The 115,343-nt window shown below is 63.2% G+C and carries 97 protein-coding genes and 1 riboswitch (1 of these 98 only partly in view); of the genes, 39 read left to right on the top strand and 58 right to left on the bottom strand.

Translation table 11 applies throughout. From position 1 onward, the window contains the following. Positions 1-534 carry the 3' portion of a DUF2585 domain-containing protein gene (locus tag IB279_RS25160; protein ID WP_060611309.1) on the top strand. It extends 51 nt beyond the left edge of the window, so the window shows 534 of its 585 coding nt (coding positions 52-585); its start codon lies off the left edge, out of view; it ends in the stop codon at positions 532-534. 261 nt (positions 535-795) lie between these two features. On the opposite strand, the gene IB279_RS25155 is transcribed toward IB279_RS25160, so the two are convergent. From IB279_RS25155 to ccmA, 5 genes are all read right to left on the bottom strand, one after another. Beyond that, positions 796-1,404, bottom strand: coding sequence for a DsbE family thiol:disulfide interchange protein (locus tag IB279_RS25155; RefSeq protein ID WP_060611225.1), 609 nt, complete (start codon positions 1,402-1,404; stop codon positions 796-798). Further along, a complete protein-coding gene (gene ccmD, locus IB279_RS25150; RefSeq protein WP_082566526.1) occupies positions 1,401-1,577 on the bottom strand; it encodes a heme exporter protein CcmD in 177 nt (58 codons plus the stop codon). Before ccmD ends, IB279_RS25155 begins: the two co-directional genes overlap by 4 nt. Beyond that, positions 1,574-2,344, bottom strand: coding sequence for a heme ABC transporter permease (locus IB279_RS25145; protein ID WP_112771719.1), 771 nt, complete (start codon positions 2,342-2,344; stop codon positions 1,574-1,576). The genes ccmD and IB279_RS25145 overlap by 4 nt, the downstream gene beginning before the upstream one ends. A gap of 164 nt (positions 2,345-2,508) precedes the next feature. Then, positions 2,509-3,168 (bottom strand): heme exporter protein CcmB, encoded by a 660-nt coding sequence (ccmB, locus tag IB279_RS25140; protein WP_034802831.1) that lies wholly within the window; start codon positions 3,166-3,168, stop codon positions 2,509-2,511. A gap of 63 nt (positions 3,169-3,231) precedes the next feature. Then, complete coding sequence (gene ccmA, locus IB279_RS25135; RefSeq protein WP_090295254.1) at positions 3,232-3,882, bottom strand: heme ABC exporter ATP-binding protein CcmA; 651 nt, start codon at positions 3,880-3,882, stop codon at positions 3,232-3,234. A gap of 270 nt (positions 3,883-4,152) precedes the next feature. On the opposite strand from ccmA, the gene acnA reads away from it, so the two are divergent. From acnA to IB279_RS25120, 3 genes are all read left to right on the top strand, one after another. Further along, positions 4,153-6,843, top strand: coding sequence for an aconitate hydratase AcnA (gene acnA, locus IB279_RS25130; RefSeq protein WP_034802837.1), 2,691 nt, complete (start codon positions 4,153-4,155; stop codon positions 6,841-6,843). A 205-nt stretch (positions 6,844-7,048) separates the two neighbouring features. Beyond that, positions 7,049-7,822 carry a thioredoxin family protein gene (locus IB279_RS25125; RefSeq protein ID WP_060521460.1) on the top strand — a complete coding sequence of 258 codons (774 nt, stop codon included), beginning with the start codon at positions 7,049-7,051 and terminating at the stop codon, positions 7,820-7,822. 314 nt (positions 7,823-8,136) lie between these two features. Next, positions 8,137-8,541: a DUF2794 domain-containing protein gene (locus IB279_RS25120; RefSeq protein WP_034802844.1), complete on the top strand. Its 405-nt coding sequence runs from the start codon at positions 8,137-8,139 to the stop codon at positions 8,539-8,541. A gap of 119 nt (positions 8,542-8,660) precedes the next feature. On the opposite strand, the gene IB279_RS25115 is transcribed toward IB279_RS25120, so the two are convergent. The 4 genes from IB279_RS25115 to IB279_RS25100 form a co-directional block, all read right to left on the bottom strand. Continuing rightward, positions 8,661-9,215: a GNAT family N-acetyltransferase gene (locus IB279_RS25115; protein WP_034802847.1), complete on the bottom strand. Its 555-nt coding sequence runs from the start codon at positions 9,213-9,215 to the stop codon at positions 8,661-8,663. A 123-nt stretch (positions 9,216-9,338) separates the two neighbouring features. Then, a complete protein-coding gene (locus IB279_RS25110; RefSeq protein ID WP_034802850.1) occupies positions 9,339-10,085 on the bottom strand; it encodes a Bax inhibitor-1/YccA family protein in 747 nt (248 codons plus the stop codon). Positions 10,086-10,306: 221 nt separating this feature from the next. Continuing rightward, on the bottom strand, positions 10,307-12,859 hold the full coding sequence (locus IB279_RS25105) for an ABC transporter permease (protein WP_112771718.1): 2,553 nt from the start codon (positions 12,857-12,859) through the stop codon (positions 10,307-10,309). Next, a complete protein-coding gene (locus IB279_RS25100) occupies positions 12,856-13,581 on the bottom strand; it encodes an ABC transporter ATP-binding protein (RefSeq protein ID WP_090295445.1) in 726 nt (241 codons plus the stop codon). Before IB279_RS25100 ends, IB279_RS25105 begins: the two co-directional genes overlap by 4 nt. Before the next feature lie 66 nt (positions 13,582-13,647). On the opposite strand from IB279_RS25100, the gene IB279_RS25095 reads away from it, so the two are divergent. After that, entirely contained in the window at positions 13,648-14,289 is a 642-nt protein-coding gene (locus IB279_RS25095) for an arylesterase (protein ID WP_112771717.1), read from the top strand. A 114-nt stretch (positions 14,290-14,403) separates the two neighbouring features. Next, positions 14,404-14,994, top strand: coding sequence for an RNA 2',3'-cyclic phosphodiesterase (thpR, locus tag IB279_RS25090; protein ID WP_060521463.1), 591 nt, complete (start codon positions 14,404-14,406; stop codon positions 14,992-14,994). Here thpR and IB279_RS25085 read toward each other — a convergent pair. Further along, entirely contained in the window at positions 14,931-15,407 is a 477-nt protein-coding gene (locus IB279_RS25085) for a low molecular weight protein-tyrosine-phosphatase (RefSeq protein WP_090295240.1), read from the bottom strand. The two genes, thpR and IB279_RS25085, sit on opposite strands and share 64 nt — an antisense overlap. Positions 15,408-15,492: 85 nt before the next feature. Here IB279_RS25085 and IB279_RS25080 point away from each other — a divergent pair, with 85 nt between their 5' ends. The 7 genes from IB279_RS25080 (at position 15,493) to IB279_RS25050 (ending at position 21,615) form a co-directional block, all read left to right on the top strand. Beyond that, positions 15,493-15,810 carry a 4a-hydroxytetrahydrobiopterin dehydratase gene (locus IB279_RS25080; protein ID WP_060611238.1) on the top strand — a complete coding sequence of 106 codons (318 nt, stop codon included), beginning with the start codon at positions 15,493-15,495 and terminating at the stop codon, positions 15,808-15,810. An 86-nt stretch (positions 15,811-15,896) separates the two neighbouring features. Next, positions 15,897-16,274 (top strand): YkvA family protein, encoded by a 378-nt coding sequence (locus IB279_RS25075; RefSeq protein WP_034802857.1) that lies wholly within the window; start codon positions 15,897-15,899, stop codon positions 16,272-16,274. Positions 16,275-16,671: 397 nt separating this feature from the next. Beyond that, positions 16,672-17,175 carry an invasion associated locus B family protein gene (locus tag IB279_RS25070; protein WP_034803141.1) on the top strand — a complete coding sequence of 168 codons (504 nt, stop codon included), beginning with the start codon at positions 16,672-16,674 and terminating at the stop codon, positions 17,173-17,175. Between the two features lie 232 nt (positions 17,176-17,407). After that, positions 17,408-18,643: a 23S rRNA (adenine(2503)-C(2))-methyltransferase RlmN gene (gene rlmN, locus IB279_RS25065; RefSeq protein ID WP_034803143.1), complete on the top strand. Its 1,236-nt coding sequence runs from the start codon at positions 17,408-17,410 to the stop codon at positions 18,641-18,643. 139 nt (positions 18,644-18,782) lie between these two features. After that, a complete protein-coding gene (locus IB279_RS25060) occupies positions 18,783-19,736 on the top strand; it encodes an ABC transporter substrate-binding protein (protein WP_192339913.1) in 954 nt (317 codons plus the stop codon). Between the two features lie 209 nt (positions 19,737-19,945). Next, positions 19,946-20,824 carry an ABC transporter permease gene (locus tag IB279_RS25055; RefSeq protein ID WP_043622284.1) on the top strand — a complete coding sequence of 293 codons (879 nt, stop codon included), beginning with the start codon at positions 19,946-19,948 and terminating at the stop codon, positions 20,822-20,824. Further along, a complete protein-coding gene (locus IB279_RS25050; RefSeq protein ID WP_034802864.1) occupies positions 20,821-21,615 on the top strand; it encodes an ABC transporter ATP-binding protein in 795 nt (264 codons plus the stop codon). The genes IB279_RS25055 and IB279_RS25050 overlap by 4 nt, the downstream gene beginning before the upstream one ends. A 63-nt stretch (positions 21,616-21,678) precedes the next feature. Here the strand turns inward: IB279_RS25050 and IB279_RS25045 are convergent, their stop codons facing one another. Next, the gene (locus tag IB279_RS25045; protein ID WP_034802866.1) at positions 21,679-22,320 is read right to left on the bottom strand and encodes a LysE family translocator; all 642 of its coding nucleotides are present in this window, start codon (positions 22,318-22,320) and stop codon (positions 21,679-21,681) included. Between the two features lie 171 nt (positions 22,321-22,491). Between IB279_RS25045 and IB279_RS25040 the strand changes: the two genes are divergently transcribed. Further along, positions 22,492-23,709, top strand: a complete 1,218-nt coding sequence (locus IB279_RS25040) for an argininosuccinate synthase (RefSeq protein WP_034802869.1) — start codon at positions 22,492-22,494, stop codon at positions 23,707-23,709. Positions 23,710-23,808: 99 nt separating this feature from the next. Here IB279_RS25040 and IB279_RS25035 read toward each other — a convergent pair whose 3' ends face one another. From IB279_RS25035 to IB279_RS25015, 5 genes are all read right to left on the bottom strand, one after another. Then, the gene (locus IB279_RS25035; RefSeq protein ID WP_112771714.1) at positions 23,809-25,041 is read right to left on the bottom strand and encodes a multidrug effflux MFS transporter; all 1,233 of its coding nucleotides are present in this window, start codon (positions 25,039-25,041) and stop codon (positions 23,809-23,811) included. Continuing rightward, positions 25,038-25,541 carry a MarR family winged helix-turn-helix transcriptional regulator gene (locus IB279_RS25030; RefSeq protein ID WP_034803154.1) on the bottom strand — a complete coding sequence of 168 codons (504 nt, stop codon included), beginning with the start codon at positions 25,539-25,541 and terminating at the stop codon, positions 25,038-25,040. The genes IB279_RS25035 and IB279_RS25030 overlap by 4 nt, the downstream gene beginning before the upstream one ends. 159 nt (positions 25,542-25,700) lie before the next feature. Continuing rightward, on the bottom strand, positions 25,701-27,527 hold the full coding sequence (locus IB279_RS25025; RefSeq protein ID WP_090295234.1) for an ABC-F family ATP-binding cassette domain-containing protein: 1,827 nt from the start codon (positions 27,525-27,527) through the stop codon (positions 25,701-25,703). Between the two features lie 3 nt (positions 27,528-27,530). After that, entirely contained in the window at positions 27,531-28,181 is a 651-nt protein-coding gene (locus tag IB279_RS25020; RefSeq protein ID WP_034803166.1) for a thiamine diphosphokinase, read from the bottom strand. Between the two features lie 84 nt (positions 28,182-28,265). Continuing rightward, complete coding sequence (locus tag IB279_RS25015) at positions 28,266-28,751, bottom strand: GNAT family N-acetyltransferase (RefSeq protein ID WP_060521470.1); 486 nt, start codon at positions 28,749-28,751, stop codon at positions 28,266-28,268. A 135-nt stretch (positions 28,752-28,886) separates the two neighbouring features. Further along, a riboswitch (TPP riboswitch) is annotated at positions 28,887-29,005 on the top strand. Between the two features lie 51 nt (positions 29,006-29,056). On the opposite strand from IB279_RS25015, the gene thiB reads away from it, so the two are divergent. From thiB to IB279_RS24995, 4 genes are all read left to right on the top strand, one after another. Continuing rightward, positions 29,057-30,085: a thiamine ABC transporter substrate binding subunit gene (gene thiB / locus IB279_RS25010; RefSeq protein WP_112771713.1), complete on the top strand. Its 1,029-nt coding sequence runs from the start codon at positions 29,057-29,059 to the stop codon at positions 30,083-30,085. Between the two features lie 7 nt (positions 30,086-30,092). Further along, complete coding sequence (thiP, locus tag IB279_RS25005) at positions 30,093-31,718, top strand: thiamine/thiamine pyrophosphate ABC transporter permease ThiP (RefSeq protein ID WP_256439289.1); 1,626 nt, start codon at positions 30,093-30,095, stop codon at positions 31,716-31,718. Beyond that, complete coding sequence (gene thiQ / locus IB279_RS25000; protein WP_112771712.1) at positions 31,715-32,434, top strand: thiamine ABC transporter ATP-binding protein; 720 nt, start codon at positions 31,715-31,717, stop codon at positions 32,432-32,434. Before thiP ends, thiQ begins: the two co-directional genes overlap by 4 nt. Before the next feature lie 301 nt (positions 32,435-32,735). Beyond that, entirely contained in the window at positions 32,736-34,247 is a 1,512-nt protein-coding gene (locus tag IB279_RS24995; protein ID WP_192339909.1) for a M48 family metalloprotease, read from the top strand. A 217-nt stretch (positions 34,248-34,464) separates the two neighbouring features. Here IB279_RS24995 and IB279_RS24990 read toward each other — a convergent pair whose 3' ends face one another. From IB279_RS24990 to IB279_RS24955, 8 genes are all read right to left on the bottom strand, one after another. After that, positions 34,465-35,331: an RNA polymerase factor sigma-32 gene (locus IB279_RS24990; RefSeq protein WP_034802890.1), complete on the bottom strand. Its 867-nt coding sequence runs from the start codon at positions 35,329-35,331 to the stop codon at positions 34,465-34,467. 310 nt (positions 35,332-35,641) lie between these two features. Further along, positions 35,642-36,211 (bottom strand): CarD family transcriptional regulator, encoded by a 570-nt coding sequence (locus IB279_RS24985; protein WP_034802893.1) that lies wholly within the window; start codon positions 36,209-36,211, stop codon positions 35,642-35,644. Between the two features lie 411 nt (positions 36,212-36,622). Further along, positions 36,623-36,961 (bottom strand): ferredoxin FdxA, encoded by a 339-nt coding sequence (gene fdxA, locus IB279_RS24980; protein ID WP_060521473.1) that lies wholly within the window; start codon positions 36,959-36,961, stop codon positions 36,623-36,625. Between the two features lie 270 nt (positions 36,962-37,231). Continuing rightward, positions 37,232-37,645: an RNA-binding S4 domain-containing protein gene (locus IB279_RS24975; RefSeq protein WP_034802899.1), complete on the bottom strand. Its 414-nt coding sequence runs from the start codon at positions 37,643-37,645 to the stop codon at positions 37,232-37,234. Positions 37,646-37,653: 8 nt separating this feature from the next. Beyond that, positions 37,654-40,713: a helicase-related protein gene (locus IB279_RS24970; protein WP_192339908.1), complete on the bottom strand. Its 3,060-nt coding sequence runs from the start codon at positions 40,711-40,713 to the stop codon at positions 37,654-37,656. Between the two features lie 653 nt (positions 40,714-41,366). Beyond that, a complete protein-coding gene (locus IB279_RS24965) occupies positions 41,367-42,092 on the bottom strand; it encodes a beta-ketoacyl-ACP reductase (RefSeq protein ID WP_034802902.1) in 726 nt (241 codons plus the stop codon). A gap of 17 nt (positions 42,093-42,109) precedes the next feature. Beyond that, positions 42,110-42,469, bottom strand: a complete 360-nt coding sequence (locus IB279_RS24960; RefSeq protein ID WP_112771710.1) for a hypothetical protein — start codon at positions 42,467-42,469, stop codon at positions 42,110-42,112. A 13-nt stretch (positions 42,470-42,482) separates the two neighbouring features. Further along, positions 42,483-43,664 carry an acetyl-CoA C-acetyltransferase gene (locus IB279_RS24955; RefSeq protein ID WP_060521477.1) on the bottom strand — a complete coding sequence of 394 codons (1,182 nt, stop codon included), beginning with the start codon at positions 43,662-43,664 and terminating at the stop codon, positions 42,483-42,485. Between the two features lie 223 nt (positions 43,665-43,887). Between IB279_RS24955 and phaR the strand changes: the two genes are divergently transcribed. Further along, entirely contained in the window at positions 43,888-44,466 is a 579-nt protein-coding gene (gene phaR, locus IB279_RS24950) for a polyhydroxyalkanoate synthesis repressor PhaR (protein ID WP_034802922.1), read from the top strand. Between the two features lie 94 nt (positions 44,467-44,560). Here phaR and IB279_RS24945 read toward each other — a convergent pair whose 3' ends face one another. The 5 genes from IB279_RS24945 to mtgA all read right to left on the bottom strand — a co-directional run bounded on the left by IB279_RS24945 (position 44,561) and on the right by mtgA (position 47,705). Then, entirely contained in the window at positions 44,561-44,962 is a 402-nt protein-coding gene (locus IB279_RS24945; RefSeq protein WP_034802925.1) for a membrane protein, read from the bottom strand. 157 nt (positions 44,963-45,119) lie between these two features. Further along, complete coding sequence (gene rpmF / locus IB279_RS24940; protein WP_034802928.1) at positions 45,120-45,305, bottom strand: 50S ribosomal protein L32; 186 nt, start codon at positions 45,303-45,305, stop codon at positions 45,120-45,122. Between the two features lie 145 nt (positions 45,306-45,450). Further along, the gene (locus IB279_RS24935; RefSeq protein ID WP_034802931.1) at positions 45,451-46,098 is read right to left on the bottom strand and encodes a glutathione S-transferase family protein; all 648 of its coding nucleotides are present in this window, start codon (positions 46,096-46,098) and stop codon (positions 45,451-45,453) included. Beyond that, a complete protein-coding gene (locus tag IB279_RS24930) occupies positions 46,095-46,829 on the bottom strand; it encodes a DUF1868 domain-containing protein (protein WP_060521479.1) in 735 nt (244 codons plus the stop codon). Before IB279_RS24930 ends, IB279_RS24935 begins: the two co-directional genes overlap by 4 nt. A gap of 102 nt (positions 46,830-46,931) precedes the next feature. Then, positions 46,932-47,705 (bottom strand): monofunctional biosynthetic peptidoglycan transglycosylase, encoded by a 774-nt coding sequence (mtgA, locus tag IB279_RS24925; protein WP_060529995.1) that lies wholly within the window; start codon positions 47,703-47,705, stop codon positions 46,932-46,934. Between the two features lie 145 nt (positions 47,706-47,850). Between mtgA and IB279_RS24920 the strand changes: the two genes are divergently transcribed. The 3 genes from IB279_RS24920 (at position 47,851) to IB279_RS24910 (ending at position 50,549) form a co-directional block, all read left to right on the top strand. Further along, positions 47,851-48,765, top strand: a complete 915-nt coding sequence (locus tag IB279_RS24920) for a polyprenyl synthetase family protein (protein WP_060521481.1) — start codon at positions 47,851-47,853, stop codon at positions 48,763-48,765. Between the two features lie 4 nt (positions 48,766-48,769). Continuing rightward, positions 48,770-49,825: a histidinol-phosphate transaminase gene (hisC, locus tag IB279_RS24915; protein ID WP_034802942.1), complete on the top strand. Its 1,056-nt coding sequence runs from the start codon at positions 48,770-48,772 to the stop codon at positions 49,823-49,825. An 82-nt stretch (positions 49,826-49,907) separates the two neighbouring features. Next, the gene (locus tag IB279_RS24910) at positions 49,908-50,549 is read left to right on the top strand and encodes a LysE family translocator (RefSeq protein WP_034802945.1); all 642 of its coding nucleotides are present in this window, start codon (positions 49,908-49,910) and stop codon (positions 50,547-50,549) included. Between the two features lie 28 nt (positions 50,550-50,577). Here the strand turns inward: IB279_RS24910 and ispG are convergent, their stop codons facing one another. The 4 genes from ispG to IB279_RS24890 form a co-directional block, all read right to left on the bottom strand. Further along, entirely contained in the window at positions 50,578-51,831 is a 1,254-nt protein-coding gene (gene ispG / locus IB279_RS24905) for a flavodoxin-dependent (E)-4-hydroxy-3-methylbut-2-enyl-diphosphate synthase (protein WP_112771775.1), read from the bottom strand. Positions 51,832-51,994: 163 nt separating this feature from the next. Next, the gene (locus tag IB279_RS24900; protein ID WP_162728796.1) at positions 51,995-53,179 is read right to left on the bottom strand and encodes an MFS transporter; all 1,185 of its coding nucleotides are present in this window, start codon (positions 53,177-53,179) and stop codon (positions 51,995-51,997) included. A gap of 29 nt (positions 53,180-53,208) precedes the next feature. Then, the gene (locus IB279_RS24895; RefSeq protein WP_112771708.1) at positions 53,209-53,595 is read right to left on the bottom strand and encodes a VOC family protein; all 387 of its coding nucleotides are present in this window, start codon (positions 53,593-53,595) and stop codon (positions 53,209-53,211) included. After that, entirely contained in the window at positions 53,592-54,374 is a 783-nt protein-coding gene (locus IB279_RS24890) for a DeoR/GlpR family DNA-binding transcription regulator (protein ID WP_112771707.1), read from the bottom strand. The genes IB279_RS24895 and IB279_RS24890 overlap by 4 nt, the downstream gene beginning before the upstream one ends. Before the next feature lie 55 nt (positions 54,375-54,429). Between IB279_RS24890 and IB279_RS24885 the strand changes: the two genes are divergently transcribed. The 4 genes from IB279_RS24885 (at position 54,430) to IB279_RS24870 (ending at position 56,966) form a co-directional block, all read left to right on the top strand. Beyond that, the gene (locus IB279_RS24885) at positions 54,430-54,651 is read left to right on the top strand and encodes a hypothetical protein (RefSeq protein WP_146749546.1); all 222 of its coding nucleotides are present in this window, start codon (positions 54,430-54,432) and stop codon (positions 54,649-54,651) included. Further along, on the top strand, positions 54,648-55,421 hold the full coding sequence (locus IB279_RS24880; RefSeq protein WP_112771706.1) for an amino acid ABC transporter substrate-binding protein: 774 nt from the start codon (positions 54,648-54,650) through the stop codon (positions 55,419-55,421). The genes IB279_RS24885 and IB279_RS24880 overlap by 4 nt, the downstream gene beginning before the upstream one ends. Before the next feature lie 106 nt (positions 55,422-55,527). Beyond that, positions 55,528-56,208: an amino acid ABC transporter permease gene (locus IB279_RS24875; protein ID WP_089044284.1), complete on the top strand. Its 681-nt coding sequence runs from the start codon at positions 55,528-55,530 to the stop codon at positions 56,206-56,208. After that, positions 56,205-56,966 carry an amino acid ABC transporter ATP-binding protein gene (locus tag IB279_RS24870; RefSeq protein ID WP_112771705.1) on the top strand — a complete coding sequence of 254 codons (762 nt, stop codon included), beginning with the start codon at positions 56,205-56,207 and terminating at the stop codon, positions 56,964-56,966. The genes IB279_RS24875 and IB279_RS24870 overlap by 4 nt, the downstream gene beginning before the upstream one ends. A gap of 121 nt (positions 56,967-57,087) precedes the next feature. Here the strand turns inward: IB279_RS24870 and pyc are convergent, their stop codons facing one another. Next, on the bottom strand, positions 57,088-60,546 hold the full coding sequence (gene pyc / locus IB279_RS24865; protein WP_192339906.1) for a pyruvate carboxylase: 3,459 nt from the start codon (positions 60,544-60,546) through the stop codon (positions 57,088-57,090). A gap of 119 nt (positions 60,547-60,665) precedes the next feature. After that, the gene (locus IB279_RS24860) at positions 60,666-61,406 is read right to left on the bottom strand and encodes an autoinducer binding domain-containing protein (RefSeq protein ID WP_034802969.1); all 741 of its coding nucleotides are present in this window, start codon (positions 61,404-61,406) and stop codon (positions 60,666-60,668) included. Between the two features lie 388 nt (positions 61,407-61,794). On the opposite strand from IB279_RS24860, the gene IB279_RS24855 reads away from it, so the two are divergent. Beyond that, positions 61,795-63,552, top strand: coding sequence for a glucan ABC transporter ATP-binding protein/ permease (locus IB279_RS24855; protein ID WP_034802972.1), 1,758 nt, complete (start codon positions 61,795-61,797; stop codon positions 63,550-63,552). Between the two features lie 154 nt (positions 63,553-63,706). Then, positions 63,707-64,339: a LysE family translocator gene (locus IB279_RS24850; RefSeq protein ID WP_060611276.1), complete on the top strand. Its 633-nt coding sequence runs from the start codon at positions 63,707-63,709 to the stop codon at positions 64,337-64,339. A 29-nt stretch (positions 64,340-64,368) separates the two neighbouring features. Here IB279_RS24850 and IB279_RS24845 read toward each other — a convergent pair whose 3' ends face one another. The 3 genes from IB279_RS24845 to IB279_RS24835 form a co-directional block, all read right to left on the bottom strand. Next, positions 64,369-65,523 (bottom strand): OpgC family protein, encoded by a 1,155-nt coding sequence (locus IB279_RS24845; RefSeq protein WP_112771702.1) that lies wholly within the window; start codon positions 65,521-65,523, stop codon positions 64,369-64,371. 315 nt (positions 65,524-65,838) lie between these two features. Continuing rightward, on the bottom strand, positions 65,839-74,466 hold the full coding sequence (ndvB, locus tag IB279_RS24840; RefSeq protein ID WP_112771701.1) for a cyclic beta-(1,2)-glucan synthase: 8,628 nt from the start codon (positions 74,464-74,466) through the stop codon (positions 65,839-65,841). Between the two features lie 361 nt (positions 74,467-74,827). After that, a complete protein-coding gene (locus tag IB279_RS24835; protein ID WP_034802979.1) occupies positions 74,828-75,721 on the bottom strand; it encodes a LysR family transcriptional regulator in 894 nt (297 codons plus the stop codon). 113 nt (positions 75,722-75,834) lie between these two features. On the opposite strand from IB279_RS24835, the gene IB279_RS24830 reads away from it, so the two are divergent. The 4 genes from IB279_RS24830 to IB279_RS24815 all read left to right on the top strand — a co-directional run bounded on the left by IB279_RS24830 (position 75,835) and on the right by IB279_RS24815 (position 81,548). Then, positions 75,835-77,235 carry a VOC family protein gene (locus IB279_RS24830; protein WP_060586583.1) on the top strand — a complete coding sequence of 467 codons (1,401 nt, stop codon included), beginning with the start codon at positions 75,835-75,837 and terminating at the stop codon, positions 77,233-77,235. Between the two features lie 10 nt (positions 77,236-77,245). Next, complete coding sequence (locus tag IB279_RS24825) at positions 77,246-78,667, top strand: FAD-binding oxidoreductase (protein WP_192339904.1); 1,422 nt, start codon at positions 77,246-77,248, stop codon at positions 78,665-78,667. 89 nt (positions 78,668-78,756) lie between these two features. Then, on the top strand, positions 78,757-80,289 hold the full coding sequence (locus IB279_RS24820; protein WP_034802987.1) for an aldehyde dehydrogenase family protein: 1,533 nt from the start codon (positions 78,757-78,759) through the stop codon (positions 80,287-80,289). Between the two features lie 26 nt (positions 80,290-80,315). Further along, complete coding sequence (locus tag IB279_RS24815) at positions 80,316-81,548, top strand: pyridoxal phosphate-dependent aminotransferase (RefSeq protein ID WP_192339902.1); 1,233 nt, start codon at positions 80,316-80,318, stop codon at positions 81,546-81,548. A 34-nt stretch (positions 81,549-81,582) separates the two neighbouring features. Here IB279_RS24815 and IB279_RS24810 read toward each other — a convergent pair whose 3' ends face one another. After that, positions 81,583-82,131: a cupin domain-containing protein gene (locus IB279_RS24810; RefSeq protein ID WP_034802993.1), complete on the bottom strand. Its 549-nt coding sequence runs from the start codon at positions 82,129-82,131 to the stop codon at positions 81,583-81,585. Between the two features lie 149 nt (positions 82,132-82,280). On the opposite strand from IB279_RS24810, the gene IB279_RS24805 reads away from it, so the two are divergent. Next, on the top strand, positions 82,281-83,618 hold the full coding sequence (locus IB279_RS24805) for an aspartate aminotransferase family protein (protein WP_034802996.1): 1,338 nt from the start codon (positions 82,281-82,283) through the stop codon (positions 83,616-83,618). A gap of 111 nt (positions 83,619-83,729) precedes the next feature. Here IB279_RS24805 and IB279_RS24800 read toward each other — a convergent pair whose 3' ends face one another. From IB279_RS24800 to IB279_RS24760, 9 genes are all read right to left on the bottom strand, one after another. Then, a complete protein-coding gene (locus tag IB279_RS24800) occupies positions 83,730-84,995 on the bottom strand; it encodes a glycerate kinase (RefSeq protein WP_112771773.1) in 1,266 nt (421 codons plus the stop codon). 9 nt (positions 84,996-85,004) lie between these two features. After that, positions 85,005-85,322: a Dabb family protein gene (locus IB279_RS24795; RefSeq protein WP_112771699.1), complete on the bottom strand. Its 318-nt coding sequence runs from the start codon at positions 85,320-85,322 to the stop codon at positions 85,005-85,007. A gap of 7 nt (positions 85,323-85,329) precedes the next feature. After that, positions 85,330-86,985, bottom strand: coding sequence for a GMC family oxidoreductase (locus tag IB279_RS24790; protein WP_112771698.1), 1,656 nt, complete (start codon positions 86,983-86,985; stop codon positions 85,330-85,332). Between the two features lie 104 nt (positions 86,986-87,089). Further along, positions 87,090-87,869: a 3-ketoacyl-ACP reductase gene (locus IB279_RS24785; protein ID WP_112771697.1), complete on the bottom strand. Its 780-nt coding sequence runs from the start codon at positions 87,867-87,869 to the stop codon at positions 87,090-87,092. Further along, positions 87,866-89,365 carry an FAD-dependent oxidoreductase gene (locus IB279_RS24780; RefSeq protein WP_112771696.1) on the bottom strand — a complete coding sequence of 500 codons (1,500 nt, stop codon included), beginning with the start codon at positions 89,363-89,365 and terminating at the stop codon, positions 87,866-87,868. Before IB279_RS24780 ends, IB279_RS24785 begins: the two co-directional genes overlap by 4 nt. A 6-nt stretch (positions 89,366-89,371) precedes the next feature. Then, positions 89,372-90,487 carry an ABC transporter ATP-binding protein gene (locus IB279_RS24775; protein ID WP_034803014.1) on the bottom strand — a complete coding sequence of 372 codons (1,116 nt, stop codon included), beginning with the start codon at positions 90,485-90,487 and terminating at the stop codon, positions 89,372-89,374. A 4-nt stretch (positions 90,488-90,491) separates the two neighbouring features. Then, positions 90,492-91,373: a carbohydrate ABC transporter permease gene (locus IB279_RS24770; protein ID WP_034803016.1), complete on the bottom strand. Its 882-nt coding sequence runs from the start codon at positions 91,371-91,373 to the stop codon at positions 90,492-90,494. After that, positions 91,373-92,251 carry a carbohydrate ABC transporter permease gene (locus IB279_RS24765; protein WP_060521497.1) on the bottom strand — a complete coding sequence of 293 codons (879 nt, stop codon included), beginning with the start codon at positions 92,249-92,251 and terminating at the stop codon, positions 91,373-91,375. Before IB279_RS24765 ends, IB279_RS24770 begins: the two co-directional genes overlap by 1 nt. A gap of 175 nt (positions 92,252-92,426) precedes the next feature. Next, on the bottom strand, positions 92,427-93,659 hold the full coding sequence (locus tag IB279_RS24760) for an ABC transporter substrate-binding protein (protein ID WP_370689582.1): 1,233 nt from the start codon (positions 93,657-93,659) through the stop codon (positions 92,427-92,429). A gap of 314 nt (positions 93,660-93,973) precedes the next feature. On the opposite strand from IB279_RS24760, the gene IB279_RS24755 reads away from it, so the two are divergent. Next, positions 93,974-95,038, top strand: coding sequence for a LacI family transcriptional regulator (locus tag IB279_RS24755; RefSeq protein ID WP_034803036.1), 1,065 nt, complete (start codon positions 93,974-93,976; stop codon positions 95,036-95,038). Positions 95,039-95,137: 99 nt separating this feature from the next. Here IB279_RS24755 and IB279_RS24750 read toward each other — a convergent pair whose 3' ends face one another. From IB279_RS24750 to IB279_RS24730, 5 genes are read right to left on the bottom strand one after another with little or no spacing between them, the layout of a single operon-like run. Continuing rightward, complete coding sequence (locus IB279_RS24750) at positions 95,138-96,646, bottom strand: aldehyde dehydrogenase family protein (protein ID WP_060521498.1); 1,509 nt, start codon at positions 96,644-96,646, stop codon at positions 95,138-95,140. After that, the gene (locus IB279_RS24745) at positions 96,646-97,425 is read right to left on the bottom strand and encodes an enoyl-CoA hydratase/isomerase family protein (RefSeq protein WP_090295199.1); all 780 of its coding nucleotides are present in this window, start codon (positions 97,423-97,425) and stop codon (positions 96,646-96,648) included. The genes IB279_RS24750 and IB279_RS24745 overlap by 1 nt, the downstream gene beginning before the upstream one ends. Further along, positions 97,418-99,037: an acyl CoA:acetate/3-ketoacid CoA transferase gene (locus IB279_RS24740; RefSeq protein ID WP_112771694.1), complete on the bottom strand. Its 1,620-nt coding sequence runs from the start codon at positions 99,035-99,037 to the stop codon at positions 97,418-97,420. The genes IB279_RS24745 and IB279_RS24740 overlap by 8 nt, the downstream gene beginning before the upstream one ends. Before the next feature lie 4 nt (positions 99,038-99,041). Further along, on the bottom strand, positions 99,042-100,043 hold the full coding sequence (locus IB279_RS24735; protein WP_112771693.1) for a Gfo/Idh/MocA family protein: 1,002 nt from the start codon (positions 100,041-100,043) through the stop codon (positions 99,042-99,044). Continuing rightward, positions 100,040-101,080 carry a LacI family DNA-binding transcriptional regulator gene (locus tag IB279_RS24730; protein ID WP_034803047.1) on the bottom strand — a complete coding sequence of 347 codons (1,041 nt, stop codon included), beginning with the start codon at positions 101,078-101,080 and terminating at the stop codon, positions 100,040-100,042. Before IB279_RS24730 ends, IB279_RS24735 begins: the two co-directional genes overlap by 4 nt. 297 nt (positions 101,081-101,377) lie before the next feature. Here IB279_RS24730 and IB279_RS24725 point away from each other — a divergent pair, with 297 nt between their 5' ends. Beyond that, a complete protein-coding gene (locus tag IB279_RS24725; RefSeq protein ID WP_192339899.1) occupies positions 101,378-102,550 on the top strand; it encodes a dihydrodipicolinate synthase family protein in 1,173 nt (390 codons plus the stop codon). An 86-nt stretch (positions 102,551-102,636) separates the two neighbouring features. Here IB279_RS24725 and IB279_RS24720 read toward each other — a convergent pair whose 3' ends face one another. Further along, on the bottom strand, positions 102,637-104,802 hold the full coding sequence (locus tag IB279_RS24720) for a TonB-dependent receptor domain-containing protein (RefSeq protein ID WP_234824473.1): 2,166 nt from the start codon (positions 104,800-104,802) through the stop codon (positions 102,637-102,639). A 153-nt stretch (positions 104,803-104,955) separates the two neighbouring features. Between IB279_RS24720 and IB279_RS24715 the strand changes: the two genes are divergently transcribed. Next, entirely contained in the window at positions 104,956-106,431 is a 1,476-nt protein-coding gene (locus IB279_RS24715) for a glycosyl transferase family protein (RefSeq protein WP_112771691.1), read from the top strand. Positions 106,432-106,448: 17 nt separating this feature from the next. Here IB279_RS24715 and IB279_RS24710 read toward each other — a convergent pair whose 3' ends face one another. From IB279_RS24710 to IB279_RS37720, 3 genes are all read right to left on the bottom strand, one after another. Next, positions 106,449-108,512 (bottom strand): M3 family metallopeptidase, encoded by a 2,064-nt coding sequence (locus IB279_RS24710; protein WP_112771690.1) that lies wholly within the window; start codon positions 108,510-108,512, stop codon positions 106,449-106,451. A gap of 106 nt (positions 108,513-108,618) precedes the next feature. Beyond that, positions 108,619-109,260 (bottom strand): LysE family translocator, encoded by a 642-nt coding sequence (locus tag IB279_RS24705; RefSeq protein WP_060586602.1) that lies wholly within the window; start codon positions 109,258-109,260, stop codon positions 108,619-108,621. A gap of 47 nt (positions 109,261-109,307) precedes the next feature. Beyond that, the gene (locus IB279_RS37720) at positions 109,308-109,439 is read right to left on the bottom strand and encodes a hypothetical protein (RefSeq protein WP_256439288.1); all 132 of its coding nucleotides are present in this window, start codon (positions 109,437-109,439) and stop codon (positions 109,308-109,310) included. A 197-nt stretch (positions 109,440-109,636) separates the two neighbouring features. Here IB279_RS37720 and leuB point away from each other — a divergent pair, with 197 nt between their 5' ends. After that, entirely contained in the window at positions 109,637-110,749 is a 1,113-nt protein-coding gene (gene leuB / locus IB279_RS24700; protein WP_192339897.1) for a 3-isopropylmalate dehydrogenase, read from the top strand. A 230-nt stretch (positions 110,750-110,979) separates the two neighbouring features. Then, the gene (locus tag IB279_RS24695) at positions 110,980-111,669 is read left to right on the top strand and encodes a phosphatase PAP2 family protein (protein ID WP_034800174.1); all 690 of its coding nucleotides are present in this window, start codon (positions 110,980-110,982) and stop codon (positions 111,667-111,669) included. 101 nt (positions 111,670-111,770) lie between these two features. On the opposite strand, the gene IB279_RS24690 is transcribed toward IB279_RS24695, so the two are convergent. Next, complete coding sequence (locus tag IB279_RS24690) at positions 111,771-113,660, bottom strand: MFS transporter (protein ID WP_112773319.1); 1,890 nt, start codon at positions 113,658-113,660, stop codon at positions 111,771-111,773. Positions 113,661-114,145: 485 nt separating this feature from the next. On the opposite strand from IB279_RS24690, the gene IB279_RS24685 reads away from it, so the two are divergent. After that, positions 114,146-115,180, top strand: a complete 1,035-nt coding sequence (locus IB279_RS24685; protein ID WP_034800169.1) for an aspartate-semialdehyde dehydrogenase — start codon at positions 114,146-114,148, stop codon at positions 115,178-115,180. The last annotated feature ends 163 nt before the right edge of the window (positions 115,181-115,343 follow it).

Raw genomic sequence — 115,343 nt, 5'->3', positions numbered from 1 at the left:
GCCTGTTTTGCTGTTCTCATCATCCAGATCGTCACCCAGCATCTGATGGGTCGCCTCTGGATCTGCGAATGCGGCTACGTCAAACTGTTCGAGCCCGTGGTCAAATCCAGCGGCAACTCGCAGCATATCGCCGACTGGTACACACCGTCGCACATCATCCACGGCTTCCTGTTCTACGGCCTCGGCCATCTGCTCCTGCGCGGCAAGCCGCTGACGGCAAAGCTCTTCCTTGGGACCGTGATCGAATCCGCCTGGGAGATCGCCGAAAACACGCCGATGGTGATCAACCGCTACCGCTCGGCAACGATTTCGCTCGACTATTTCGGCGACAGCATCCTGAATTCGACGATGGATACACTGGCCATGGCCGCCGGCTTCCTGTTTGCCGCCCGCATGCCCGTCTGGCTGACCGTAACGGTCGCCATCGTCTTCGAGCTCTTCACCGGCTGGCTGATCCGCGACAATCTCACGCTCAACGTACTGATGCTCGTCTGGCCGCTGGATGCGGTCAGGGACTGGCAGGCGGGGATTTAAGCGGGCTTCGGTCGCCGTCGCAGCCCCTCATCCCGCATCCGCGACCTTCTCCCGCAGATGGGGCGAAGGGACTTGAGGCACTCACTTCATTCCACGACTGCCCGGCAGGGAAAGCACGGTTTTATGCCGTCGATGCGATGCGAGAGTTTAGGGCAACCGAGCGCTACGTGTCTTCTTCGCCCCGCTTGCGGGCAGAAGGAGCCGGCAGGCGGATGAGGAGCAAATCCCTCCCATCCGAATGAGAGCTAATGCCGGGAGCGGTTACGAACCCGCAGTCGCCTTTTCGATCGCCGGCAGCAGACCCGTCTTCACGCTGTTTTCGTCGAACGGGCCGACGCGCTTGTAGAGGATCGTGCCGTCAGCGCCGACGAGATAGGATTCCGGAATACCGTAGACGCCCCAATCGATCGCCGCCTTGCCGCGCGGGTCGACGCCGATGGCGGAGAAGGGATTGCCGAGTTCGCCGAGGAACCTGAGCGCGTTTTCGTTCTGGTCCTTGTAGTTGATACCGACGACGGTCAGCCGCGGATCCTTCGACAGTTCGAGGATGAAGGGATGCTCCTGCCGGCAAGGCACGCACCAGGAGGCCCAGATGTTGACGAGCGTCAGCTTGCCCTTGATCGCCGCATCGGTCAAAGCCGGCATCGGCTGGCCGTCGCGCGTCGCACCTTCGAGCGCCGGCATGTCGAGTTTCGGCGCCTTGGTGCCGATCAGCGCGGAGGGGATTTCGCTCACGTCCTTGCCGGAATTGAGCTGGCTCCAGAAGATCGCCGCAAGCCCGGCGAAGATGACGAGCGGCAGCGCCGCCAGCACGAAACGCATGGGGCCGGGTTTGCGCTCCTCGTTACCCGGAGCGGGTGCGTTGCTCATCGTGTTTCTCCGGAAGCCGGTTCGGCCGAGCGCCGGCGGATGCCTGCGGCTTCGAGTTCGGTGAGTTCACGCCGGCGGGCACGACCGTCGAGCACGACCCAGGCAATCAGACCGAGGACCGTCAGCGTGGCTATTCCATAGCTCGTGAAAACGTAGGCGGCGTGGCTCATCATTGTGCGCGGGCTCCCCGTCCGGCAGCACGGGCCGCAAGGCGCCTGAGCGCCGTGACGCGCCGGCGCAGGATTTCGTTGCGCATGGCGGCGATGTGCAGCGTGAAAAACAGCAGTGTAAACGCGACCGCCATCACGATCAGCGGCCACAGGAACTCCGGATCGATCGTCGGTCCGTCGAGCCGCATGACGCTCGCCGGCTGATGCAGCGTGTTCCACCACTCGACCGAGAACTTGATGATCGGGATGTTGACAAAGCCGACGAGAACCAGAATGGCCGAAACCTTGGAGGACCGCGCCGGATCGTCGATCGCGCGGTTGAGCGCCATCAGTCCGAGATACATCAGGAACAGCACGAAGACCGAGGTCAGCCGCGCGTCCCAGACCCACCAGGTGCCCCACATCGGCTTGCCCCAGAGCGAGCCGGTGACGAGCGCCAGGAAGGTGAAACAGGCGCCGATCGGAGCTGCCGCGCGCGAGGAGACGTCGGCAAGCGGATGGCGCCAGACGAGCGTACCGAGAGCTGCCAAGGCCATCACCGAATAGCACATCATCGACAGCCAGGCCGCGGGCACGTGCACATACATGATGCGCACCGTTTCGCCCTGCTGGTAATCACCTTCCGTCGTGAAGGAAAGCCAGACGCCGGCAACGAAGAACAGCGCCGTCAGCCCGGAAAGCCAGGGCAACAGACGGTCAGTCAACGCCAGGAACCGCGTCGGGTTGGCGAGATCGCTGAATTTGCGGATGGCCAGGCTGTTTTCGCTCATGTTGGCTCTTTAACGCTTAAGGCGCCCGCCTGCAATTGATCCGCGTCAATCGCCCGATCACGATCGAGTTGGAACGCGGATCATAAATGTTATCGATCTGAACGGCTTAGCGACAAATCCATGGGAATGCCGCAAACACTTTCGCCCGTTCTGGCCCGATTGCGTCAATCGGACGCGTGCCGAAGTGCTGCGGCGGCGGCAACCGGGCCGATGACGGCGAAGAACAGGGTGATTGCCGCAAGGATCATCAAAGGTGGCAGGAACGGCGCAGGATCCTCGATCGCCGCATAGACAGCGCTGACACCGAAGATCAGCACCGGGATCGCCAACGGCAGAACAAGGATCGAAACCAGCAGCCCGCCACGCGGCAGCGACACGGCAACGGCCGCCCCCACTGCACCGATGAAGGTGATCGCCGGCGTGCCGATCAGAAGCGTCAGCATGGTGGCGCCGATGGCGATCTCGCTCATGTTCATGAAGAGGCCGAGCAAGGGCGAGGCAATCACCAGCGGCAGGCCGGTCGCCGCCCAATGCGCCGCACATTTGACGAAGACGGTGAAAAGCAGCGGCGTTTCCTGCATCAGCATCAGGTCGAGCGAGCCGTCGTCGCGCTCCGCCTGGAACAGCCGGTCGAGGCCGAGCAGCGAGGCGAGCAGCGCGCCGATCCACAGGATCGCCGGACCGATGCGCGAAAGCAGGTTCAGGTCGGGACCGACACCGAAGGGAATGACTGCCACCACAGTCATGAAGAAGAGCACGCCGATCATCGCCCCGCCGCCGGCGCGGATCGACAGTTTGAGATCGCGGAAAAAGAGGGCGATCATAGCGGCAACCTCCGGATCGGCACGCGCGCGTTTTCCGGCAATGGGCTTCCAGGCATTGCGACCCTATGCATCATGCCAGCGATCTCCTGCCAGATGCTCGAACCCCGTCATGTGCAGCTCCTTCGTGCGGTCGAGCCCGAGTGGCTGGTGGGTCGCCGCAATGACGATGCCGCCTTTGCCAAGATGCGCCTTCACCAGATCGGCAAACAGCCGGTCGGCGCCGGCGTCAAGCGCTGCGGTCGGCTCGTCGAGGATCCAGATCGGGCGATAGGCAATGACCAGCTTGGCCATCGCCATGCGCCGCTGCTGGCCGGCCGAGAGATAACCGAAGGGCAGATGGGCGATATCCGGCAGGCCAACCGCTTCGACCGCCTCGGTGAGCGTGGCGCCGCGCGCCCCGGGCGAATCACCCATGAAGTCTCGCCAGAAGGAAAGATTTTCCGCGACGGTCAGTTCACGCTTCATCGCGTTGCGGTGTCCGAGATAGTGGCTGAGCTCGGATGGATGGGCGATTTCCGGGGGGCCATTCTCAAGTTTCAGGTGCCCGCTTTCGGGCCTCAACAACCCCGCAAGAACCCGCAGCAAAGTGGACTTGCCGGAGCCGTTCGGACCCGTCACGACAAGGGCTTCCGAGGCGTCGAGAATAAAGGAAATATCGTTAAAAATCAGGTCCTCACCGCGCTTCGCGCTCAACCCTTCAGCCATGAGGCGCATGAATTTTCAGCTTCCCTTCACTCTCTTTGTCGCAGGGCAAAAAAAAGTCCCGTTTCGACCTTCGTTGCTCTGGCACGTTTTGGAGAAATTATCTATAAGGCGGCCAACACGCCAGCGGTCGGCGTGAATTTCATCCTAGCGCCGAACATGGAATGAATTTCCACGTACGGACAGCGGAAATGGCCGCACCCGCATCCCAATTCGCGCTTCACAGGCGCTCGGGCGTTCGTACGTCAGTTTTGGCGATCAGACGGAACGGGGTATTATCCAGTGTCCAAATCCCTAGACAGCTTCAATTGTCGCTCCACGCTCACCGTCAACGGTGTCGACTACGTCTATTACAGCCTGCCCAAGGCTGAGGCGAACGGTCTCGCCGGCGTTTCCAAGCTGCCCTATTCGATGAAGGTTCTGCTCGAGAACCTGCTGCGCAACGAAGATGGCCGCTCCGTCACCAAGAAGGACATCGAGAACGTTGCCGCCTGGCTCAACGACAAGGGCACGGCTGAAAACGAAATCGCCTACCGCCCGGCCCGCGTTCTGATGCAGGACTTCACCGGCGTGCCTGCTGTCGTCGACCTCGCGGCGATGCGCGACGCCATGGTCTCGCTCGGTGGCGACCCGGAAAAGATCAACCCGCTCGTCCCCGTCGACCTCGTCATCGACCACTCCGTCATCGTCGACGAATTCGGCACCCCGAACGCCTTTGCCCGCAACGTCGAGCTCGAGTACGAGCGCAACGGCGAGCGCTACCGCTTCCTGAAGTGGGGCCAGCAGGCGTTCAAGAACTTCCGCGTCGTTCCGCCCGGCACCGGCATCTGTCACCAGGTCAATCTGGAGTATCTGGGCCAGACCGTCTGGACCCGTGAAGAAGATGGCGTCGTCACCGCCTACCCGGACACCTGCGTCGGCACCGACAGCCACACCACCATGATCAACGGTCTCGGCGTTCTCGGCTGGGGCGTGGGCGGCATCGAAGCGGAAGCTGCCATGCTCGGCCAGCCGGTCTCCATGCTCCTGCCTGAGGTCATCGGCTTCAAGCTCACCGGCAAGCTCAAGGAAGGCGTCACCGCGACCGACCTCGTGCTTATGGTCGTGCAGATGCTGCGCAAGAAGGGCGTTGTCTCGAAGTTCGTCGAATTCTTCGGCCCGGGCCTCGACAACATGACGCTCGCCGACCGCGCCACCATCGGCAACATGGGTCCGGAATACGGTGCCACCTGCGGCTTCTTCCCGGTCGACAGCGAAACCATCAACTACCTCACCATGTCCGGCCGTGAAGAGCAGCGCATCGCGCTGGTCGAAGCCTATTCCAAGGCTCAGGGCATGTGGCGTGACGGTGACGGTTCCGAGCTCGTCTTCACCGACACCCTCGAACTCGACCTCGGCGACGTCGTTCCGGCCATGGCTGGCCCGAAGCGTCCGGAAGGCCGCATCCCGCTCGAAAGCATCGCATCGGGCTTCGCAACCTCGCTTGAAGGCGACTACAAGAAGCCGGGCCAGCTTTCGAACCGCTATGCCGTCGAAGGTACCGATTTCGATCTCGGCCATGGCGACGTTGCCATCGCTGCGATCACGTCCTGCACCAACACCTCCAACCCGTCGGTCCTGATCGCTGCCGGCCTGCTCGCCCGCAACGCGGTCGCCAAGGGCCTGAAGTCCAAGCCGTGGGTCAAGACCTCGCTCGCACCGGGATCGCAGGTCGTCGGCGAATACCTCGCCAAGTCCGGCCTGCAGAAGGACCTCGACGCGCTCGGCTTCAACCTCGTCGGCTTCGGCTGCACGACCTGCATCGGCAACTCCGGCCCGCTGCCGGCGCCGATCTCGAAGACGATCAACGACAAGGGCCTGATCGCCGCCGGCGTTCTTTCGGGCAACCGTAACTTCGAAGGCCGCATCTCGCCGGACGTCCAGGCGAACTACCTCGCTTCGCCGCCGCTCGTCGTCGCCTACGCGCTTGCAGGTTCCGTCCAGAAGGACCTGACCAACGAGCCGCTCGGCGAAGACCAGGACGGCAAGCCGGTCTTCCTCAAGGACATCTGGCCGACCTCCAAGGAAATCCAGGAGTTCATCTTCAAGTACGTCACCCGCGAACTTTACGCGACCAAGTACGCCGACGTGTTCAAGGGCGACGAAAACTGGCAGGCCGTTCAGGTTCCTCCGGGCCAGACCTATGCCTGGGACGACGGTTCGACCTACGTGCAGAACCCGCCCTACTTCGTCGGCATGGGCAAGTCCGGTTCGGGCATCTCCGACATCAAGGGCGCCCGCGTGCTTGGTCTCTTCGGCGACAAGATCACCACCGACCACATCTCGCCGGCCGGTTCGATCAAGGCGGCCTCGCCGGCCGGTGCCTACCTCATCGGTCACGGCGTCGGCGTTGCCGACTTCAACCAGTACGGCACGCGTCGTGGCAACCATGAGGTGATGATGCGCGGCACGTTTGCCAACATCCGCATCCGCAACCACATGCTCGGCCCGAACGGCAAGGAAGGTGGCTACACCATCCACTATCCGTCCAAGGAAGAGATGTCGATTTACGACGCCGCCATGCAGTACAAGGAAGAGGGCGTTCCGCTCGTCATCTTCGCCGGCGTCGAATACGGCAACGGTTCGTCGCGCGACTGGGCTGCCAAGGGCACCAACCTGCTCGGCGTCAAGGCCGTCATCGCGCAGTCCTTCGAGCGTATCCACCGCTCGAACCTCGTCGGCATGGGTGTCATTCCCTTCGTCTTCGAGGAAGGCACGACCTGGGAATCGCTTGGCCTCAAGGGCGATGAGATCGTCACGATCGAAAACCTCGCCAATGTCCAGCCGCGCGAAAAGCGCGTTGCCAAGGTAACCTACGGCGACGGCAGCGTGAAAGATGTGCCGCTCGTCTGCCGTATCGATACGCTGGATGAAGTGACCTACGTCAACAACGGTGGCATCCTGCAGACGGTTCTGCGCGACCTCGCCGCTTAATCGCGCGAGCGCATACAAGGCTCTGGAGCCGGGACGCCGAAAGGCGCCCCGGCTCTTTCTTTGAGGTGCACCGGCCAACGATCGGGTGCTGGATCGCGCTCACTTGCCAGCTCACTCCAACGTGACTTCCCGTTGATGCAGGGGCGTCGTATGTAGTGAACTTCCCCACAAGGAGTAGGCCGCCGGCCGGTAACGAAGTGACGCCATGACATCCGCAGACCGTTCTTTCATTCGCCCTGTTGCACTGGCTTTCGGGCTGCTCGCAGCCGCCGGTGCCCCTGCCGGGGCGCAGGAGAAACAGGCGGTCAAGGGCGTTGTCGAACTGTTCACCAGCCAGGGCTGTTCGTCCTGTCCGCCGGCGGATGCGGCGCTGAAGTCGCTGGTCGACGAAGGCGATGTGGTGGCGCTCGCCTATCACGTCGACTACTGGAACTATCTCGGCTGGGCCGACACGCTGGCATCGAAGGAAAACACCGAGCGGCAATATGCCTATGCGCGCATGCTCGGGCGCAACGGCGTCTACACGCCCCAGGCAATCCTGAACGGCCGCGACCACTTGAACGGCGGCAACCTGCAGGCAATCAAGACGCGGCTGGAAACGATGAAGGCGGAAGGCAAAGGGCTTGCCGTTCCCGTCGACGCCAAGATCCTCGGCGAAGAAATCCAGATCACAATCGGTAGCGGCATCGGCAAGGCCAATGTCGTCGTCGTCTATTTCGACCGCGCCAAGATCGTGAAGATGGAGAAGGGGGAGAACAGCGGCAAGGAAGTCCCCTATTGGCATGCGGTGCGTGACATACAGACGATCGGCATGTGGGACGGCCAGCCCGCGTCCTTTACGCTGCCGGCGACGGTGCTGACCGAGCGCCCGGGAAACAGCGGCTGCGCGATCCTGCTGCAATCGATGAAGGACAAGGAAACGCCGGGTGCCATCATCGGCGCTGCGGCCGTGCTCGCCGGCCCTCAGGGCAAATTGTAGGGACGGCGAAGCGCAAGGGGTTGGTTCGGCCCGGCAGCATCGAGGGGCTGGGGCTGAGGGTTCGAAGTTACCGGACCGAACCGGCCATAACTGCGTTCGGTGAACTCCCGCAGCATGACGATCTGACCGGACATACGGTGGCAACGACTCTGTCCGTCAGCGCCCGCGAGTTTTGCGATGAATTGGGGCGCCGGTTTGACTGAAATGGGGCAGAGGCAAGAAATGACCTCATCGTCCCATGGCTTCCAGCTTGCTTTTCGGCTCGTGTCAGGCACACTGTAATCGTTCTGTCACAACAGAAGGCCGGATTGCCGATGACCGATGAGCCGGATTTGCCGCAAGGCGAGGCGCGCCATCAGCGCGAAACCACTTCCGAAGTGGTCGTCGATCTTCACGAATACAAGAACGCCAAGAACGCTCCCCCCATCACTTTCCATCGCCGCGAATTGGATCAGATCCTGTGGGTCTACGGCCGTATGGTCGGCGAAGGCGAGTGGCGGGACTACGCGATCGACCACCTGAGGGACCGCGCGGTCTTCTCAGTGTTCAAGCGTTCGGGCGAAATGCCGCTCTACCGGATCGAGAAGAACCCGAAACTGGCCGCGAAACAGGGCGCCTATAGCGTGCTGAACATTCACGGCACGATCCTGAAGCGCGGTCACGAGCTCGCCCAGGTGCTCAAGGTATTCGACAAGGTGCTGAGGCTGGTGGAAACCTGACCACCCGGGAAAGGGTGACATCAGGAGACGCCCGCCGACGTCACGGGCAGCAACGGCACGACCTGCCTACGGCGCGCTTCGAGGCGCTTCGCCGACTGACGTTCTTCAGCAAGCGATGGTCACTGGTAGAGGGTGTCCGGATAGACGTCTTCCGGCGGGTCGGTCGCCTGGCCCTCGCCGAGCGCGAGCTGCATGATCGTCGTGTCGAGCCAGCGGCCATGCTTGAAGCCGGTCGCTTTCATCGTGCCCTGGAGTTCGAAGCCGAGCGACCGGTGCACGGCGATCGAGGCCGGATGGGCACCGCCGATCACCGCGACCATCTGGCGGAAGCCGAGTTCAGTGCAACGCCGGACGAGTTCGACCAGCAGCGCCTTGCCGGCACCCTTGCCGCGCGCTTCCGGCGCCAGGTAGATGGAATCCTCGACCAGGAAGCGATAGGCCGTGCGCGTGCGGAAGCCGGATGCGTAGGCATAGCCGATGATCGTCCCGCCCGCGTCTACCGCAACCATGTACGGGTAGCCGCTGCCGATGATCGTTTCGAACCGCGCCCGCATCTCCTTTTCGGATGGCGGGTTGATCTCGTAGGTCGCAACCCCGTGCAACACGGATTCGCGATAGATCTCGGTGATGACGGGAAGATCGGCCAGGGTGGCGTCGCGCAGGGTCAGGGACATGGCTAAAGACTTTGATCCCAAGGTTTCGTCGTCCTTTCACTCCCACGGAGCCCGGACGCTTTCAAGCTGCTTCAGCAAACAAAAAAGGCGGCCGAAGCCGCCTTTTCCGTCTGCTGTTCAGACTTAGTTGTTCCGGTTGCCCATAAACTGGAGCAGGAACATGAACAGGTTGATGAAGTCGAGGTAGAGCGTCAGCGCGCCCATGATCGCCTTGCGGCCGGCAACGGTGCTGTCATCGGCTTCGTAGTACATTTCCTTGATCTTCTGCGTGTCGTAGGCGGTGAGGCCTGCGAAGATCAGCACGCCGATCACGCTAATCGCGAAGGCGAGCGCCGAAGAGGCGAGGAAGATGTTGACGATCGACGCGATGATGACGCCGAACAGACCCATGATCAGGAACGAGCCCATGCCGGACAGGTCCTTCTTCGTGGTGTAGCCGTAAAGCGACAGGGCGCCGAACGAGGCGGCCGTCACGAAGAACGTCTGAACGATGCTCTGGCCGGTGTAGATCAGGAAGATCGACGACAGCGACAGGCCCATCAGGGCCGCATAGATCCAGAACGTCGTCTGCGCGGCAGAAACGCTCATGCTATTGATGCGGAAGCTCATGAAGAACACGAGCGCCAGCGGCGCCAGCATCACCACCCACTTCAGCGGGCTCGTATAGATCGCAGCACCAAAGGCAGTCAGCTGGCCATCCGAAAACGCCATTTGGAAGGCCAGGTAGGCCGCGACGCCAGTGATCGCCAGACCAAGCGCCATCAGGTTGTAGACCTTCAGCATGTATGCGCGAAGGCCTTCGTCAATCACGGCACCCGCCTGAGCGCCGGCGGGCGACATTCGGGTTTGGTAATTTCTCAGATCAGCCATTGTTTCCTCATTCAAGCTCCGGTGGAAGTTACGGTGTCGGGCGGCGAATATCGCCCTGGAAGATGAGCTTCCACGCCCAGGCGCCGCTGCGGAGCTCCAGCATGCCTGTGGACAAATATGATGCCGAAACCCGCTGCACACAAGACCCGGCACTCCCGGATTCCGTTGCACCGGACCGATTCAGACCGGCGCAATAGGGATTTACGGTTAACTCGGCCCGGTCAAAGTTCGCGCAGGACCGGCGCCGCCTTCTGCCCGAGAATGCGCCATGTACCGGCAAGTCCGATGCCGACCGTCATCACCAGCGCTGCCACAACCGTCACGATCGCCACGTCGGGCAGGAAGCTCGACGGCAGCGTCATGATGCGGTTGACGACGAACCAGGCGGCGATACCGCCGGCAAACAGCGCAAAAACTGCGGTTGCAAGACCGAGGATCGCGTATTCGTAGCTGAACGCCTTGATCAGCGTCACCCGCGTTGCCCCCAGCGTCTTCAGGACCACCGCATCATGGACGCGCGCCCGGTTGCCGGCCGCAAGCGCGCCGGCCAGCACCAGCACGGAGGCGACGAGCGCCACGGCCGCGGCCGCCCGGATCGCCGTTGCCAGCTGACCGAGCAGCCCATTCACAATATCGAGAGCGTCCTTCACCCGTACGCTGGTGATCGTCGGATAGGCATTGGTGACGGCCTTCAGGACCGCCGCCTCCTCTTCCGGCGTCGCCGACGGATCGATCACAGTCGCCAGCCAGGCATGCGGCGCGCCGGCAAAGGTGTTCGGCGAGAACACCATGACGAAGTTGATCGACAGCGATTCCCACTCGACATTGCGGAAGTTGGCAATCTTGGCGGTGATGTTGCGACCGAGCACATTGACGGTGACCGTATCGCCGATCTTCAGGCCGAGTTCGCCGGCCTCCTCGGACGAGAAGGAAACCAGGGGTTCGCCGCTGTAGTCGGCCGGCCACCAGGCGCCTTCGGACAGCGTCGAATTCTCCGGCTTGTTCTTGGCGTAGGTGATGCCGCGGTCGCCGCGCAGCACCCATTGGCCTGCAGGCGGCACGTTGCGGCTGTTCACGTCCTCACCGTTGAAGGCGGTGATGCGGCCGCGCAGCATCGGCACCTCGATGACCTTGCCCTTCGGGATCGCCTGGTTCAGCACCGAGCGGAAACCTTCAATCTCACTGCCCTGGATATCGACGAAGAAGAAATTCGGCGCTCGCTCCGCCATGCTTCCGGTGAGTTCGCGGCGCAGATTGCCGTCGATCAGCGCCAGCGTCACCAGAAGCGCCAGACCGAGCCCAAGCGACAGCACCACCGAGGAGGTCAGCGCACCCGGACGGTGAATGTTGCCGATCGCCAGTCTGAGAGCCGGCGAATTGACCCGCGGGCTGCGGCGCGCGAGCCAGGCGATCGCGAGCGCAACGGCCCTGAGCACGATGAAGGCGAAGGCAATCGCGCCGAGGAAGACGAGCGAAATATAGCGGTCGTATGCCGTAAAGATCGCCAGGCCGGCGAGCGCGGCAAGACACGCGACGGCGCCGAGCAGATAGGGCCAGGCCGGAAAACCCGAGGGATCGAAACCCTGCTGGCGGAAGAGTGCGGTCGCAGGAATGGCGCGCGCCCGTCCGAGCGGCAGGATGGCGAAGGTCAGCGCCGTCAGCACGCCGAACAGGGCGGCAAGCCCGAGCGCGCCCGGATAGAGATGGAAGGCGGTCGAAATCGGCAACAGGTCGGCCAAAAACTGCGCCGCGACAAAGGGGATCAGAGCTCCGAGCGCGAGCCCGATGACGATGCCGATCAAGGCGATCATCAGGATCTGTGCGAGATAGATCATCGCCACCAACGCAGCGGGCGCGCCCAGGCATTTGAAGGTCGCGATCACGCTGCGCTTGGCATCGAGATAGGCGCGCACCGCATTGGCGACGCCAACACCGCCGACGATGAGCGCCGTCAGGCCGACAAGCGTCAGGAACTGCGAGAAACGCGTGATGTTGGCCGTCAGCGCCGGTGCTGCGTTGCCGCTGGTGCGGATCGACCAGCCGGCTGCCGGCTGGCTTTTCTCCGCCTCGGTGCGAACGGCCGCGACCCCTGCCGAATCGGCGAGCTTCACCTTGTATGTGTGCTCGACGAGGCTTCCGGTCTGCACCAGTCCCGTCGCCGCCAGGGCTTCGTCCGAGACCATCAGGCGGGGCGCGAAGCCGAAGCCGTCGGAAAGCGCATCCGGCTCGCGCGTGATCGTGCCAGCGATCCGGACACGGGCGTTGCCGAGAAGGATTTCGTCTCCGACCTTAACGTCCAGGCGGTCGAGCAGCAGAGGCGCCACGACCGCACCGAAGACGTCGCCATCGCGTGCGATGAGGTCGTGCAGCGGCCTGTCGGGTTCGCTTTCCAGCGTGCCATAGAGCGGATAGGCCGCATCGACGGCCTTCAGTTCCACCAGGGCTTGATTGGAACCGTCGGGCAGCCGCGCCATAGATCTCAGGCCAGCGGAAACCGCAACGGTTCCAAGACCATCGAGATAGGCGCGCTCTTCGGTCGTTGCGACACGATTGTTAAGCTCGAAGCGAATATCGCCGGCGAGCAGTTCCTGACCCTGCGATGCGATCGTCGCTGTGATCGATTGCGACAGCGAGTTGACGCCGGCAATCGCCGCCGTACCCAGCGCAATGCAGGCGAGGAAGATGTAGAAGCCCTTGAGCCCGCCGCGCATTTCACGCAGCGCCAGCCGCAGGGCAAGCAGCGGCCGCAGCCGTACCGAAGGCGCGCCGATCATGCCGAGGCCGCCTGCTGGACCGGCGCCACGGCCACGGGGTCCGCGGCGCCGCCGGCAACGATCTCGCCCGAGCGCACCCGCACCTGCCGCGCGCAGCGGTCGGCAAGGGCGGCGTCATGGGTCACGAGCACGAGTGTCATGCCGCGGTCACGCTGTTCGGCGAAAAGCAGATCGGCGATCTGCCGTCCGGTTTCGGCGTCGAGGTTGCCGGTTGGTTCGTCGGCGATCAGAAGCTTCGGCGAGGGCGCAAGCGCCCGGGCGATCGCAACGCGCTGCTGCTCGCCGCCCGAGAGTTGGCCGGGATAATGGCTGAGCCGCTCGCCGAGGCCGACGGCGACAAGCTCCTTGCGCGCGATCTCGAAGGCGCCCGACACATTGGCCAGTTCGAGCGGCACGGCGACGTTTTCGAGTGCCGTCATGTTGGGAATGAGGTGGAAGGACTGGAAGACGATGCCGATGTTGCGCCCGCGAAAGTCCGCCACCCGGTCCTCGTCGAGCCGGTGCAGCGGCGTGCCGTCGATGACGATCTCGCCGCGATCCAGCCGCTCGAGCCCGGCAAGCACCATCAGCAAAGTCGACTTGCCTGAACCGGACGGGCCGACGATGCCGACCGATTCTCCGGCATTGATCGTCAGGCTCATGCCTTTCAGCACATGCACCGAGGCGGCCGCCTCGCCCAGCGTCAGATCCGCGTTTTTAAGTTCGATGATGGTGCTGGCCAAGCGAAACAACCCTATATGAAACGAAGTGGGGAACAGAAACGGCATTCGGGATTTAGGAACAGGCCCATGGCATTAAAAGGATTTCAACGGGTTTTCTTGGCACTGATGATGACATTTGCGTTATCATGGACGGCACGCGCCGAGACGATCAGCCTCATCGGGTTCGGCGACAGCCTGATGGCGGGTTATCAGCTCCCGCCGGAGGACGCCTTCCCGGCCCGGCTCGAAAAGGCGCTGAAGGAAAAGGGCTTCGACGTGACGATCGCGAACGCCGGCGTTTCCGGCGACACGAGTTCCGGCGGTCTTGCCCGCATCGACTGGTCGGTGCCGGATGGTACCAATGGCGTGATCCTCGAGCTTGGCGCCAACGACGCGCTGCGCGGCATCGCGCCTGAAGAGACCCGCAAGAACATCGAGGCGATGATCACCCGGCTGAAGGACCGCGGCATCGCCGTGCTGCTCGCCGGCATGATGGCGCCGCCGAACATGGGCGGCGACTACGCCGCCCGCTTCAACCCGATCTATCCGGAACTCGCCAAAAAATATGGGCTGGAACTCTATCCGTTCTTTCTCGACGGCGTGGTGACGGAGGCCAAGCTCAAGCTCGAAGACGGCATGCATCCCAATGGCGACGGCGTCGGCGTCATGGTCGAGAAGGCCCTGCCCGTCGTCGAGCGGTTTCTGGCAACGCTGAACAAGACGGAGTGATGACATCGTCCACAGTTAAGGCAACGTTAATATTCTGAAGCGTCAAATACCAGTTGCGTGCAGATGCGATGCGTGATTCGCTAAGACATCTGCAAGAGATTCGGGGAGCTCGCCATGCCGAGACTATTCACCGCCCTCGAAATTCCGCGCAATGCTGCAATGAGTCTTTCATTGCTGCGCGGAGGTCTTCCCGGAGCTCGCTGGATCGATGTGGAGAACTACCACATCACCCTGCGCTTCATCGGTGACGTCGACTGGCGCACCGCCGACGAGATCATCGACAAACTCGATCGCATCGAACGTCCTGAATTCCAACTGCAACTGAACGGCACCGGCGCATTCGGCTCGAAGAAGCCGCACTCGGTCTGGGCCGGCGTTACCAACCATCCGGAAATGTATGCGCTGCAGGCCGAAATCGAGCGCATCTGCCAAAGGCTCGGACTGGGGCCGGACCCGCGCAAGTTCACCCCGCACGTGACGCTGGCGCGGCTGCGCTCCAGCCGTGTCGAAGACGTGGTCGAGTACCTCTCGGGGCGCGGCAACTTCATGACCTCGCTCTTCACGGTCTCCCGCTTCGTGCTGCTCTCGTCGCGCGATTCAGTCGGCGGCGGACCGTACCTGACGGAAGAGGTTTTCCCGCTTCACGAGGTGCGTTCGCCGAGCCTTTCGAGCAACGACGAACATCCGGCCTCCAGCATCTGGTAAAGCGCCTCGAAGGCTTCCCGCCCTTCGTAATAGGGATCCGGCACGTCCCGCAGGTCGCCTGACGCATAATCGAGAAAGAGATGCACCTTCTGCGCCGTGCCATCCGGCGCGAGCCTTTTCAGCGTGCGGACATTGTTCTCGTCCATGCCGAGGATGAGGTCGAAATCACTGAAATCTGCCGCCGCCACCTGGCGTCCGCGCAGTGTAGAAATATCGATGCCGTGCCGCCGCGCCGTCTCTATCGATCGCCGGTCCGGCGGATCGCCGATATGCCAGGCGCCGGTTCCGGCCGAATCGATCTCCAGCGCTACAGCCAATCCCTCTTGCTTCGCCAATGCGCGCAACACGCCCTCGGCAAGCGGCGACCGGCAGATGTTGCCGAGACAAACGAAAAGAACTCTGACCGGTTTCATGCTATTCAGATTCGAAGGCTGGAGACAGTTGACGCTTATACGCGACAGCTCGGGCTTCGAACAGGCGCATGGGAGGAGACAAGCGATGGCAGCGGAGAGACTGGACGAAGCGACGATTGCCGACAACCTTCACAAGATGGAAGGGTGGGTGCGGGCCGAAGACGGCAACTCGATCTGGAAGGCGTTCCGCTTCAAGAACTTCGTCGAGGCCTTCGGCTTCATGACCGAATGCGCGATCGTCGCCGAGAAGCTCAACCATCACCCGGAATGGTTCAACGTCTACAATCGCGTCGACGTGACGCTGACGACCCATGACGCCGGCGGATTGAGCGAACTCGACTTCAAGCTGGCGGCGCGCATGGACAAGGCAGCGTCAGGCCGCATGCCCGATCATTTGAAATAGGACGCGGAATTCCCATATTGAAAGCGCCGGAGCGCCTCGCGTTCACGAGAACGCCTGGCGGCCGAGAATATAGCGGAAGCGGGACGATGGACGACATCAAGATTGGTGAAATTCTCTTGCCTGGCGAAGAATCCGAGCAGGAGCGGCGGGAAAAGCGCGTGAAGCGCCGCTTCTGGCCGACCTTTCGCCGAGCTGCCCGCCAGATCCCATTCAGCCGCGACCTGGTTGCCGCCTATTACTGCGCCATCGATCCGAAGACCCCGACACGCACCCGCGGCATCCTGCTTGCAGCCCTCGCCTATTTCGTGCTGCCGATCGATATCATCCCCGACGTGCTGGCCGTCGTCGGCTTCTCCGATGACGTTGCCGTCTTGACCGCGGCCTTTGCTGCCATCAGCGGGCAGATCAAGGAAACGCACTATACCAAGGCCGATGAGACGCTGGCCGACACGCCGGAGAGCTGACGTCGGACGCCGCCTGTCCGGTTGTGGCGCCGCATTCCCGCCCGAAAGTCAAACTCTTGCCTAATTCTTTGTGGCATAGATCTGCAAGTGACGCTGGTCGCGCGCTTTGGTGCGGCTGACGCCATGCAATGGCTTGGGGCAGGAAACCTTCTGGAACGGGCATTCCGAGGTAACGCGCATCCTCGATCGAGCCCGGTTCGGCGAAGGCGCGAATCGGCGGTCGAAAGGCACTGTGCGATGGGGCAAACCGCTCCATTTCGGGGCTAAAGCCGCGGTTTTCGGCCACCGTTGACGGTTTGGTAACCTGAATTAAGTCAAAACAAATCAAATCATGACTACGCGTCGCCCGTCTGACCTGTTTCGGGTGATCGAAAAGCAAGAAAAGCGGCAGGACCTCATGTTTGTAAGAAAGATCGCAACCGCAATCGCACTCGTTCTGGCCACCGCCAGCATGGCTGCCGCCCAGTCTCCGACGCGCATCCAGCAGTTCAACGCCTGGGGCGCCTATTCCTACAATGCCGGCGGCGGCAAGGTCTGCTACGTCCTTTCGGTTCCGAAGGAAAAGAGCCCGGCCGGCGTCGACCATGGCGACATCTTCTTCCTCGTTTCCCAGCGCCCCGGCCAGAACATCAGCTACGAGCCTCAGGCAATGATGGGCTATGCTCTGCAGGAAAACTCCAAGGTCAACGTCGTCATCGACGGCCGCACCTTCGTGATGTTCACCAAGGGCAATTCGGCCTGGGTCGAAAATGCTGCCGAAGAGCCGGCACTGGTTGCCGCCATGAAGAACGGCAAGGCCATGTCGGTCAACGCCAAGTCGCGCAAGGGTACCGCGACCTCCTACTCCTACTCGCTCTCGGGCATCTCCGCTGCGCTGAAGCAGATCGAAGCCTGCAAGTAATCGCGAGACCGAAAGTCACGCGTAGGGGCCGGCTGCAAAGCCGGCCTTTTGCGTTCAAGGGGCCTGCCTCGTGACTCCCAGCCAAAACAATGCTAAAGGGCGGCCAACTTGAGAGCCTCCGCGCCCCGATAGGCCGCTTTCGATGGCTCGACCGATTTCAATTCGCGCATCAGGACGATTTCCGGACCCGCTCTCCGGACGGCCTCTCGCCGTATGACAGGACATCATGAGCATGGCAGCCACTGAAATTCTGAACCGGGTGGAAATCGCCAAGGCGCCGCAGGTGCGCGCAGCCGTAGAGGCGGAAAAGCCGTCGCTGATCGGACTTCTGCGCGAGGACATGGCCAAGGCACTGGTCGAAAAGGGCGTGCCAGAACGCCAGGTCAAGATGCGCGTCAGCCAGCTCTGGCACTGGCTCTACGTGCGTGGCGTCTCCGACTTCGATCACATGACGAACGTGTCCAAGGACATGCGCGAGATGCTGAAGCAGCATTTCACCATCGCGCGCCCGGAGATCGTCGAGGAACAGATTTCCGGCGACGGCACCCGCAAGTGGCTGTTGCGCTTCCCGGCGCGCGGCGCCGGACGACCGGTCGAGATCGAGACCGTCTACATTCCCGAGGAAGGCCGCGGCACGCTCTGCATTTCGAGCCAGGTCGGCTGCACGCTCACCTGCTCCTTCTGTCACACCGGCACCCAGAAGCTGGTGCGCAACCTGACGGCCGAGGAAATCCTCGCGCAGCTGCTGCTTGCCCGCGACCGGCTCGGCGACTTCCCGGAGCGCGACACCCCGCAGGGCGCGATCGTGCCGGCCGAAGGCCGCAAGATCACCAACATCGTGATGATGGGCATGGGCGAGCCGCTCTATAATTTCGAGCAGGTCAAGACCGCCCTTCTGATCGCCTCTGACGGCGAAGGCCTGTCGCTGTCCAAGCGCCGGATCACGCTGTCGACCTCAGGCATCGTGCCGGAAATCTATCGCACCGGCGAAGAGATCGGCGTCATGCTGGCGATCTCGCTGCATGCCGTGCGCGACGACCTGCGCGACATGCTGGTGCCGATCAACAAGAAGTACCCGCTGAAGGAACTGATGGACGCCTGCCGCGCCTATCCCGGCCTTTCCAACGCCCGCCGCATCACCTTCGAATACGTGATGCTGAAGGACGTCAACGACAGCCTCGAAGACGCCAAGCAGTTGGTGAAGCTCCTGAAGGGTGTGCCCGCGAAGATCAACCTCATCCCCTTCAACCCCTGGCCGGGCACCAACTACCAGTGTTCCGACTGGGAGCACATCGAGAAGTTTGCCGACTTCATCAACCAGGCCGGCTACGCCTCGCCGATCCGCACGCCACGCGGCCGCGACATCCTCGCCGCCTGCGGCCAGCTGAAGTCGGAATCCGAACGCATGCGCAAGGTCGACCGCCTCGCCTTCGAAGCGATGATGATCGCCAATCACGGCGAAGATTGAGACGAAGCGCCTCCTCGGGTCCTTCGTTCCTCGCCCCTCACCCATCGATGAAGAACTTTGATGGGTGATGCAGTTCCTATCGATTGATTTCATGTCATCGGTTTCCTAAGAAAGCGGGACATCAATTGGAGGACAACCCATGCGCTCACTTCTCATCGCCCTTGCCGCCACGGTGGCATTCACCCTGCCCGCCCGTGCCGATGAGGTGACCGTCGCCGTAACCGCGATCGTCGAGCATCCGGCACTCGACGCGGCACGCGACGGCGTGAAGGACGCGCTGGCCGCCGCCGGCTACAAGGAAGGCGACAACCTCAAATTCATCTACGAGTCGGCCCAGGGCAACCCGGCGACCGCCGCGCAGATCGCCCGCCAGTTCGCAGGCGAAGCGCCGAACGTGATCGTTCCGATCTCGACGCCGTCGGCCCAGGCGGTCGTCTCCTCGACCCGCGATACCCCGGTCGTCTTCACCGCCGTTTCCGACCCGGTCGGCGCCCAGCTGGTCAAGGACATGGACAAGCCCGGCGGTAACGTCACTGGCCTCTCCGACATGTCGCCGGTTGCCGAACACGTCGCCCTGATCAAGGAAATCCTGCCGAACGCCAAGTCGATCGGCTACCTCTACAATTCCGGCGAAGCCAACTCCGTTTCGCTGCTCGCGGTGCTGAAGACCGAGGCCGAAAAGGCCGGCCTGACCGTCGTCGAGTCCGCCGCGACCAAGTCGGCTGAAGTCCAGGGTGCTGCCCGTGCCCTCGTCGGCCGCGCCGATGCGATCTACGTACCCACCGACAACACGATCATCTCCGCACTTGAAGGTGCCGTCGCCGTCGCCGAAGAAGCCAAGCTGCCGCTCTTCACCGCCGACACGGACTCGGTTGCCCGCGGCTCGCTCGCAGCCCTCGGCTTCAACTACTACGACGTCGGCAAGCAGACTGGCGAAATCGTCGTTCGCATCCTCAAGGGCGAAAACCCGGGTGATATCGGCGTCAAGGTTGCCGCCGGTTCCGACCTGGTGATCAACAAGAAGGCCGCCGAGAAAATGGGCGTCACCCTTCCGGAAAGTGTCGTAAAGCGCGCAACCCGCGTCGTTGAATAAGGCTTTAGGCCTTTTCAGGTTCAAGTTTGTTGCGTTTTGCCCGCCTCCGTTCCATACGGGGGCGGTTCGCTATGAGGGGCCCGGAATACCGGAGGCCGCTCCAAGTTTCTAAGCCGCACATGCGCCCGGCCGTGCGCCCCATGTGCCAAGCGGGAGCGTCGCGCTCATAAGCACAATCAGGCGCGACAGGTAGAAAAGAGGGTCTGGGGTTGAGTCTAATTGCTTTCTGGGGAGCCGTGGAGCTGGGGCTGGTCTATGCCTTCGTTGCCCTCGGCGTCTTTCTCGCATTCCGGGTTCTCGATTTTCCCGACCTCACGGTCGACGGATCGTTTCCGCTGGGCGCCGCCGTCACCGCAGTGCTGATCATCGCCGGCGTCAATCCGTGGCTTGCCGCCTGCGTGGCGATGGTCGCGGGTGCCGCAGCCGGCATCGTCACGGCGATGCTCAACGTGCGCTTCAAGATCCTCAACCTGCTCGCCTCGATCCTGACGATGATCGCGCTGTTCTCGGTCAACCTGCGCGTCATGGGCAAGCCGAACGTCGCGCTGATCAACGCCGACACGATGCTGTCACCCTTCTACGGCCTCGGCTTGCGCGATTTCTACGTCCGGCCGCTGTTTATCGGCGTGCTCGTGGTCGTCGCCGTCATCATCGTCTGGCGCTTCCTTGAGAGCGATGCCGGCCTTGCGATGCGCGCCACTGGCGCCAATGCCCGCATGGCCCGCGCACAGGGCGTCGACACCAACCGCCAGATCTATCTCGGCATGGCGATCTCCAACGCGCTCGTCGCCTTCGGTGGCGCGCTGTTCGCCCAGACCAACGGCTTTGCTGACGTCACCTCGGGTGTCGGCACCATCGTCGTCGGGCTTGCGGCGGTCATCATCGGCGAGACGCTGCTCGGTGCCCGCGGCATCCTGATTGCGCTGATCGGCTGCGTGCTCGGCTCGATCCTCTACCGCATAGCGATCCAGCTGGCGCTGTCGACCGACATGCTCGGCCTGCAGGCCTCCGACCTCAACTTCGTGACCGCGGCACTCGTCACCTTCGCCCTCGTCCTTCCCCGTCTGCGTCGTGGAGGTGCGGCATGATCAGCGTCAACAACATCGAGGTCATCTTCGGCAAGGGCACGCCGCTGCAGAAGCAGGCGCTGAACGGCGTCAGCCTGACGATCGAGCAGGGCTCCTTTGTCACCGTCATCGGCTCCAACGGCGCCGGCAAGTCGACGTTGCTCGGCGTGCTCGCCGGCGACGTGCTGCCGAGTGCCGGCCAGGTGACGATCGGCAAGACAGACGTCAGCCGCAAGGGTACCGCTGCGCGCGCGGGCCTCGTCGCTCGCGTCTTCCAGGATCCGCTGACCGGCAGCTGCGGCGCACTCTCGATCGAGGAAAACCTGGCACTCGCCGCCAAGCGTGGCGAAGCCCGCGGCCTCACCGCAGCCCTCGGTCCGAAGCGCCGCGAACATTTCCGCGAACGCATCGCCGAGCTCAACCTCGGCCTTGAAAACCGCATGGGCGACCGCATGGACCTTCTGTCCGGTGGCCAGCGCCAGGCGGTCTCGCTGGTCATGGCGACGCTCGCAGGCTCCGAAGTGCTGCTGCTCGACGAGCATACGGCAGCCCTCGACCCTGGCATGGCCGAGTTCGTGATGAACCTGACGCAGAAGATCGTCTCGGAGCGAAAGCTGACGACGATGATGGTCACCCATTCGATGCGCCAGGCACTCGACTACGGCCACCGCACCATCATGCTCCACGGCGGCGAGATCGTGCTCGACGTCGCCGGCGACAGCCGCAAGGAACTGCAGGTCGAGGACCTGATCGCCATGTTCCGCCGCATCCGCGGCCAGACGCTCGACGACGATGCGCTGCTGATCGGCTGAGTACTGAAGACTAATTCACAACAAGGCCCGGGCATCCAAGATGTCCGGGCTTTTTGTTTTTGTTTACCGAGCCGTCGTCATGAAAATCTTCACCGCAAACACCGAGAAGACGCCGGCGAAGCTGAAATCAAGTGCCCGCATCACGCCCTTGTTGCGCTGCAGCCAGGAGGCAAGCCAGTCGGCGGTGAAGACGACCAGCATGTTCACCGGCATGCCGATGGTGATGAAGAACAGGCCGAGGAACAGAAGCTTGCCGGTGACCGAGGGATCATCGGCGCTGACGAACTGCGGCAGGAAGGTCATGAAGAAGATGATGACCTTGGGGTTCAACAGGTTCACCCAGAAGCCGGCCGAGATGTTGGCAAGCGCCTTGCCTTCCGTCGGCTCGACCTTCTGCACCGAAATGCTGGAGCCGAAGCGCATCGCCTGCACCGCAAGCCAGAGCAGGTAGGCGGCACCGCCGGTCTTGAGGATGGTGAATGCGGTTGGCGAGGCGGTGATCAGCGCCGAGATGCCGAACGCGACGAGCAGCGTATGCACAACGATGCCGAAGCTGGTGCCGAGCACGACGAAGAGCGCGGCCTTCTTGCCCTGGGCGAGCGCCCGGCTGATCGAAAGCGTCATGTCAGGGCCGGGTGTGGCCGCCAGAAGCAGCGTCGCAGCGGCAAAGGTCAGGAGGGTCGGCAGGCTGGGAATGAAGTCCATCGTCGTTTCCTCGGCACGGGGGTCGCCTCCAGTAATCCTGCGCCTGCGCTTTTGCCAGCGGATTCGCATCGTCAAGCGTTCTAGCGCTTGTATCGCCGCAGGTTCTGGCTAAAGTGCCGCAGATTTGCACGCGGCATCGCCGCCCTCCCCAAGACCAGACGGACGGAAACCATGGCATCGCATAAAGACGTGAAAAAGGTCGTTCTCGCCTATTCGGGCGGTCTCGACACCTCGATCATCCTGAAGTGGCTGCAGACCGAACTCGGCGCGGAAGTCGTCACCTTCACCGCCGACCTCGGCCAGGGCGAAGAGCTCGAGCCGGCCCGCAAGAAGGCCGAAATGCTCGGCATCAAGGAGATCTACATCGAGGACGTCCGCGAGGAATTCGTCAAGGATTTCGTCTTCCCGATGTTCCGCGCCAACGCCGTCTATGAAGGCGTTTACCTGCTCGGCACCTCGATCGCCCGCCCGCTGATCTCCAAGCACCTGATCGATATCGCCAAGAAGACCGGCGCCGACGCGATCGCCCATGGCGCGACCGGCAAGGGCAACGATCAGGTTCGCTTCGAGCTTTCGGCCTATGCGCTGAACCCGGACATCAAGATCATCGCGCCGTGGCGCGACTGGTCGTTCAAGAGCCGCACCGACCTGCTCGAATTCGCCGAGAAGCATCAGATCCCGGTTGCCAAGGACAAGAAGGGCGAAGCGCCGTTCTCCGTCGACGCCAATCTGCTGCACTCCTCCTCCGAGGGCAAGGTTCTCGAAGACCCGGCACTGGAAGCCCCTGAGTACGTGCACATGCGCACGATCTCGCCGGAAGCCGCTCCCGACCAGGCCACCGTCATCAAGATCGGCTTCGAGCGCGGTGACGCCGTCTCGATCAACGGCGTACGCCTGTCGCCGGCAACCCTGCTTGCCAAGCTCAACGAGTACGGCCGCGACAACGGCATCGGCCGTCTCGACCTCGTCGAGAACCGCTTCGTCGGCATGAAGTCGCGCGGCGTCTACGAGACCCCCGGCGGCACCATCCTGCTCTCCGCGCACCGCGCGATCGAGAGCATCACGCTCGACCGCGGCGCCGCCCACCTCAAGGACGAACTGATGCCGCGCTACGCCGAGCTGATCTATTACGGCTTCTGGTTCTCACCGGAGCGCGAGATGCTGCAGGCCGCGATCGACAAGAGCCAGGAGCATGTCGAAGGCGAAGTGACGTTGAAGCTCTACAAGGGCAACGTCATGGTCATCGGCCGCGAGAGCGACAAGTCGCTCTACTCCGACAAGCTCGTCACCTTCGAGGACGACCAGGGCGCCTACGACCAGAAGGATGCCGCCGGCTTCATCAAGCTCAACGCGCTGCGCCTGCGCACGCTGGCCGCGCGCAACCGCTAAGACGACGCGTTTTGAAAAAAGAAGCCTCCGCGACCCGTTCGCGGAGGCTTTTTCGTATGCAGGGCGAAGCGGTATCGATGCCGATGTCGCACCAGATTTCTACTCCGCCGCTTCCGAAAGCGGATCCTTGACCGGCACGGCGAGCGGCTGCGAGCGAACGTTGCGGCGATACCAGACATAGCTCAGGATGCAGACGAGGCCGAAGCATGGAATGATCGTGCCGAGCGCCAGCACCGGAGCGCCGACCGCAGCGGCGATCGCGCCACCAAGCAGCCCCGAGCCCATCTGTACGAAACCCATCACTGCCGACGCCGTGCCAGCGATGTCCGGAAACGGCGCCATCGCCGCCGTCATCATATAGGGCATGACGAAGGCGATGCCGAAGGCATAAATCCCGATCGGCAGCATGACCGAGAGGAAGCTCGGCGGCAGCACGTGCATGGTGTAGGCAAGCGCGAGGCTGGCCGCACCGATGAAGACGAGGCCGGCCGGCACCAGCGCCTGCGGCGTGAAACGCCGCATCAGCAGCCGCACCACCACGGTTCCCGAAAAGAAAAGGCCCGACTGCATCAGCATGCCGACGCCGAACTCGGTCGGTGTCAGCCCCACCGCATTGATCAGCACGAAGGGCAGCATGGTCGCCCAGGCATAAAGTGCGCCGACCGCTCCGCCGATCACAAGTGTCGAGGAAACGAAGCGGCTGTCGCTCACCAACCGCCGATAGGCCGCAAGGATGGGCTTCAGGTGGCCCTTGGCCGGATCCGGGGTCGCGGTCTCGGCCATGAAGAACTGCACGGTGAGACAGGCCATGGCGGCAAAGCCGACCATCAGGAAGAAGATCGACTGCCAGCCGAAAAGTCCGAGCGCCAGGCCACCAAGCGTCGGTGACACGGCGGGTCCGAGGGCCAGCATCATGCCGATCATGTTCATGATGCGTGCGGCTTCAGTCCCGGTGAACTGGTCGCGCACGATCGCACGCGCCACGGTCATCCCGACGGAGGCGCCGATGCCCTGCACCAGGCGGCCGGCCAAAAGCACCGCGACGGAAGGCGCAAAGGCCGCCATCAGGCTGCCGACGAGGTAGATCGCCATGAAGATCAGCGTCGCGCGGCGGCGACCGATGACATCGGAGAGCGTGCCAGACACCAACTGGGCAAAGGCGAAGCCGGCGAAATAGAGCGACAGCGTCATCTTGATCGCCGCTTCGCTGGAGGAGAAGGCGCGCACCAGTTCAGGCATCGCCGGCGTATACAGCGCCATGGAAACGGGGCCGAGCGCCACTAGGAAGGCACCGATGATGCTTGTGCGCCGCTCGCTCATGCGACGCGTCATTGCGCGGCTCCGACCCGGACTTCGGCCTTCTCCGCTGTCTCCTTACCGGCAAGGCACGGATCGAGCTGACGCAAATTGTCACGCAGGATGCGCAGGTTGGAACAGAGAAGCGCGCGCGCTTCCGAGTCCAGCCCTTCCGTATAGGCATCCATCATTTCGCGAAGACCGGTCATCAGCTCGTTGAACAACGGACCGGCCTTTTCGGTGATGACGACATTCTTGGCGCGGCGATCCGCCGGATCGGGAACGCGGGCGACGAGCCCGTTCGCCTCCAGCCTGTCGAGATAGGCCGACAGCGTCATAGGCTCAATGCCCATGCGTGTGGCGATTTCGGCCTGTTTGATGCCCTCGGTGAGCGCCACCTGGATCAGCGTGCGCGCCTCGCCAGGCGTGATGCCCAGATCCATGGCATTGACCTTGCGGTCGAAGGCCCCGCGCAAGAGGCGCGAGACATCGGTCAGAAGCATTCCAATGGTTTCGGATTCTAGCTTGAAGGGCATCATGATCGTTCACAGGTGATATAATAAGTTTTACTTATCATACCCTGTGAAAACGTTCAACGCGGAAGGCCATCTTTCCCTTGCCAGTTTAACGGTAAAACTCGCAAGGATTCAACGTATTACCTTCGCAATCCCGCGCGGGACCGTCTTTGTTGTGTCTCAGCCCTCAAGCTCCTCGCGCAGCATTTCGAGTTCCAGCCATTCCTCTTCCATGCGAGCGAGGTCGGCACGCAGCTTTTCCAGCTCCTGCGCCAGCTTCGCAAAAGCATTTGGATCTTTTGTGAAAAGATTGGGGTCCGCCATCTTTTCTTCGCGCTTGGCAGCCTCGGCTTCCGCCTTGGCAATCTCTTTCGGCAGGTTTTCGAGCGCGAATTTCTGCTTGTAGGAAAGCTTACCCTTGGCAGCCTTCGGCGCTTCGGCGGCCGGTGCGGCTGCATCGGCCTTGGCCTTTTCCGCCTTCTCGGCCTTGCGCTTCTCCTCGATCGCGCCCTTGCGCTGCGCCATCATGTCGGAATAGCCGCCGGCATACTCGATCCAGCGTCCATCCGGCGCCTCCGGATTGGCCGGCGCAATCGTCGAGGTGACGGTGCGGTCGAGGAAGTCGCGGTCGTGGCTGACGAGGATGACAGTTCCGGCAAAACCGGCGACGATCTCCTGCAAAAGGTCGAGCGTCTCGATGTCGAGATCGTTGGTCGGCTCGTCGAGGATCAGAAGGTTGGTTGCTCGCGCGAGGATGCGCGCCAGCATCAGCCTTGCGCGCTCGCCGCCCGAAAGCTCGCGGATCGGGGTGCGCGCCTGCTCCGGCTGGAACAGGAAGTCCTTCATGTAGCCGGTGACGTGGCGCTGCTCGCCATTGACCAGCAGGTTGTCGCCGCGCCCGTCCGTCAGGTAGTGCGCCAGCGTGTCGTCGAGATTGAGGTCTTCGCGCTTCTGGTCAAGCGTCGCGATTTCGAGATTGGTGCCGAGCTTGACCGTGCCCGTATCCGGCTCGATCTGTCCGGTCAGGATCTTCAGGAGCGTCGTCTTGCCGGCGCCGTTCGGGCCGACCAGACCGATGCGGTCGCCGCGGTGCACGCGGATCGAGAACGGCGCGACGATGGTGCGCTCGCCATAGGCCTTGGTGACCTTCTCCGCCTCGATCACCAGCTTGCCCGATTCCTTGGCGTCGGCGGCCGTCGCCTGTACCGTTCCCTGCGGCCCCTTGTGGCCGCGATAGGTCGCCCGCATGGTCTGCAGCTCACCGAGGCGGCGCATGTTGCGCTTGCGTCGAGCGGTCACGCCGTAGCGCAGCCAATGTTCCTCGCGCTCGATCGCCTTGCCGAGCTTGTGCTGTTCCAGCTCCTCGGCCTCCAGCACCTCGTCACGCCAAGCCTCGAAATGGGCAAAGCCGCGGTCGAGCCGCCGCGACTGGCCACGGTCGAGCCAGACGGTCGCGGTCGAGACCTTCTCCAGGAAGCGCCGGTCGTGCGAGATCAGAACGAGCGCCGAACGGCTGCGGATCAGTTCGTCTTCCAGCCATTCGATCGTCGGCAGATCGAGATGGTTGGTCGGCTCGTCGAGCAGCAGGATATCCGGCTCCGGCGCCATGACACGGGCAAGCGCCGCGCGACGCGCCTCACCGCCCGAAAGGCGCTTCGGGTCTTCCTCGCCGGTCAACCCCAGGTGCTGCAGCAGATAGGCGACGCGATAGGGATCGTCACTCGGGCCGAGTCCTGCCTCGGCATAGGTCTGCACCGTGTCGTAGCCGTCGAAATCCGGCGCCTGGTGCAGATAGCGGATGGTCGCGGAGGGATGGCGGAAGATTTCGCCCGACTGCGCCTCGGCCAGGCCCGCGGCAATCTTCATCAGCGTCGACTTGCCCGAGCCGTTGCGGCCGACCAGACAGATGCGGTCGCCCGGTTCGACTTGAAAATTGGCGCCGGCTAGCAGCGGCGCGCCGCCGAAAGTGAGGAAGATGTCGTCGAGTTTCAGAATGGGAGGCGCCAAGGCTCAGGCTCCGGAAAGATCATAGGGGCGGGCGAGCACAATGGCGCGACCGCTCTGGAGAGTGAAGCGAAGGGGACCCTCCGCAACGTTGGAAACGGTTCGGGACGAGCCGAACGGCAAGGTGAAATCGTCGAGCGGATAGCGCGCATTGACGATCGAAAGACCGGTAAGCTCGGTCAACCCGAGCACCGAGAAGAGGCAGCCCTTGGGTAGGTCGAGGTCGAGCGAGCCGGCCAGCAGCGGATAGGCCTCTTCCTCGCCCGAGGTCATCAACACGGAAAGGCCACGCTCGGCAAGGGCGACGGCATGCAGCAGGTGCATGAAGGCGTGATCGCTGCGGGTACCGCCGAGGGCGCCGGCGAAAATCAGGCGATCGGCTCCACGCGACAGCGCCGCCTCGACCGCGATCTCCCCGTCCGTCGCGGCCTTCGCCGCCGGATAGGGCTCGCGCGGGACGGAGGCGTAGTCCGCAAGAAGGGCTTCCTCGGTCGAGTCGAAATCACCGACCCAGACATCCGGCACGATGCCGAGCAATCGGGCATGGCGCATGCCGCCGTCAGCCGCAATGAAGCGACTTGCGGCCAGCTGGTGAGCCAGCCGGTCGGTCAGCGAAAGGGCGCCGCCAAGCAGAATGGTGAAGGTCGATCGAGACATGGCAAAGCCCATAGCGCAAAGGACCGCCGAAGGAAAACGAAGAAAACCGTCGAACGAGCGGTTCTCGATATTTTGGTCAGACCATCAATGCCCCTCGGGCACCGGATCGGGGAAAAGCATGCCGGCATAAATGCCGGGGGTCGAATCCGGAATTTCGACGGCGCCGGCCACCCGCTCGTAGAACTTCGCCGGCCCGACGCCGCCGATAATCGCGTAGCCATAGCCGGCCTCGCGCATCGCCGTGAGGCTTGCAAGCAACAGTGCCTCACCGATCCCCTGCCCGCGCATGCTTTCGTCGACGCCGGTCGGACCGAAGAAGCCGAGTGCCGTTACGTCGTGGCAGGAAAAGCCGACGATCTTTTCGTCATGGACAGCGACGTGCATGCGCGTCGGGGTGGAGGAAAAGGCGGCTTCCGCCTCGCCCGCCCATCCGGCACCGAAAGTCCTTTCGATCCAGGAAACAACCAGGCGGCGCTCCGGCGCCATGGCGCGGCGAATGCTGACGCCAAGGCCAAGCTTCGACTGAGGTTCAGCCGGCAGGGCATAAAGTCGAACAAGCATATCGGGCATGACATTTCCTCCTCGCTGCCGTTGTGTAGCGCAGTTGGCGGCATACGCAAACACGCGCCATTGTGCTGGCCAGGCGTCCCCTAGCTTCGCCGTAAACATCGCTTGCCATGGGACCGAGGCAGCGGTAAATCTCTTGCCGCTCTAACGGGGTGCCTCCCGACCGCATTGCGGCCGGAGGCTGAGAGGCGTCAAAACGCCAACCCGCGGAACCTGATCCGGCTCATACCGGCGGAGGGATTAGACGCGATCGGATCGATACGCCCTTTTCCCATGCAACAACGAACTTTGGGAGAGAGGTCCTCGCCATGTGCAATTCATCGCAACTTAAATTCTTTAGCCGGCTAGCCCTTGCGACGGCCGCGAGCCTTGTTTTCTCCGGCGCCGCGACCGCCGCCGACAAGACGCTGACGGTGTACACCTATGAGAGCTTCATCACCGAATGGGGCCCGGGCGCCAAGGTCGCAGAAGCCTTCGAGAAGACCTGCGAATGCAAGGTCAACTATGTCGGCGTGGCCGACGGCGTCGAGTTGCTCACCCGCCTGAAGCTCGAAGGCGAGGCTTCCAAGGCCGACATCGTGCTTGGCCTCGACACCAACCTCGTTGCGGAAGCCAAGGCAACGGGCTTCTTCGCGCCGCACGGCGTCGAGGCAACCGGCGTCACCGTTCCCGGCAACTTCTCCGACGACACGTTCCTGCCCTATGACTACGGCCACTTCGCCGTCGTCTACGACACCGAGACGCTGAAGACGCCGCCGAAGAGCCTGAAGGAGCTGGTAGAAGGCGACCCGTCGCAGAAGATCGTCATCGAGGATCCGCGTACGTCGACGCCGGGCCTCGGCCTCCTGCTCTGGGTCAAGGCCGTCTATGGCGATGAGGCGGGTGCCGCCTGGACGAAGCTGAAGGACCGCGTTCTGACCGTCACCCCCGGCTGGTCGGAAGCCTATGGCCTCTTCACCAAGGGCGAGGCGCCGATGGTGCTGTCCTACACCACGTCGCCGGCCTACCACATGGTCGCAGAAAACACCGAGCGCTACCAGGCCGCTGCCTTCTCCGAAGGGCACTACATCCAGATCGAAGTCGCCGGCATGACCAAGAACGCCAAGGAGCCGGAACTGGCAAAGCAGTTCCTCGCCTTCATGACCGGTCCGGACTTCCAGTCGATCATCCCGACGACGAACTGGATGATGCCGGTCGCAGCGACCAAGGAGCCGCTGCCGGACGCCTTCGACAAGCTGGTCAAGCCGGAAAACACCTTCCTCCTGCCCTCGGAGGACGTCGCCAAGAACCGCAAGGCCTGGATCGACGAATGGCTTGCCGCCATGAGCAAGAACTGAGGCCGGATTGTTCGCACTGCGCGAAAATCGCATGACAGTGGTCGCCGGGGCAGCCTGCCTCGGCGTCTTCGTACTTTTCGTCGGTCTTGCGATCGTCGCCTTGCTGAGCCAGACGGGCGGCGCGAGCGACGATGCGCTGTTCGACGCCTACATCTGGCGCGTCACCCGCTTCACGCTGCTGCAGGCGACCCTCTCGACGTTGCTGTCGGTGCTCTTTGCCATCCCCGTCGCGCGGGCGCTGGCGCGACGGCCGCAGTTCCCCGGCCGCATCTGGCTGCTGCGCTTGATGGCGCTGCCACTCGGACTGCCGGTTCTGGTTGGCGCACTCGGGTTGATCGAGATCTGGGGGCGGCAGGGTTTCCTCAATTCCGGCCTGCGCTGGCTCGGCCTCGCGCAGCCCGTCAGCATTTACGGCCTCTTCGGTATCCTGCTTGCCCACGTCTTCTTCAACATGCCGCTTGCAGCGCGCCTGTTCCTGGCCGGGCTCGAGCGCATCCCCGCCGAATACTGGCGCAGCGCCGCCAATCTCGGCATGCCGTCACGCGCACTCTTTCGCTTCATCGAATGGCCCGTCCTGCGCGGCCTCCTGCCGGGTGCCGCCGGCCTCGTCTTCATGCTCTGCGCCACCAGCTTCACCCTCGTGCTGACGCTCGGCGGCGGGCCTGCGGCCAGCACAATCGAAGTGGCGATCTACCAGGCGCTGCGTTTCGATTTCGATCCGCCGCGCGCGATCGCGCTGTCAGCCCTGCAGATCGCCATGACCGGCCTGCTGCTGCTCCTGCTTCGTCATCTGGCGACCGAGCCGGAAGAGGGCATGACCGGTGGCCGCACTGTGCGCCGTTTCGATGGCGCGTCAAGGATCGCGCGCCTGAGTGATGGCACCTGGATCACGCTTGCCTTTCTGTTTCTCGGCGCGCCGCTGGTCGCGGTTCTCATCTCCGGACTCGAAGCCGATGTGCTGAAGCTCGCCCGCGATCCGGCGGTGCACCGGGCGCTGCTGACGAGTGCGGCAATCGCGCTCGCCTCGGCACTCGCCTCCGTCACCATCGCAGCCGTGATGATCCGGGCGGCGGCAACCGCCACCGCGCCGCGTCACGCGACGTCGCTCTCCCACGGCTTTGCCGGTGCCATCGGTGCCAGCACCTCGCTGATCCTCTTGGTACCGCCGGTGGTGCTCGGCGCCGGATGGTTCCTGCTTTTGCGTCCCTTCGGTGACGTCGCGCGCTTTGCACCTGCCATCGTCGTTGCGATCAACGCGCTGATGGCGCTGCCCTTCGTCCACCGCATCCTCGCGCCGGCAATGGCGACCCATGCGGCACGGTCCGAACGGCTGACGGCAAGCCTTGGCATCCGTGGTTTTGATCGTCTGCGATGGATCGACTTTCCGGCGCTGCGCAAGCCGCTATCGATGGCCCTTTCCTTCGCCATGGCGCTGTCGCTCGGCGACCTCGGCGCCGTCGCCCTCTTCGGCAGCCAAGACATGGTGACGCTGCCGTGGCTGCTCTATAGCCGTATGGGCAGCTACCGCACCGCCGACGCCGCCGGTCTCGCCCTTTTCCTCGGGCTTCTCTGCCTGATCTTCACCATCCTCGGCACGGCCAATGACAGCCGACCGGAAGGACGCAAAGCATGATCGATCCCGTTCCCGCAATAGAGTTGCGCGATGTCGAGGTCCGTTTCGAAACGGCCAAGCTCACCTTCGATTGCACCATCGCCAACGGTGGCATCGTCGCCGTCGCCGGTGCCTCGGGTTCCGGCAAATCGACGCTGCTCCACCTCATTGCCGGGTTCGAGGATCCCGATCGCGGCGAGGTGCGCATTCTCGGCGAGAACGTTGCCAATCGGGCGCCGGCGGAACGACCGGTCTCGATGATCTTCCAGGACAACAACCTCTTCGCCCATCTCGACGTCGCGACCAACATCGGCCTCGGCATCGACCCGGCGCTTCGGCTGAGCGCAACCGACCGTGAGAAGATTGAAGACGCGCTCCGCCGCGTCGGGCTCGAAGGCTTCGGGAAAAGGCTGCCGCCGACGCTTTCAGGCGGCGAGCGCCAGCGCGTCGCCCTCGCCCGCGCGCTTGTGCGAAAGCGCCCCCTGCTGCTGCTCGACGAGCCCTTCGCAGCGCTTGATCCCGGCATGCGCGCCGGCATGCGCACGCTCCTGCGGGAACTGCACGCGGAGGAAGGCAACACGATCCTAGTGATCACACACCATCCCGAAGACGTGAAGGCCCTGGCCGACGGCGTGCTTTTTCTCGACCAGGGGCGTATCATCGCAAACGACACCCTCGACCGCTTCCTGGCGCGGCGGGACAATGCGGCGATCGACCGCTTTCTCGGCAATACTTGAAGGACGGATCGGATTCTCCACGCCCTTGGCCGATTGCCACAATTTGACCGCGGCGCCATGCGACGCGCGAAATATCCGGCAAGGGCGCGAATATTCCCGCATCCGTTGCCGTGATACCACGGGGCAACTATTTCTACCGAGACAAACTAGGCAGGTGGCGCTGAAATCAGATACAGCAAGACCAGGACTGAGAGGTCGCGGCAGAGCAACGCTGCCGGGCTGAAAAAGTAGGACTTTCAACGCTGTCGTACCACTTGCCCGCAGGATGCGGGCGGAGCGATGGATGGGAACGGGCTGAGGCATGGAGAGGCATACAGTCACACACGACCGGTTCCCGCCGAAGGGCGGACGGCTGCGTGGACGCGCCGTGGTTGCATTGCTTGCGACCACCCTCCTTTCCGCATGCCAATCCGTGATCGAGCAGACCTACCAGCCGACCGTTTCGCCCTCCTCCAATCCGCAGATCGTCGAGGAAGTCCAGAAGAACGATCCGCGGGCGCAGCTGGGCGCGCGCGAACATCCGCGCATCGTCGCAAGCTACGGCGGCGAGTACAAGGACGCCAAGACCGAGCGCCTGGTCGCGCGCATCACCGGCGCGCTGACGGCGGTCTCCGAGAATCCGCAGCAGTCCTATCGCATCACCATCCTGAACTCGCCGGCGATCAACGCCTTCGCGCTGCCCGGTGGTTATCTCTATGTCACCCGCGGCCTGCTGGCGCTTGCCAACGATGCCTCCGAGGTCGCAGCCGTGCTGTCGCACGAGATGGCGCACGTCACCGCCAACCACGGCATCGAGCGTCAGCAGCGCGAGGAAGCCGAAGTGATCGCCAGCCGCGTGGTCTCCGAGGTCCTCTCCTCCGACATCGCCGGCAAGCAGGCGCTCGCGCGCGGCAAGCTTAGGCTCGCGGCCTTCTCGCGCAACCAGGAACTTCAGGCCGACGTGATCGGCGTGCGCATGCTCGGCGAAGCCGGCTACGACCCCTATGCAGCGGCGCGCTTCCTCGATTCGATGGCCGCCTATAGCCGCTTCACGGCGGTCGATCCGGAATCCGACCAGAGCCTCGACTTCCTGTCGAGCCACCCGAACGCGCCGCAGCGTGTCGATCTCGCGCGTCGGCACGCCCGCGCCTTCGGTCCGGAAGGCACCAGCGGCGACCGCGGTCGCGACTATTATCTCGCCGGCATCGACGGCCTGCTCTATGGCGACAGCCCGCAGGAGGGCTACGTGCGCGGCCAGACCTTCCTGCACGGCCAGCTCGGCATCCGCTTCGACGTGCCCGCCGGGTTCCAGATCGACAACAAGGCCGAAGCGGTTCTGGCGACCGGCGCCGGCGACATCGCCGTGCGCTTCGATGGCGTCGCCGACACGGGCGGCCGAAGCCTGACGGACTATATCACCAGCGGCTGGGTCACCGGCCTGAAGCCCGACACGATCCGGCAGATCAGCGTCAACGGCCTGGAAGCCGCAACCGCGCGCGCCTCCGCCGACCGCTGGGATTTCGACGTGACGGTCATCCGCATCGACACGCGGATCTACCGCTTCCTGACCGCCGTGCCCAAGGGGTCGAGCGCACTCGAGCCGACCGCAAACCAGTTGCGCAGCACGTTCCGCCGCATGACGGCCGCTGAGACGCAGTCGCTGAAGCCGCTGCGGATCCGGGTGGTGACGGTCCGGCCCGGCGACACGATCACCACGTTGTCGGCCCGCATGATGGGAACCGATCGTAAGCTCGACCTCTTCCGGGTGATCAATGCGATGCAGGTCAGCTCGACGGTGAAGCCGGGCGACAGGGTGAAGATCGTTTCCGAATAGGATTGAGACAGGCGTAGCTGAAGCACGTTCGGTTGCGAGCGTGAATGCCTGCCATCTGCTAGGCAAGCACGTCGCGAGGCGCCTGAACGGTCACGAACGAAAGCACGCTGCGCCAATCGTCATCGCCAAATTGACAGCGGACAGTACCGCTTCCCGGCGCAATGCGGGGTTCCGGCGAATAGTACGGGCATGGCGGCAGACGGTCGACGTCAGGCGGTCAATGAATGCCTGCGGTCAGCGCCGGCGCTCGCGTCGCCAAGGCCGCCCGGAGCTTCTCCAGCGCCCGAGTTTCGATCTGCCGCACACGTTCCTTGGATATGCCGAGATCGATGCCGAGCTCTTCGAGCGTCGCTCCTTCTTCCGTCAGCCGCCGGGCGCGGATGATGCGCATTTCGCGCTCCGTCAGCGCGCACAGCGCGTCGCGCAGCCACACACGAGCCCGTTCGCCGTCGATCATCTCGCTCACCTGCTCGTCCGGCAGCGGCGCGTCGCTGGCGAGGAAATCCAGCCGTTCACCGCCATCGGAATCACTGCCGCCGACCGGCGCCTGCAGCGAGGTGTCGCTGCCGGAGAGACGTGCATCCATCGTCTGCACGTCGGCGATGCTGACGCCGAGGGCAGCCGCAATCTCCTCATGCATAGCCTGCGATGTAAGCTGCCTGTCGCCCTGGGCAAGCCGGGCGCGAAGACGCCGAAGGTTGAAGAACAGGGCCTTCTGCGCCGAACTGGTGCCACCGCGGACGATCGACCAGTTGCGCAGGACATAGTCCTGCATCGACGCCCGGATCCACCAGGTGGCATAGGTGGAGAAGCGGACCTCGCGGCTCGGCTCGAAACGGGCCGCCGCCTCCAGGAGACCGATATGGCCCTCCTGGACGAGATCGCCCATGGGCAGGCCGAAATTGCGAAACTTCGCGGCCATCGAGATCACCAGACGCATATGCGACATGGCGATCTTGTTGCGGGCTTCCTGATCGTTGTCGTTTCGCCAGGCTTGCGCCAGCTTGTGCTCCTCGTCGCGCTCGAGATAGGGCGCCTCCATTGCGATCTTGATCATCCGCCGGTCTGCAGTGAGAGTCTTCATCGATCACTCCGTGACTGGCGCCGGGCGCCATTGCGTGTGAAGTCCAAAAGGCCGGACGGATGCAGTGTCCGGCAGCAGGGGGCGTCTCGCGCCGCGATGTCGAAACTTGAAGAAACGACGCGGCGCCCTAACTTCGAAGTCACGAACCTGAACGGTGACGGGATCACAGAAGCAAGATCGCCCGGCGCGAAAGCGGCGCGCTTCTGCCGGCCTTTATAAATGCGCCCGGACGGCAAAAGTTCCATGCGATCAAAGAAAAAGCCCGGCGCGATGGCCGGGCTTTTTGGAAGTCTCAGTGCAGTCGGACAGCTTATGCAGCTTCGTCCTGAGCGTCGTCTTCGTCGATCGCCTTGCCGCGCTTCGGACCCTTGCTGAGGTTGGCCTCGACGAGGCGAACAGCTTCGGTTTCCGACATCTTGTTGACGGCAGCGATTTCGCGCGCCATGCGGTCGAGGGCAGCTTCGTAGAGCTGGCGTTCGGAATAGGACTGTTCCGGCTGGTTTTCGGCGCGGTAGAGATCGCGCACGACTTCCGCGATGGAAATCAGGTCGCCGGAATTGATCTTGGCATCGTATTCCTGGGCGCGGCGCGACCACATGGTGCGCTTCACGCGAGCCTTGCCCTGCACAACCTTCAACGCGCGATCGACGAAATCGGTTTCGGAGAGCTTGCGCATGCCGATGCTGACGGCCTTGGCCACTGGCACTTTCAGGCGCATCTTGTCCTTCTCGAAATCGATGACAAAAAGCTCAAGCTTCATGCCGGCGACTTCCTGCTCTTCGATCGCCACGATCTGGCCAACGCCGTGGGCCGGATAGACGATCGATTCACCGGTCTTGAAGCCCTGGCGTGTCGAAGATTTTTTCTGCTGGGTCGTCATTCGTTTCAAAAACTCCCTGTTTCGCGCCGGCCATTCTGGCCGGGGCCGGGTCAGTGAGGCCCGGGATAGACGGGGATACCGCCGGGTGGGTACATCCTGGTCCGTCCAAGGAATGCAAACAGCCTCATAAAATGCGGTCACAACAGAGCAACGCCATGTTGCGTACTAGGGAGAAACCGCGTTTTGGAGATCGTTTGCTTTCGTGATGGTTTTCGGGCGCGCAAAAACACCCTCTGTGGATCAGTAGAAGGAACCTATCACAAAAAAGTGCCGAAATCAATAATTTGCTGCATGGCAGCCATCAAGCCACCATTCTCGCAACTGCGAGCGCGGCTCGTGTTTTCCCCAGCTTTGCGCCCCGGGGGCAGCTTTGCTTCGTCAGCCTCGACGAACGGCGGCGACCGCTTCGTCTCAGTCGCCCTGGCCCGGCTCGGTCGAGAAGAACTTCTCGTACTTGGCTTCGACGCCGTCCATCTCCTTCGCTTCCGGCATCGGATCGCGCTTGACGGTGATGTTCGGCCACTTCGAAGCGAAATCCGCGTTCAGTTTCAGCCACATATCAAGACCCGGCTCGGTATCCGGCTTGATCGCCTCGGCAGGACATTCCGGCTCGCAAACGCCACAATCGATGCACTCGTCGGGATGAATGACGAGGAAATTCTCACCCTCGTAGAAGCAGTCCACGGGGCAGACTTCGACACAGTCCGTATACTTGCAGCGAATGCAATTGTCGGTCACGACATACGTCATGAGGTACTCCAGCCAATGCTCACGTTTGATGGCAGACGGCAATCAATGGTGATGCTCGTCGTCCGCGCATGCTAGGAATGTCCGGCGCGCATAGCTGCCGAAGCAAACCCGATGCACCCAACGTGGGTCTGTCAGGTAAAGGCTTTATGGACCCTTTGCAAGAATATTCAATGCGCGAAACGCCACGGCAAAGGCAGAGTTTTCTAAAGGCTGTCGCGCAAAAGCGCGTCGTGTTTTACAGCCAGCGGCGGGCAGGGTTGGCGGCGCCCATCAGTCCTCGCGCGGATCGAAATCGGGCTTTAGCCGATCGGTTTCCCGCCGCTCCTTCTTCGTCGGCCGGCCCGCTCCGCGCTCGCGCGTGGCAAGCTCGTAGGCCGACAACTTCTCCTTCGGCTGCTCTGGCGTCAGATCGTCGTAAAGCAGACGCGCTTCCTCATAGGGACCTCGCCGCTCACCCGGGCCCACGACCCGAACGATCAGACTGCGCCGGTCGAGCGCAAGTTCGAGCATATCGCCCGTCTTCAATTGAAACGACGACTGCGTCACGCGCTCGTCGTTGACGGCGACACGGCCACCCTCGATCGCCTTTTGCGCAAGCGATCGGGATTTGATCAGCCGCGTGAAAAACAGCCACTTGTCGAGACGCTGGCGCGATGCCGGGTTGGACGCAGGCTGTTTTTCCATGGTCTACCTTACTTCTTCATCTGCTCCTTGAGAGCAGCAAGCTTGGCGAAGGGCGAATCCGGATCCACCGGCTTTTCGCGACGCGGCGGACGCGCCTCGAATTTGCCCTGACCCGGCTTGCCGCCGCGGTCGTGACGATCATGACGCTCGCCGCGATCCTGACGCGGGCCGCCTTCCGGCTTGCCACCGTCATGGCGCTTGCCACGCGCCTGCTGACCACCCTTACGCCCGCCTTCACGTCCTTCGCCCTGGCCCTGGCCACGCCCGTGGCGCGGACCGCCGCGACGCTGGTCGCCCTCGTGGCGGCCACCGCCCTGGCGCTGGTTGTCCTGACGGGTGCCAGGACGCCAGAGCAGAACGGGCTTGGCTTCGACCGGCTCGCCGGTCTCCGTCACTTGGGTCTCGGTCACCTGAGCCTCAGCAGGCTGGGCCCCGTCGGCAGCGACGGCAACGTCAGCTTCGGCCTTTTCGGCCTCGGCAGCAGGTGCCTCGACGACTGCAGTCTCGGCTTCTGCCGCACTGTCGCCGGCATCGGCGTCATCAACGGCAGCGACCGGTTCCGAAGCGGCGGCAGCAGCCGCAGCACCACCATCCTGACCCATGAGGAAGGCTTGGGCCTCCTCGGCCTTGACGCTGTCTGCGCGGTAGCCGAGGCCCTTCAGGATCTCTTCCATGTCGTCGGGCGTTGCACCGAGGATCGAGAGCATGGAGGTGGTCGCTGTAAAGCGGCGGCCGTCATAGGCGCCTTCCGGACGCGGCTGCGTGCCCGGCTTCCACTGAAGGAGCGGTCGGATAAGGTCAGCGAGGCGCTCGAGGATATCGATGCGCACCGCACGCTTTCCGAGGAACCGGAAACCGGCGAGCTTGTAGAAGGTCCGCTCGAAAGACGGATCGGTAACGACAGACGTACGGCCGGCGGCGAGCATCGGGATGAGGTCGCCATAGCCGGGCTTGTCGAGGCCGTCGTTCTTCAACGCCCAGAGGAGCGTGATAAGTTCGGCCGGCGCCGGCTTCAGGAGCACCGGCAGGAAGATGTGGTAGGCGCCGAAGCGAACGCCGTACTTGCGGATCGAAGCGCGACCGTCCTGGTCGAGCGACTTGACGTCGTCTGCGACATCGCGGCGGAACAGTACGCCGAGGTTTTCGACGAGCTGGAAGGCGAGGCCCTTGGCGAGACCTTCGAGATCTTCAGCGCGCGAAATATCGTCGAGCGGCTTCAAGACCGTTCCGATGTGATGGTTCACGAAACGCTCGATGCGCGCCAGAACGTGCTCGCGGGCATTCGCCTGCAGCTGATCGTCAGCCAGCAGGATGACGCGCGGGCGCATGACGTGGTCGCTTGCCGTCAGACGGGCGACGGGATCGCCGAGCCAGCGCACAAGACCATCCGACGAAAGCGCCAGGTCGTTGTTGCCGGAAGCATGCAGCCGCGCGGCGCGTGCCTCAAACTCGAGCGCCAGCGCCTTCTGGGCAGCACCCTGCACAGCCTTGGCATCCGGGCCATCGCCGCCGGTCGCCAGCGTAAACCGGAAACCGGTTAGTTGTCCTACGTGATGACCTTCAACGAAGACATCACCATTCACACTGATTTCAGCTTCCAGCATAGCATTCTCTCTCAGGCGCTTCATGAGCACAGATGTCCTGCGATCAACAAAGCGTTTCGTCAACCGTTCATGTAGTGCGTCGGATAATCGATCTTCAATTTCCCGCGTCTTTTCTTGCCAGTGTGTCGGATCGGCCAGCCATCCCGGCCGGTTCGACACATAAGTCCATGTCCTGATCTGCGCGATTCGCGCCGAAAGTGTGTCGATCTCACCGTCCGTATGATCGGCCCGCCTGACCTGCTCGGCCATGAAATCTTCGTTTACGGTACCGCGGCGGACAAGATCCGCGTAGATCGTCGAGATCAAGTCGGCATGTTGAGCCGGTGTAATGCGCCGATAGTCCGGCAGCGCGCAGGCTTCCCACAGTTTTTCCACCCGCTCGGCATTGGTCGTGATGTCGACGACCTCAGGGTAGCGGGCCAAATGCTCGAACGCCTGCTGGTCTACTGCAGGTAGCGCCCGGGCAAGGCCGGGAACCGTCGGCGCGGCCTCAAGACTCTTCTTCAGAGCGGCAATCGAAGCGTAGTCGAACGCCTTCGAGCGCCACTGTAGCACCTTCACCGGATCGAACTCATGCGCCTCGATACGGTGGACCAGCTCGTTGTCGAAGGGATCGACGCGGCCGGTCACACCGAACGTACCGTCACGCAAGTGCCGGCCGGCGCGGCCGGCGATCTGCGCGAGTTCGGCCGGGTTGAGATTGCGGAACTGATAGCCGTCGAACTTGCGGTCCTGCGCGAAGGCGACATGGTCGACGTCGAGATTGAGGCCCATGCCGATCGCGTCGGTCGCGACCAGGTATTCGACGTCACCTTCCTGGTAGAGCGCCACCTGCGCATTGCGCGTGCGCGGCGACAGCGCGCCGAGCACGACGGCGGCACCGCCACGCTGGCGGCGGATCAGCTCGGCGATCGCATAGACCTCGTCGGCAGAGAAGGCGACGATCGCCGTGCGGTGCGGCAGACGGGTTATCTTCTTCGAACCGGCATAGAGCAGTTGCGACATGCGCGGTCGCTCGACGACGGTGATGCCGGGCAGCAACTGCTCGAGGATCGGCCGCATCGTTCCGGCACCAAGCAGCAGCGTCTCGCCGCGACCGCGCAGGTGCAGGATCCGGTCCGTGAAGATATGGCCGCGCTCGAGATCTCCGGCAAGCTGCACTTCATCGATCGCGACGAAGGACGCCGTCGTCTCGCGCGGCATGGCCTCGACGGTGCAGACCGAATAGCGCGCGCGATGCGGGGTGATCTTTTCCTCGCCGGTGATCAGCGCGACATTGTGGTGGCCGACCCTTTCGACCAGGCGCGTATAGACCTCGCGCGCGAGAAGCCGCAGCGGCAGGCCGATGACGCCGCTGTCGTGCGCAATCATGCGCTCGATCGCGTAGTGCGTCTTGCCGGTATTGGTAGGCCCGAGCACCGCGGTGACACCGCGGCCGCTCAGGATCATGGGGTGAACGGACACGTCATCGATCCCGGGCATTCAGAAATTACGGCAGCGTCTTTTCACGCTGGCGGCAAACACATGCCCACGCACCGAGCCAAACGCAAGGGGCGCCGACAACTAAAACCATCGCTTGGCATCTCTTAGCCCATTGCACCACCTGTTGTGGTCGGCGCAATCGACAATTGGAACAGCCGTGGAACGAATCGGCGACGAATCGACGACTCATTGTTATTCACTGTATGTTCACGACTACATATAGATTTCAACGCCGAACGTTGCACCACATGCTGAATCTGGAGCTGATTCCGCGCATCAGGCCCTTTGGCGCGCAACAATCCCGGCTCTGCCATTGCCTGACAGGTCCAAGGATTCCGAATCCAAGACTCTGGAAAGCCTGGAAAATTTTTCACGAAATTCGTCAGGGATTCACCCAAGGGAGAGAATGAGAATCGCAGTTTAGAGTCGCGACCAGTGCGGGAACATTCGGCAGCGACTCGCAGACCGCGCGTCATTCCACCTTTGTTCTCCACAAGATATAGTGTCTACGCCCCACTCCGGCAACGGAACTGCCAGCGCAACTTCAGGATTTCGAGCGGGATTCTCAGCGCTGCCGCCGCATGGAAACGGCGCCTCGAAAGGCGCCGTGCGGTAATGTTCGGCTTGTCTGATGCTCAGACGAAAAACTGTCCGCCGTTCGCCGAAATCGTCGAGCCGGTGATGAAGCCGGCATCGTCGGAGGCGAGGAACACCACGCAGCGGGCGATTTCTTCCGGTTCGCCGAGGCGGCCGACCGGGATCTGCGGGATGATGCGCTCGTTGAGCACCTTCTCCGGCACCGCCCGCACCATCTCCGTGCCGATATAGCCGGGGCAGATCGCGTTCACGGTAATGCCCTTGGCAGCCCCTTCCTGGGCGAGCGCCTTGGTGAAGCCGAGATCGCCGGCCTTGGCCGCCGAATAGTTGGCCTGCCCCATCTGGCCCTTCTGGCCGTTGATCGACGAGATGTTGATGACGCGACCGAAGCCACGGTCACGCATGGCCGACCAGAGCGGATGCGTCATGTTGAAGAGACCGGTGAGGTTGGTGCCGATCACCTCACCCCATTGCTCCGGCGTCATCTTGTGAAACATGGCATCGCGGGTGATGCCGGCATTGTTGACGAGCACATCGACCGGACCGAGATCGGCCTCGACCTTGGCGATGCCCTCGGCACAGGCCTGATAGTTGGAAACGTCCCATTTGTAGACCGGGATGCCGGTTTCCTGCTTGAAGGCCTGAGCCTTCTCGTCATTGCCGGCATAGTTGGCAGCCACCTTGTAGCCGGCATTCTTGAGTGCGATGGAAATTGCCGCACCAATGCCGCGCGACCCACCCGTGACCAATGCTACCCTGCTCATATGCGCCTCCCACTTGATCAGTTCAGTTTTTCGAATGCCTTCTGCATCAGCTTTTCGCCGACCTTTTGCCCGTAGAGCCCGGCGGCCGCTTGAAACTGCGGCGTAGCCAGCGCGGACAGAGCCACCTCGCACTTCTCCAGCGCGAGGCCCATCATCACCGCGGAGAGCTGCTCCAGCGACACCTTCAATGCGCCGCCGTCATCTCTCAAGGCCGCGACCATCACGTCCTTGAAAACGCTCTCCTCGTCGGAAGTCGTATGTTCCAGCATGCACTCTACCAGCCGCGCCTCGTTAAGAGGCGCGGGATTGGCATGTGCAGAAACGATCGGCGAACCGGCCAGAAGCAGGGAAAATGGAACCCACCTGGCGCTGTTCATGCCGCCAGACCGATCAGAGCCGCTCGACGCACATGGCGACGCCCATGCCGCCGCCGATGCAGAGGGTTGCAAGCCCCTTGGAAACGCCGCGGCGCTTCATTTCGAACAGCAGCGTGTTGAGCACGCGGGCGCCGGAAGCGCCGATCGGGTGACCGATGGCGATCGCGCCGCCATTGACGTTGACGATCGACGGATCCCAGCCGAGGTCTTTATTGACCGCGCAGGCCTGGGCAGCGAAGGCTTCGTTGGCTTCCACCAGTTCGACATCGCCGATCGCCCAGCCGGCCCTTGCCAACGCCTTGCGCGACGCCGGGATCGGGCCGGTGCCCATGACCTGCGGATCGACGCCGGCGGTTGCCCAGGAAACGATACGGGCGAGCGGCTGGATGCCGCGCTTGGAGGCCTGCGCCTCGGTCATCAGCAGGGTGGCTGCGGCGCCGTCATTGAGGCCGGAAGCGTTGCCGGCGGTGACCGTGCCTTCCTTGTCGAAGGCGGGGCGCAGCTTCGTCATCTGATCGAGCGTTGCGCCATGGCGGATATATTCGTCCTGGTCGACGGTGACGTCGCCCTTGCGACCCTTGACGATGAAGGGAATGATCTCGTCGGCAAAGCGCCCGGCCTTCTGGGCGGCTTCGGCCTTGTTCTGCGAGGCGAGCGCGAACGCATCCTGCTCCTCGCGGCTGAGCTGCCACTGGCGAGCGACGTTCTCGGCGGTGATGCCCATGTGATAACCGTAGAAGGCGTCGGTCAGGCCGTCCTTGATCATCGTGTCGATCATCTTGAAGTCGCCCATCTTCACGCCGCCGCGAAGATGCGAGCAATGCGGCGCCATCGACATGGACTCCATGCCGCCGGCGACGATGATCTCAGCATCACCGGTTGCAATCTGCTGCATGCCGAGCGCGACGGCGCGCAGGCCCGAGCCGCAGAGCTGGTTCATGCCCCAGGCGGTCTTTTCCTGAGGAACGCCCGCCTTCATCGCCGCCTGGCGCGCCGGGTTCTGGCCTTCGCCTGCCTGCAGCACCTGGCCGAGGATCACCTCGTCGACCTCGGCAGCCTCGACGCCTGCGCGCTCGAGCACGCCCTTGATGACGGCAGCGCCAAGTTCGTGCGCCGGCGTATTGCCAAAGGCACCGTTGAAGGAACCGACCGCGGTGCGGCCGGCGCTGGCGATCACGATGGAGGGATTGCTCATGGGACGTTTCCTCAGATCTTCTTGCCTAATGCAGGCAGACTGGCAAAGCGCGCGACGCAAGTCAAACGCCTTGATGCAGTGCCACAAAAGCGTCACCTAAAACGCAACCGCAAGATTTTGCACTTGCGTCGCCGCAACGCACAAAGACATTGTCAGCGGCGCGCTTTTGCGGATACTCTGAAAAACGCAATAAAGACGGGATGATGGGGGAGAGGAGACCCTGATGGCGAAGCACGAAGGCCAGATCGTTATCAAAAAATATGCGAACCGGCGGCTCTACAACACCGGGACCAGCACCTATGTCACGCTCGACGACCTGGCTGTGATGGTGAAGAAGGGTGAGGACTTCATCGTTCAGGATGCAAAATCCGGCGAGGACATCACCCATTCCGTGCTGACGCAGATCATCTTCGAGCAGGAGTCCAAGACCGGCAACACGCTGCTGCCGATCTCCTTCCTGCGCCAGCTGATCTCGTTCTACGGCGACCAGATGCAGATGGTGGTGCCGAGCTATCTCGAACACTCGATGCAGGCTTTCACCGAGCAGCAGTCGCAGATGCGCGAGCAGATCAACAAGGCCTTCGGCGACACGCCGCTCGGCAAAAACCTGCAGGTTCCGCTGCAACTTGTCGAAGAGCAGGTGCGTCGCAACACCGAGATGTTCCATCAGGCCATGCAGATGTTTTCGCCCTTCATCACCGCGCCGCCCGTGAAGGAAACAAAGAAGGCCGAAGCCAAGGATATCGACGAGCTGAAGGAGCAGCTTCGCGCGCTCCAGACCAAGCTCGACAATCTCGGCTAAGCAGGACCACCAGGCAGGAATACGGTTCCTGCCTTCACCTCACCTGAACAGAGATCGCGGAAATCGGGGCGGCGTCGCCCCGAACCGTCTGGACCTAGAGGCCGATCGACACGTCCCGGCCGGCCGACCGCATCGACACGGCAAAGCCGGCGATAACATCGATGAAGCTGATGGTCATCAGGATGAAGAAGAGCTGCGTTGCCGCCGGTGCGAGCAGCAGAAATTCGATCAAAAAGACGATGAACAGGATCATCGAGAGCAGATGATCCATCAGTGCGCGGCTGCTCGTGCGCGTCGCTTTCAGCAATTCGACGAAGAGCAGCAGCAGGGCGCCGACGATCAGAAGGTCGCCGAAGCGCATCGTCCAGGTCGCGCCTGATAGCATGGAGAGCGACACCATGTCGGCGTTCAGGCCGGCGAGGCCGCCGAACATTCCGATCATCGCGAGATTGTAGATTGCAAAAGGTAGGATCAGCAGCGGTATGGCAGCAAGCATCAGAACTCCTTGACCGCGTTTATGGTGGACCATGTATATGCGGCGTCGTCACGCAAGGCGCCAGCGATACCACGGCGTCCAAGCAAGATCATGTCAGATGCAAAACAAAAGGGCCGGCAGAGCCAGCCCTTTGAACCTAATCCGCGAACGGAAACGCTTATGCGCTTTCCTTCGGGGTCAGAACCTGACGGCCACGGTACATGCCGGTCTTCAGGTCGATGTGGTGCGGGCGACGCAGTTCGCCGGAGTTCTTGTCTTCGACGTAGGTCGGGGTCTTCAGAGCGTCAGCCGAACGGCGCATGCCACGCTTGGACGGGCTCGTTTTTCTTTTAGGTACAGCCATTTCATTCTCCACTTATCGGGCAAACACTGTTCAGCAGCCGAAATGGCCGTGTAAAACAGATGTTAATCACGGAAATTTGGCGCGCTTATACATGGACAACTGCCGTTTGACCAGTCCCCACGGGCAATTTTTCGACTCGACCTTTTCAGACCTCGTCTTCGGCGACGACCCACGGCTCTGCGCGGGCGGCCTCCTCCCATTTCAGGAACGCCGGATGTGCCTTCACGCGGTTCATGTAGCCGAGCGTTTCTCGATCCGCAACGAGATCGTAGACGTCGAAGCGGTTAACCACAGGCGCGTACATCGCATCGGCCGCGCTGAAGGACCCGAAGAGGAACGGGCCACCGGAACGCGCAAGCGCCTCCGTCCAGATCTGCTCGATACGTGCCACGTCCGCGCGGACGTCCGCGCCAACGTCCAGCGCCTGCTTTGGCCGACGGATGTTCATCGGGCAGGCACCACGCAGAGCGCGAAAACCGGACAGCATCTCCATCGAATAGCTGCGCGCCCGGGCGCGCGCCTGAGGGTCGGCCGGCCACAGCCCGGCGTCGGGAAAGAGTTCGGCGACATATTCGATGATCGCCAGCGATTCCCAGATAAGCAGGTCCCCGTGGCGCAGCAGCGGCACCTTTCCGGTCGGCGAGATCGCCCGGATCTCCGGATTGCCGGCGGCGAAATCGAACGGAATGACCACGTCCGAGAAATCGATGCCGACTGCCGTCATCGCGATCCATGGCCGCATCGACCAGGACGAATAGTTCTTGTTGCCGACATAGAGTGTAAGTCCGGTCATTTCTGTTCCTTGATTGCTGGTCTCTCCGAGAAAACGATCAGTTCCTCGAAATGGTTCATGTCCTCGAACGAGCAGAAGGCCGGCGGATCGAGCGCGATCACCGGCGCCTGCTCGCGCAGAAAAGCGAGCTGCTCGTCCAGCATCGCCTGCCAGCGCGGCAGCGCCGCATCGTCGAGCCAGTCGACGGGGTAAGCATAGGTGATGTGGAATTGGTAGTCGTCATGATCCGGATGGCGATAGCCGAAGGCTTCCGCGAAAGCGTCGCGCCAGGCCTTGAGACAGGCGCGGTCGGCGGCACCGTCGCCTTCGAGCGCAAGGCCCGTCGGCGTGATCTCGGTCACGCGGGCGCGGAACTGCTCCAGCGGCGCAAAATGCGCAAGCCGTTCGCAATAGTGCGCCGTCATCACCTCGATCGGCGTATCGAGCGGCATGTCGGCCGGCCAGTAAGGGAGCTTCCGGCGGTGTTCGATGATGCCCTGGAAGATCGTCATGTGCAGGCTGGACGGGTGGGTAAAGGCGAACTGCCCCGCCTCGGGCATCGCCATCACCCGGTCGCGCACCGCAAGCACGGCGGCCTCGGACGGCGATCCGGCGGCAACGTGAGACACAACCGTGTTGCCCGGTTCCGAAAGGAACTGGCCTTCGGTGTTGTAGCGCGTTCCGAGATGTCTCGGCGGGGCATCGTTGGCGCTGCGGCCAAGGGCGAGAAGCGAGGGGGAAATCAAGGTCATGGAGCAATCGGGCCTTTCGAAGGGAGAGAGGCCCAGATGGCAGAACTCTACAACGCGAGCATGACATCGCCCGACGAGCCCATCCAATGAAAAGGTCTGATCCTAATTATAAAGGCAGGTGATGTAACCGCCGGAGCGGCTGGCGCGGCGCTCGATCAGGTTCGCCAGACGCTTGAGACCGCGGCCTGGTTTTCCGGCGTTGCGCTCCTTCGGATTGGGCAGCGACACCGCAAGCAGCGCCGCCTGCCGGCGCGAGAGCTTCGACGCCGAAACCCCGAAATGATGGCGGGCGGCCGCCTCGATACCATAGATCCCGTCGCCCCATTCGGCGATGTTCAGATAGATCTCCATCATCCGCCGCTTGCTCCACACGAAGTCGGCGGCGACCGCCAGCGGCAGTTCCATGCCCTTGCGCAGGAAGGAGCGACCGTTCCAGAGATAGAGGTTCTTGACCGTCTGCATCGGAATGGTGCTCGCGCCGCGGGTCGATTCCCCTTCGAGCGCATCCTCGACCACGCCCCGCATCTGGCCCCAGTCGACGCCGTCATGCGCGCAAAACTGCCCGTCCTCCGACATCATCACCGACTGCACCAGAACCGGGGCGATATCATCGAACTCGACCCATTGCCGATCGTAGCCGCGCAGCAGCACGAGATCGCGCAGCATGAGCGTCGAGACGGGATGGATGAACTCCACCAGGTAGAGAACGATCAGCGCGTAAGGAAGGACGAGAAAGCCCAGAACAGCCAGGACGATCTGGCGGCGACGCGTGCGCAACGTCCGGCGAAGCGAAGACCAGCGACTGGAAGGCAATTCGCCCTCCTCGCGCGCTTCCGGAACGACGTTCGCGGCCTGACTGTTCACCTCGCTGTCCATCCGCTTCTCTTAGTGCATGCGCAGGCAGAGTTGAACGGGCTTTCTGGCAAAAGGCAAGGCGCGGAGAAGGCTGTCCCAGGGAAAGCGCGCGGCTGCGACACGAATCCCCGTTGAAAGCCCTCTTCGCCCATGTCAAAGAGCGCGCATGAGCCAGGACACATCGCCTTTTACCCGTCGCCTCGCCACCAATGCCCGCACCGTCGAGGGTCTGCTGGAACGTCTGCTCGGCCAGACGACGGAAGCCGACGAAATCGCCCGGCCGGCAAACCTGCTCGCGGCCATGCGCCACGGCGTGCTGAACGGCGGCAAGCGTCTGCGCCCCTTCCTGGTGATCGAATGCGCCGATCTGCTCGGCGGCAATCGCGATGCGGCCTTGCGCGTCGGCGCGGCACTCGAATGCGTGCATTGCTATTCGCTGGTCCATGACGACCTGCCGGCGATGGACGACGACGACATGCGCCGCGGCCAGCCGACCGTGCACAGGGCCTTCGACGAGGCGACGGCGATTCTTGCCGGCGACAGCCTGCTGACCTTTGCCTTCGACATCATCGCAGCACCCGAAACAGCGCTTTCGGATGCGCAGAAGGTGGAGCTGGTCCTGGCGCTCGGACGCGCCGCCGGCCACGGTGGCATGGCCGGCGGACAGGCGCTCGACCTGGCCGCGGAAAAGTCGCCACCGGACGAGGCCGGGATCGTCACGCTGCAGGCGATGAAGACAGGTGCCCTGATCCGATTTGCCTGCGAGGCTGGCGCCATCGTCGCCGGCGCCGCGAAGGAGGACCGCGCGCGGCTTCGCGCCTTCGGCGAAAAGATCGGCCTTGCCTTCCAGCTTGCCGACGACCTGCTCGACCTTACCGCGGATGCGGAGACCATGGGCAAGGCAACCGGCAAGGACGCCGCCCGTGGCAAGGGCACGCTGGTCGCGCTCAACGGCCAGACCTGGGCGGAAGACCGGCTGGAGCAACTGGTCGTCGAAGCCGAAGCGCTGCTTGCGCCCTATGGAGCGCGCTCGGCCATTCTCGTCGAAGCCGCCCGTTTCATCGCCAATCGCAGGAGCTAGATCCATGAGCAAATACTGGTCGCCGATCGTCTCCAAGCTGAAGCCCTACGTGCCTGGCGAACAGCCGCGCATCGCCAACCTGGTGAAGCTCAACACCAACGAATGCCCCTACGGTCCGTCTGAGAAGGTGCTCGACGCGATCGCCGCGGCAGCGAGCAGCGATCTTCGCCTTTATCCGGACCCGCTGGCGCTGAAGCTGCGCCAGGCCATCGCCGTACGCTATGGCGTGACCGCCGAAGAAGTCTTCGTCGGCAACGGCTCGGACGAGGTGCTGGCGCACATCTTCGCCGGCTTGCTGAAGCACGACGCGCCGCTGCTCTATCCGGATATCTCCTACAGCTTCTATTCGACCTATGCGCGGCTCTTCGAGATCGACACGGTCGAGATCCCGCTCAGCGATCGCTTCGAGATCGATCTCGCCGACTACGACCGGCCCTGCGGCGCGATCATCCTGCCGAACCCGAATGCCCCGACCGGCATCGCTTTGCCGCTCGCCGACATCGAGCGGCTGGTCGCAAGCCATCCGGACCAGCCCGTCGTCATCGACGAGGCCTATGTCGATTTCGGCGGCCAGTCGGCCGCAGAACTGGTTTCGAAATACGAGAACCTCTTGGTCGTCCAGACCTTCTCCAAGTCGCGCGCACTTGCGGGCTTGCGCGTCGGCTTCGCCATTGGCCAGCGCCCGCTGATCGAGGCGCTGGAGCGGGTGAAGGACAGCTTCAACTCCTATCCGCTCGGCCGCCCGGCCCAGGCCGGCGCCATCGCCGCGATCGAGGATGAAGCCTGGTTCGAGGACACTCGCGCCAAGATCATCGCGTCGCGCGACCGGCTCACGGCCGAACTGACAGCGCGCGGCTTCGAGGTGCTGCCTTCGTCGGCAAACTTCGTTTTCGCACGGCATCCCGGCCATCGCGGAGAAACGCTGATGAAGGCGCTCCGCGAGCGCGCCGTGCTGGTGCGCCATTTCGCCAAGCCGCGCATCTCCGATTTCCTGCGCATCACCATCGGCACCGATGCCGAATGCGCGCGCCTGATCGAGGCGCTAGACGAGATCCTCTAAGTTGTCTCGGTGACATTTTCGCCGTTTCAAACAAGCGATGGACTGATCTAGCCTCCGGCGACCGAGCCGGAGCTTGTCTTACATGTTCGACCTGACGCCCTATCTGCCGCAGCTTCTCATTGCCTGGACCGCCTATCTGATCGCGACCGCATCGCCGGGGCCGGCGATCCTGGCGATCATCACCACCTCGGTCAGCCAGGGACGAAAGGCGGGCCTGGCGCTTGCCCTTGGCGTTCTGACGGGAAGTTACACCTGGGCAATGCTGACGGCCTCCGGTCTCTCGGCGCTGATCCGCGCCTATGGCCACGCGATCATCGTGCTCAAGATCGCCGGCGCCTGCTATCTCTTCTGGCTCGCCTATAACGCGCTACGCGCCGCCATGCGCAGCGACAAGAGCGCGATCGTACCGACGGCAAAGGTGCAGACCTCGCTGAAGCGGCTCTATCTCAAGGGGCTCGGCATCCACCTGACGAACCCCAAGGCGATCTTCTCCTGGATCATGCTGGTGTCACTCGGCATGCCCGCGGGCGCGCCGGTCGGCGTTACCGCCACTTTTATCGGCGGCTGCATGGTCTTGGGTCTGATGACCTTCTGCGGCTTTGCGATCGTCTTCTCGCTCACGCCGGTACACCGCGCTTATCTCAAGTCCAGGCGGTTGATCGAGAGCCTGATGGCCGGCTTCTTCGCCTTTGCCGGCTTCAAGCTGCTGACATCACGGCTCTGAGGCCACAGCGTGGACAAAGCGCGGCTGCTTACTCAGCGGCCGCCTGGCCGCGGCCGTAGCGCTTCTCGATATAGTCGGAAACCAGCGTCTCGAAGTCGCCGGCAATGTTGGGGCCGCGCAGTGTAATTGCCTTCTCGCCGTCGATGAAGACGGGGGCGGCCGGCATTTCGCCGGTGCCGGGCAAAGAGATGCCGATATCGGCATGTTTGCTTTCGCCCGGGCCGTTGACGATGCAGCCCATGACCGCGACCTTCAGGCCCTCGACGCCGGGATACTTCTCGCGCCAGACCGGCATGTTGCGGCGGATGTCGTCCTGGATCTTCTGGGCGAGTTCCTGGAACACCGTGGACGTGGTGCGTCCGCAGCCGGGACAGGCGGCAACAACAGGGATGAACTGACGGAAACCCATGACCTGCAGCAATTCCTGCGCCACCTGCACCTCGCGGGTGCGGTCGCCGCCGGGCTCAGGCGTCAGCGAAATGCGGATCGTATCGCCGATGCCCTGCTGCATGAGGATGCCGAGCGAAGCGGACGAGGCGACGATGCCCTTCGTGCCCATGCCGGCCTCGGTGAGGCCGAGATGCAGTGCGTGGTCCGAGCGGGCCGACAACATGGCATAGACGGCGATCAGGTCCTGAACGCCGGAAACCTTGGCCGAAAGGATGATGCGGTTGCGCGGCAGACCGATCTCTTCGGCGAGTTCCGCCGAGAGCAGCGCCGACTGCACGATCGTCTCGCGCGTCACCTCTTGCGCCGTCAGCGGAAAACCGTTCGCCTTGTTCTCGTCCATCAGCCGCGTCAGCAGTTCCTGGTCGAGCGAACCCCAGTTGACGCCGATGCGCACCGGCTTGTCGTAGCGGATCGCCATCTCGACGATCTCGGCGAACTGCTTGTCCTTCTTGTCCTTGAACCCGACATTGCCCGGATTGATGCGATACTTCGCCAGCGCCTCGGCGCAGGCCGGATGATCGGCAAGCAGCTTGTGGCCGATATAGTGGAAGTCGCCGACGAGCGGCACGTCGAGACCAAGGCGCTCGAGCCGCTCGCGGATCTTCGGCACCGCCGCCGCACTCTCGTCGCGGTCGACGGTGATGCGCACCAGTTCCGAACCGGCCTTATGCAGCGCGGCCACCTGGGCCACGGTCCCATCGATATCGGCCGTATCGGTGTTGGTCATCGACTGGACCACGACCGGTGCGCCGCCCCCGACGATGACGCCGCCGACATCGACGGCGACGGAGGCGCGGCGGGGCTGCGGATCGAAATCAAAGGCGGAAGACATGAAGGCCTCTTCGTGGGTCACTGAGCCGGGCGAGGATGCGGGCAGAACCCACATGGACTTTCCTCAACTCGCCCTGGCCATTTGCCCATCAGGTGGATGAGGAAAGCCTGATTGTCAACGGCGACATCATGCCCTGACGGCGATTTGATGGCGCTGTTCCGTCTCAGTGCCCCTTAGCGTGATCCGCATGGACCGCATGGTGCGACAAGAGAAGCACGACGATGAAGAGCAGCGGCACCGAGGCGAAGATGATGGCAAAGCCCGTATGCTCGGCAACGAAGCCGATCAGCGACGGCGCGAACAGCATGCCGGAATAGCCCATGAAGGTCGCGACCGAGAGCCCGATGCCCGGCTGCAGGCCCGGCATGTTGCCGGCGGCCGAGAACGCGATCGGCACCATGTTGGAAATGCCGATGCCGGCGATCGCAAAACCGAGGATGGCGATATAGGCATTGGGCGCCGTGCCCGCGACGATCATGCCGACGAGTGCCGTGACGGTGCAGATGCGGAGCGTCCGTTTGGCGCCGAAGCGATCCCGCACGAAATCGCCGGCAAAACGCATGGTCGCCATGGTGGCGGAGAAGGCGGCAAAGCCGAAGCCGGAAAGCTCAACGGAGGCGCCAAGCTCGTTGCGCAGATAGAGCGCACCCCAGTCGAGCACTGTGCCCTCAGGCACCATCGAGAACAGCGCCATGATGCCGATCAGCCAGGGGAGCGGCGTCATCGGCAGGCGCAGCTTTTCCTTGGCTGCGCCCGGATGCGGCTTGTCGGCCAGGATCATCGGCCAAGCGGCGACGATCAGCACCAGGCAGATCGCAGTGACGACAAGGACATGCGGCAGCACACCGAAGCGGGCCATGAGGAAGCCGCCGATACCGGCACCGATCAGGCCGCCGAGGCTCCAATAGGCATGGCAGGACGACATGATCGCGCGGCGCATGGATTTCTCGACCTCGACCGCATTGGCGTTCATCGCGACGTCCATCGCGCCGGCAAAACCGCCAAGCAGGAACATGGCGACAGCCGCCGTCCAGACATCGGGGACAAGCGTCAGAAGCAGAAGCAACGGCGACAGGATGATGGCGGTGACCTTGACCACCTTCTGCGACCCCACACGGGCGATGTAGCCGCCGGCAATCGGCATGAGCACCAGCGAGCCAATACCGAACATCAGGATCAACAGGCCGAGCACGCTTTCGCTGATGCCGAGCCGGTCCTTGAATTCCGGGATCTTCGGCGCCCAACTGCCGATGACGAAGCCGTTCAATAGGAAGAGCAGCGAAACCGCCAGCCGGTTGCGGGTCATGTAGCCCTGGCGGACGGTCGCGGAAGGAGAACGTTGGTCCATGGTCTTGCCTCTGCGCCGGATCGCCCGGCTCAAATTGTGATTTCGATCAGATTTCCATCGGGGTCGCGAACAACGGCCTCATAGAAGCCATCGCCGGTCCATCGCGGTTTTGCGACCAGAATGCCGTTAGCCTCGGCGCGCGCGGCCATCGCCTCGACCGCCTGCTCGCTGCCGAGCGACAGCGCCACATGGGCAAGGCCGGTACGTTCTTCAGCCGGATCGGCCTGCCCAACCCAAGGGCCTTCCATGATCTCGAATGCCGGCCCGTCGCCAAGCGTCAGGAACCGCGAGCGAAAGCCCGGCCGCCGTCGGCTTTCATAGATCTCGCCGACTTCGGCGCCGAAGAAGGACGACCAGAAGCTGGCAATCGCCTCGAGGTCCCGCGTCCAGAGCGCCACATGCGTGATCGTCGTCATTCCGTCTCTCCCGCTATCAGGATCTCTGCCCCCGCCGCCTCGAAGGCCGCCCGATGCTCCGCCGACGCATCCGCCTCGAGCAGCAGCGTCACCTTGTCATTGATATCGACGACCCCGTGCGCCGCGGCCGTACCGAGCTTGTCGCTGGTGACGGCGACAACCAGGCGCCGGCTGCGCAACGCAATGAGCCGCTTGAATTCCGCATCCTCGAAATAGATCGCCGTCAGGCCCGCAGCGGCATCGGCGCCGCACGTGCCGAGAAAGCAGAGATCGGGCCGGAGCAGCTCCGCGTCGCGCTGAGCCCGCGCGCTGATCGCCGCACCGACGGCACGGTTGAGCGGGCCACCGAGCAGGATCAGATCGACACCCGGCTTCTCCATGAGCGCGACGGCAATCAGCGGTGTGTTGGTGACGACGGTGACCGGCAGCTCCGGCTCGATCAGTTGCGCGATCGCAAGATTGGTCGAGCCGGCATCGAGGAACACGGTCATATCAGGCTTGATCAGGCCGACCGCCGTGCGCGCCAGAGCCGCCTTGCGTTCCGGCGCCATCGCCACCCGTTCTCGCAATGTGCTATGCGCCGCCGGCGCGACCGGAAGTGCGCCACCATAGACGCGCTCGCACAGTCCTGCCGCCGCCATTTCCCGGAGATCACGGCGGATCGTGTCTTCGGAAACGCTAAGCTCAGCCGCAAGATCAGCAGCCAGCACCCGGCCATTGGCCTTCAACCGCTCCTGGATCAGCGTCTTTCGCTCACGAAGAAGGAGTTCGCCTGACATTTTTACTAACCGTGCATAAACGTGCATGAATCGCGATAAGTGTGCATAGCAACTTTTGAAACCGTTTTCAAGCTGGCGCAGCGCCCAAATCGGAGCGGCGCGCGAATTTCGACAAACCGTGGCTTTTGCGCGCAATCGGGGTCAATTCGAGGAAAATTCTTCATCAAAACGCTCAGGAATTGGTGTTTTATACGCTCAGATCGCCGATTTTTTATGCGATTGTCCGCTCAATCCGGACGACGGGCCGGGCAAGAAAGAAGATGGAAAATCACGATGAAACTCCTCCCCACGCTGTTTGCCGCCGCTCTGATGCAGGTTGCCGCACTTGGCTCCGCTGAAGCCGGCGAGAACCTCGATGCGATCAAATCTGCCGGTGTCCTGAAGATCGGCACCGAGGGCACCTATGCCCCGTTCACCTATCACGACGCCTCCGGCGCGCTCGTCGGCTTCGACGTGGAGATCGGCCAAGCCGTCGCCGAGAAGCTCGGCGTCAAGGCTGAATTCCTCGAAGGCAAGTGGGACGGCCTGATCGCCGGCCTCGACGCCAACCGCTACGACACGGTCATCAACCAGGTCGGCATCACCGAGGAGCGCAAGAAGAAGTACGACTTCTCCGAACCCTATATCGCCTCCAAGGCTGTGCTGATCGTCAAGTCGGACAACGAAGAGATCAAGGGCTTTGCCGATCTCAAGGGCAAGAAGTCGGCCCAGTCGCTGACCAGCAACTTCGGCAAGCTCGCAACCGCGTCCGGCGCCGAACTCGTCGGCACCGACGGCTTCGACCAGTCGATCCAACTCGTCTTGACCGGCCGTGCCGACGCGACGATCAACGACAGCCTCTCCTTCCTCGACTTCAAGAAGAAGAAGCCCGACGCCCCGGTCAAGATCGCCGCTGAGCAGGCCGATGCCGACTTCTCCGGCATCATCATCCGCAAGGGCGAGCCGGAGCTTCTCGAGGCGATCAACAAGGCGCTCGTCGACATCAAGGCCGACGGCACCTACGACAAGATCTCGCAGAAGTACTTCGGCGCCGACGTCTCGAAGTAACCCGATCACTGGGCCCTCGGCCGGTTTCTCAGCCGGCCATTCTCGGCTATGAAAAGCGATCCGTTCCGGACCCCGGGGCGGATCGCGCTTTTTGAAAGGCTCGCCCTTGACCACCTGGCTCCCACTGATGCTGGAATCCTTGCCGTCCCTGCTCTGGGCCGGCCTGACCTTTACCATCCCCCTGACGCTGCTTTCCTTCATCTTCGGCCTGATCCTGGGGCTCGTCACCGCCGTCGCCCGGCTCTTCGGGCCGGCACCGGTCGCCTGGATCGCGCGCTTTTACGTCTGGGTGATCCGCGGCACGCCGTTGCTGGTCCAACTGTTCGTGATCTTTTACGGCCTGCCGAGCGCCGGCATCTTGCTCGACGCCTTCACCGCAGCGCTCATCGGCTTCTCGCTGAATGTCGGCGCCTACACCTCCGAGATCATTCGCGCGGTGATTTCGTCGGTCCCGCGCGGACAATGGGAGGCAGCCTATTCGATCGGCATGAGCTGGAGCCAGGCGATGCGCCGCACGATCCTGCCGCAGGCAGCCCGCGTCGCCGTGCCGCCATTGTCGAACACATTCATCTCGCTGGTGAAGGATACGTCGCTTGCCGCCGCCATTACCGTGCCCGAGATGTTCCAGACAGCGCAGCGCATCGTCGCCACCACCTACGAGCCGCTGATCCTCTACATCGAGGCGGCGCTGATCTATCTTGCCATGAGCTCCGTGCTTTCCGCCCTGCAGGTCAGGCTGGAGCGACGCTTCGCCCGCTATGGCGGCTTCCTGGAGGCACGCACATGATCGAGCTCTCCCACATCGAAAAGCGCTTCGGCGACAATCTCGTGCTGAAGGATATTTCCGTGACGCTCGCCGAGGGCACTGTGACCGCGCTGGTCGGCCCGTCCGGCGGCGGCAAGAGCACGCTGCTGCGCTGCATCAACCTTCTGGAGATCCCGACCTCCGGATCGATCAAGCTTGGCGACGAGAAGCTTGAATTTGCCCCTGGCCGCAAGGTCGGCTGGACGGCAATCCAGCGTCTGCGCCGGCAGACCGGCATGGTGTTCCAGAACTTCCAGCTCTTCCCGCACCAGACCGCACTCGGCAATGTCATGGAAGGCCTCGTCACCGTGCTGAAATGGCCGGCGGACAGGGCGAAGACCCGGGCAATGGAACTGCTCGAAAAGGTCGGCATGGCGCACAAGGCCGACGCCTGGCCGGCAACACTTTCCGGCGGCCAGCAGCAGCGCGTGGCGATCGCCCGTGCCCTTGCCCCTTCGCCGCGCGTGCTTCTCTGCGACGAGCCGACCTCGGCGCTCGACCCTGAACTGGCGGAAGAAGTGGTCGAAGTCCTGAGCCGGCTTGCCCGCGAAGGCACCACCATGGTCATGGCCACCCACGACCTCCGGCTCGCCTCGCGCGTTGCCGACAAGGTGATCTTCCTCGACGGCGGCCTCATCGTCGAAAGCGGCGCGCCAAAGACGATCTTCTCGGCGCCCGAGCGCGAGCGAACGAAGAAGTTCATTGCCTCGCTCAGCGCTCCGCACGACTACGAGATCTGAAGGGAAGCATTGGGACCGGTTCCATTGGCCTAGGCGCTAAGCAGCCGTCGTCTCATCCATCGCAAAACAAAAACGGCCGGATTCGCATCCGGCCGTTTTTGTCTGTCCGTGTGGCAAACGCTTACGCGTCGAAGACGATCAGCAGGTCCTTGGCGTCGATCTGGTCGCCGGCGCGCACCAGAACTTCGGCGATCGTGCCGTCCTTCTCGGCATGCAGCGCCGTTTCCATCTTCATCGCCTCGATCGAGAGCAGCACGTCACCGGCCTTAACCGCCTGGCCCGGATGAACCGCGACCGTGGAGATGACGCCCGGCATCGGAGCGCCGAGCTGGGCAGCGTTGCCGCCCTCGGCCTTGCGGCGCACGGCGCTCGTCGCACTGCGGTTGCGGTCCGGTACCTTGATCAGGCGCGGCTGGCCGTTGAGTTCGAAGAACACCTTGACCATGCCCTTCTCGTCCGGCTCGCTCTTGGCCTGGTGCAGGATAACCAGCGACTTGCCGCGCTCGATCTCCGGCTGCAGCTCCTCGCCCGGTCCAAGCCCATAGAAATAGGCCGGCGTCGGCAGCACGCTGACCGGACCATAGGTGTCGGCCGCGACCGCGTAATCGGTGAAGACCTTCGGGTACATCAGATAGGAGGCGAACTCGAAGTCGTCAACCTTGCGCTCGAGCTTGTCCTCGATCGCCTTGCGCTCCGCATCGAGATCGGCCGGCGGCAGCAGCGAGCCGGGCACGGCGGTGTAAGCCTTCTCGCCCTTAAGCGCCTTCTTCTGCAGCGCTTCCGGCCAGCCGCCCGGAGGCTGACCGAGATCGCCCTTCAGCATCGAGACGACCGAATCCGGGAAGGCGATGTCCTTGGCCGGGTTCTCGACGTCGGCAACCGTCAGGTCTTGCGAGACCATCATCAGCGCCATGTCGCCGACGACCTTGGAGGACGGCGTCACCTTTACGATGTCGCCGAACATCTGGTTGGCATCGGCATAGGCCTGGGCAACGCGGTGCCACTTGGTTTCCAGCCCGAGCGAACGGGCCTGTTCCTTGAGGTTGGTGAACTGACCGCCCGGCATTTCGTGCAGGTAGACTTCCGACGCCGGTCCCTTGAGGTCGCTTTCGAAGGCAGCGTACTGGTAACGCACTGCTTCCCAATAGAAGGAGATGCGGCGGATCCATTCGGGATCGAGGCCCGGATCACGCTCCGAGCCGCGCAACGCCTCGACGATCGAGCCGAGGCAGGGCTGCGAGGTGTTGCCGGAGAGTGCGTCCATCGCCGCATCGACCACATCGACGCCGCTATCGACGGCGGCAAGCACGGTTGCAGCCGCAATGCCCGAGGTGTCGTGCGTGTGGAAATGGATCGGCAGATCCGTCGCTTCGCGCAGCGCCTTGAAGAGCACGCGCGCGGCGGCCGGCTTCAACAGGCCCGCCATGTCCTTGACGGCGATCATGTGCGCGCCGGCCTTTTCGAGCTCGGCCGCCAATGCCGTGTAGTACTTGAGATCGTACTTCGGGCGGGCCGAGTTCAGGATGTCGCCGGTGTAGCAGATTGCCGCCTCACAGATGCGGTTCTCTTCAGCAACGGCCTCCATCGACACGCGCATGTTGTCGACCCAGTTGAGGCAGTCGAAGACGCGGAAGACGTCAATGCCGCCCTTCGCCGCCTGGCGCACGAAGTACTTCACGACGTTGTCGGGGTAGTTCTTGTAGCCGACGCCGTTGGCGCCGCGCAAAAGCATCTGCAGCAGCAGGTTCGGCGCGTCCTCGCGAATGCGGGCGAGACGATCCCACGGGTCCTCGGTGAGGAAGCGCATGGAAACGTCGAAGGTCGCACCACCCCAGCATTCGAGCGAGAACAACTGCGGCAGGGCACGAGCATAGGTGCCGGCGACGCGGGCGATGTCATGCGTACGCATGCGGGTCGCAAGCAGCGACTGATGGCCGTCGCGCATCGTCGTATCGGTCAGGAAAACCTGCTTTTCACCGCGCACCCACTCGGCGAATTTCTTCGGGCCGAGCGCGTCGAGCTTCTGCTTGGTACCGGCGGGGATTTCGCCCTGGATGAATGGCACGACGGGCTTGGCCGCATCCGCCGGCGGCTTCGGACGGCCCTTGGCCTCCGGATGACCGTTGACGGTGACGTCGGCGAGATAGGTCAAGAGCTTCGTCGCACGGTCCTGGCGCCGGACCTGCTGGAAGAGTTCCGGCGTCGTATCGATGAAGCGGGTGGTGTAGGTGTTGTTGCGGAACTGCTCGTGGCCGATGATCGCCTCGAGGAAGGTGAGGTTGGTCGCCACACCGCGGATACGGAATTCGCGCAGCGCCCGGTCCATGCGGCTGATCGCTTCCTGAGGCGTGCTGCCCGAGGCCGTGACCTTCACCAGCAGCGGATCGTAGTAGCGGGTGATGTAGGCGCCGGTATAGGCCGTGCCGCCGTCGAGACGGATGCCGAAACCGGCCGCCGAACGATAGCCGGTGATGCGGCCGTAGTCGGGAATGAAGTTCTGTTCCGGATCTTCCGTGGTGATGCGGCACTGCAGCGCGTGGCCGTTGAGGCGGATGTCAGCCTGGTCAGGCACACCCGATTGCGGCGTGCCGATCGCCTCGCCGTCGAGAATGTGGATCTGCGCCTTGACGATGTCGATGCCGGTCACCACTTCGGTGACGGTGTGCTCGACCTGGATGCGCGGGTTCACTTCGATGAAGTAGAACTTGCCGGTGTTCACATCCATCAGATACTCGACGGTGCCGGCGCCGATGTAGTTGGTCGCCTTGGCGATCTTCAGCGAGTAGTTGGCCAGTTCCTGCCGCTGCGCATCGGAGAGGTAGGGCGCCGGCGCGCGCTCGACGACCTTCTGGTTACGGCGCTGGATGGAGCAGTCGCGCTCGAACAGATGCACGACATTGCCGTGGGTGTCGCCGAGGATCTGGCTTTCGACGTGGCGGGCGCGCTCGACCAGCTTTTCGAGATAGACCTCGTCCTTGCCGAAGGCGGCCTTGGCCTCGCGCTTGGCTTCCGTCACCTCGCGGATCAGATCCTTCGGATCGCGAATGGCGCGCATGCCGCGTCCGCCGCCGCCCCAGGAGGCCTTGAGCATGACCGGGTAGCCGATCTCGGCGGCGAGGCGATGGATTTCCTTTTCGTCGTCCGGCAGCGGATCGGTGGCCGGCACGACCGGAACGCCGACGGAAATGGCGAGGTTGCGGGCTGCGACCTTGTTGCCGAGCTGACGCATCGTCGCCGGGCGCGGACCGATGAAAATGATGCCGGCGTCGTCACAGGCATCGACGAATTCCGGGCTTTCCGACAGCAGGCCGTAGCCCGGATGAATGGCGTCGGCACCCGAGAGTTTGGCGACGCGGATCACTTCCTCGATCGACAGGTAGCTTTCGATCGGGCCGAGGTCGCGCGCAAGATGCGGGCCGCGGCCGATCTGGTAGCTTTCATCCGCCTTAAAGCGGTGCAGCGCGAGTTTGTCCTCTTCCGCCCATATCGCGACCGTTTTCAGACCGAGTTCGTTTGCAGCGCGAAAAACGCGGATGGCAATTTCAGAACGGTTGGCAACAAGGATCTTCGAGATAGGCAAGTCGGTCTCCTCAATGACTTGATATTGCGGGAAATGCTGCACCCGCGAAATAAAGTATTAGCGGGTCACCGGGCAGAGCGCAATTTCAGATGCGACAGGAAACCGAATGCCTTTCGACTTTAGGAAATCAGGCCGAGACGGAAGGCGATCGCCACGACGTGGTGGCGGTTCTTGGCCTTCAGCTTTTCCTGGATTCCGTTCATGTACCAATCGACCGTGTGGCTCGAAATATCCAGCACCTTGCCGATGTCGTTGGAGGTCAGTCCGTCGGCGAGATAATTGAGGGCTTCCATTTCGCGCCGCGTCATTTGCACTTCGACGCGCGAACCGAGCTCGGCCGAAACCTCGGGGTCGGTCAGGTCCAAGAGCTTCCAGAACAGCCGCTTGGCGATCGAGTCGAACAGGCTGATCTCGACAGGGCTCAAGTCGACGACGCGGCCGCCGACCGTCAGGTTGCCGAGCAGGCCGCGCCGGCCGTGCACCGGGAAGATGTAGCCGTCGTAGAGACCGTGGTTGCGGGCCTCGATCATCATGCTTTCCATGCGCTTGCGATGCGGATCGGAGCGGAAAGCAAACAGCGTATCGCGCCAGCGGAAACCGCGCTGGGCATGGCCGAGATAGCGGATGGTCGGGTCGATCACCACGAACTTCTTGCGGATATAGATCTGTGGCCAGCCCTCGGGCCAGCGACCGGCAAGCAGCAGCCTCAGCGGGTTGTCATGCGGCTTGGGCTGGCGCACGACACCGTAGAAGTCGAAGCCGCAGCGATCGAGCAGGCGCTCGAATTCAGGGATGATTTCTTCGCGTGTCTTCATCTCCTCCAGAAGCGCGAGAAACTGTACGAGCAGCGTAATGTTCATGGATCACCTTCCAGGTCGATGCATATGGTCGCATTTCCGAATCCGGACATAAAGGCACCGTTCAGCGACCATTCATGTTGCACCCGCGATAATCCGTCATACCACGCCCGGTCTTATGCGAAATATGCAAGAAATCGGAGTTGGCACGACAGATAGCAGACTATGAATATTCTCGCCAAGCTCACAGACGAGCGAAACGGGAAAACGAGTGGCTGTCCTGCGTCCGGCTACGGCTTCCCATTGCCGCAAAAGACCGTCTCAGCGCGGCCCCGAGTGCTCTAACGGCGCGAGGCTTCAATGCTCGCCATGAGGAACCTCGAGGACGCGGGTGCATCCGCCGCAGAAGGTCTGCGGCGCGTCAAATCCGGTACCCGGAAGGGGTGAGACAGTGTCATTGTTCCAGGTGTATGCAAGAGCGCTCCAGTATCTTGCGGTTCACAAGTTTCGCGTCTCAGCGATCGTGCTTGCCAACGTCGTTCTGGCAGCGATCACAATTGCCGAACCGATCCTGTTCGGTCGTATCATCGACGCCATCTCGTCGAAGGGCGAAGTCACGCCGATGCTGCTCATGTGGGCAGGTCTCGGCGTCTTCAACACCGTCGCCTTCGTGCTCGTCGCCCGCGAGGCCGACCGGCTGGCCCATGGCCGCCGCGCCACACTCCTGACGGAAGCCTTCGGCCGCATCGTTTCCATGCCGCTTGCCTGGCATAGCCAGCGCGGCACGTCCAACGCCCTGCACACGCTGCTTCGCGCCTGCGAAACCCTCTTCGGTCTCTGGCTCGAATTCATGCGCCAGCATCTGGCGACCGCCGTCGCCCTCGTTCTGCTCGTTCCGACCGCCTTTGCCATGGACGTGCGCCTGTCGCTCGTGCTCGTCGTTCTCGGCGCGCTCTATGTGGTGATCAGCAAGGTGGTCATGAGCCGCACCAAGGAAGGCCAGGCTTCGGTCGAGAACCACTACCACACGGTTTTCTCCCACGTTTCCGACGCGATCAGCAACGTTTCGGTTGTGCACAGCTACAACCGCATCGAGGCTGAAACCCGCGAGCTGAAGAAGTTCACCGAGCGGCTGATCTCGGCCCAGTTCCCGGTACTCGACTGGTGGGCACTCGCAAGCGGGCTGAACCGCGTCGCCTCGACCATCTCTATGATGGCGATCCTCGTGATCGGTACCGTGCTGGTGCAGCGCGGCGAACTCGGCGTCGGCGAAGTCATCGCCTTCATCGGCTTTGCCAATCTGCTGATCGGCCGCCTCGACCAGATGAAAGCCTTCGTCACGCAGATCTTCGAAGCTCGTGCCAAGCTCGAGGACTTCTTCACCCTCGAAGACGCCGTGCGCGAACGCGACGAGCCGGCCGGTGCGACCGAGCTGCCGCCGGTTGTCGGCGAGGTCGAGTTCCGCAACGTCTCCTTCGACTTTGCCAACACGAACCAGGGCGTGCACAACGTCTCGTTCACCGCCAAGGCCGGCCAGACGATCGCCATCGTCGGCCCGACGGGTGCCGGCAAGACGACGCTCGTCAACCTCTTGCAACGCGTCCACGATCCGCGCGACGGCCAGATCCTGATCGACGGCAACGACATCTCGAAGGTGACGCGCAAGTCGCTGCGCCGTTCGATCGCCACCGTCTTCCAGGATGCGGGCCTGATGAACCGCTCGATCTCGGAAAACATCCGGCTTGGCCGTGACGACGCGACGATCGAGGAAGTCATGGCTGCCGCCGAAGCGGCTGCTGCCTGCGACTTCATCGAGGGGCGCACGACCGGTTACGATACGGTCGTCGGCGAGCGCGGCAACCGTCTGTCGGGTGGCGAGCGTCAGCGTGTGGCCATCGCTCGCGCCATCCTCAAGAACGCGCCGATCCTGGTGCTCGACGAGGCGACCAGCGCGCTCGACGTCGAGACCGAGAACCGCGTCAAGGATGCGATCGATGCGCTGCGCAAGAACCGCACGACCTTCATCATCGCCCACCGCCTGTCGACGGTGCGCGAGGCCGACCTGGTGGTCTTCATGGACCAGGGCCGGATCGTCGAGATGGGCGGCTTCAACGAGCTCAGCCAGAGCAACGGCCGCTTTGCAGCCCTGCTCCGCGCCAGCGGCATCCTGACGGACGACGACGTCCGCATGAGCCACACGGCAGCGTAACGCTCGCCCGACGTCAGGCAAATCGTACATCAAGCCACCCGCGGTCAGCCGCGGGTGGCTTTTCTTTTTGGGCGAGCGCCGCATCGGGAAGTCTTGTCATTCGCCAAATTGTTGGTAGACGGGAATTCCGGCTTCAATTCCAAGGGAATCACCAATGCCGGATATCTCCACCATCGCTCTGTTTGCCGCCGCAAGCCTCGTGCTGACCGCAACGCCCGGCCCTGACATGCTGCTGATTGCGTCTCGCAGCCTCAGCCAGGGCCGTGCCGTCGGGTTTCTCACCTATGCCGGCATCGCGCTTGGCACCTACTGCCATGCGCTCGCGGCAGCGCTCGGCCTCTCGCAGCTCTTCCTCACCGTACCGGTTGCCTATGAGATCGTGCGCTGGGCGGGCTGCGCCTATCTGCTTTATCTCGCCTGGAAGACGGTACGTTCGCATCCCTCGGGCGCGTCCCCGACGTCGACGCTCAAGCGGCTCTCACGCCGGCGGGTCTTCGGCGAGGGACTGATGACCAACCTGCTCAATCCGAAGATGGCGCTGTTCGTGCTGGCCCTTTTTCCCCAGTTCGTGCACCCGAATGGCGGGTCGATGGTCCTGCAGATGCTTCTGCTTGCGACCATCCTGAACGGGATCGGCTTGCTCGTGAACGGCACTGTCATCCTTGTCGGCAGCCATCTGCGCGCAAGACTTTCCGGCTTCCGGCGTTTCCCGAAACTGCCGCAGTACCTTCTCGCCGGCGTGTTCACGGGGCTTGCCTGCCGCCTGGCGCTGGGTTCTCGAACCTGATGCTGACGCACGGTCAAGGGCGGCGTTTGCTACGCCGCCCTTAGCGGGTTGGCAGACGCGATGCCGCGCAGCCATTCGAGATAATAGGCATAGGCAAAGTGCAGGCCGATGCCGGCGAGCACGAAGAGGCTGCCGAAGACCGGGTTCTTCCCCGTCACGAACAGCAGCACCTGGCCGGACATCGCCAGGATCGTGCCGAAGATGAAGATCGGTAGCGAATGCCGGCCGACCACCGCCAGCGGATGATCGCGGTCGAGTTTGGCGAGGTTGCTGATCCGAGGCGTCACCGCGATGACGTAGCCGAGCGCCAGCACATGCAGCAATCGCGGCGTGGACAGGAAGGTCTTATCGAAGCCTGTCAGAACGGCCGGAAGACCGAAGGAGAGGTCGATACTCCAGAACGAGAACAAGACCCAGACGGCGGAAACGGCAAGATAGGCACAGGACAGCATTATCAGCCAGGGCCAGCGCGGCAGCGATCCGCCGTTGCGCACATAGGTCATCATCACCACGCCGATGACGAACAGGAACTGCCAGGACCAGGGATTGAGAAACCAGTAGCCCTCGTCGAGGAAGTTCGACGGCACGAACTTGAAGATGCCCGCGGCGAACCATAGCGCGGCCGAGAGCAGAAGCAGCAGTTTCTTGCTGACACCGTTCAGCCAGAGGATGCCCGGCAGCAGCAGGAACAGCGCCGCATACATCGACAGGATGTTGTTGTAGCCGAGCTGATGTCCCAAGAGCACCATGGCAACGATGCCCTGCTCCGTCTGCTCCACCATCGGGCGGATGTTGATCTCGCCGATCAGGTCCTGCCTTCCGAAGTAGATCGCGCCGCCGGCAAAGATCGCCAGCGTTACGATGCTCGTCATGATGTGGGCGACGTAAAGCGCCAGGGCCCGGCGCCAGATTTTGAGCATCATGGCCAGCCGACCGCCGGAGACGAACTTGCCGCCATAGGCGATCCCGACCGAGAGGCCCGAGATTAGGACGAAAGCTTCAGCGGAATCGGAAAAGCCGAAGTTCTTGTGGGTCAGGTATTCGAGATATTGCCCGGGAACGTGATTGACGAAAATCGTCAGGAGACACAGCGCCCTGAACACATCAAGGCGTGCGTCACGCTCCTTCGGAACCAATCGGGCGGACATCGGGTCGACGCCACCCTGAAAAGTCTTTTGCAGCATGCGGTCCGTTTTCCAGGATTTGGCGCCCCTGCCCCATCCCTGTTGAAACGGGTACCGACGTCCCGCCTTTCGCGCGATGCCCGGCACCATGAAGGAGAGCGGGAGGCCATCTGCAGGCGGTTTCCCGCCCGGCACCCCGCTCACGAAATCTACAGCGCCGCGCGTCTTATCAGACGCGCAAAGGTCGCTGTAGGACTTTGAATTCCTGCACGACGCTCAGCCGTCGAGGTCGCGCCGCCGGCAAATCCGCAAAGAAAAACCGGCCTTGCCCTTGCGGGAACAAAGCCGGTTTCATCCTGCCTTCAATGCCGGCCGTTACAGCAAAATGCCTTCATGCGCGTTTTTTGTGACACTATTGTTGACGCTGACGATCGGCTCGCCACTTTTCTTGTCGCGTTCGACCGAAATCTTGTGCCGCGCGCCATTGAGCGTCACTTCGGCCGAGTAGCCGTTCCAGGCTGCGGGCAGCACCGGACGGATGACCAGCCTGTCGCCCTGCCGGCGAATACCGAGGATGCCCTCGACGCCGACACGGTAGAGCCAGCCGGCAGATCCCGTATACCAGGTCCAGCCGCCACGCCCCGCCAGATCGCCTTCGCCGTAGATATCGGCGGCAACGACATAGGGCTCGACGCGATAGTGTTCCGCCGCTTCGCGGTTTTCGGCATGCGAGATCGGATTCAGCATCTGGAAGACCCGCCAGGCCTCTTCCGCCCTGCCCTGTTCGGCAAAGGCCAAGGCGACCCAGGTGGCGGCGTGAGTATATTGCCCGCCATTCTCGCGCACGCCCGGCGGATAGGCCTTGATGTAGCCCGGATCCTGCGACGTCCGCTCGAGCGGCGGTGTGAACAGCCGCACGATGCGCTGGTCGGGGTCGACCAGTTCAGCCATGACTGCGTCCATCGCCTTCAGCGAACGCTGCTCATCGCCTTCGCCCGAAAGCACGCTCCAGGACTGAGCGATCGAATCGATCCGGCACTCCAGAGCCTCACTGGTGCCAAGCGGCGTGCCATCGTCGTAATAGCCGCGACGGTAGTAGTCGCCATCCCAGCCGGCGGTCGCGAGCGCCTTCTTGAGCGCTTCGAGATGCGCCTCCCAGCGCGTGATGCGCGCCTCGTCCTTGCGCTCGCGCGCGAAGGGCAGGAAGCCACGCAGCGTGCCGGCGAGGAACCAGCCGAGCCAGGTGCTCGTGCCTTGCCCCTTCTCGCCGACCCGGTTCATGCCATCGTTCCAGTCGCCGGCAAGGAACAGTGGCAGGCCGTTCTCACCGGTCCGCTTGATCGCAAGATCGAGTGCACGGGCGCAATGCTCGTAGACGTCGCCGACCTCTTCGGAAATCTCGGGCTTGTAGAAGGCGTCGTGCTGCCCCGCTTCGAGCGCCGGGCCAGTGATGAAGGCAAGCTTCTCGGCAAGGAGATCGGACGTGCCGGTCACCGTGCAATAGCGGGTCACGGCATGGGCGAGCCAGACGACGTCGTCGGAGATCATCGTGCGCACGCCGGCGCCTGTTCCCGGCAGCCACCAATGCTGCACGTCGCCTTCGGTAAACTGGCGGGAGGCAGCGTTGAGGATCTGTGCCCGGGCGAGTTCCGGACGATGGATCAGGAACGCCAGCGTATCCTGCAACTGGTCGCGGAAACCGAAGGCACCGCTTGCCTGATAGAAGGCCGAGCGCGCCATGATGCGGCAACCGAGGCTCTGATAGGGCAGCCAGTTGTTGATCATGGCGTTGAAGGCCGGATCCGGCGTTTCCACCTTCACGATGTCGGTGAATTCGCGCCAGAACGTCTTGTTCGCCTCAAGCACCGTGTCGAACGCGGTCTCACGCAGTTCGCCGATGATGGCTCGAACCTGATCGTCCGTATCGGTATCGCCGAGGATGAACGTGACCTGCCGTTCGGCACCGGGCTCGATCGAAATGTCCGTTGCGACCACGGCGCAAGGATCGCCGTCGACATCGACGGAGCCCGAAAGATCGGCACCCGAAGTGACCGCCTGCGGCGCCAGAATGCCGCCGATCGCGCCCAGGAACTCCCGGCGGCTGGCGGTGTAGCCGGCCGCATCGCCGCCATCGACGGCGAAGAAGGCGGATCGGCCGGCAAAATCGATGCTGTAAGGGTTGGTCGCCACCAGCGCCTCGGCCGTCTCGTCCCATTTCGAAAGGACGAAGGGCGCCGAACGGGCACGGTTGTTGCCAAGTACCCACTCGTTGTAGCCGTAGAGCCTCAACTGCCGCGCAGACGCCGCACGGTTGCGGACAGACACGCGGACGAGCTTGGCCGGCAGGTTGCGATGCACCGTCTGGACAACCTCGATCTCAAGGTCGTCCTGGGTGCTGCGGAAGATCGAATAGCCAAGCCCGTGCGCCGTCTCGAAGACGACGGAACGGCGGCGCGAGAGCGCCGCATAGGGCGTGGCGACCGTGCCGCTTGCCATGTCGCGGATGAAGATGGCTTCGCCCGGCCGGTTGACGACCGTATCATTGGTCCAGGGCGTCAGCTGGTAGTCGCGCGAGTTGCGGCTCCAGGAATAGGCCGCACCCTCGGCCGAGATGTGGAAGCCGAAAGCATCATTGGAGATGACATTGATCCACGGCTGCGGCGTCGCTTCGCCGCCGCGCAGGCGCACGACGTATTCGCGACCGCCATCGGCGAAACCGCCGAAGCCGTTCCAGAAGGAAAGGCCATCGCCCTTGATTTCCGCCGGAGCGGCATCCCCGTTCTCCTGCGGCGCTGCCAGCAGCGGGCCTGAGAACTCGGCGCTCTTTTCGGAGCCTTTCACCGGTGCCGGCGAATAGAGCGAGTTGGCGCGGGCGATCTGGTCGGAGATCGTGCCGTTGCGGGCATGGAAGACCGCGCGCGAGGCCGACAGCAAGGTCGACCACGTCTCCGCCTCCATCAGGTCGCGGCGCACCGAGAAGATGTGCTGGCGCGGACCGTCCGAGAGACCGCGAAGCCTCAGGTTCTCGCACATGGAGTCGAGCGCGTGCTGCATGTCCTGGGCATAGGACGAGGCGCGCTCGTTGATGATCACGAGATCGGCGGTGATGCCGCGGGCGCGCAGGTATTCCTGGGCGCGCAGCGCCTCACGGGCGATGCCGAGATCGCCGTCGTCATTGATGCGCAGGCAGAAGATCGGGTAGTCGCCCGAAATCGCGAGCGGCCAGAGCTTCGACTGAGAATCGAGGCCGGCCTGAACCGTCGCCGAATCGGCGCGCAGATGCATGTCCGGATAGACGAGGTAGCGGCCGAGCATCTGGAAGCTTGCCGCTTCCTGCGAGGTCACGCCGACATGGCGCATCTGCACCTGGCTGCGGGTCCAGGCGTGGATGAGCTCCTGGTTGAAGGTCTCCGGATGGCGGTAGCGGTCGATCGCGCGATCGACCTCCTCGCGACTTGGGGCGGCGATCGTCCAGAAGACGACGCTGACCTTCTTGCCGGCGGGTACGCGCACAACCCGGCGCAGCGACATGATCGGATCGAGCGTGAAGCCGTCCGTGCCGGAAAGCACCGCATCCGTATCAAAGGCAGCGGCTTCGGCAAGCGTGCGGCCCGGGCCGATGAAGCGGCGACGGTCGGTCTCGGCTTCCGTATGGCGGTCGCTGCCGGCATTGTCAGTGACGAGATGCGCCACTTCCATGTCCGGATCGCCGGAGCTGCGCTTGTTGCGGCTGACGCGGATGACATCGCCGCGGCGGCTGATTTCCGTGCGCAGGAACATCTTCGAAAACGCCGGGTGTGCGCTGTCGGCCTCGTCTGTCGAAAGCACAGGCTCGGCATAGGAGGTCACTTCGATGAAGCGGTCCTGGGTGCCGGTGTTGAGCAGCATGACCCGGCGCCCTTCGGCATCGTGTTCGGTGGCGACGATGCATTCCACCTCGCTGGTGAGATCACCGACGGTCTTGACGAATTCCGCCTTGTCGTCGCCGAAGCGCGTCAGCATCTTCTCACCGGCCGCGCGTCGCGGCTCCGACGTCGCCGACCACCAGTCGCCGGTCGTCGTATCGCGCAGGAAGATGAAGGTTCCGGTACGGTCCTCGACCGGATCCGGCTTCCAGCGGGTAACCGACTGGCCGTTCCAGCGGGCGTAACCGGCGCCGTTGGCCGTCAGCATCACCGAGTAGTGGCCGTTGGAGAGAAACACGGTCTCGCGGTCCTGCGAAAGCGGGTTCTCGATGATGCGGACCTCAGGGCGCAGGAGATCGTCCTGGCCCTTGCCGACGGATTCCGGCTCGCGCTTGGCATTCATGATCGGAATGTCGCGCGGCGCCTTTTCCTGCAACAGCAGTTCGGCGGCTTCGATCACCGGATCGGCGTGGAACCACTCGCGCAGGCGGCCGTTGAAGACGACGTTGGCGACAGCCGCGATCGACATGCCATGGTGGTGGGCATAGTAGTTGCGAACCACCGCGCACTTCTGGCCCTCAGGCACGCGCGTCGGCGTGAAGTCGACGGCGTCGTGGTAGCCGTATGCGCCGAGCGCGCCGACCTCGCGGAGACGCCCGAGGTTGGCGAGCGCCGACTTCGGATCGTACATGCAGGCGAGGATCGAGGCGTAGGGCGCGATGACCGCGTTCTGGCCGAGACCACGCTTGAGACCGAGCGTCGGCACACCGAAGTTGGTGTATTGGTAGGTGAGCTCGTGGTCACGCGCGTTGAAGGCGGCTTCCGAGATGCCCCACGGCGTGCCGAGGCGACGGCCGTGGTTGATCTGTTCCTTCACGACCAGATTGTTGGTCTGGTTGAGGATACCACCCTGACGCTCCTGCATGACCAAAGGCGGCATCAGGTATTCGAACATCGAGCCGGACCAGGAGATCAGCGCACCGCGTGCGCCGATCGGAACGATCGGCCGGCCGAGCTTGTACCAGTGCTCCGTCGGAAGATCGCCCTTGGCGATGGCAAACAGGCTGGTGAGACGAGCTTCCGACGCAAGAAGATCGTAGCAGGCCTCGTCGAGCTCGTTGGCGTTGACGCGGAAGCCGATCGACAGCAGGCGCCGCTCCGGACGGAACAGGAAACCGAAATCCATCGAGAAGGCGATGTCGCGTGCCCGGTCCTTCATCACCAGCAGGCGCTGGCGCAGCGATTCGATTGCGCCGAGATCGAAGACGCCATCGGCGATATGGGCTTCGCAGGTGGTGACGAGCGAGTTGGCCCACTTCGTCACTTCGCTGCTTTGCGGCGTGCGCACCTCATGGTCGAGATTGACGGTGAGCTTGTGCATGTCGCGCGCCAGAACGGCCAGGTTGATCACCCGGATCGAAGCGAACTCGTGTTCGCGCATGATCGCAGCGAGCGCGTTCTGGAAGCCGACGATGCGTTCTTCGATCAGGCGACGCAACGGACGCACCGTCTTGCGGTCGTCGGGCAGGTCGCGCAGCACTTCCTGAAGGATCGCAGCGACGTCGCCGATACCGGTGAGACTGCCCTGGACATGCGCCGACGGCGCTTCGGCCCAGTCGCGACACATCGACGACACGGCGATCAGATGACCGGCCAGATTGCCGCTGTCGACCGACGAAATGTAGCGCGGCTCCATGGTTTCGAGCGTATTCGTCCGGTACCAGTTGAACAGGTGGCCGCGATATTTCGGCATCCGGTCGATGGTGGCGATCGTCTGCTCCAGCCGGTTGATCGTCTCCTCGAAGCCGATCCAGCCGAAATCGCGCGCCGACATGACGGAGAGCAGGTAGACGCCGATATTCGTCGGTGACGTCCGCTCGGCGAGAACCGGCTGCGGCGTTTCCTGGAAGTTGTCCGGCGGCAGGAAGTGCTGCTCGGCGGTGACGAAGGTCTCGAAGTATCGCCAGGTGCGGCGCGCGATCAGGCGCATCTCGTCGATCGCCTCATCGGAAACGACAAGCTGGTCTTCGGTTTCGGCCGACTGGCTGACGAACCAGGCAACGGCTGGAGACAGGGCCCACAGCAGCGCAAAGGGAATGCCGATGAAGGGCAGGCCGGTGTCGGAAATCGCCGCAAGGGCCAGCGAGATCGCCGACAGCGCCGGCGCAACCCACATGGCGCGGTAATAGTCGCCAATGGTGCCGTGGCCGGCGCTCTGCACCTGCGCGGCCGTGCGCCATTCCAGCATCAGTTTGCCGCTGACAAACGTGCGGTAGAGCGAACGCACGATGGCGTCGCCCATCATCGCCGCATTGTGGGCGATGAAGACGATGCGCAGCGCGACCTGCGCGTTGGCGGCACGAACTTCGTTCAACACCGCATGCAGGTGCGCTCGGGCAACGATGTCGTTGCGGCGCGGCAGGAGGCCGTTGATCAGCGACAGCGTCGGCGCCACGAACAGGCTGAAGATCAGCACGATCTGCCAGATCAGCGCTTCGGTCGGCTCCATGTAGTACCAGCCCATGACCGAGGCGACGAGCCAGGCAAGCGGGATCAGCGAGCGGCGCAGGTTGTCGTACATCTTCCAGCGTCCGAGCATCGACAGCCCGTTCGACAGATTGAAGATATAGGGCAGCAGCTGCCAGTCGCCGCGCGCCCAGCGATGCTGGCGCGACATTTCCACCTCGTAGCGGGTCGGGAAGTCCTCGACGAGTTCGACGTCGGTCACCAGCGCGCAACGCACGTAGGAGCCTTCGAGCAGGTCGTGGCTGAGAACGGCGTTTTCCTGGATGCGCCCCTTCAGCGCCGCCTCGAAGGCGTCGACATGATAGAGGCCCTTGCCGGTGAAGCTGCCTTCGCCGGCAATGTCCTGATAGACGTCCGAAACGGTGAAGACGTAAGGATCGATGCCGCGGTTGGAGGAGAAGATGCGCTGGAAGGCGGAGGCTTCGCTGCCCGTCGTCAGCGACGGCGTGACGCGCGGCTGCAGCAGGCTGTAGCCGGCGATCACGTTCTGCGTTTTCGGATCGACAACCGGACGGTTGATCGGATGGTACATCTTGCCGACGAGCTTCGTCACCGCATCGCGCATCAGGCGCGTGTCGGAATCGAGCGTCATCACGTACTGAACGTTGTCCGGCACCGTGTTGGCGCCCTGCAGGAACGAGGTGTCGCGGTCACCGCGCAAGAGCATGTTCAGCTCGTGCAGCTTGCCACGCTTGCGCTCCCAGCCCATCCACACGCCTTCCTGCTCGTTATACAGGCGGCGGCGATGCAGCAGATAGAATCGGGTCTTGCCGTCATAGGCATAACGCGCCGAGAGCTGAGCGATCTCGCGCTTGGCATAATCGAGCACATCGGCGTCGGTGCTCGATTCCTCGTCCTTGCTGTCAGCCCAGTCGCTGACCAGTGCAAAGTAGATCTCGCCGCGCGGGTTGGCGAGATAGTGGACCTCGAGATTGCGCACCAGTTCGTCGACGTGATCGCGCTTGGAAATCAGGCACGGCACCGCAACGAGCGTGCGGGCGTCCTCGGGGATCCCGTCGAGGAACTCGTAGCCGACCAGCCGCGACGGTTTGACGAACAGCGTCACCAGCGTGTTGAACAGGCCCATCGCGCCTTCCGAGGCCGGCAGCGCGAAAAGCAGCAGCATGATCAGCTTCGCGCCACTCGGGATCGCCATCGGGCTGACGAAGGAGTAGACGGCGATCATCGCCAGGATGGTCAGAAGGATGTTCGGCCCGGCGATCGCAAACCAATCAAGCCTGCGGCTGAGGCGAATGATGGTCTGCAGCACCGACGGCCGGTAGCTGATCTTCTTTTCCAGAAGCTTGCGTTGCTTGCCGACGAGGAAGGATCCGACATTCGGCTGCTGCAGCGGCGCTTCCGTCTCGGCCGCGACTTCCGCCTCGCGCACCATCTGGATGGCGATTTGCGTCACTTCGAATTCGCTGTGCCCCGAACGGCGCGCCAGCTTTTCGATCGTGTCGCGGTACTTGTTGCGCGACCCGAAATCGAGCGCCGCATAATCGGAGCCTTCACGCAGCGCCGCATCGATCTTGCTGACGCTCTCGAACCAGACGGCCCAGTCGGTGTCGTCGATCTCACGCAGGCTGCGGATGATGTTGCTCATCGTCGCATTGCCGGACGACAGACGGTTCTGCTCGGCGACCAGCGCGCTTTCGACATCGCTGCCGCGCTTCTCGAGCTGATCCTCGATCCAGCCGATCACGGCGCCCGAGGTCTGCGACCCGTCACGCATGCGGTAGAGCAGTTGCGCGACGAAGGTGTTGTCGGCCGCCAGCGCTTCCGATTCCGCAAGCAGCGTGCGCGACTTTTCCGGATCGCTGAGGCGAATGATCTGGTCGGCGACGTCGTTTGCCTTGCGCCGCATGCCGCGCGAGCGTTCGACGCGGATGGCAATCCGCCGCAAATTTTCGATCAGCACGAAGCGCAGGATCGACGGTAAGGCCCAAAGTTCGCCGATCTTGAAGGTCTCGTGCTTCTGGAAGCCCTCGACCATCGCCGTGATGCTTTCGCGCGTCACCGTGCTGTGGGTGTGGGCAGCGTAGAGCCAGGCGAGCGCCATGGTGCGCGGAATCACCGTGCCCGAAACCGAAATCGTCGGGAGCTGGCGATAGAACCGGCGCGGGAAATCGCGCCGCACTTCCTGGATCGCCTCTTCGACGACGTGATGGTTGTCGAGCAGCCATTCGGCGGCCGGCGTGATCGTTGCCCCGGCCTCGACGTCCGCGGCCGTCGCCCGGTAGACGCGCAGGATCTCGTTCTCGTTCTCGCGATGCCGCGGACGGAACTCGAACGGGAAGAAGCCCGGCAGCGAGGAGACACCCTTTGCCGCGAGATCCTCGCCGCATTGCCGGAGGTCCTCCATCGAAAAGAAGGTGGAGCGGATCGAATCGTTGTAATCGATCTGCTTCGCTTCCGGTTCGCGCGGTGAGGTGGGCGGCGTAGTTTGGAGCTGCATGGGTACGGGTTCTGAATCCAACCGGGGTTGATCGGCCCGGCCCTCGTCGGGGTGCCGGGTTGGCTGCGGTCCTGAGAAATCAGGCTGAGCCGGCGCGTTGCTAGACACGGTCATGTGTCCTCCCATCCACCGTCATTTCCCGGGAAACCGGGATCTGGCGGTAACAGGCACCGCCCTCGACTGGGCATCGGAGATCGCAAAGCCGGCGGCGCATTGGTTTTCAAGGCCGCGGTGATGCATGAAAATGGCATTTTTTAGCCGTGGTGCCAACAGCTTGCAAGGATTGCTCATACAAGATCGGACGTTTTGCGCACAGCCAAATCAAGCCGGAACCGGCCGCTGTGCGCGCCCCCAGTGGCACTTCGATACAACTCTTTCAAATGCCCTCTTTCAAGCTTCATCGCGGGTGGCAGACGAGGCGAAACGTGATGGGGCAAGGAAGGTTCCCACGAATTTTCGACAAAAGCACCGCAGGTCAGCCCACCTGCTCGGTGATCCACTCGCGAAACGCCAGGCTGATCGGGTTTTCGAGCTTGCCCTCGGGCACGGCGAGGTAATAGCTGTTTTCCGTCTGCATCGGCCGGTCGAGCACGATCTGCAGCGTGCCGGCGGCAATTTCCTGCTCGATCAGGTAGCGTGGCAAAAGAGCAAAACCGAGCCCGGCGGTCGCCGCCTCGATCACCATGGAAAACTGATCGAAACGGTTGCCGCGATAAGCGCCGCGCCCGTCCATGTCGTTGGCCTCGAACCATTGCGCCCAGAGTTTTGGCCTTGTGGCGAGATGGAGCATCGGCCCCGTGACGATATCTTCAGGGGAGGCAACCGGATGGGTTGCCAGCATGGCGGGACTTGCGGCGGGCACGATGATCTCACTGCAGAGATAGCTGCAGGTGGCGCGCGCCCAGACCGGCTGCCCGTAATGGATAGCCAGATCGAAATTCTGCTCCTCGAAATCGAACGGCGCAGAGCGCGAGGCGATGTTGATCACCGTGTCCGGATGGCGCTTGAGGAAATCGGGGAGACGCGGCACCAGCCAGCGGCTGCCGAAAGTCGGCAACGACGCGATCGAGAGCGTCGAATCCGCCCGGGCAGACGCCATCGCCCGCACCATCAGTTCCTCGGTCTGGTTGAGCAGGCGGCGCACCTCCGGCAGAAACTTCTGCCCGGCATCCGACAGGATCACACGCTGGCGCACACGCTCGAACAGGAGCACCCCGAGCTGGTTTTCGAGATCCTTGATCTGGCGACTGACGGCGCTCTGCGTGAGGTTCAGTTCGGCTGCGGCCTGCGTGAAGCTGCCGTGTCGCGCGGCGCATTCGAACGCCTGCAGCGTCGTCACGTCGGGAACCAGTCTTCGGCTCAACTTCATTCCGCCCTCGCATCAACATAGTCAGAAGCAACGCGATCAATGGCCAGTTCGATCGGATATGATCCGAAATGAGAATGACCTTGTCCTTCACCCATAGCGCGAGGCGAGCCCCAGTGAAAGAGAATAGTTTCGTATCCGCCGACGACATCCGCTCGGCCTTTTCCGCAGCCATGTCGGTCATGTACCGCGAAGAGGTGCCGGCCTACGGCACGCTGATGGAGCTGGTCGCCAAGGTCAACGACGATACGCTCGCCGCCGACCCCAAGCTGAAGGAGCGCCTCGACGCGACGGATTCGCTCGACCGCATCTCCGAGGAGCGCCACGGCGCGATTCGGCTCGGCACCCCCGCCGAACTCGCTATGATGCGCCGCGTCTTTGCCGTCATGGGCATGTACCCGGTCGGCTACTACGATCTCTCGACCGCTGGCGTTCCCGTGCATTCGACCGCCTTCCGCCCGGTCGGCGACGCCGCGTTGAAGCGTAATCCGTTCCGCGTCTTCACCTCGCTGCTCCGTCTCGACCTCATCGCCGATGAAGCGCTGCGTGCCGAAGCCGAAGTTATTCTGGCCGCGCGCCAGATCTTCACCGCCGGCGCCGTCGAACTCACGGAAAAGGCCGAGCGCGACGGCGGTCTCGACAAGGTGGATGCAGAGCGCTTCGTCTCGGAAGTGCTCGAAACATTTCGTTGGCACGACAAGGCCAATGTCAGCCCCGACATGTACAAGCGCCTGCATGACGCCCATCGCCTGATCGCCGACGTCGTCTCCTTCAAGGGCCCCCACATCAACCACCTGACGCCGCGCACGCTCGACATCGACAAGGTGCAGGCGCTGATGCCGGCATACGCGATTGCCCCGAAGGCCGTCGTCGAGGGGCCGCCGACCCGCAAGTGCCCGATCCTGTTGCGCCAGACCTCGTTCAAGGCGCTCGAAGAGCCGGTTTCCTTCAAGGATGCCGACGGCACCTGGAAGGAAGGCTCGCACACCGCCCGCTTCGGCGAGATCGAACAGCGCGGCATCGCGCTGACACCCAAGGGCCGCGCGCTTTACGACGAACTGCTCGACGCCTCGCGCAAGATCGTCCGCCCGGCGGCCGACGGTTCCAACGCGCGCGAATACGAAGCGGCACTTGCCGGGGCTTTCGAGCCTTTCCCGGACACCTGGGCAGGCATCCGCGAAGCCGGGCTCGGCTACTTCAGCTATTCGCTGACGGAAAAAGGCCGCAAGGCCGGCGTCTCCAGCAAGCACGACATCGAAGCGTTGATCGCCGCTGGCCTCGTCCAGTTCGACGCGATCGTCTATGAAGACTTCCTGCCGGTCAGCGCCGCTGGCATCTTCCAGTCGAACCTCGGCGACGGGGCGCAGCAGGATTTCGTCGCCAGCCCGAACCAGAAGCGCTTCGAGGCCGATCTCGGTGCGACCGTGCTCAACGAGTTCGATCACTATGCCGGTATCGAGCAGGCTTCGATCGAAAGCTGCATTCAGGCCTTGACCGGCGCCATCGCTGCGGAATGATGCTTCCCTGATGATCGACCAACTGCACATCGACGCGCTCACCGACATCCTTGGAGACAAGGGTGTCGTCACGCGTCCGGAAGACCTGGAAGCCTACGAGACCGGCGCGCGCTATGATCGCGGCCGGACGCCGCTCGTGCTGCGGCCGGCGACGACCGAAGAGGTTTCCGCCGCTGTCGCCTATTGCGTCACCAACGGCATCGCGATGATCCCGCAGTCCGGCAACACCGGCCTCGTCTCCGGCTCGACGCCGGATCAGTCGGGCGACGAAGCCATCCTCAGCCTCGACCGGCTGACAAAACGCTTCGAACTCGACCTCGACAACCGCTCGGTTCGGCTCGACGCCGGCTTCCGGCTGTCCGATCTCAACCGGCGGCTGGAAGAGCACGGCCTGTTCTTCCCGATCGATCTCGGCGCCGACCCGCGCATCGGCGGCATGATCGCCACCAATACCGGCGGCTCACGCTTCCTGAAATACGGCGACGTGCGCCGAAACACGCTCGGCCTCAAGGTGGTGCTGGCCGACGCGGACGGCACCGTGCTCGACCTGCAATGCGACTTGCGCAAGAACAACACCGGCGTTGACTGGAAGCAGATCTTCGTCGGCACCTCGGGCGCCTTCGGCATCGTCACCGAATGCGTGCTCAACCTCGAGCGCCTGCCGCAGCAGACGGCAACGGCACTGCTGGTTCCGGCGAGCGGCGCCCATGTGATGCCGCTGCTGCGCGCCATGGAAGAACGCCTCGGCGCCTACCTTTCGGCCTTCGAGGGCATGTCGAGCAATGCCGTCAAGGCAGCCTTTGCCCACGTGCCGTCGCTGAAAAACCCGTTCCAGGCTGGCCAAGTCCCCGACTACGTCATTCTCGCCGAGATCAGCCGCACCTGGGCACCGCGCGAAGGCGAACAGTCGCTCGACGCCGTGCTGGAAACGGCGCTGGCCGAAATCTGGGAGACGGAGGAGGCACCGCTCGCCGACGCCTTCGTCGGCCCGCCGCACGAAATCTGGGCCCTACGCCACGCGCTGTCTGAGGGCGTCAAGCACCTGGGCAAGCTGATCGCCTTCGATGTCTCCTTCCGCCGGGGTGACATCATGGCCTTCTGCGACCATATGAAGGCCGAAATGCCCTCGAAATTCCCCGACGTGACCGTCTGCGATTTCGGCCATATCGGCGACGGTGGCGTGCACTTCAACCTCGTCGTGCCGAAGAACAGCGACCTTCTCAAGGACGAGACTTTCGAACCCCGGCTACGCGAATGGGTTTTCGCCGTCGCCGTCGAGGAATATCACGGCAGCTTCAGCGCGGAACATGCGATCGGCCGCCGCAATCAGGCCTATTACGACTTTTATACACCAGACAAACTCAAGGACATGGCCGCGGGCCTGAAGACGCTGACCTCGCCGGGAAAGCTCGGCAGTGTGCGTTTCGGATAGGCCAGAGCGGAATGAGGAAAGTGTGTGCGGTCTTCCGCCGACATTTCGCTCCAACGAATGATCTAAACCAATAAAACGGGAGTCAGACCATGAACATCGCAACCAAGAAAGTCGACGTGACCAAGGAAGCCGCGGCGCTTCTCGAAAAGATGGGCGTCGCCAAGGAACTCTACACCGGCGGCGACATGCCGTCCTATAGCCCGGTCACCGGCGAGAAGATCGCGGCCCTCAAGACGGTTTCGGCCGCTGAAGCCGCCGCCAAGATCGACCAGGCGCATGAAGCCTTCAAGGCCTGGCGCCTGGTTCCCGCCCCGAAGCGCGGCGAACTGATCCGCCTGCTCGGCGAAGAACTGCGCGCCTTCAAGGCAGACCTCGGCCGCCTGGTTTCGATCGAAGCCGGCAAGATCACCTCCGAAGGCCTCGGCGAAGTGCAGGAAATGATCGACATCTGCGATTTCGCAGTCGGCCTTTCCCGCCAGCTCTATGGCCTGACGATCGCCACCGAGCGTCCCGGCCACCGCATGATGGAAACCTGGCACCCGCTTGGTGTCGTCGGCGTCATCTCCGCCTTCAACTTCCCGGTCGCCGTCTGGTCGTGGAACACCGCACTGGCGCTCGTCTGCGGCAACTCCGTCGTCTGGAAGCCGTCGGAAAAGACCCCGCTCACGGCGCTTGCCTCGCAGGCGATCTTCGAGCGCGCGCTCGCCCGCTTTGGCGATGCGCCGGAAGGCCTGTCGCAGGTCCTGATCGGTGACCGCACCGTCGGTGAAGTTCTCGTCGACAACCCCAAGGTTCCGCTCGTATCGGCCACCGGCTCGACCCGCATGGGCCGCGACGTCGGTCCGCGCCTCGCCAAGCGCTTTGCCCGCGCCATCCTCGAGCTCGGCGGCAACAATGCCGGCATCGTCTGCCCGTCGGCCGATCTCGACATGGCGCTGCGCGCCATCGCCTTCGGCGCCATGGGCACCGCCGGCCAGCGTTGCACCACCATGCGCCGCCTGTTCGTGCATGAAAGCGTCTACGACCAGCTCGTTCCGCGCCTGAAGAAGGCCTACGGTTCGGTCTCTGTCGGTAACCCGCTCGAAACCACCGCCCTCGTCGGCCCGCTCGTCGACAAGGCTGCCTTCGACGGCATGCAGAAGGCAATCGCCGAAGCCAAGTCGCATGGCGGCACCGTCACTGGCGGCGAGCGCGTCGAGCTCGGTTATGACAACGGCTACTACGCCAAGCCCGCTCTCGTCGAAATGCCCAAGCAGGCCGGACCGGTTCTCGAAGAAACCTTCGCGCCGATCCTCTACGTCATGAAGTACAGCGACTTCGACGCCGTCGTTGCCGACCACAATGCGGTCGCAGCCGGCCTGTCGTCCTCGATCTTCACCCGCGACATGCAGGAATCCGAGCGCTTCCTCGCCGTCGATGGCTCGGATTGCGGTATCGCCAACGTCAACATCGGCACCTCGGGCGCCGAAATCGGTGGCGCCTTCGGCGGTGAGAAGGAAACCGGCGGCGGCCGCGAATCCGGTTCGGACTCGTGGAAGGCCTACATGCGCCGCGCCACCAACACGGTGAACTATTCGAAGGCCCTGCCGCTGGCGCAGGGCGTGTCGTTCGACATCGAATAATCGGCGCACCCAGGTAGGTAGAGACCATGACCATCAACGCAACGGTCAAGGAGGCGGGCTTTGAGCCCGCCTCGCGGATCTCCTCGATCGGGGTGTCCGAAATCCTGAAGATCGGCGCTCGCGCGCAAGCGATGAAGCGCGAAGGCAAGCCGGTCATCATCCTCGGTGCGGGCGAACCGGATTTCGACACGCCCGACTTCGTCAAGGACGCCGCCTGCGAGGCGATCAAGCGCGGTGACACCAAGTACACCGCCCTCGACGGCACGCCGGAACTGAAGAAGGCGATCCGCGAAAAGTTCCAGCGTGAAAACGGCCTTGCCTACGAGCAGGACGAGATCACGGTTTCGACCGGCGCCAAGCAGATCCTGTTCAACGCCATGATGGCGTCGATCAATCCGGGCGACGAGGTGGTCATCCCGACGCCCTACTGGACCTCCTATTCGGATATCGTCCAGATCTGCGAAGGCAAGCCGGTTCTGATCCCCTGCGACGCCTCCTCCGGCTTCCGGCTGACCGCCGACAAGCTCGAGGCCGCAATCACGCCGAAGACGCGCTGGGTGCTTTTGAACTCGCCTTCGAACCCGTCGGGTGCCGCCTACAGCGCGAGCGACTACCGGCCGCTGCTCGACGTGCTCCTCAAGCATCCGCATGTGTGGCTGCTGGTCGACGACATGTACGAGCACATCGTCTATGACGGCTTCCGCTTCGTCACCCCGGCCCAGCTCGAGCCCCGCCTCAAGGACCGCACGCTCACGGTCAACGGCGTCTCCAAGGCCTATGCCATGACCGGCTGGCGCATCGGCTATGCCGGCGGTCCGCGCGACCTGATCAAGGCGATGGCTGTTGTCCAGAGCCAGGCGACCTCCTGCCCCTCCTCCGTCAGCCAGGCCGCTTCGGTTGCCGCGCTGACTGGTCCGCAGGAGTTCCTGAAGGAACGGACCGCCAGCTTCCAGCGCCGCCGCGATCTCGTCGTTACTGGCCTCAATGCCATCGACGGCCTCGATTGCCGCGTCCCGGAAGGTGCCTTCTACACCTTCTCCGGCTGCGCCGGCATGCTCGGCAAGGTCACGCCCTCGGGCAAGGTAATCGCAACGGATACGGACTTCTGCGCCTACCTCCTCGACGACGCCCACGTCGCCGTTGTTCCGGGCTCGGCCTTCGGTCTCTCGCCGTTCTTCCGCATTTCCTATGCGACCTCGGAAGCGGAATTGAAGGAAGCGCTCAAACGCATCGCCGACGCCTGCGCTCGGCTTTCTTGACGAACTCCGGACGGCGCCTCGGCGCCGTCCGCTCCTAGAACGTCGGCGGCGTGCAGGCGCTGATCACTTCGCAAGGCACCGGCCCGACGCAGCGGAAACGATGCGGCCGCCGGCTTTCAAAATAATAGGCATCCCCCGGTCCCAGGATCCGCCGCTCATCGTCGACGGTGACCTCGATACGGCCCGACAACACGATGCCCCCTTCCTCGCCGTCATGCACCAGCGGTACCTTCCCCGTGTCGGCGCCCGGCTGATAGACCTCTTTCAGGATCTGCAGGCTGCGGCCGAAGAGGTTTTCGCCGATCTGCCGGTAGGAAATCGGCCCCTTGCCGATCTCGACCAGTTCCTCCGCCGCATAGAACGCCTTGCGCGGTCGTTCCGGCTCGAAGGAGAAGAATTCCGCAAGCCCGATTGGAATGCCGTCGAGAATACGCTTCAGCGCACCGACGGAAGGATTGGAGGCGTTCGACTCGATCAGCGAGATCGTCGAATTGGTGACGCCGGCGCGCTTGGCCAGTTCGCGCTGCGACAGATTGTGCATCAGGCGGAGATGACGAAGCCGGCTTCCGATATCGACGGTCATATGATCCGAACCCTTGGTGTTCAGGTTGTTCGAAATAGCGCAAACACGCTACAACGGTACAATAAATTTCAATGACTTAACTGAGAGCAGAAAAGGACTTGTTTGGCAAATCAAATCATGGCGTCAATCGCCGAACTCAGGAGGATGCCATGAACCAGCACACCAAACCCAACGCCCCCGTTCTCGACAGCTATTGGATGCCGTTTACCGCCAACCGGCAGTTCAAGCAGGCTCCGCGCCTGCTCGCGTCCGCCGAGGGCATGCACTACACCAGCACCGACGGCCGCACGATCCTCGACGGCACTGCCGGGCTCTGGTGCGTCAACGCTGGCCATGGCCGCCGTCAGATCGCGTCTGCCGTCGAGCGCCAGCTGTCGACGATGGATTTTGCGCCCTCGTTCCAGATGGGCCATCCGATTGCCTTCGATTTTGCCGAGCGCCTCGCCGAAATCGCGCCGGGTCCGGAAGGCCAGAAGCTCGACCGCGTCTTCTTCACCGGTTCGGGTTCTGAATCGGTCGACACGGCCCTGAAGATGGCGATCGCCTATCAGCGCGCGATCGGCCAGGGCACCCGCACGCGCCTGATCGGCCGAGAACGCGGCTATCACGGTGTCGGCTTCGGCGGCATTTCGGTCGGTGGCATCCTCAACAACCGCCGCGTCTTCCCGCAGCTTCCTGGCTCCGACCACCTGCGCCACACGCATGACCCCGCGAAGAACGCCTTCGTCAAGGGCCAGCCGGAACACGGCGCCGAGCTTGCCGACGATCTCGAGCGGCTGGTGGCGCTGCATGGCGCCGAAACCATCGCCGCCTGCATCGTCGAGCCGGTCGCCGGCTCAACCGGCGTGCTGATCCCGCCGAAGGGATATCTTGAGCGTCTGCGCGCCATCTGCGACAAGCACGGCATCCTGTTGATCTTCGACGAAGTCATCACCGGCTTCGGACGCCTCGGCGCCGCCTTTGCCACCGACTTCTTCGGTGTAACCCCGGATATGGTGACGGCGGCCAAGGGTCTCACCAACGGTGCGATCCCGATGGGCGCGGTCTTTGCCAGCCGCAAGGTGCATGACGCGCTGATGCATGGGCCCGAAAACGCGATCGAGCTCTTCCACGGCTACACCTATTCCGGCCATCCGGCCGCCTGCGCTGCCGGTATCGCCACGCTCGACATCTACCGCGACGAGGGCCTCATGACCCGCGCCGTCGAGCTGCAGGACGCCTGGCACGACGCCATGCACTCGCTGAAGGGCCTGCCTCATGTCATCGACATCCGCACGATCGGCCTGATCGCCGGCATCGAGTTGCAGTCGCGCGACGGCGCAATCGGCGCCCGCGCCTACGACGTCTTCGTCGATTGCTTCGAGAAGGGCCTGCTGATCCGCGTCACCGGCGACATCATAGCCTTCTCGCCGCCACTGATCGCCGAAGAGAAACATTTTGGCGAGATCGTCTCGATCCTCGGCGATGCGCTGAAGCGCGCCAAGTAAGCCCAAGCGACGCACGACAAGGCAACGCCGCCGCCGAAGATCTCGGCGGCGGCGTCTGCATTTCGATTGCACACCTGAATCCGGCTAACGTCTCTACGCGCGAGGCGCGTCCTAACGAATCAACAGCGCCCGGAAATCGTTGACATTGGTTCCGGTCGGTCCGGGCACGAAGAGATCGCCGCTCACGTCAAAGGCCGACCAGGCGTCGTGCCGGGTAAGATGTAGACGTGGATCGATGCCAGCCGCCCGCATGCGGGCAATGCTCTGCCCATTTGCAAAGGCACCGGCATTGTCTTCGGAGCCGTCGATGCCGTCCGTATCGGCGGCAAGCGCATCGATCCCCGACACGCCGTCGATATCGAGCGCCAGCGACAACAGGAACTCGCTGTTGCGCCCGCCCTTGCCGTAGTCCTTGCCCGAAATCGTCACCGTCGTCTCACCACCGGAAAGCAGTACGACCGGCTTGCCAAACGGCCGGTCTCTCAGCGCCACTTCGCGGGCAAGCGCTGCATGCATGCGACCGATATCGCGCGCTTCACCCTCGATCGCGTCCGAGAGTATATGCGCCTCGATGCCGAGTTCGCGCGCCTTGGCCGCCGCCGCTTCGAGCGAAACGCTTGCCGAAGCAACGACGTGACACTCATGCGCGGCAAACCGCGGATTGTCCGGATCGGGCGCTGCAGCGGCCTCCGAGCGCAGATGCGTCACCACTTGGTCGGGAAGTTCCATGCGATAGCGGGCAACGATCTCCAGCGCCTCGGCCGCCATGCTGCGATCCGGAACGGTCGGCCCCGAAGCGACGAAGGCCGGGTTGTCGCCGGGTACGTCCGAAACGACCAGACTAACGACACGCGCCGGAAAGGCGGCTGCAGCGAGCCGCCCGCCCTTTATCCGCGACACGTGCTTGCGAACGACGTTCATAGCCGAGATCGGCGCGCCGGAGGCAAGCAGGGCCTTGTTGACGGCGATCTCGTCGGCGAGCGTCAAACCCTCAGGCGGCGCCGGGAGCAGGGCCGAGCCGCCACCGGAAATCAGCGCGATGACCAGATCGTCCGCCGTCAAACCGGCCACGGCCTTCAGCAAGGCATCCGAGGCAGCAAGCCCCGCCTCATCCGGCACCGGATGAGCCGACTGCAGCACAGTGATCGTCTCACACTGTTCGATCGGTCCATGACGGGCGACGACCGTTCCGGAGAAGGGATGCTTCCAGAGCTTCTCGAAGGCGGCGGCCATCTGGCTTGCCGCCTTTCCCGCGCCGACGACCACCGTCCGCCCTTTCGGCGGGGCGGGCAGATGCGCCTTGATCGCCTCATAGGGATCGGCGGCTCGAACGGCCGCCTCGAAGAGCTCTGTCAGGAAGGGGCGCGCTGCGATCATCGCTGCCACTCAGCCGGCGATTTCGAGATCGTAGACGAGGATGCCGGCAATACCGCCCTCGGCCGCAGCAACGATCTTGGCGCCGGTCTTGCGGTGCTCCTCGTCTTCCAGATAGGCATCGCGCGCCGCCGCGTCAGTGAAGTCGACGATGAAGCCTTCGGCAAAGCCCTTGTCCATGCCCACTTCCGGGCTGGCATTGGCGCCGATATGGGCGGCAAGAAATCCCTGTAGCCGGGCCTTCAGCGCGGCAATCTCCCCGAAGATCACCGCCTTCTCCTCGCTGGAGATTTCGGGGCGGAAGCGAATGAAGACACAATGGCGGATCATGGGGACCTCAACGGATATCGGCGCGGGCGCGCGGGCGGCTGTCGTTGCGTTCGTGGGCGAAGATCGCCGGCGGCAGGGGCTGGCGCTCGCGGATGATGTCGGCGCCCTTCTCCCCCATCATGATCGTCGGCCCGTTGGTGTTGCAAGAGGGAACGCGCGGCATCACCGAGCTGTCGCAGACGCGCAGGCCTTCAAGGCCACGCACCTTGAGATCGAGCCCGACCACCGCCATCGCGTCCGTGCCCATCTTGCAGGTGCCGACGGGGTGATGGTCGGTCTTGGCGTTGGCGCAGCCGTAGTCGAAGAACTGCTCGTCGCTGACGACCGAATTGCCCGGCAGGCGCTCCGCCAGCACGAAGGGCTTTAGCGCCGCCTGCTGCATGATCTCGCGGGCGATCTTCAGGCCTTCGATCGACATCCTGCGATCATGCGGATCCTCCCAGTAGTTGGGATCGATCAGCGGCGCTGCCGCCGGATCGGAGGAGGAAAGCCGCACCGTTCCGCGCGAGCGCGGATGCAGATAGGCGGAGTTCAGCGTCACGCCGGCATTCTTCAGCTTTTCGACGCCCGCCTCGATGCCCGAGCCGAGACCGAGATGGAACTGGATATCGGGCGAGCGGGCGTTCGGATCGGCATACCAGAAGCCACCGGTCTCAAACAGCGACGACGCCACCGGGCCCGAGCGGAAGAGTACATATTGCAGGCCGGCCCATAGCGTACGATGGAGTTTTGCGACGCCGTCATACGTGTGGTCGCCGGTGCATTCGGAAATGACAAAGAGATCGAGGTGATCCTGCAGGTTGCCGCCGACACCCGGTAGGTCATGTTTTACCGCGACACCCACCGATTTCAGGTGATCGGCAGGCCCAATGCCGGACTGCAACAAGAGCTTGGGCGAACCGATGGCGCCGGAAGTTACCAGCACCTCACGCTCCGCCCGGATGATCTCGCTGCCCTTGCCGGTGACGACTTCGACGCCGACGGCACGTGTACCCTCAAGCACGATCCGCGCCACGCGCGCGCCGGTGCGAACCGTCAGATTGCGGCGATCCTTGATCGGCGAAAGATAGGCAAGCGATGCGCTCGAGCGGCGGCGATTGCGCTGGGTGAGTTGATAGAAGCCGACGCCCGCCTGCTGGCGACCGTTGAAATCATGATTGTAGGGAATGCCGAGCTCCTGACCGGCGCGGATATAGGCGTCGCAGATCGGCAGCGCCGCCGTAGGCATCGAGACACCGAGCGGGCCGCCATAGGCGTGATAGTCGTCGGCAAAGCGCTGGTTGTCTTCTGAGCGCTTGAAATAGGGAAGCACGCTGCGATAGTCCCAGCCGGTGCAGCCGTCTTCGGACGCCCAGAGGTCGTAGTCGGCGGCGTTGCCGCGGGTATAGAGCTGGGCATTGATCGACGAGCCACCACCGATGACCTTGGCCTGGGTATAGCGTAGCACCCTGCCCTTCATGTGCTTCTGCGGCACGGTCTCCCAGCCCCAGCTGGCAACGCCCTTGGTCATCTTGGCAAAACCGGCCGGCATGTGAAACAGCGGATTCCAGTCGCCGCCACCGGCCTCCAGCAAAAGGACACGGACCGATGGATCCTCGGAGAGGCGACTGGCGAGAACGCAGCCGGCCGGGCCGGCGCCGGTGATGATGTAGTCGTAGCTCATTCCCTGTCTTCCCTCCGCCGTCACCAATTTGGAACGTTCCAAATTTTCGACGTGTTCAATTCAAACCCTGCCCGCTTGCGAGCCTCAAAAATCCTGCGCGTTTCCTAGAGACGGCCGATCGAAAGCCCGCCATCCGCCTGGATGACCGAGCCGGTGGCAAAGGCGAATTTGCCGCCGGCAAGCCCGGCCGCGATATTGCCGATGTCATCGGGCTCGCCCCAGCGCCGCATCGGCACCAGCCCGCCGTCAATCAAGCCATCATATTTCGCCGAGACGCCGGCGGTCATGTCGGAGCGGATGATACCCGGCCGGATCTCGAAAACCGAGATGCCGGTATTGGCAAGCCTGAGCGCCAGCCCCTGGCTGAAGGCGGCAAGGCCGGCCTTGGTCATGCAATAGTCGAGCCGCTCGGGCGACGTCATCGTTGCCGAAACCGAGGTGATGTTGATGATCGACCGCGGTGCTACATCAGCCGGATCCGTCAGCATCGAGACGAGCACGGCCTGGGTGAAGAACACCGTTCCCCGCAGGTTGGTGGCGACGATCGTGTCGAAATTTTCCGGCAGCAGATCGAGGAAATCACCCCGCATCACCGAGGCGATGCCGGCATTGTTGACGAGGCAGCGGATCGGACCGAGCTCGGCGCGAACACGCTCGACAGTCGCCGCATGGCCGCTGATATCGGCAAGGTTCGCTTCGATGTAGATCGCCCGGCCGTGGTCGCCGGAAAGTTCCGACAGCGTCTGGGCGGTCGTCGCGTCCGCCGCACCGAGGCCGGTGAGCGCAATATCGAAGCCCTCGCGGGCGAGCGCACAGGCGACGCCGAGACCGATGCCGCGGCGGCCGCCGGTGACGATGGCGACGGGGCGCGTCGATGACGTCATGATCGAAACTCCCTAGTGGCGATATGGTCGGCGACCCTGAGCGCCTGGGCGGCAACGGTTAGCGCCGGATTGACGGCCGCCGATGTCGGCAGGAAGCTCGCGTCGACGACGAAGAGGTTCGGGTGGTCGTAGGCGCGACAGTAGGTGTCGAGCGGCGCATGCTTCGGGTCTTTGCCCATCCGCACCGTGCCGCACTGGTGTGACGGCGTGCGTTTGTCGAAAGCCTGGGACAGCACGATCGGATAACCGGCTGCCTTGAAATGCGCGCGCATCTTCGCTTCGAGCCCGGACAGCGCCTCCATGTTCGAGCGTCGCCACTGCATGATGATGCCGTTGCCGTCGACCATGATGCGGCTTTCCGGGTTCGGCAGGTCCTCCGTCATCATGTACCAGTCGACCGCATGGCCGGCCATGAAATCGAAGGCAAGCCGCGGCGCCCAGACGGGCGCATTGGCCTTGAGGATGTCGCCGTTGATCTTGCCGAGCAGCTGGACGTTGCCGAGCGGCAGGCCATCCCTGCCGCCGGTGATGTAATAGTCGTTCAGCATCAGCGTCTTCTGGTAGATGCTGTCGTTGCGCTTGAACGGGTTGATTGCCAGCATGGCGCTGCAATTGTGGTTCATGAAGTTGCGGCCGACCTGGTCGGAGGCGTTGGCGAGCCCCTTGCCGTCGCCGGAACGCAAGAGGATGGCGGCCGAATTGATCGCGCCCGCCGACAGGATTACCAGCTTCGGCGACAGCTTCTTCTTCTCGCCCCTGTGGGTGTAGTGGATCGCCTCGATCCGGCCGCCGGGTCCCGCCTCCAGCGTGTCGACATGCGCCGAGGTGATCAGCTCGATATTGGGATCCTTCAGTGCGGAAGCGAGCGATGCGGTTTCAGCGTCCATCTTGCCGTTGCCGGTGTTCGGAAACCCGTCCCAGGGCGTGCGCCCGCCGGCAAGCCAGGCGTCGATGTCGACGCCGAGCGGCAGCGTTGCCGGATTGAGCCCCTGCGCCTTCAGCTCTGCACGGGCCCGCGCAATCGCCGGCTCGTCCGGCACCGGGCCGAAAGTGTAAGGCGAGCTGTGGAACGGCTCCGTCGGGTCGTCGCCCAATTCGCCGCGCACCTCGAACAGCTGCTCGGCCTTGCCGTACCAGGGCTCCAGCTCCTCGTAAGGAAAAGGCCACGCCGGCGAAACGCCGCCGAGATGCTGCATCTCGGTGAAATCTTCGGCCCGGTAGCGCAGGAGCACCGCACCGAAGAGCTTGGAATTGCCGCCGACGAAGTAGAAGTTTCCGGGGTTGAACTCGGTGCCGTCGGGTTCGCGCCACATCTCCCTCGGGCGGAAGTGGCCCTTGACGAAGATCGAGCTGTAGCTGCGCGCCTCCGGCGTATCGGGCAGGCGCTCGCCGCGCTCGAAGATGGCGATGCGGGCACCGGAGCCGGCAAGCCCCGCCGCAAGCGTGGAGCCGCCGATCCCCGACCCGATAATGACGATGTCCGGCTGCTCCTGCATCGTTGACTACGCGATCCGCTGCTGGCTCTGCGGGTCGAAGAACACCGCCTTGTCGAGATTGAAGGCAAGGCGCGAGGTCTGCCCGGGCGCGATGCGGGCGTCGGCCCTGAGCCGGGCAACGATTTCCTTGCCGCCGAGACGGGTGACCGCAAAGGTATCGGAGCCGGCCGGCTCGACCACCTCGATCAGGCACTCGCCCTCGGCGACCACCTTGGCATTGCGGTCGGCGCCATCAGGATCGGTCAGCGCTTCCGGACGGATGCCGAAGACGACGTCCTTGCCGGCATAGGCAGACAGTGCGCCGTTGGCCTGAGGCACCGCAAGCTTCAGCGGTTCGGCATTCGGACGCGTCAGCGTGACCGCAATGTCGGAGCCGCTCTTTTCGATCCGCGCCGTCAGCAGGTTCATCGCCGGCGAGCCCATGAAGTCGGCGACGAACATGTTGGCCGGGTTGTTGTAGATCTCGGCCGGCGTCCCGAACTGCTGCAGCACGCCGTCCTTCAGCACCGCGATCTTGGTCGCCAGCGTCATCGCCTCGATCTGGTCGTGGGTCACGTAGACGATCGTCGTCTTCATGCGGTTGTGCAGCCGCTTGATTTCGGTGCGCATGTCGACGCGCAGCTTTGCGTCGAGGTTGGAGAGCGGCTCGTCGAACAGGAAGACCTGCGGGTTGCGCACCAGCGCCCGGCCCATGGCGACGCGCTGGCGCTGGCCGCCCGAGAGCTGGCTCGGCTTGCGATCGAGCAGATGGCCGATCTGCAGCATTTCCGAGACCTGCTTGATCGCCTTTTCGCGCTCCTCCTTCGGCACGCCGCGGATTTCCATGCCGAAGGCGATGTTTCCGGCAACCGTCATGTTCGGGTAGAGCGCGTAGGACTGGAACACCATGGCGATGTCGCGCTTCGAGGGATGCAGATCGGCAACCGAGCGGCCGTTGATGGCGATCTCGCCCGATGTGATCGGCTCCAGACCGGCAATGGTGTTGAGAAGTGTGGACTTGCCGCAGCCGGAGGGGCCGACCAGCACCAGGAAGCCGCCTTCTTCGATCTCCAGGTTGATATCCTTCAGGATCTCGAGCGAGCCATAGGATTTGCGCAGGTTGCTGATTTTCAAGAAAGACATGAGCTTATCCTTTCACGGCGCCCGACATCAGCCCGCGAACGAAGTAGCGGCCGGACACGATGTAGACGATGAGCGTTGGCAGGGCGGCGAGGATCGCGCCCGCGAAGTGGACGTTGTATTCCTTGACGCCTGTCGAGGACGAAACGAGGTTGTTCAGCGCGACCGTCATCGGCGTCGAATAGGGGCCTGAGAAGGACGCGCCGAACAGGAAGTCGTTCCAGATGTTGGTGAACTGCCAGATGACCGAGACGACGATGATCGGACCGGAGGACGGCAACAGGATGCGCCAGAAGATCTGGAAGAAGCTGGCGCCGTCGATCTGCGCTGCGCGCACCAGCTCGGTCGGGAACGCTTCGTAGTAGTTGCGGAAATAGAGCGTCGTGAAGCCGATGCCGTAGATCACATGGACGAAGATAAGGCCCCAGATCGAACCGGCTATCCCAAGGATGCCGAGGATGCGTGCCATCGGGATCAGCACGATCTGGAACGGGATGAAGCACGAGAGCAGCAGCATGCCGAAGAAGATGTTGGCACCGGGAAAGCGCCACTTCGTCAGCACATAGCCATTGAGTGCGCCGATGATCGTCGAGATTGCTACGGCCGGCACGACCATCAGGATCGAGTTGATGAAGAAGGGTTTGAGGCCGGTCGGCTGCACGCCGATCTGCGCCGTCGACCAGGCCTGAAGCCAGGGCTCGACCGTAAAGGTCTGCGGCAGGTTGAGCATGCCGCCCTGGCGGATCTCGTCGAGCGGCTTCACCGAGTTCACCAGCATGACGTAGAGCGGCAACAGCGAATAGAGCGCAAAGAGGATCAGCGCGGTGTAGATCAACGCGCGGGTGAGGCGGTTGTGCGAAATGATGTTGTCTGGGCTCGGAGCGCTCATCAGCGTCGTGCTCCCCGGATTTCGGAATAGAGATAGGGCACGATGATCGAGAAGATCATCACCAGCATGATGATCGCCGAGGACGCGCCGATGCCCATCTGGTTGCGGGTGAAGGTGTAGGAATACATGAAGGTCGCCGGCAGTTCGGTCGCCTGGCCGGGGCCGCCGCCGGTGAGCGCGATGATCAGGTCGTAGGCCTTGATCGCCAGATGCGCGAGCACCACGAATGCGGAAAGAAACACCGGCCGCATCAGGGGAATGATGATCCGGCGATAGATCGTCGAGGTCTTGGCGCCGTCGATCTGCGCTGCCTTGATGATCTCGTTGTCGACGCCGCGAAGGCCCGCAAGGAACATCGCCATGATGAAGCCGGTCGACTGCCAGACCGCGGCAATGACGACGCAGTAGATCGCGTAGTTGCGGTCCTTGATCCAGTTGAACGAGAAGCTCTCCCAGCCCCAGAGGTGCATGGTGTTCTCAAGGCCGATGCCGGGATCGAGGAACCACTTCCAGGCCGTTCCGGTCACGATGAACGAGAGTGCCATCGGGTAGAGGTAGATCGGCCGCAGGAAACCTTCGGCCCGGATCTTCTGGTCGAGCAGGATCGCGAGCCCAAGGCCGAGCACGGAGCAGATGGCGATATAGAGCGCGGCGAAGATCGCCAGGTTGCTCACCGCCCGCCACCAGTGCGGCAGCGCCCACAGCTTCGAATAATTGCTTAACCCGACGAAATTGTAGGACGGCAGCATCTTGCTGTCCGTCATCGACAGAAAGCCGGTATAGGCAATAAAGCCATAGACAAAGATCAGGACGATGAGGAAGCTCGGGGCAAGCACCAGCTTCGGTATCAGGTCCTGCAGGCGACTGCGGCTATCCATGAACGTTCACCACTTCTGGCGCGGCCGTCGGGAAATCCCTGATATCGGCATCCGCGCGAGGTTCTGGGTATCAAAGCGCCCCTCCCCGCGTCCTGTTGGCCACGGCGGTTCGACGGCGCTTGCATGTCGGAATGGGGTGTCCGGGGCGCCTAGAGTGCGCCCCGGAGCGAGCCCGTTACTTCGCGGCCTCGACGGCCGAGACCAGTTCCTTGACGGCCTCTTCGGACGTCAGTTCGCCGTTGAACTCGCGCGTCACGACGTCGTAGATCGCGTTCTTCACGGCAGCCGGGTTGGCATGGCCATGGGCCATGGAGCCGAAGAGCTTGCCGTTGGTGTTGGCTTCTGCCAGGTCCTTGATGCCCTTCTTGCCGCAGGCGTCGAAGTCCGTGTCCGGAACGTCGGTGCGGGCCGGGACCGAGCCCTTGACCACGTTGAAGGCCGACTGGAAGGTCGGGCTTTCGATCGCCGAAGCCATGGCGAGCTGGGCCGGAACCTTGTCGTCGGCAACCTTGAACATCGCGAACTGGTCGGAGTTGAAGGTCACGGACCCTTGCGTACCCGGGAAACGCATGCAGACGAAATCGGTGCCCGGCACCTTCTTGGCCTTCAGGAATTCGCCCTTGGCCCAGTCGCCCATGAACTGCAGGCCGGCCTTGTTCTCTATGACCATGGCGGAAGCGAGGTTCCAGTCACGGCCCGAGAAGTTGTCGTCGACATAGGAGCGGAGCTTCGTCATGCGGTCGAAGGCTTCCTTCATCTTGTCACCGCCGAGCGCTGCCGGGTCGAGATCGATGAAAGCCTGCTTGTAGAAGTCGGTGCCGAGCGAAAGCACGACGGCGTCGAAGATCGTCGCATCCTGCCAGGGCTGGCCGCCATGGGCGATCGGGGTGATCCCCTGGGCCTTGAAGTTGTCGAGCAGGGCAACCAGTTCGTCCCAGTTGGTCGGCTCCTTGCCGCCAGCCTTGTCGAGGGCGGCCTTGTTGATCCAGACCCAGTTGGTCGAATGCACGTTGACCGGCGCTGCGATCCAGTGGCCGTCATACTTCGAGAATTGCTGCAGGGCGGTCGGGATCACCTTGTCCCAGCCTTCCTTGGAAGCGGTCTCGTCGAGGTTGCCGAGTGCGCCTTCCTTGGCCCAGTCGAGAATGTCGAAGCCGAGCATCTGCACGGCGGTCGGAGCGTTGCCCGCGGTGACGCGAGCGCGCAGAACCGTCATCGCTTCCGTACCGCCACCGCCGGCAACCGGCATGTCGGTCCAAGTGATGCCCTTGCTTTCCAGGTCCTTCTTCAGAACGTCGAGTGCGGCGGCTTCGCCACCGGATGTCCACCAGTGCAGAACTTCCACATTTTCGGCTGCGCGCGCGGCGGTGGCCGCCATCATCAGCGCCACAACGGCCGTCGTCGTCATCAACTTGCGCATCGTTTTCCTCCCGTTTGCAAGTTAACGAGGCGGAACCTCCTCCACCCCGGAATTCGCGCCGCTTCAGCCAGCGGCTGGCCATTTAAAACGTTATAAATTCAGCAAGTCAAGCATTCCGCCATTTTGTATTTTAGCACCTTCGGAACCGTTTGAATTTACTGAATTATATAGCTCACATTAGCTATTGCAGTGCAGCACGCCGTGCCGCGATGCGAGATTTAAAACGTTTTCATGATTCGATTGCCTAAGCCCTCGCACCACGATACAAACACCGCTCCCGCCCGCGTTCAGAAAGACTAGCATTGGCCGATCCCTCCAAGCCCGCCCACGCCGAAGACATTGGTTCTGCCGTCAAGCGCGGCAAGCCGACCCTTCGCACGATCGCGGAAATCACCGGCCTTGCGGTCACCACCGTTTCGCGTGCCCTTTCCGATGCGCCGCAGATCTCGCTCGATACCCGCAAGCGAGTGCGCGAGGTCGCAGACGAGATCGGCTATTCGCCCGACCGCGCCGCCCAGCGCCTGAAGACCGGCCGCACCAATGTCATCGGCGTGCTGCTCGACCCGCACGAGGAAATCCTCGGCTACGGCACCTCGATCATGAGCGGCATCGCCAAGGCACTTCAGGGCACGGCCTACCACCTGATCGTCATGCCGAACTTCCTGAACTCGACCAATGTCGAGGCGGTCAACTACATCACCCGCAACGCGATGGCCGATGGCCTGATCTTCTCGCGCACGGAACCGCTCGATCCCCGGGTCCGATTGCTGTCCGATCTCGGCTTTCCCTTCGTCACCCATGGGCGCACGGAGCTTTCCACCCCGCATCCCTATGTCGACTACGACAACTTCACCTTTTCCTACCAGGCGACGAAGCGCCTGATCGCCAAGGGCAGGCGCAAGCCGGCCCTGATCAGTGGCCCCGCCGATTTCACCTTTGCCGGCCATCTTCAGCACGGCTTCATGACCGCCGTGCGCGAGGCGGGCTGCGCCTACGAAATCCTCTCGGGCATCGATCTCGACAGCCCGGCAGGCGCCATCCGCGACCGCGTGCGCCAGCGCTACGCCGAGCCCGATCCACCGGACAGTTTCATGTGCGGCGGCGAAGTCTGCGCGCTCGCAACCATCACCGGCATGAGCGATTGCGGGCTGACGCTCGGACGCGAATACGACATCGTCGCCAAGCAGACCTCGCATCTCCTGAGCGCCATCCAGCCGCAGGTCGAGACGATCTACGAGGACCTGACGGCGACCGGCGAGGACATGGGCCGGGTGCTCCTGCAGAAGATCGGCGGCGAAAGCGACGTCAGCAAGCTGCAGCTGCTGCTCTGTCCGCAGATCCCATCGAGCTTCGGCGCGGCCGGCTGAGCGGGCGAACACGGCACGCAAGGCGGTGTCACGTGACGCTGCCTCCTGCCCCAATGTTCTCCCCATCGTCCGCATGTCCTCTCCTCCCCTGTTTCAGCCTTAGCGCGGCATCCACCAGCCGGTACGCGGCCCCATATGCATGTTGAGCGTCTTGGTCTCGGTGTAATCCTCGACCGAATGCCGGCCGAGTTCGCGGCCGAGGCCGGACTGGCGGTAGCCGCCGAAGGGCAGTTCCGACGCACCATCCATGAAGGTGTTCATCCAGATGGTGCCGGCGCGCACGCGGCGGCCGATCGTCAGGCAGGTGTCGAAGTCGCGGCTCCACACCCCGGCCGAAAGACCATAGTCGATCGCATTGGCGATGCCGATCGCCTCTTCCGTCGTCTCGAAGGTCAGCACCGAGAGAACCGGGCCGAACACTTCTTCGCGCGCCACCGCCATGTCCGGGCGCACGGAAGAAAGGATCGTCGGCGCCATGAACTGGCCCATGCCGAGATCGAGCGCGGTGCCGCCATGGGCAACCGCAGCGCCATCCTTGGAAGCAGCAGAAACATAGCTGGCGATCTTTTCCAGATGCTGCGGCGTGATGATTGCGCCGACCTGGGTTTCCGGATTGAGCGGATCGCCGACCTTCACCTTGGCCGAGAGCTCGGCGATGCGGCGCGTCACCTCGTCGGCGATGTCACGGTGCAGGATCAATCGCGAGCCGGCATTGCAGCATTCGCCGGCATTGAAATAGGCGCCGAAGACGGCGGCATCGATGAATTCGTCGAGATTGGCGTCGGGGAAAACGATCTGCGGGTTCTTGCCGCCGAGTTCCAGCGAGACCTTCTTCAGCGTCTGGGCAGCATTGGCCATGGTCAGGCGGCCGACGCCGGTCGAGCCGGTGAAGGACACCATGTCGACATCCGGATGCGTCGTCATTGGCGCGCCGACCTCCGGCCCCGTGCCGGTGATGATGTTGACCACGCCGGCGGGAACGCCGGCGGCTTCGAGGATTTCACCGAGCAGCAGCGTCGAGGCCGAGGTCAGCTCGGACGGCTTGACGACAGTGGTGCAGCCAGCGGCCAGCGCAAAGGGCAGCTTCTGGCTGACGATCAGGAACGGGAAATTCCAGGGCGTGATGATCGAGACGACACCGATCGCCTCGCGCAGCACGACGCCAAGTGTACCGTCACCGAGCGTGTTGTAGCTTTCGCCATGCAGATCGCGGGCGAGAGCCGCGGCGTAGCGCCAGATATCGGCGGCACCGCCGAGTTCGCCCTTGGCTTGGCTGATCGGCTTGCCGGATTCGATCGCATCGAGATAGGCAAGCTCATCGGCGCGCTCGGCAATGATATCGGCTGCGCGCAAAAGCACCAGCGAACGCTGCGAAGCGGTCATGCGCGGCCAGGTGCCCTCGTCGAAGGCACGGCGTGCGGCAGCAATCGCTTTTTCGGCGTCGGCCTTGGTGCCCGCCTGATAGCGGCTGACGACGACGCCGTGGCCCGGCGCCACGCGCTCGATCGTACGGCCCTCGGCGCTGTCCACCCATTTGCCGTCGATCAGCATCTGGAAGGCGCGAACCTTTTGGCCGTCGATCGGCTTGGGTTTCACGAGCACGGTCATTACCATTCTCCCTTGAATTGGGCTTCACGCTTTTCGGAGAAGGCAACGACACCTTCCTTGAGGTCGCCGGTCTTGGCGACAAGGATCGAGCCGAGCGCTTCGACTGCGGATCCGTTGTCTTCGCCATTCGCCGAAGCGAGCATCAGTTTCGAAATCTCGAGCGCCGCAGGCCCGCGCTTGGCGACACGCGCCGCATAATCGCGGGCAGCTGAAAGCACCGTGCCGGTCTCGACGACGGCATCGACCAGACCTTCGCGCAGAGCAGCCTCGGCGGTGAACATCTCGCCGCCCAGCACCATGCGCCTGACGATCTGGGCGCCAAAGCGAGAGACGAGGCGCTGCGTGCCCGACCAGCCGGGCACCATGCCGAGGCTCGTCTCCGGCAGCCCGATCTTGATCTGCGCTTCGGCCAGCCGGATATCGGCGGCCGCCGCCAGTTCCAGCCCACCGCCAAGCGCATGGCCGTTAAGAGCGGCGATGACGGGCATGCGCAGCGTCGCCAGCCGCTCGAACACGCGGTGGCCGAACCGTACCCAGTCATGCCCGAAGGCAGGCGCATCCATACCGCCCCAGGCTTTGATGTCACCGCCGGCCGAAAATGCCTTGCCCTCGCCGGTGAGGATGACGACACGCACATTGCGGTCGGCTTCAATCTCGTCGCAAGCCGATGCCAACGCCTTCAGCATGTCGATATCGAAGGCATTGAGCTTGTCCGGACGGGCAACCGTCATGGTCGCGATCGGTCCATCAACCTCGATGCGGATACGGCCTTCAGCCACGGTCGCCTCCCTGAAGCCGGCGCGCCGGCTTCTTCGGCAGTTCAAGACCAAGCAATGCATCCTGGAACAGACCCGCATCCATGGTCTTCAGTCTGTCGGAAACGATCAGTGGGAATTCCGACTGGTCGAGAATATGCGCCTGCAGGTCGACTCCCGGCGCGATCTCGGTCAGCATCACGCCCTCGGGCGTCAGCTTCATCACGCAGCGCTCGGTGATATAGGTGATGTCCTGGCCCTGCTCGATGCCGCGACGGCCTGAGAAGGTGACGTGTTCGACCTCGTTGACCAGCTTCTTCAGCTTGCCTTCCTTTTCGATCACCAGTTTGCCGTCGGCGACCGCGAGCTTGGCGCCGGCATTGAACATGCCGGAGAAGACGATCTTCTTCGCCCGTGCCGTTATGTCGACGAAACCGCCGGCGCCGGCCGTCACATGCGGGCGGAAAGAGAGTTTCGACACGTTGACCGAGCCGTTGCGATCGATCTCAAGGAAGGAGAGCAGCGAGGCATCGAAGCCGGCGCCCTGGAAATAAGTGAACTGATAGGGCGAGGGCATGAAGGCATCGGCATTGGAGGCGCAGCCGAAGGCGAAGTCGAGCAGCGGCACACCGCCGACAGCGCCCTGCTCGATCACCCAGGTGACCGCACCGTGCAGCCCCTCTTCGAGCAGGATGCGCGGCACATTGGCCGAAATGCCGAAGCCGAGATTGACGGCGCTGCCGGCTTCAAGCTCCTGCGCCACGCGGCGGGCGATCACCTTCTGGATATTGAATTCCGGCACCCGGAAACTGTCGAGCGGCCGGAAGATCTCGCCGGAAATCGCCGGATCGTAGAGCGTCTGGGTCGTCTGCTTCTGATCGGGATCGACGATGACATAATCCACCAGCACGCCCGGCACGCGCACGTCGTGGGGTTTCAGTGAGCCTTCCTTGGTGATGCGCTTGACCTGGGCAATGACGATGCCGCCATTGTTGCGGGCAGCGAGCGCCTGGTCGAGACCACCGAGATAGGCGCCCTCGTGCTCGTAGGTGAGATTGCCGCGCTCGTCCGCCGTCGTCGCGCGGATGATCGCCACTTGCGGCGCGATCGCCTTGAAATAGAGCCAGTCCTCGCCTTCGAACGAGACCTTCTTAACCACGGGCTCAGCCGCGGCCGAAGCATTCATGGCGCAGCCTTCGCGCGACGGATCGACGAAGGTGTCGAGGCCGATCTTGGTCATCACGCCCGGGCGCTTGGCCGCCGCCTCGCGGTGCATGTCGAAGAGGATGCCGGAGGGCACGTTGTAGGCTGCCACTTCGTCAGCGCCGATCATCTGCCAGATCAACGGCGGTTCCGCACTCGACGGACCCGAGGGATAGGAGCCGCCGATGATCTTCTTCAGCAGACCCTTCTTGGCGATATAGTCGACGCCCTTGATGCCGCTCATGTCGCCGGCGGCAATCGGATGCAGCGTCGTCAGGTCGCGTGGGTGGCCGGTCGTCTCGAACCGCTCGCCGATCGCCTTGAGCATCAGATCCGGGCAGCCGAGTCCGCTGGACGAGGAGACCGAAACCACCGCGCCATCCGGGATCAGGGCAGCCGCTTCGGCCGGCGAGATGTGCTTGTTCATCGACATGAGTTCAAAGTCCCGTTTCGATCGCCACGGCCTGGCCGGTGGCCGCCGCCTTGACGACGGCAAGGCCCGTTGCCAGCGACCAGACGCCATCCTCGCCCGTCGCAGATGGACGGCCGTTGCCTTGGGCAGCGGCATGGAAAGCGGAAAGCGCTGTTTCGTAGAGATTGCGGTGGTCGAGCGTCAGCTCGCTCTCGCCATCGGCGTTGCGCAGCGTCACCATGCCGATCGACTTCTGCGTCATCACGTTGCGGCCGATCAGCGATCCTTCGGTGCCATGCACCTCAAGACCGGTCTCTGCGTATTTGGTGGTGAAGGCATCGTGGAACTGAGCGATGACGCCGGAGCGGAAGTGGATGACACCCATGACGCCATCCTCCAGGCCTTCCTTGCCCATGCCGGCACTGTGACTGATGGCAACGGCCTCGATCGGATCGTCGTTGAGGATGAAGCGCAGCGTATCGGCGTCATGCACGGTGATGTCGAGAATGACGCCGCCGCCGGCGTCCGGCCTCTCCAGTCGCCAGCCCTGGAGATGCGGCGGCAGATAGACGGCGTGGAAGACGCGGGCTGCAATCGGTCGGCCGATCCTGCCCTCGGCGATCGCATCGCGCATTGCGCGGTGGCTGGCGGCATTGCGCAGGTGGTGGTTGGTAGCAAGAACGACACCCGCTTCCTGCGCTGCGCTCACCATGTCACGCGCATCCTCCAGCGTCATCGCCAGCGGCTTCTCGCAGAGCACATGCTTGCCGGCAGCGATCGCCGCCAGCGTCTGCTCGCGATGGAGTTCGTTGGTGGTGGAGACATAGACGGCATCGACATCGGGATCGCCGACGAGTTCGGCAACAGTGGCCACCGACTTGGCGATGCCGTTCTCCTCGGCGTAAGCCGCGCCGCGCTCCGCGCTCGTGCTCATGACGGAGACGACCTCGCCTCCGGCGGCGCGGATTGCGCCGATCACCCATTCGCGCGCAATCGTGCTTGCGCCGATCAGACCCCACCGTGTCATGCCAGTGCCTCCCTTTTTCTCTCGACTGCTGCGCCGCAGCTCTGGCGAACGACGAGACGAACCGAACCGACGATGGCTTCCGGCTCCGCCTTACCGGCCTTGATCTGCTTCAACAGCAGCTCGGCCGCCCGTTGGCCCATGCCTTGCGGATCGACGGACACCGTCGTCAGCGCCGGAACTGCTGTCTTCGCCTCGATCACGTCGTCGAAACCGATAACGGCGAAATCGGCACCCGGCTCAAGCCGCCGGGCCCTCAGGCCATCGCAGACGCCGAAAGCGACCGCATCATTGAAGCAGAGTGCGGCCGTCGGCCGGTCGGCGAGCATCATCGCCTGCTCCACCGCCGTCACCCCGCCGGCACGCGACGGCGCCGAACCGATGATCAGCGATTCCGAAACCGGCATGCCGGCCTCGACGAGCGCATCGCGGTAGCCGCGCATGCGCGCCTCGAAGACGGCGGTGTCGGAAAAACCGCCGAGGAAGGCGATGCGCTGGTGACCACGTTCGATCAGATGACGCACCGCGGCCACGGCACCAGCGTGGTTGTCGGAGATCAGCGAAGAGACATTTGCACCGGCAATGTCGCGGACGACGAGCACGACGGGAATGCCGCTCTCGACCAAAGGCGCAAGATCGGCCGCTTCGGTGCCACGCGCCGGCGAAATGATCAGGCCGGAAACGCCATGCTCGCGCATCGACGCGACCACTTCGCGCTGGCGCTCGATCTTTTCGCCGGTATTGGCAAGAAACTGCACGAAGCCTGCCGATTGCACGACCGCATCGACGCCGACGGCGAGTTCCGCAAAGAAGCTGTTGGTGAGATCGTTGACGACGATGCCGATGATCTTGGACTTCGATTGCCGAAGATTGGCAGCGCCGCGATTATAGACATAGCCGAGATCGCGGATGGCGGCATTCACCTTGGCGCGCGTCGCCTCATTGACGAGCGAGCTACCCTGAAGAACGAGCGACACGGTCGACTTCGACACGCCGGCAGCGTGCGCAATATCGATGACCGTTACCCTCTCCTTGACCACAGCATCCTCCCGAATTCTTCTGCCTGCTTTCTTCTTTCATAATTGGAACGTTCCAATTTCGTCAAGAGTTGGTTGATCACTTTTTTCCCGTCCAGCCGCGCTCGGTCTAGACAAAAGGCACCTTGAGAAGCGTCGCGATCTGCGGTTTGACGGATTATTTAATTGAATTTCAATGATATTATTGAAGATCCGCAATCGCCTGGAGGAGGATCGCCTCGCCTGAAAAACATTGCCGCTTGCCATTTGGAACGATCCAAAGTATTCCAAGACAAACGTCCGCGGAGGAGACCAACCCCAATGACAAGCCTGACGCTGCCGCGCCAAGACGGCTCGCTTGAACAGTATCGCCTGACCGGAACGCCGATCGAACGGCCCAACACGCCGCCGACCTTCAACCGCATCGCCTATGCGGCCGCCCATGTGGTCTCGGATCCGCTCAAGGATCTCGATCCCTGGGGCAACCCGGCGATCGACTGGGACGCGACGATGGCGTTTCGCCATCACCTCTGGAGCCTGGGTTTCAAAATCGCCGAGGCGATGGACACCGCCCAACGCGGCATGGGTCTTGCCTGGCCGGGCGCGCAGGAGTTGATCCGCCGCTCGCTCAGCGATGCGCGGCAGGCTCCGGGCGCCGATCTTGCCTGTGGCGCCGGCACCGACCAACTTGCGCCCACCGATGCGCGCGCGCTTGACGATGTGATTGCCGCCTATGAGGAACAGGTCGGCTTCGTCGAAGGCGAGGGGGGCAGGGCGATCATGATGGCAAGCCGGGCGCTCGCCCGCGTCGCGCAATCGGCCGACGACTATCGCTTCGTCTATGGCCGCATCCTCGGCCAGACCAGGCACAAGGTGGTGTTGCATTGGCTCGGCGACATGTTCGATCCGCAACTTCGGGGCTATTGGGGTTCGGAGAATTTCGACCAGGCGCTCGATACGGTGCTCTCGATCATCGAAGCCAACCGCGACAAGGTCGAAGGCATCAAGATTTCGCTGCTCGAAAACGCCAAGGAAGTGGCACTGCGCAATCGCCTGCCCGAAGGCGTGCTCTGCTTTACCGGCGACGACTTCAACTATGCCGAACTGATCGAGGGCGACGGCACGAAGTACAGCCACGCGCTGCTCGGCATCTTCGATGCGGTGGCGCCCTCCGCCTCCAAGGCACTCGCGGCGCTGGCGAAGGACGATCTCGCCACCTTCCGCGGCGTTATCGAGCCGACCGTGCCCTTGTCCCGCAAGATCTTCGAGGCGCCGACACAGTATTACAAGGCCGGAGTCGTGCTCCTCGCCTGGCTGAACGGCCACCAGCGCCACTTCACCATGCCCGCCGGCATGCAGTCCGCCCGCGGGGTGCTGCACTACGCCGATATCTTCCGCCTCGCCGACCGCGCCAATGTGCTCGACCGGCCGGAACTGGCGCTCCAGAGAATGAAAAGCCTGCTATCGACCCTCGGCGTGGACCAAAGCGCCTGAGAAAGAGCGGCGCTTGAGAAATGACAGACGGCGCCTTCCGGGCGCCGTCTGTTCGATCGGGAGCCGGGCGGGGACCGGCCGGATGATCAGAATGTTGCCGTCAGGCTCATCCAGAAGCGGCGGCCTTCCATGACCGTGTTGAAATCGGTCTGCTCGACTTCCTTGTCGAAGAGATTGTAGACCGCGGCGTTCAGCGTCAGGCCCTCGCCGACATCATATTTCGTGCCGATATCGACCGTCGTATAGGCGTCGTACTTGCGGCCCTGCTGGCCGTTGATCGTCACCGGCTTGCCGTTGGTGCCGATGCGCGGGCCGGCGGCGATCTCTTCGCCGTGATAGTTGACGGAAGCCCAGGCTTCTAGCCCTTCGACCGGCGTGTACCAATCAGCCCTGAGATTGGCCATGTGTTCCGGCGTGCGCGCCAGCGGGAAGCCGGCAAAGGTGCCGGTCTTCTGTTCGGACTGCGTGTAGGTGTAGCTCGCGCGAAGTGTCAGATCCGGCGTCGCATTCCAGGTCGCGGTCAGCTCGACGCCCTGAATGATCGCGTCGTCGATATTGTAGTTGTACCAGAGGCGGTAGTTCGGGTCCTCGCTCCAGCGCACCGGATTGCCGGCCGAATCCAGCACCATCGAGTTGGAGATCTTGTCCCGGAAATCCGTATAGAAATAGGCACCACCGAGAATGACGTCGCCATTGTCCCAAACCGCGCCGATTTCATAGCTCGTGCTCGATTCGGCCTTCAGGTTCGGGTCGGCGATGATCACGCCGCAGGTGCCGGTCGGACCATAGGAGCAACCGCCACCGCCGGTCGTATAGGCATAACCCGGCGCGATGCTGCGGATATCGGGCGCACGGAAGCCGGTGGAAATGCCGCCCTTTACCGTCAGCATGTCGGTCGCGTTCCAGACGCCGTAGATGCGCGGGCTCAAGTGGTAGCCATATTCCTCATGATGATCGAGACGCAGGCCCGTGGTCAGCGCGAAGTCATCGACCATGCGCCATTCGTCTTCGGCAAACAGCGCCCATTGCGTCGCCGAGAAGGTCTCGTTCAAGCCCGTGCGTCGACCCGGGTTCTGGTCGGAAAGCCGCGCCTCGAAATATTGCCCGCCAGTCACCAGCGTGTGGCTGCCGCCGAGATCGAAGGGAGTGGTGAACTTGCCGTCGATGACGGTGTTGCGCACCTCGGGCGCGCGCGGCTGCTTGACGAAGCGACCGTCTGCCTGGCTGTAGTTGTAGGTCCGGCGCTCCGCCCATTCCTGCAGGATGGAGAAGTCAGACGTCGTCGGTCCCCAGCGCCCCGTATGGGAGAACGACCAGTGATCGCGGTCGTTGTCGTTGTAGGTGCTGACCGCGCGCGGTCCAGGCTCGATCGTCTTGCCGACATTGGCATCGCGGCGAAGCCGTGCGGTCCCGCCTTCGAGGAAGAAGTCATGATCCTCGTTCGGCGTATAGGAAAGCCGCGCCGTCAGATCGTGTTCCTTCGAACCGGTGATGCCGGAAAGGAACCTGTCCTCACTGCGCTTCAGGCCGCGGCCCCAGATCTGTACGCCGAGCGTGTCTTTCAGGATCGGCCCGCTGGTATAGAACGACATTTGGCCCGAATTGCCGAACTGCTTGTGCTGCTGCATCGTGCCGTCGGTGGTGAACGAGCCGGTCCAGCTGTCGGCGACCTTGCGGGTGATGATGTTGATGACCCCACCCATGGCATCGGAACCGTAGAGCGACGACATCGGCCCACGGACGATCTCGATACGCTCGATGGCGGCGGCCGGCGGAATGAAGCTCTGCTCGAAACCGGAGTTGCCATTGGTGCGCGCGTCACGCGTGCTCTGGCGCTTTCCGTCGACAAGAATCAGCGTGTAGGAGCCGGGCAGGCCGCGGATGAAGATGTCGCGCTCGTTGGCGACACCTGTCACCGCAACCCCTTGCGCGTCGCGAAGCGCATCGGTGAGATCGCGGAACGACCGCTTTTGCAGGTCTTCGCCCGAGATCACCGTGATGCTCGCCGGCGCATCCTTGACGTTTTGCTCGAACCCGGTCGCCGTCACCACAATCTGCTCGAGTTCGGTCGCCTTCTCCTTCTCCTTTTCCTTGGCCTTCTGTGCCAAGGCTTCCGTCGGCACCGTCAGCGCCGTGCCGGCGAGGCAGGCGCAGACGAAACGACGTGACCATCCGGCCGAGCCGCACCGGTTCCAGCGGTCCCCTTGCCGCTGCCCCTCGGTTTCGGTCTCAGGCCCCATCCGCTTCATCATCTTCGCCCCGCATATATCTTGAGTAATGAACTCCACTTAGTTATTGGCGAGGGAGACGGTCAACGACGCTGTTTTGGAACCGTTCCAAATACGAAACGACGCAAAACAGCGCCCGCGAATATGCCGGATGAGACAGAAAGGCGGGACGGAACCATGGCGAAAGCAACGGCGAGCGTGACAGGAGGCGCGTCGGCGTCCAACGAACGTCAGACGGATCTGAGCAAGCTGCGCCTGCTCCTGGCGCTGGACGCACTGCTACGCGAAAACAGCGTCAGCCGTGCCGCTTCAAGCGTCGGTCTGCAGCCCTCGGCAATGAGCCGCTTGCTCGGTCAATTGCGTGAGGACTATGCCGATCCGCTGTTCCTGCGCACAGGTCATGGCCTGCGCCCGACCCCGCTTGCCGAGTCTCTGCGGCTACGCGTGCGCGCTCTTGCCGCAGAGACCGAAGCCCTGCTTGACGCACGCGCCGCTGGCTCCGCGTCCGCACCCACACAGACAGGTCACGCCGGCTGGGAAGGGCAGGCACTGACCGACGCACCACCGCTGGCGGTCCGGCCAAGCCGCCTGCTTGAGGGGGAGCCGGCACCGGAACAGTTCGCCGCAAAGCTGGCCGAAATCGGCGACGATGCCGCCCCTGAACGACGATTGGCTCGCTGCATCGCGACTGTCGGCACCGGCGCCGGCCGCAGCCGCCCCTTGAGCGAAGAGGAGGCCGAGGACGCGCTGGCGATCATCCTTGCCGGCGAAGCGGACCCGGTGCAGATCGGTGCGCTGATGACGGTGCTGCATTATCGCGGACCGACGGCGGTGGAGGTGGCCGGTTTCGTGCGCGCCATGCGCCGCCATATCGGCGCAATTGAACCGGGAAACGGCATCGCCGACCTCGATTGGCCCTGCTACCTCTCGCCCAAATTGAAGACTGCGCCCTGGTTCCTGCATGCGGCACGGCTTGTCGTCGATGCCGGGCATCGCGTCGTGCTGCATGGAAGCTACGGTGAAGAGGGTACGGATCGGTACAAGCTGGAGGTGGCCGCTTCCGCAGCCGGCATCCCGATCTGCACGTCGATCACGGCCGCCAAGACAGCGCTTCGGTCGGCAGGCATCGCCTATCTGCCGCTCTCGGCCTTTGCGCCGCAGGTCTATCGCTTGCTGGGGCTCTATCGGCTGATGGAGATGCGCATGCCGCTAAACGCCGCCATACACCTCATCAATCCGATGGGCGGACGGACAAGCCTTCTCGGCGTCGCCAATCCCTCGAGCCGCACGCTCAGCCGCGACATCGCCATGCTGCTCGGCACGAGAGAGTTGACGATCCTCGGCAACACCCGCGACCACGCTGAGTTCACGCCCTACCGCCAGACGCCCCTTTTCCGCCTTGTCGGCGGCGAAGCCTCCGAAGTCATCATTCCCGCGAAAATCGCGCCGCCGGCCGAACCGCGCACCGGCTTGAGCAGCCGCGAATACTGGCAGGCGGTTTGGACTGGTGCTGCCCGCGACGAGCGCGCGGAAACCACCATCATTACGACGGCGGCTGCCGCCCTTGTCAGTCTGCGCAATTACGACGACTTCGAGGCTGCTTGCGAGACAGTGCGGGGACTTTGGAACAACCGATCACGCCGGATGGCGTGATCGGAGTTCCGCGTGGCTCAGGCAGCCAGGCCCTTTTTCGCGAGCATCGCATCCGGGCTCGGCAGTTTGCCGCGAAAGGCCTTGTAGGCATCCTCCGGATCGATCGAGCCGCCGACCGAATAGATATTGCCCTTGAGGCGGGCGGCCATGGCCGGATCGAAAACGTTGCCGGTTTCCTCGAAGGCGGCGAAGGCATCGGCGTCGAGCACTTCCGACCACATGTAGGAATAGTAGCCGGCCGAGTAGCCGTCGCCCGAGAAGACGTGCAGGAAGTGCGGGCTGCGATGGCGCATGACGATGGATTTCGGCATGCCGATCTCATCGAGCTTCTTGGCTTCGAGCGCCATCGGTTCCGCCGTCACCGCGGCCGTATGATAGGCCATATCGACCAGTGCGGACGACGTGAACTCGACTGTTGCGAAGCCCGAATTGAAGGTTCGCGCCGCCAGCACCTTGTCGAGCAGCGCCTGCGGCATCGGCTCGCCGGTCTGGTAGTGCACCGCATAACGCTTCAGGATCTCCGGCACCGTCAGCCAATGTTCGTAAAGCTGCGACGGCAGCTCGACGAAGTCACGCGACACACCCGTGCCGGACACCGAAGGGTAGGTGACGTTGGATAGCATGCCATGCAAGGCGTGCCCGAACTCGTGGAAGAGCGTTCGGGCATCATCGAGCGACAGAAGCGCCGGCTTGCCCTCGGCGGGCTTGGCGAAATTGCAGACGTTGTAGATGATCGGCAGCTCGCCTTCGGCGCCATTCTTCAGCTTGAGCTTGTGCTGCGACTGGAACGAACTCATCCACGCACCGGAGCGCTTCGAAGACCGGGCGAAGTAGTCGCCAAGGAACAATGCCACCAGCTTGCCGGATGCATCCTTGACCTCGAAGACGCGCACGTCGGGATGGTAGGCGGCAATGCCCTTCTTCTCCGTCGCGGTAATGCCGAACAGACGCTTGGCGACATCGAAGCAGGCCTCGATGATCTTTTCGAGCTGCAGGTAAGGCTTGAGTTCGCCTTCGGAGAAATTGAACTTCTCGGCGCGGAGCTTCTCGGCGTAATGGCGCCAGTCCCAGGGCATGACGTCGTGATTGCGGCCCTCGTCGGCAACGAGCCGGGCAAGCTCGGCCTCTTCCTCGCGGGCGCGGGCAACCGCCTTTTCCCAGACTTGCATCAGCAGGCCGTTCACGGCAGTGGGCGTCTTCGCCATGGTATCGTCGAGCTTCAGCGACGCGAAGTTATCATAGCCGAGCAGCTTCGCCTTTTCGGCCCGCAGCGCCAGCATCTCGGCGATCAGCCCGCGATTGTCGGTGTCGCCGCCATTTTCACCGCGCGCGATCCAGGCGCGGAAGGCCTGCTCGCGAAGCTCGCGATTGTCGGAGAAGGTCAGGAACGGTTCGATGATCGAGCGCGACAGGGTGACGGCATACTTGCCCTTCTGGCCGCGGTCTTCGGCGACCGCCGCCATGGCGTCGCGCAGGAAGTCCGGCAGGCCGGCAAGCTGTTCCTCGCTCTCCAGGAACAGAACCCAGCTCTTCTCATCGGCGAGCACGTTCTGCCCGAACCTGGCGCCGAGGCCGGCGAGTTTCTCGTTGATCGCTGCCAGCCGCTCCTGCTCGGGCTTTGCGAGCTTGGCGCCGGATTTGACGAAACCCTTCCAGTGGCGCTCGAGTACGCGCGTCGCTTCAAGATCGAGGCCAAGCCCTGCGCGCCCTTCCCACAGCGTGTCGATGCGCTTGAACAGCGCCGCATTCATGCCGATTTTCGAATAGTGCCGGGACATCTTCGGCGCGATATCGCGCTCCAGCGCCTGGATCGTCTCGTTGGTGTCGGCGCCGGCCTTGTTCCAGAAGATCGAGGATACGCGCGACAGTCCGTCACCGGCGATCTCCAGCGCAATGATCGTGTTTTCGAAGGTCGGCGCCGCCGGGTTTTCGGCAATCGCGTCGATCTCCGCCTCATGTTCCCTGAAAGCCGCGTCGAACGCCGGAGCAAAATCCTCGTCCTTCACCAGGTCGAAACGCGGCAGGCCTTCGTGGCCGGTCCATGCGGTGAGCGCGGGATTGAGCGGGGTGCTGGTGGTCATCAGAAATCCTTTCGCATGCGGTCCGACGCGGGGCCGGGGAGGGGCGTCGCTGATCTATGACATCAGGACGCGGAGGCAATGGAGGTGGTCGTGAGGGGGCTTGCCGTCAAGGCCTGCGCAAACCGAGAAGCCCGGGGGCAGCGTGCCAGACCGCCTGAACGGCAAAGCCGATGAACAGGAGACCGGAGAGCCGGACGATCGTGAGTTCGTGGCGTCGGTAGAAACGCCGCACGACCGAGGTGCCGATGATGACGATCAGGATCAGATCGGCCACGAGAAATCCGATCAGCGAGACGCCGAGCAGCGCCGGCAGCGCATCGAACTCGAGCGCGTTGGCCGAGCTGGCAAGCAGCGCCGTGAAGGTTGCGAGCGCTACCGGATAGCCCTTGGGATTGGTGAGCCCAAAAATCAGTCCGCGCCTCAAAGGACGCTCGACTGTCACGAGCGCGCGGTTCTCGCCGGCGGGGCGTGCGCGCAATGCCGTCCAGCCGATCCAGCCGAGATAGGCGCCGCAGAAGAGACCGAGGATATCGAAAATCGTCGTGCCGACGGAGCGCGCGCCGACGATTGCGACCAGCGCCAGGGTCGACCAGAGAACGTCACCGGCAAGGTGTCCGCCCATGAACAAGGCGCCTGCCTTGCGCCCCTGGCCGGCGCCGATGCCGAGCAGCGCCAGAAACGCCGGTCCGGGAATAAGGACGTAGGAGAGGGCGGCGAGAAAGGCTCCAATCAGCAGCGTCTCGGACATGGCGGGTTCCCAGTTGTGTTACCCGCATTCGATCCGGAGGCACCGTTTCAGTCAAGAGGAAAGCTAAGCCAACTATAGGACGACGCGGGTGAGCGCTTGCCGGAAGGCCAGCCAGTAAAGGTCAGGTTCTTGGTCGTGGCGCGGATATGGGCAGCGACGGCGTGAGCAAAATTGCGCATGTTTTTCTCCTCGAGGGATCGACGGCCAGGCAGGTACATGGCTTCTGGGCGATGATCGCAGTGCCTCGACCGATCAGCTGTTCCGTAGGGAACGTTCCGCTCGCGGGCGCGCACAAATCTTTCGTTTCGCCGATTTCCCTCGATACGAAGTTGCGCTAGAACGCGGCCGAGTTTTCCCCCCGCGAGAAGGACTATCCATGACTGTGCGCAACCTCTTCCTTCTGCCCGGCGACGGCATCGGCCCGGAAGCCATGGCGGAAGTCCGCAAAATCATCGCCTACATGAATGCCGAGCTTGGTGCCGGCTTCGTGACGGACGAGGGCCTGGTCGGCGGTTCGGCCTATGACGCCCACGGTCAGGCGATCTCGGAAGAGGACATGGCAAAGGCGCTTGCCGCCGATGCGGTGTTGTTCGGCGCCGTCGGCGGTCCGAAGTGGGATGCGGTGCCCTACGAGGTTCGCCCGGAAGCCGGTCTGCTGCGCCTGCGCAAGGATCTCGAGCTCTTCGCCAACCTGCGCCCGGCGATCTGCTATCCGGCGCTTTCCGCCGCCTCGTCGCTCAAGCCCGAACTGGTCGAAGGCCTCGACATCCTGATCGTGCGCGAATTGACCGGTGGCGTCTATTTCGGCGAACCGAAGGAGATCGTCGATCTCGGCAACGGCCAGAAGCGTGGCATCGACACCCAGGTCTACGACACCTACGAGATCGAGCGCATCGCCGGCGTCGCCTTCGAGCTGGCCCGCACCCGCAACAACCGCGTCTGCTCGATGGAAAAGCGCAACGTCATGAAGTCGGGCGTGTTGTGGAACCAGGTGGTGACCGAGACGCACAAGGCGAAGTATTCCGACGTCCAGCTCGAGCACATGCTGGCGGACGCCGGCGGCATGCAGCTGGTGCGCCAGCCCAAGCAGTTCGACGTCATCGTCACCGACAACCTGTTCGGCGACATGCTGTCGGACGTGGCGGCGATGCTCACCGGTTCGCTCGGCATGCTGCCGTCGGCCTCGCTCGGCGCACCGGATGCGGTCAGCGGCAAGCGCAAGGCGCTCTATGAGCCGGTGCACGGCTCGGCACCCGACATTGCCGGCCAGGGCCTTGCCAACCCGATCGCGATGATCGCCTCCTTCGCCATGTGCCTGCGCTACTCCTTCAACCTGGTGAAGGAAGCCGACAATCTGGAGAAGGCGATCGCCAACGTGCTCGACCAGGGCATCCGCACCGGCGACATCATGGCCGAAGGGGCGAAGAAGGTCGGCACCACCGAGATGGGCGACGCCATCCTTGCCGAGTTCAAGGCGCTGTCGGCGTAAGCGACAACCGATCCCGGATCGGCGTCACGCCGACGCCAACAGGCCTACGAAAACCAACACCTCCGGAGCGCATCCGGAGGTGTTTTGCGTTTCACGGCCTTGAATTTGCCAAAAGAACCGACACATCGGGAAAAGACGGACCGGGGCCGTCTGGCGCGGGAAGCGCCCTGCATCGTGCCCCGACAGGAACAGACAATTGCCGCGCGACTGGGTGGCAGGATGGGAGAACCATGAACCGACCACTTGCGGCCACCGGATGGATCGTGCTGACAACAGCCATCCTCGTGTTCGCGCTCATCCCGCTCGATCCGTTCCTGTCACAGCGCGCGCAAGGCCTGCCGGACAACATCGTCACCTTCAATGAAAGGATCACCGATTTCGGTACCTTTGGCTGGATGATCTATCTTTCCGGTATCCTGCTTGCGGGGGCCTTCGTGCTGCGCCGGGCGGCAAGCCAGGGGCCGCTTCAAAACAAGGCGCGCACTGCCCGCGACCTCGCCGCCTATTTCCTTTTGACGATCGGCACCGCCAGCGCGTTGGTGCATACGCTGAAGCTCCTGATCGGCCGGGCACGACCGGAACTCTTTGCCGAGCTCGGCGCCTACAGCCTGACGCCGTTCGCCGCCAGTGATCTCTATGAGAGCTTTCCGTCCGGGCACTCGACTGCGGCCGGTGCGTTTTTCGGCGTCTTCGCCATGCTGCTGCCGAGACTGAGGCCACTCTTTCTGGTCCTGGCGCTGACGATCGGTGTTTCCCGCGTCATCGTTGGCGCACACTATCCAAGCGACGTCGCCGCCGGGCTGCTGCTCGGCCTTTGGACATCGGTGATGATGGCGTTTGTCTTCGCCAAATACGGTCGCCTGTTTCGCCTCGGCCCGGGCGGGTGGCCGCTTGCCGGACGCAGCGAGCCGACCCAATAAAAAAGCCGGCGCGGAAGACCGCGCCGGAGTCAGGAGAGCCATAATAGCTCGGGGAAGATTTGAGGTGCTCCCGGGATTTGTTCACTCCGGGAGCGCCGGGCTTAATCCATCGCGTGGATGTCGCGATCCTTCGTTTCCGGCAGGAACAGGAGGCCGATGACCAGCGTGATCCCTGCAAAGACGATCGGGTACCAGAGGCCGTAGTAGATATCGCCCTGGGCAGCACTCATCGCGAAGGCCGTTGCCGGAAGCAGACCGCCGAACCAGCCGTTGCCGATGTGGTAGGGCAGCGACATGCCGGTGTAGCGGATGCGGGTCGGGAAGAGTTCGACCAGCAGGGCTGCGATCGGGCCGTAGACCATCGTCACGTAGATGACGAGCACGGTGAGCACCGCGATGATTGTCGTCCAGTTGACGTTGGCAGGATCCGCGACCATCGCGTAGGTGCCGCCGCCGGCGATCGTGTAGACGGCCATTTCGGTGGCAGCGCCCACTTCATCCTTGGTCAGCAGCTTGTCGGCGATGAGCTTTTCGGCCGGAACCATGGTCTTTTCGCCGCCGCGGACAGCGGTTGCGTCAAGCGACAGTTCCGGGTTGGCGGTGACAAAACCGTCAAGCTTGGCGTCCGGAACCTTTGCCGCGCCACGAACCAGCGGGTAGCCGGCATTGTGGAGCGCCATGTTGGTCTGCTTTTCGAAGGCGGCGTTGGCGGCCTTGGCACCATCGCCAGCAGCGACTGCGTCGTAGCTGTTGATCGTGGTGTCGCCGACCTTGACCGTCGCCGCCGTGCCCGCTGCTGCCGTCGTGACGACGTCGTAGGGAACGGAGTTCTTGGTGAGGAACGCGGTTGCGATGTCGCACGAGGTGGTGAACTTCGCCGTGCCCGTCGGGTTGAACTGGAATTTGCAGTCGCCGGGAGCCGCGGTCACCGTTGCGCGAACGGTTGCCTGGGCTTCAGCGAGTGCAGGGTTACCGGCCCAGGTCAGCGCCTTGAACAGCGGGAAGTAGGTGAGCATCGCAAGCAGCAGACCGGCCATGATGATCGGCTTGCGGCCGATCTTGTCGGAGAGCCAGCCGAAGAGCACGAAGAAGCCCGTGCCGATCAAAAGCGAGGCGGCGACCATGATGTTGGCCGACTGACCGTCTACTTTCAGGACGCCGGTCAGGAAGAACAGCGCGTAGAACTGACCGGAGTACCAGACCACGGCTTGTCCGACGACGGCACCGAACAGCGCCAGAAGCGCGATCTTGGCGTTCTTCCACTGGCCGAAGGCTTCCCGAAGCGGCGCCTTGGAGCCCTTGCCCTCTTCCTTCATCTTCTTGAAGGCCGGGGATTCGTTCATCTTCAGACGGATCCAGACGGAAATGCCGAGAAGCACGCAGGACAGCAGGAACGGAATGCGCCAGCCCCAGGCGGCGAAGGCTTCCTTGCCGAGCGCGAACTGCACGAGCAGGATCACCACCAGCGACAGGAACAGACCGAGCGTCGCCGTGGTCTGGATCCAGGACGTGAAGTAGCCGCGACGCCCATGCGGGGCGTGTTCGGCCACGTAGGTTGCCGCACCGCCATATTCGCCGCCGAGCGCCAGGCCCTGCAGCATGCGCAGCACGATGAGCAGGATCGGCGCGGCAATGCCGATCGAGGCAGCGCCGGGCAGGATGCCGACCAGGAAGGTCGACAGACCCATGATCAGGATCGTCACGAGGAAGGTATATTTGCGGCCAACGAGGTCACCCAGGCGACCGAAGACGAGCGCGCCGAACGGGCGAACCAGGAAGCCCGCGGCAAAGGCCAGAAGCGCGAAGATGTTACGCGTCGTTTCCGGGTAGGAACTGAAGAAGGTCGCGCCGATGTAGACGGCGAGCGAACCGTAGAGATAGAAATCGTACCATTCGAAGACGGTACCGAGCGACGAGGCGAAGATGACCTTCTTCTCCTCGCCGGTCATCGGACGCGTTTTTGCGTCGTCCGCTGTCGCGACATTTGCCATTTTGATAATCCTCCACTCCAAAGGAGCGCCCATTGGCTGGTCCAGCATTCCTCCCTCGAACGTCCGGACGTGGTGCGCCTGAAATGAGGATGTCAGAAAAGTGTCATCACAGGCAGAGATGCTTTCGACTTATGACTTTCGTCTAATGCGGCGATCGATCGCGGGCAGGGCGGGGGCGTGCCGGCGCGCGGCAATGTCTTGACTCTTCCCCAAAACCGCGTAAGAGCAGCGACGAACGAGGAAATCACCACCATGCGACCGATCGGTCCAGCCATCGCTGCTTTGATCCTGCCGGCTCTTGCCGCGGGGCAGGATGTCGATTTTTCGTTCGCTTGCAAAACAACGGCCAAAACGACGACGAAAACCGTCTGACGTCTCTGGCCCTCCGCTCTCTCCCCGGTTTGGCCGGGGACAGGAACCCTCGCGGCAGGTCGCGCGGTTTCCCCCTCACCCGACGAGGAGAGACAGAAAAGAGAGCTTAGATCATGGGTTTCAAGATTGCAGTCGCAGGCGCCACCGGCAATGTCGGCCGGGAGATGCTGAACATCCTTTCCGAACGCGGCTTTCCCGCGGATGAAGTGGTCGCCCTCGCTTCCGCCCGCTCCCAGGGCACCGAAGTTTCCTTCGGCGACAAGACCCTCAAGGTCAAGAACCTCGAAAACTACGACTTCTCCGACACCGATATCTGCCTGATGTCGGCTGGCGGCGCCGTATCGCTGAAGTATTCGCCGAAGATCGGCCAGCAGGGCTGCGTCGTCATCGACAACTCCTCGGCCTGGCGCTACGACGCCGAAGTGCCGCTGATCGTTCCGGAAGTGAACCCGGACGCGATCGCGCAGTTCACCAAGAAGAACATCATCGCCAATCCGAATTGCTCGACCGCCCAGCTCGTCGTCGCGCTGAAGCCGCTGCACGACCACGCCAAGATCAAGCGCGTCGTCGTCTCGACCTACCAGTCGGTTTCCGGCGCCGGCAAGGACGGCATGGACGAACTCTTCAACCAGACCCGCGCCGTCTTCGTTGCCGATCCGATCGAATCGAAGAAGTTCACCAAGCGCATCGCCTTCAACGTCATTCCGCACATCGACGTGTTCATGGAAGACGGCTACACGAAGGAAGAGTGGAAGGTTCTCGCCGAGACCAAGAAGATGCTCGACCCGAAGATCAAGGTGACCTGCACTGCCGTGCGCGTTCCCGTCTTCATCGGCCATTCGGAATCGGTGAACATCGAGTTCGAAAACGAGATCACCGCTGACGAAGCGCGCGACATCCTGCGCGAAGCGCCGGGTTGCCTCGTCGTCGACAAGCACGAGAACGGCGGCTACGTCACGCCTTATGAGTGCGCCGGCGAAGATGCGACCTACATCTCGCGCATCCGCGAAGACGCAACCGTCGAGAACGGCCTCAACCTGTGGGTCGTTTCCGACAACCTGCGCAAGGGTGCCGCTCTGAACGCGATCCAGATTGCCGAGCTGCTGGTCAATCGTGGCCTCATCAAGCCGCGCAAGCAGGCTGCCTGAAAACGGCATTAGAACCATTCACTCCCGCCAGGCTCTTTCGAGCCTGGCGGGTTTCCTGTTTCACGAGGGGCCGATCCTTCCCGGATTCACGTGAAACCACGATAAAGTTACCTGCCGCTTGCGGTAGGTGACACGGCCGGCGAAGGCTGGCATTTTTAAGAGC

This window comes from Ensifer sp. ENS06, assembly GCF_014852205.1.
GTDB lineage: Bacteria > Pseudomonadota > Alphaproteobacteria > Rhizobiales > Rhizobiaceae > Ensifer > Ensifer adhaerens.
Note: the sequence above shows the minus strand (reverse complement) of the source record. Positions and strands in the feature narration are given on the sequence as shown.

Coding starts and splice junctions, on each gene's coding strand:
- IB279_RS25155 (WP_060611225.1), bottom strand. CDS start 1,404: ATGAGCAACGCACCCGCTCCGGGTAACGAGGAGCGCAAACCCGGCCCC.
- ccmD (WP_082566526.1), bottom strand. CDS start 1,577: ATGATGAGCCACGCCGCCTACGTTTTCACGAGCTATGGAATAGCCACG.
- IB279_RS25145 (WP_112771719.1), bottom strand. CDS start 2,344: ATGAGCGAAAACAGCCTGGCCATCCGCAAATTCAGCGATCTCGCCAAC.
- ccmB (WP_034802831.1), bottom strand. CDS start 3,168: ATGATCGCCCTCTTTTTCCGCGATCTCAAACTGTCGATCCGCGCCGGC.
- ccmA (WP_090295254.1), bottom strand. CDS start 3,882: ATGCGCCTCATGGCTGAAGGGTTGAGCGCGAAGCGCGGTGAGGACCTG.
- IB279_RS25125 (WP_060521460.1), top strand. CDS start 7,049: ATGACATCCGCAGACCGTTCTTTCATTCGCCCTGTTGCACTGGCTTTC.
- IB279_RS25120 (WP_034802844.1), top strand. CDS start 8,137: ATGACCGATGAGCCGGATTTGCCGCAAGGCGAGGCGCGCCATCAGCGC.
- IB279_RS25115 (WP_034802847.1), bottom strand. CDS start 9,215: ATGTCCCTGACCCTGCGCGACGCCACCCTGGCCGATCTTCCCGTCATC.
- IB279_RS25110 (WP_034802850.1), bottom strand. CDS start 10,085: ATGGCTGATCTGAGAAATTACCAAACCCGAATGTCGCCCGCCGGCGCT.
- IB279_RS25105 (WP_112771718.1), bottom strand. CDS start 12,859: ATGATCGGCGCGCCTTCGGTACGGCTGCGGCCGCTGCTTGCCCTGCGG.
- IB279_RS25095 (WP_112771717.1), top strand. CDS start 13,648: ATGGCATTAAAAGGATTTCAACGGGTTTTCTTGGCACTGATGATGACA.
- thpR (WP_060521463.1), top strand. CDS start 14,404: ATGCCGAGACTATTCACCGCCCTCGAAATTCCGCGCAATGCTGCAATG.
- IB279_RS25085 (WP_090295240.1), bottom strand. CDS start 15,407: ATGAAACCGGTCAGAGTTCTTTTCGTTTGTCTCGGCAACATCTGCCGG.
- IB279_RS25080 (WP_060611238.1), top strand. CDS start 15,493: ATGGCAGCGGAGAGACTGGACGAAGCGACGATTGCCGACAACCTTCAC.
- IB279_RS25075 (WP_034802857.1), top strand. CDS start 15,897: ATGGACGACATCAAGATTGGTGAAATTCTCTTGCCTGGCGAAGAATCC.
- IB279_RS25070 (WP_034803141.1), top strand. CDS start 16,672: ATGTTTGTAAGAAAGATCGCAACCGCAATCGCACTCGTTCTGGCCACC.
- rlmN (WP_034803143.1), top strand. CDS start 17,408: ATGGCAGCCACTGAAATTCTGAACCGGGTGGAAATCGCCAAGGCGCCG.
- IB279_RS25060 (WP_192339913.1), top strand. CDS start 18,783: ATGCGCTCACTTCTCATCGCCCTTGCCGCCACGGTGGCATTCACCCTG.
- IB279_RS25050 (WP_034802864.1), top strand. CDS start 20,821: ATGATCAGCGTCAACAACATCGAGGTCATCTTCGGCAAGGGCACGCCG.
- IB279_RS25045 (WP_034802866.1), bottom strand. CDS start 22,320: ATGGACTTCATTCCCAGCCTGCCGACCCTCCTGACCTTTGCCGCTGCG.
- IB279_RS25040 (WP_034802869.1), top strand. CDS start 22,492: ATGGCATCGCATAAAGACGTGAAAAAGGTCGTTCTCGCCTATTCGGGC.
- IB279_RS25035 (WP_112771714.1), bottom strand. CDS start 25,041: ATGACGCGTCGCATGAGCGAGCGGCGCACAAGCATCATCGGTGCCTTC.
- IB279_RS25030 (WP_034803154.1), bottom strand. CDS start 25,541: ATGCCCTTCAAGCTAGAATCCGAAACCATTGGAATGCTTCTGACCGAT.
- IB279_RS25020 (WP_034803166.1), bottom strand. CDS start 28,181: ATGTCTCGATCGACCTTCACCATTCTGCTTGGCGGCGCCCTTTCGCTG.
- IB279_RS25015 (WP_060521470.1), bottom strand. CDS start 28,751: ATGCCCGATATGCTTGTTCGACTTTATGCCCTGCCGGCTGAACCTCAG.
- thiB (WP_112771713.1), top strand. CDS start 29,057: ATGTGCAATTCATCGCAACTTAAATTCTTTAGCCGGCTAGCCCTTGCG.
- thiQ (WP_112771712.1), top strand. CDS start 31,715: ATGATCGATCCCGTTCCCGCAATAGAGTTGCGCGATGTCGAGGTCCGT.
- IB279_RS24995 (WP_192339909.1), top strand. CDS start 32,736: ATGGAGAGGCATACAGTCACACACGACCGGTTCCCGCCGAAGGGCGGA.
- IB279_RS24990 (WP_034802890.1), bottom strand. CDS start 35,331: ATGAAGACTCTCACTGCAGACCGGCGGATGATCAAGATCGCAATGGAG.
- IB279_RS24985 (WP_034802893.1), bottom strand. CDS start 36,211: ATGACGACCCAGCAGAAAAAATCTTCGACACGCCAGGGCTTCAAGACC.
- fdxA (WP_060521473.1), bottom strand. CDS start 36,961: ATGACGTATGTCGTGACCGACAATTGCATTCGCTGCAAGTATACGGAC.
- IB279_RS24975 (WP_034802899.1), bottom strand. CDS start 37,645: ATGGAAAAACAGCCTGCGTCCAACCCGGCATCGCGCCAGCGTCTCGAC.
- IB279_RS24965 (WP_034802902.1), bottom strand. CDS start 42,092: ATGAGCAGGGTAGCATTGGTCACGGGTGGGTCGCGCGGCATTGGTGCG.
- IB279_RS24960 (WP_112771710.1), bottom strand. CDS start 42,469: ATGAACAGCGCCAGGTGGGTTCCATTTTCCCTGCTTCTGGCCGGTTCG.
- IB279_RS24955 (WP_060521477.1), bottom strand. CDS start 43,664: ATGAGCAATCCCTCCATCGTGATCGCCAGCGCCGGCCGCACCGCGGTC.
- phaR (WP_034802922.1), top strand. CDS start 43,888: ATGGCGAAGCACGAAGGCCAGATCGTTATCAAAAAATATGCGAACCGG.
- IB279_RS24945 (WP_034802925.1), bottom strand. CDS start 44,962: ATGCTTGCTGCCATACCGCTGCTGATCCTACCTTTTGCAATCTACAAT.
- rpmF (WP_034802928.1), bottom strand. CDS start 45,305: ATGGCTGTACCTAAAAGAAAAACGAGCCCGTCCAAGCGTGGCATGCGC.
- IB279_RS24935 (WP_034802931.1), bottom strand. CDS start 46,098: ATGACCGGACTTACACTCTATGTCGGCAACAAGAACTATTCGTCCTGG.
- IB279_RS24930 (WP_060521479.1), bottom strand. CDS start 46,829: ATGACCTTGATTTCCCCCTCGCTTCTCGCCCTTGGCCGCAGCGCCAAC.
- mtgA (WP_060529995.1), bottom strand. CDS start 47,705: ATGGACAGCGAGGTGAACAGTCAGGCCGCGAACGTCGTTCCGGAAGCG.
- IB279_RS24920 (WP_060521481.1), top strand. CDS start 47,851: ATGAGCCAGGACACATCGCCTTTTACCCGTCGCCTCGCCACCAATGCC.
- hisC (WP_034802942.1), top strand. CDS start 48,770: ATGAGCAAATACTGGTCGCCGATCGTCTCCAAGCTGAAGCCCTACGTG.
- IB279_RS24910 (WP_034802945.1), top strand. CDS start 49,908: ATGTTCGACCTGACGCCCTATCTGCCGCAGCTTCTCATTGCCTGGACC.
- ispG (WP_112771775.1), bottom strand. CDS start 51,831: ATGTCTTCCGCCTTTGATTTCGATCCGCAGCCCCGCCGCGCCTCCGTC.
- IB279_RS24900 (WP_162728796.1), bottom strand. CDS start 53,179: ATGGACCAACGTTCTCCTTCCGCGACCGTCCGCCAGGGCTACATGACC.
- IB279_RS24895 (WP_112771708.1), bottom strand. CDS start 53,595: ATGACGACGATCACGCATGTGGCGCTCTGGACGCGGGACCTCGAGGCG.
- IB279_RS24890 (WP_112771707.1), bottom strand. CDS start 54,374: ATGTCAGGCGAACTCCTTCTTCGTGAGCGAAAGACGCTGATCCAGGAG.
- IB279_RS24880 (WP_112771706.1), top strand. CDS start 54,648: ATGAAACTCCTCCCCACGCTGTTTGCCGCCGCTCTGATGCAGGTTGCC.
- IB279_RS24870 (WP_112771705.1), top strand. CDS start 56,205: ATGATCGAGCTCTCCCACATCGAAAAGCGCTTCGGCGACAATCTCGTG.
- IB279_RS24860 (WP_034802969.1), bottom strand. CDS start 61,406: ATGAACATTACGCTGCTCGTACAGTTTCTCGCGCTTCTGGAGGAGATG.
- IB279_RS24850 (WP_060611276.1), top strand. CDS start 63,707: ATGCCGGATATCTCCACCATCGCTCTGTTTGCCGCCGCAAGCCTCGTG.
- IB279_RS24845 (WP_112771702.1), bottom strand. CDS start 65,523: ATGCTGCAAAAGACTTTTCAGGGTGGCGTCGACCCGATGTCCGCCCGA.
- ndvB (WP_112771701.1), bottom strand. CDS start 74,466: ATGACCGTGTCTAGCAACGCGCCGGCTCAGCCTGATTTCTCAGGACCG.
- IB279_RS24835 (WP_034802979.1), bottom strand. CDS start 75,721: ATGAAGTTGAGCCGAAGACTGGTTCCCGACGTGACGACGCTGCAGGCG.
- IB279_RS24825 (WP_192339904.1), top strand. CDS start 77,246: ATGATCGACCAACTGCACATCGACGCGCTCACCGACATCCTTGGAGAC.
- IB279_RS24820 (WP_034802987.1), top strand. CDS start 78,757: ATGAACATCGCAACCAAGAAAGTCGACGTGACCAAGGAAGCCGCGGCG.
- IB279_RS24815 (WP_192339902.1), top strand. CDS start 80,316: ATGACCATCAACGCAACGGTCAAGGAGGCGGGCTTTGAGCCCGCCTCG.
- IB279_RS24810 (WP_034802993.1), bottom strand. CDS start 82,131: ATGACCGTCGATATCGGAAGCCGGCTTCGTCATCTCCGCCTGATGCAC.
- IB279_RS24805 (WP_034802996.1), top strand. CDS start 82,281: ATGAACCAGCACACCAAACCCAACGCCCCCGTTCTCGACAGCTATTGG.
- IB279_RS24800 (WP_112771773.1), bottom strand. CDS start 84,995: ATGATCGCAGCGCGCCCCTTCCTGACAGAGCTCTTCGAGGCGGCCGTT.
- IB279_RS24795 (WP_112771699.1), bottom strand. CDS start 85,322: ATGATCCGCCATTGTGTCTTCATTCGCTTCCGCCCCGAAATCTCCAGC.
- IB279_RS24790 (WP_112771698.1), bottom strand. CDS start 86,985: ATGAGCTACGACTACATCATCACCGGCGCCGGCCCGGCCGGCTGCGTT.
- IB279_RS24785 (WP_112771697.1), bottom strand. CDS start 87,869: ATGACGTCATCGACGCGCCCCGTCGCCATCGTCACCGGCGGCCGCCGC.
- IB279_RS24780 (WP_112771696.1), bottom strand. CDS start 89,365: ATGCAGGAGCAGCCGGACATCGTCATTATCGGGTCGGGGATCGGCGGC.
- IB279_RS24775 (WP_034803014.1), bottom strand. CDS start 90,487: ATGTCTTTCTTGAAAATCAGCAACCTGCGCAAATCCTATGGCTCGCTC.
- IB279_RS24770 (WP_034803016.1), bottom strand. CDS start 91,373: ATGAGCGCTCCGAGCCCAGACAACATCATTTCGCACAACCGCCTCACC.
- IB279_RS24765 (WP_060521497.1), bottom strand. CDS start 92,251: ATGGATAGCCGCAGTCGCCTGCAGGACCTGATACCGAAGCTGGTGCTT.
- IB279_RS24760 (WP_370689582.1), bottom strand. CDS start 93,659: ATGACGACGACGGCCGTTGTGGCGCTGATGATGGCGGCCACCGCCGCG.
- IB279_RS24750 (WP_060521498.1), bottom strand. CDS start 96,646: ATGACCGTGCTCGTGAAACCCAAGCCGATCGACGGCCAAAAGGTTCGC.
- IB279_RS24740 (WP_112771694.1), bottom strand. CDS start 99,037: ATGTCGATGAACAAGCACATCTCGCCGGCCGAAGCGGCTGCCCTGATC.
- IB279_RS24735 (WP_112771693.1), bottom strand. CDS start 100,043: ATGACACGGTGGGGTCTGATCGGCGCAAGCACGATTGCGCGCGAATGG.
- IB279_RS24725 (WP_192339899.1), top strand. CDS start 101,378: ATGACAAGCCTGACGCTGCCGCGCCAAGACGGCTCGCTTGAACAGTAT.
- IB279_RS24720 (WP_234824473.1), bottom strand. CDS start 104,802: ATGATGAAGCGGATGGGGCCTGAGACCGAAACCGAGGGGCAGCGGCAA.
- IB279_RS24715 (WP_112771691.1), top strand. CDS start 104,956: ATGGCGAAAGCAACGGCGAGCGTGACAGGAGGCGCGTCGGCGTCCAAC.
- IB279_RS24710 (WP_112771690.1), bottom strand. CDS start 108,512: ATGACCACCAGCACCCCGCTCAATCCCGCGCTCACCGCATGGACCGGC.
- IB279_RS24705 (WP_060586602.1), bottom strand. CDS start 109,260: ATGTCCGAGACGCTGCTGATTGGAGCCTTTCTCGCCGCCCTCTCCTAC.
- IB279_RS37720 (WP_256439288.1), bottom strand. CDS start 109,439: ATGCGCAATTTTGCTCACGCCGTCGCTGCCCATATCCGCGCCACGACC.
- leuB (WP_192339897.1), top strand. CDS start 109,637: ATGACTGTGCGCAACCTCTTCCTTCTGCCCGGCGACGGCATCGGCCCG.
- IB279_RS24695 (WP_034800174.1), top strand. CDS start 110,980: ATGAACCGACCACTTGCGGCCACCGGATGGATCGTGCTGACAACAGCC.
- IB279_RS24690 (WP_112773319.1), bottom strand. CDS start 113,660: ATGGCAAATGTCGCGACAGCGGACGACGCAAAAACGCGTCCGATGACC.
- IB279_RS24685 (WP_034800169.1), top strand. CDS start 114,146: ATGGGTTTCAAGATTGCAGTCGCAGGCGCCACCGGCAATGTCGGCCGG.